Here is a 114,338-nt window from a genome sequence, read left to right on the forward strand (position 1 = left end):
CGCGAATACCCCTGTTTTCATAACGTTGTATTGATAATTGTTATCATTAACATAAGGGTATCGGCCTTCGGGCGCAGAGAATAATGAGGTGAAGAATGGATGTGCAAACCGGTTCCTTTGATCCCAATGATTTTGCCTGGCAGGGGCTAACCCTGACCCCGGCCGCCAGCGCGCATATCCGCGATCTGGCCGCAAAACAACCCGAACTCAAGGGCATCCGCCTGAGTATCAAACAGACAGGCTGTGCTGGCTTTGGCTACGTGCTGGACACGGTTACCGAGCCGAAGCCGGACGATCTGGTCTATGAGTTTGACGGCGCGCGCCTGTGGGTGCCGCTCTCCGCCATGCCTTTTATCGACGGCACGGAAGTGGATTACGTGCGTGAAGGCCTGAATCAGATCTTTAAATTTAATAACCCGAAAGCGCAGCACGAGTGCGGCTGCGGCGAAAGCTTTGGGGTATAGGCGGTACTATGTCTCGTAATACTGAAGCAACTGACGATGTCAAAACCTGGACCGGCAACCTCAATTATAAAGAGGGCTTTTTCACCGAGCTGCAAACTGAGCAGCTGGCGAAGGGCATAAATGAAGAGGTGGTTCGGGCAATCTCTGCCCGTCGTAACGAACCCGAATGGATGCTGGAGTTTCGTCTCAACGCCTTCCATGCATGGCTAAAAATGGAAGAGCCGCACTGGCTCAAGGCGAATTACGACAAGTTGAACTACCAGGATTACAGCTATTACTCAGCGCCTTCCTGCGGGAGCTGCGACGATACCTGTGCCTCACAGCCCGGCGCGGTTCAGCAGCCGCCTAACGCCTTCCTGACTAACGAAGTCGAAGACGCGTTTAAGCAACTGGGCGTGCCGGTTCGCGAAGGCAGCGAAGTGGCGGTTGACGCCATTTTTGACTCCGTGTCCGTCGCAACCACTTACCGCGAAAAACTCTCTGAACAGGGCATTATTTTTTGCTCCTTTGGCGAGGCCATTCACGATTACCCGGAGCTGGTCAAAAAATACTTGGGTACTGTCGTGCCGTCAAACGACAACTTCTTCGCAGCGCTTAACGCCGCGGTGGCCTCTGACGGCACCTTTATTTACATCCCGAAAGGCGTACGTTGCCCGATGGAGCTGTCCACTTATTTCCGTATCAACGCGGAAAAAACCGGTCAGTTCGAACGCACTATTTTAGTGGCGGATGAAGGCAGCTACGTGAGCTACATCGAAGGTTGTTCCGCGCCGGTGCGCGATAGCTACCAGCTCCACGCCGCCGTGGTGGAAGTGATTATTCATCGCGATGCGGAAGTGAAGTACTCCACGGTGCAAAACTGGTTCCCGGGGGATAACAACACCGGCGGCATCCTGAACTTCGTCACCAAACGCGCCCTGTGTGAAGGTGAGAACAGCAAAATGTCGTGGACGCAGTCGGAAACCGGCTCCGCCATCACCTGGAAGTACCCGAGCGTGATCCTGCGTGGCGATAACTCCATCGGTGAATTCTTCTCCGTGGCGCTGACCTCCGGCCATCAGCAGGCGGACACCGGCACCAAAATGATCCACATCGGCAAGAACACCAAATCGACGATCATTTCGAAAGGGATCTCCGCCGGTCATAGCCAGAACAGCTATCGTGGCCTGGTGAAAATCATGCCTACCGCGACCAACGCCCGCAATTTCACCCAGTGCGACTCGATGTTGATCGGGCCGGACAGCGGGGCGCACACCTTCCCGTACGTGGAGTGCCGCAACAATACGGCACAGCTGGAGCACGAAGCCACCACGTCGCGCATTGGTGAAGATCAGCTGTTCTACTGCCTGCAGCGTGGGATCAGCGAAGATGACGCCATCTCGATGATCGTCAACGGGTTCTGCAAAGACGTGTTCTCAGAGTTACCGCTCGAATTCGCGGTGGAAGCACAAAAATTATTAGCCATCAGCCTCGAACACAGCGTCGGTTAAGGATTAAGGGAAAATTATGTTAAGCATTAAAGATTTACAGGTCAGCGTTGAGGATAAAGAGATCCTGCGTGGCTTAAACCTCGAAGTGAAGCCGGGCGAAGTCCACGCCATCATGGGGCCAAACGGCTCCGGCAAAAGTACCTTATCCGCGACGCTTGCCGGGCGCGAAGACTATGAGGTGACCGGCGGTTCGGTACAGTTCAACGGCAAAGACTTGCTGGAGCTGTCGCCGGAAGACCGCTCCGGCGAAGGTATTTTTATGGCCTTCCAGTACCCGGTGGAAATTCCCGGCGTCAGCAACCAGTTCTTCCTGCAAACCGCGCTGAACGCGGTGCGGGAATACCGGGGCCTTGAGTCGCTGGATCGCTTTGATTTTCAGGATCTGATGGAAGAGAAAATCAAGCTGCTGCAAATGCCGGAAGATTTGCTGACTCGTTCGGTGAACGTTGGCTTCTCGGGCGGTGAGAAAAAGCGCAACGACATTCTGCAAATGGCGGTGCTGGAGCCCGAGCTGTGTATTCTCGATGAAACCGACTCCGGGCTGGATATTGATGCCCTGAAAATTGTTGCCGAAGGCGTTAACTCGCTGCGTGACGGCAAGCGTTCATTTATCGTGGTCACCCACTACCAGCGTATCCTCGATTACATCAAGCCGGACTTTGTTCACGTGCTGTATCAGGGGCGCATCGTTAAATCTGGCGATTTCAGCCTGGTGAAACAACTGGAGGAGCAGGGTTATGGCTGGCTTACCGAACAGCAGTAACGGCAACGCGCTCCAGCAGTGGCATCATCTGTTTGAAGCTCAGGGAACCGGCCGCTCGCAGGTGGCCCAGCAGCATATGCAGCAGCTCCTGCGCCTGGGGTTACCGACGCGCAAGCATGAAAACTGGAAATACACGCCGCTCGACGGGTTGCTGAACAACCAGTTTGTCTTTGCGCCTGAGTTGCCTTTAAGTGCACAGCAGCGGGACGAACTTGCTCTGCCGGTCGATGCGCTGCGGCTGGTGTTTGTTGACGGGCGTTTTAGCTCCGAACTGAGTGATAACATCGCCGACAGCGGTTTTGTGATTAGTATCGACGATAACCGCCAGACGCTGCCCGCGCCTGTTCAGGGCGAAGTATTTCTGCACCTGACCGAAAGCCTGGCGGAGACCGTGACGCGTATCCGCGTGGCGCGTAATACGCAGCCTGAAAAAGCGCTGTTGCTAATGCACGTCACACGCGGCAGCACCGCGCAGGAGATGACAACGGCGCATTATCGTCACCATCTGATTCTTGAGCAAGGCGCTCAGGCCACGGTGATTGAGCACTTCGTCAGCCTTGACGAGGCGGCGCATTTTACCGGCTCGCGGTTTACCGCCGAAGTGGCCGCCAACGCGCAGCTTAGCCACTACAAGCTGGCGTTTGAAAATGCCGCCAGCTACCACTTTGCGCACAACGACCTGCTGATTGAGCAGGACTCGACGGTGAGCAGCAACAGCTTCCTGTTGGGGGCTGCGGTGCTGCGCCACAATACCAGCACGCAGCTCAATGGCGAAAACAACCAGCTGCATATCAACAGCCTGGCGCTGCCGGTAAATAACGAAGTGTGCGACACCCGAACCTGGCTTGAGCACAACAAGGGCTACTGCAACAGCCGCCAGCTGCATAAAACCATCGTGCGTGATAAGGGCCGGGCGGTGTTTAACGGCATGATCAAAGTGGCTCAGCACGCGATTAAAACCGACGGGCAGATGACCAACAACAACCTGTTGCTTGGTCGCCTGGCGGAAGTGGACACCAAGCCACAGCTTGAAATCTACGCTGATGACGTGAAGTGCAGCCATGGCGCGACCATTGGGCGCATTGATGACGAGCAGATGTTCTACTTGCGCTCCCGCGGTATCAGCGAACAGGCTGCGCAGCAGATGATAATCTTCGCCTTTGCCGCAGAGCTTACCGAAAGTATTCGCGACGAGGCCTTAAAACAGCAGGTGCTGGCGCGTATCGCTCAGCGCTTTGCAGGGGGCGAGGCATGAGTTTTTCCATTGAGCAGGTCAGGGCCGATTTCCCGATTCTGAGCCGCGAGGTCAACGGTCAACCGCTGGCTTATCTGGACAGCGCGGCCAGTGCCCAGAAACCTCAGTTTGTCATCGACGCCGAGCTTGAGTTCTATCGAAATGGTTATGCCGCAGTGCACCGTGGCATCCACACTCTGAGTGCGGAAGCGACCACCCTGATGGAAAACGTGCGTAGTCAGGCGGCACGATTCATCAACGCGGCGAAACCGGAAGAAATTGTCTTTGTGCGTGGCACCACCGAGGGGATAAACCTCGTGGCCAATAGCTGGGGTAACGCTAATGTCCAGGCCGGGGATAACATCATCATCAGCGCCATGGAACACCACGCTAACATCGTGCCGTGGCAGATGCTGTGTGAGCGTACCGGTGCAGAACTGCGCGTTATTCCGCTGAATCAGGACGGCACGCTGCAGCTTGATGTCTTCCCGACGCTGATTGACGAGCGCACAAAACTGCTGGCGATTGCCCACGTTTCTAACGTGCTCGGCACCGAAAACCCGGTGAAGGACATGATCGCTACCGCACATCAGGCGGGCGTCAAAGTGCTGGTGGATGGCGCTCAGGCGGTGATGCACCACGTCACGGATGTTGCGGCGCTGGACTGCGACTTTTATCTTTTCTCCGGGCACAAGATTTACGGGCCAACGGGGATTGGCGTGTTGTATGTGAAAGAAAGCATCCTGAAGGATATGCCGCCGTGGGAAGGCGGTGGGTCGATGATTGCTACCGTCAGCCTGACGGCAGGGACGACTTACGCCGCAGCCCCATGGCGCTTTGAAGCCGGGACGCCAAACACGGCTGGGATCATCGGCCTTGGGGCAGCGCTGAGCTACGTTGAAAGGCTGGGCATGGACGCGATTGGCGAGTATGAACGCAACCTGATGCGCTATGCTCAAAACGCGCTGCAGGCCGTGCCAGATCTTACCGTATATGGCCCGGCAGAACGCCGTGGCGTGCTCGCGTTTAATCTCGGGAAACACCATGCCTATGACGTCGGCAGCTTCCTCGACAACTACGGCATTGCGGTTCGCACCGGACACCATTGCGCCATGCCGCTGATGGCGTTCTACAGCGTGCCGGCCATGTGCCGCGCCTCCTTTGCCATGTACAATACCGAACAAGAAGTGGATCGCCTGGTCGCCGGCCTGCAGCGTATCCACAGCCTGTTAGGATAACGGAGACGGTCATGGCCACGCTGCCGGATAAAGACAAACTGCTAAAAAACTTCAGCCGCTGCGCGAACTGGGAAGAGAAGTATCTCTACATCATTGAACTGGGCAGCCGCCTGCCGGAACTGGCGGCGGAGCAGCATAAGCCGGAGCATATTATTCAGGGCTGCCAGAGCCAGGTATGGATAGTCATGCACCAGCAGCCCGACGGGGTGATTACGCTTGAGGGCGACAGCGATGCCGCTATCGTTAAGGGGCTGATCGCCATCGTATTTATTCTCTATCAGCAGATGACGCCGCAGGATATCGTGGCGTTTGACGTGCGCCCGTGGTTTGAAAAAATGGCGCTCGCTCAGCATCTGACGCCGTCCCGCTCTCAGGGGCTGGAAGCGATGATTCGCGCAATTCGCAACCAAGCCTCCAATCTCATTTAAGTTAGCTAAACTTAATCATACCTATGGTCCTGTTTTGCGAGGCGGTTTTCTGCCTCGCTTGTCTTTCAGCCTGCTGGTGTCCGCCAGCGCGACTACAGGAATAAAAAGTATGAAATACGCGTCTTTACTCACACTAGCTATTATCGGCGCCCTGAGCGCCATTCAGCCCGCTTTAGCCCTTGATTATCCCTTACCGCCGGAAGGCAGCCGTCTGATTGGTCAAAACCAGACTTATACCGTGCAGGAAGGGGATCGCAATCTGCAGGCCATTGCCCGGCGTTTTGATACCGGAGCGATGCTGCTGTTGGAAGCCAATAACACCATTGCGCCGGTGCCCAAACCAGGCACGGTGCTGACTATTCCCAGTCAACTTCTGCTACCGGACGTGCCGCGCGAGGGGATTGTGGTGAATCTTGCCGAGCTGCGGCTGTATTACTTCCCACCTGGCCAAAACATCGTACAGGTTTATCCGATTGGGATTGGCCTGCAGGGGCTGGAAACGCCGCTGATGACCACCAGAATTGGGCAAAAGATCCCGAACCCGACCTGGACACCTACCGCCGGCATTCGCCAGCGATCTCTTGAGAAAGGGATCAAACTGCCGCCTGTCGTGCCTGCCGGGCCGAATAACCCTCTGGGGAGATTCGCTATGCGGCTGGCCTACGGCAATGGTGAGTACCTGATCCACGGCACCAGCGCGCCGGACAGCGTCGGGCTGCGCGTCAGTTCGGGCTGTATAAGGATGAACGCCCCCGACATTAAAGCGCTGTTTGAGCAAGCGAGAACCGGTACGCCTGTGCGGGTGATTAACGATCCGGTGAAATTCTCCGTTGAGCCAAACGGTATTCGCTATGTCGAAGTCCATCGGCCGCTTTCTCAGGATGAGCAGCAGAATACACAAACAATGCCTTACGTGCTTCCTGCTGGTTTCAGCGAGTTTAGGACCGGTAACGGTGTGGAGAAAGCGTTAGTGGAGAAAGCGCTTTACAGACGAGCGGGTTATCCCGTCGTGGTTTCTGCGGGGCAAACACCTGCGGCATCGGCGGCGGTGCTGTCGGCCAGTAATGGCGCGGTAAATGCTGAGGAGGCTACGAGTGCGACACAGTAGCAGACGGAGATAAATGACAGGCAAAAAAAATGGCGCACATTGTGCGCCATTTTATACCAGTGACTCTTACTTACGGTAAGAGTGAGCCTGGTTGTCCAGACGCTGGTTAGCGCGAGCGGCGTCGTCTTTAGCAGCCTGAACGTCAGAACGCACTGCGTTCACGTCGTTGCTCAGCTGATCAACTTTAGCGTTCAGAGTCTGAACGTCAGAAGACAGTTGATCGATTTTAGCGTTAGAAGAACAACCTGCCAGCATAGTAGAAGCCAGGATTACCGCGCCCAGTACCAGTTTAGTACGATTCATTATTAATACCCTCTAGATTGAGTTAATCTCCATGTAGCGTTACAAGTATTACACAAACTTTTTTGTGATGAGAATAATTTTTTGTCGGGAATACCCCTAAATTTGATCGTTCGCTCAAAGAAGCACCGAACGGAGACGGAAAGTTAAAAAAAAGAGAGAAAACAGGGGAATTTCATCGGATTCATCTTAATTAAGAGTAAGCTTAAATAGTAAAATTCGATTTGCTTTTTGATTAAGATCCGCGAACAAGTGATATAAAAAAAGCGCCCTTAGGCGCTTTTTTAGTAATTAAACTTGTTAACAAGTCAATTACAAAACATGGACTGAAGCGGTGTTAGTGGTGCCGCTTGGAACCAGTGCACCGGAAACCATCACCACGATGTCGCCTTTACGCGCCAGGCCACTTTCCAGAGCAACTTCTTTACCCAGACGGTAGAAGTCGTCAGTGGAGGCGATTTCTTTCACCATCTGCGGCACAACGCCTTTGCTCAGCACCAGCTGACGTGCAGTCACTTCGTTGGTGGTCAGCGCAAGAATGGTCGCGTTCGGGAAGTATTTACGCACGGCTTTAGCGGATTTACCGCCCTGGGTCGCAACCACGATCAGCGGTGCTTCCAGTTTTTCTGCGGTTTCAACAGCGCCACGGCAAACGGCTTCGGTGATGCGCAGTTTACGGCTGTCGTTGTTGTTGTCCAGACGGCTGGTCATCACGCGGTCGGTACGTTCGCAGATGGTTGCCATGATGGTCACGGCTTCCAGTGGGTATTTACCCTTTGCAGACTCACCGGACAGCATTACTGCATCGGTGCCGTCGATGATGGCGTTAGCAACGTCACCGGCTTCTGCACGGGTAGGGCGCGGGTTTTTGATCATGGAGTCGAGCATCTGGGTCGCGGTGATAACCACTTTACGTGCACGAACGCATTTCTCGATCATCATCTTCTGCGCGAAGATAACTTCTTCAACCGGGATTTCAACGCCCAGGTCGCCACGAGCAACCATGATGCCGTCAGACGCTTCGAGGATCTCGTCGAAGTTGTTCAGGCCTTCCTGGTTTTCAATTTTGGAGATGATCTGGATCTTCTCGCCACCGTGGGCTTTCAGGTGCTCACGAATTTCAACTACGTCAGAACGCTTACGGATAAACGAGGCTGCCACGAAGTCAACGCCCTGTTCGCAGCCGAAGATCAGATCCTGTTTATCTTTCTCAGCCAGTGCTGGCAGCGCGATGGACACGCCCGGCAGGTTAACGCCTTTGTTCTCACCGAGGTCGCCGTTGTTCAGCACTTTACAGATAACTTTGTTGCCTTCGATGGCGGTGACTTCCATGCCGATCAGGCCATCGTCCACCAGAACGGTGTTGCCCACGGTCAGGTCATTGGTGAAGCCTTCGTAGGTCACTGCAACGATTTCGCTGTTGCCAACCACGGACTTGTCGGTGGTGAAGGTAAAGGTCTGGCCTGCTTTCAGGGAAACGTCGTTACCGCCTTCCAGCTTGATGGTGCGGATTTCTGGCCCTTTGGTGTCCAGCAGGATAGCGGCTTTTTTACCGGTTTTAGCGACGACATTGCGCAGGTTCTTGATGCGCTGGCCGTGTTCTGCATAGTCACCGTGAGAGAAGTTCAGACGCATAACGTTCATGCCCGCGTCGAGCATTTTAGTCAGCATCTCTTCGGATTCGGTTTTTGGACCGATGGTGCAAACGATTTTAGTCTTTTTCATGACAGTCTTATCTATAAGTTGAGGAGGATTGTTGAAACTCGGTTCCGGGAGGCAGGGCTGCCGGAGCTTAAAAGAATACTGTGGTGTTGAAAGTGGCACCTGGTAAGGATAGGTGACAGAAATAAAGCGTGCAGAGGAAAGTGTGCTTGTGGTTCAGCAGGGGAAAGCGTTAGACAATGTTGTTGTATAAAAAAGGAGTCCAATGAGCTGAAACCATTCAAGTTAAGAACGGGCGTAGTATAGATAAATCTGGCTGGAAAAGGAATCAAAACCGTTGATTCAGCGACGGAGTGCACAGTTTTACAGCGAGTTGTTATCAGGCCGTTGCCAGATGTTTGAGAGTTTTAATAGATGATGAAAAGAAGAAGGAATGGTGCGTTCAATTGGACTCGAACCAACGACCCCCACCATGTCAAGGTGGTGCTCTAACCAACTGAGCTATGAACGCATTTAATACGATTAATAAAACGTTAACCGACTGAATTGATTATTGTTTTATCTTCTTAAACAAGAAGTGACAACATTATGACGGGCGATTGGGGTGTTGACAAGCCCTGTTGATACTGTCTGGTGAATGTTTGAGCTTTTTATTGCTTGCTCCGGCTGGCTTTTCAATCTGGCTGCTGATAAAACCGTTTCCTTTCCGATATTCAGGGATATTTTATGATAACCATTATTGGCGCTGGTGTGGCAGGGCCGCTGCTGGCCTACATGTTGCACCGCCAGGGTATTGCGGTCTGTATTCTTGAGGCTGATGCTTCTCTGGATTCACGCCATCAGGGCGGCATGCTCAATTTGAACGAAGGCACGGGTAAACCTGCTCTCCGGGCGGCAGGCTTGTATGAGGCCGCCATGGCTCTGGTGCTGGAGGGTGCAGATGCAACTCTGATGCGCGATAAACAAGGCCATGTCCTGTATCAGGATGATGGGGACGGCTCCCGGCCGGAAGTTGACCGTGGTGCGTTGCGCAAACTAGTGGTAGAGGCCTTGCCTGAAGGGATTATCCGCTGGAACAGCCGGGTCACGTCCATTGAACCAAAGGGGACAGGCTTTCATCTTAAGCTGGGGGACGGCAGTACGCATATTTGCGATGCCCTGGTGGGAGCGGACGGTGCGTGGTCGAAGGTCAGGCCTTTGTTAACGGCTCAGAAACCGCTTTATTCCGGGATAACTTTTGTTGAGTTGCGCTACCCGAACGTAAGCCAGCAATATCCTGCCGTGAAAGCGCTGTCAGGCAAGGGCTCGTTGTTTGCTCTGAGTGAAGGCCGGGGCATCATGGCTCACTGTGAACCTGGAGATGAGGTTTCAGCCTATGCCGCCATTCCCGTACCGGAAGCGCAATCGCGCAGAACTTTTACTCTTGATGAATTGGCTGAACACTTCCGTGGCTGGGGCGAATGCTACCGCGAGATGTTAGTGCAGAGTGAGGGGCCACTGGTTGCCAGGCCGATCTATGTGTTACCTACCGGAGCGTTCTGGGAGGCAGAGGGAAATGTGACCCTGATTGGCGATGCCGCGCATGTTATGTCGCCTTTTGCCGGGGAGGGTGTGAATCTGGCGATGGCTGATGCCGTCGATCTCGCCCATGCCATCATTTCCCAGCCTTCCAGCCTGGCAGATGCTTTTAAGGTATATCAGGAGGCAATGGCTGCCCGAACCGTTCGTTTTCAGCAGGAGTCTGCAGCGAATTTTGCCATGGGATTTGCGGCTGACGCGCCGCGGGAACTGCTGGCGTTATTCACTGGGTTAGGAGCGCAGGACGAGGGCCAGTAATCCCCAAAATCACTTCATCGGGATGTTGTTAATGGTTCATATGCTTCACCAGGCTGTCGATAAACAGCCTGACTTTGGCTGCCAGATGTTTTCGATTAGGGTACACCACGTTCACGCTCAGTGGCGTGCCGCCTAATTCAGGCAGCACGGGCACCAGTGTGCCCTCTGCGACATGCCCGGCAACGAGAAAAGCAGGCAGAAAAGCGATACCTAAGCCTGCAACAGCGGCGGCGCAAATAGCTTCTCCGCTGTCGAAGCGGATCCTGCTGTGCCCTTCGACCACCACGCTCTCATTGCTGGCCGTGAACAGCGTCCAGTTTGCCGTTTGAGGACTCAGGCCGTAAATCAGCCGCTGGTGCAGGCGAAGATCTTCCGGCGTGCCGGGTATCCCTGAAGTGGCCAGGTAGGCTGGAGAAGCAAACAGATGAGGGCGAATGCGCTGCACGGTTCGTGCAATAAGCTGCGAATCTTTCGGTAAATCACCCAGTCGGAGGCTGAGATCGAACCCCTCCGCGACGAGGTCCACCACGCGGTCGGTGAAATTAACTTCGATATCCAGCCTCGGGTAGGCTGCCATGATGTGCTTCAGAAAAGGCAGCAGCACTACCTTGCCCCACGTTTCCGGGACGCTGAGCCGAAGCACTCCGCTGGGGCTGGAAAAATTCTGCCGGACACTGGCTTCTGCTTCTTCAATATCCTGCAAAATCTGCGCACAGCGCTCATAAAAACCGTAGCCGTCGCGGGTCAGAGCGACGCTCCGCGTTGTGCGATTAAAAAGCCGTGTTTCCAGCTGTGCTTCAAGGCGTGCAATCGCTTTACCTGCGGCGGAACGGGTTAATCCCAACGCCTTTCCTCCGGCGACAAAGCTCCCGCTTTCCGCTATAGCCACGAAAACTCGCAGGCTGCCGAGATCGAGCTCTGAATGGCTTTTAGTGCCTGGGTGGAGTGGCATTGGCGAACCTCTTTCGTCAAATCATTAAGCATAATCTTTTTTGTTTAATCACAGTAGACAATGGAGAAAGAAATGCTTCCTGATAATGCACAGCTAGCCCTTAAGGGCTGGATAAAAGCCGCCGGGCCGGTTGTGAAGAAGGTATATGGCCAGTCTGATGCCGACTGGAAAGCGGTTCGGGCTGACTATATGAAGCAGCTGGATAAGTTATTCCCTGCCGTGGAGGGCGTAACCTTTGCTGATGTCAGCCTGGGCGGTGTTGGTGCGATGTTGGTCACGCCTGAGGAAGTCATTGAGGGTCGGGTGATGATTTATATTCATGGCGGAGGCTACGTTCACGGTGGGGTAGAAGCTTATCGGGGATTAACCGGGCGCTATGCTCGTGCCTTGAAGGCTAAAGTGTATGCGGTAGATTATCGTCAGGCACCTGAGTTTCCTTTTCCGACGCCCATTGATGATGTCTTTCAGGCTTACCGAACCTTGCTTGAGGAGGGGGCAAACCCGCGATCGCTGATGATTTCGGGGGATTCTGCCGGAGGGGCGATGACCGTCACTCTGATGCGTAAAGCGCGCGATGCTGGCCTGGCATTACCCGCCGCCGCCGTGGCTATTTCACCGTGGGCTAACTTAACGCATAGCGGCGCATCTGCAACGGTGCGGGATGGGTTGGACCCTTTATGCAGCGTAGCTTTCCTGAACCACCTGGCCCGAAGTTTCCTTGCCGGAGAACTGCCCACACATCCTGATGCTTCTCCGGTTTTTGCCGATGTACACGGACTTTCTCCCACGCTGATACAGGTTGGTGAAAACGAAGTGATGCTGAGCGATGCCATTCGCCTTGCCTCCCACATGAGTGAAAGTCGGGTTCGTACCACGCTAGAAGTTTGGCCGGAAATGTTTCACGTCTGGCATTTGTTTGCCGGGATCTTACCAGAGGCAGACCAGGCACTGCGAAACGCGATAAGATTCTTCGAAGATGCGCTAAACCCGGCCAACATCGGGTGAGAAAAAATGATTCATCTGCTGGCGTGCGGATTGCACGCCTTTAAATAATTGGGAGAGACAGTCGTGCCAGACAGAGAAATTATTATGCCACCGTCCATGCAAGTGCTTGCTGAGCGGGCGGGATATGCACCTGCGGTGGTGGTAGGTAACACGGTTTATTGTGCCGGTCAGGTTGGGCGTACGCCTGATTTACAGGTGATCGCTGACCCAAGGGCGCAGTTTATGGCCTGCTGGGAAAATCTGCGTCTGGTCCTTCAGGCCGCGGGTTGCAGCTTTGAAGATGTCGTGGAGATGACCACTTACCACGTAGACATGAAGGAACATATGGATGTTTTTCGGGAGGTGAAAGACGCGATATTTCCTAGAGGATATTGTGCCTGGACCTGCGTCGGCGTGTCTGAACTGGCTCGCCCGGGGCTGCTGGTGGAAGTGAAATGTATTGCCGTGAGAAGAACGGCGTAACATAAAAAAACCGGCTGAATAAGCCGGTTTTTTATTAGATTTTGCAGGCGTCACCGCAGTCATCATCGGCCACAACGGCCTGCGCTTTTTTGTCTGCGTCTTCCTGGCGCTCGGCGTTGCGCGCTTCGGCTTCATCTAACCCGGAAAACACCAGATTATCGAGATCGATTTCCATAAGTCACCTGTCGTGGTTTAGTGAATAACTCGCTTTATGATATGCAACCTTTCGGGCTTTCGCATCCCAAAACACCGCCGGACGCTCAAAACGCTAAAAAAGACGTTTTCATGCGCTACAGACTGGCGTGTAAAAAGGAAATTTGGGATTTATCAGCTTGAAGAAAAGCGAATTAAAGAAGGGAACTGCTTTAGCAAATATGGTGCGTCCGAGTGGACTCGAACCACCGACCCCCACCATGTCAAGGTGGTGCTCTAACCAACTGAGCTACGGACGCACTGATATATTTGAAAATGGTGCGTTCAATTGGACTCGAACCAACGACCCCCACCATGTCAAGGTGGTGCTCTAACCAACTGAGCTATGAACGCATTGTTGTCTTGGCGACAGCGGGGACGAATATTAGCGATACACCTCGGGGCTTGCAAGGGGAAACTCGCAATTTTATTCCAGATTTCACGTGATTGCCGAGCATCTGCGCAGAATGGGGAGAAAGTAGCCGCTGATGCGGCTACTGTTGATTAATTAACGTGCTGCGCGCTGTAGGATAGTGACGGAAGGCTGACGCTGCAGCCAGCGCATGCGTAACATCATCATAATCGCGGCGGAAGTCAGGCCGATAATAAAGCCAATCCAGAACCCTGCCGGCCCCATAGGCTCAACCACCCAGTCTGTTAACCCCAGGATATAACCGGCTGGCAGGCCCAGCACCCAATACGCAATGAAGGTAATAAAGAAGATAGAGCGCGTATCTTTGTAGCCACGCAGAACGCCGCTGCCAATCACCTGGATTGAGTCGGAGATCTGATAAATTGCCGCCAGCAGCATCAGATGTGCCGCCAGTGCAACAACTGCCGGATTGTCGTTATACAGCAGGGCAATGTGTTCCCGGAAAATGACGGTAAACATTGCGGTGCACATTGCCAGGCAAATGGCCACGCCAACGCCCGTACGGGCGGCGATTTGTGCATCCAGAGTTGAGCCCTGACCCAGTCTGAAGCCGACGCGAATAGTCACTGCCGCGCCCAAAGAGAGCGGCAACACAAACATTAGCGAGCTGAAGTTGAGGGCAATCTGGTGCCCGGCAACGTCGGTGATACCCAGCGGGGAAACCAGAAGGGCGACAACGGCAAACAGCGTAACTTCAAAGAACAACGCCAGGGCAATCGGCAGCCCGAGCTGGCTCAGGCGCTTGACCACCGCCCAGTCCGGTTTACTGAAACTCTCCGGATTTTTGATGTCGCGCATCGAGCGGGCTTTCTTCATATAGGAAAGCATGCTGAAGAACATCACCCAGTACACCGCCGCCGTTGCCACGCCGCAGCCCACGCCACCCAGTTCGGGCATGCCGAAATGGCCATAAATAAAGATGTAGTTAACCGGAATATTGACCAGCAGGCCGATAAAGCCCATCACCATGCCCGGTTTGGTTTTGGCAAGGCCTTCGCACTGGTTACGTCCCACCTGGAAGAACAGATAACCCGGCGCACCCCACAGCAGCGCGCGGAGATAGCGGACGGCTTTATCCGCCAGCTCAGGATCGATATTGTGCATGGCGTGAATGATATGGCCTGCATTCCATAGCACCACCATGACCAGCACGGAAACCATGCCCGCCAGCCAGAACCCCTGGCGTACCTGGTGCGCAATACGGTCACGGCGTGCGGAACCATTGAGTTGCGCAACGGTTGGCGTTAAGGCCAATAGCAGCCCGTGGCCGAACAGAATAGCGGGCAGCCAGATGGAGGTGCCGATAGCCACGGCGGCCATGTCGGTGGCGCTGTAGCCGCCGGCCATCACGGTATCGACGAATCCCATTGCAGTTTGAGCGACCTGCGCGATGATGACAGGTATCGCCAGGGCAAGGAGCTGGCGAGCTTCGGTGAGGTACTTCTGCATGTTTACACCTGATTATTTTTATATGTATGAGAGACTAAAAAAGCCGCCAAAACAGGCAGCAAGAAGATGAACTGGGGAAATAGCCAGTCTATTGTAGCGGGAGTTTATTTATACGCCAGTCAAAAATAAAGCCAGCGCACACCGCGCACTGGTATGCTGATTTTCCAACTGCTAAAGTGCGAAAATGTCTGTTAATGGCGGTAGCGTTACCGTCTGCGAATTGCCAGGAGTTTTTAGATGTTTACAGGTATTGTGCAGGGCACGGCGACCCTGGTTTCCATCGATGAGAAACCGAATTTCCGCACTCACGTTATTGATATGCCGGCTGAAATGTTGCCAGACCTCGAAACAGGGGCTTCGGTGGCGCATAACGGCTGCTGCCTGACCGTAACCGAAATCAACGGCAATCACGTCAGCTTTGATTTAATGAAAGAAACGTTGCGCATCACCAACCTCGGTGAGCTCAGCGTGGGCGACAGCGTGAACGTTGAGCGCGCAGCCAAATTTAACGACGAAATTGGCGGGCATTTAATGTCGGGTCATATTATGACCACGGCCGAAATTTCTAAAATTCTGACCTCAGAAAATAACCGCCAAATCTGGTTTAAGATTCAGGATAAGACCCTGATGAAATATATCCTTTATAAAGGTTATGTGGGCATCGACGGGATTAGCCTGACGGTGGGCGAGGTAACCGCCACGCGTTTTTGCGTGCACCTGATCCCTGAAACGCTTGAGCGCACTACGCTCGGTGCTAAAAAGCTGGGACAGCGCGTGAACATTGAAATTGACCCGCAGACCCAGGCAATTGTCGACACCGTTGAGCGTGTGCTGGCGAGCCGTGAAGCGACAATAACGGCAGCGATGCCAGCTAGCGAATAAACATTCTTGATTCATAAAAAACGGGGCCATTTGGCCCCGTTTTTCTTTCTTAATTTTCTTCGTTAAACCCGTTTTCGGCGGCGGTTTTCATAAACCACTCGCCGCTTTTCTTAATCGTGCGCTGCTGGGTATTAAGATCCAGCGACACAAAACCATAGCGGTTTTTGTAGGCATTACACCACGACCAGTTATCGATAAAGGTCCACATGTGGTAGCCAAGGCAGTTGCTGCCTTCGCTGATCCCCTTATGCAGCCACTTAAGATGGTCACGAACGAAATCAATTCGGTAATCATCGTTGATTTGGCCGTTGTCGATGAAACGCTGTTCGTTTTCGACGCCCATGCCGTTTTCTGAAATATAGCAGGCAGGGTTACCATAATTTTCACGCAGGTTGGTGAGAATATCGTAGATCCCGCGCTCGTAGATTTCCCAGCCACGGTAAGGGTTCATTTTGCGCCCCGGCATTTCGTAGGACTCAAAGAACCACTCCGGCATAAACGGGCTTTCCGGGTTAACCAGCGTATCGCGACACTTAATGCGGCGTGGCTGGTAGTAGTTAATCCCCAGTAAATCTACGACGCCCGCGGCTAACAAGGCTTTGTCTTCAGGCTGGCAGGCCGGAAGTTTATTGTGCTCTTTCAGGAACGCGACCAGCTCAGCGGGATATTCACCGCGCAGTGCCGGGTCGAGGAAGCTGCGGTTAAACATCAGGTCGGCCAGGTTGGCGGCCTTTACATCAGCCGGGTTTTGCGAGCGAGGGTAAGATGGCGTCAGGTTAAGAATGATACCAATCTGGCCGTCATCGTTGCGGGCATGGTAAGCCTTAACCGCTTTCGCATGAGCAAGCATGGTGTGGTAGGCGACGGTTACCGCACGGTTGAAATCCACCACGTTAGGGTAGTGGTAATCATAGAGATAGCCGCACTCAACCGGAACAACCGGCTCGTTAAAGGTAAACCAGTGTTTCACGCGGTCGCCAAACAGCTCGAAACAGGTATTGGCGTAGGCGGCGTAGGCGTCGACCACTTCACGGCTTTCCCAGCCGCCTTTTTCCTGCATCACCATCGGCATATCAAAGTGGTACAGATTGATAAACGGCTTAATGCCCTGAGCCAACAGTTCGTCAATGATCTGGTTATAGAACTCAACCGCCAGCGGGTTAACCTCGCCTGTGCCGTCGGGAATCAAACGGGCCCAGGAAATGGAGGTGCGGAAAGTGTTGTGATTGAGCTTTTTCAGCAGGGCGATGTCCTGCTTCCAACGCTGATAAAAAGTTGAGGTGTTTTGCGGCCCGACGCCGTGGTGGAAACGGTTAGGCTGCTCGGCAAACCATCGGTCCCAGATGGTTTCAGATTTGCCAAAATTCAGCGCTTCACCCTCAGTTTGTGGGCCAGAGGCTGCGCTGCCCCACCAGAAATGCTCAGGAAATGCGTATTTCATCGTCGTCCTCACGGTCTGACCTGCCATCTCCGACAGGCAATCATTGATATGGCTAATGTCATGATTGTCTGTGATTGATGAAACCGGTTTCCATCATAGGAAATGATATCTGTTAAGCCGATCAAGCCACTACGCGCAGACAGGGCTAAACCTGTGAGGTTAATCACATCGATGCGCAAGGAGAGACAATTGGAAAAGAAAAAACCCGGCATTCACCGGGTTTGTTTTAACGTGGTACGCGCAGGCCGTGCTCAATGCCCCGGCTGAAAACCACCTGCCAGAGCTGAATGTCGCGTGCCCGGAAGGCACCGGCGCAGGCATTCAGGTAGTAGCTAAACATCCTTTTAAAACGCTCAGAATAGTTAGCTTCGATTTCAGGCCAGGTCGCCAGAAAACGTTCGTGCCAGGCCATCAGCGTTTTGTCATAGTCGGCGCCGAAGTTGTGCCAGTCTTCCATCACAAAATGCGACTCGCTGGCGTCGGCAATCTGCCGCACCGACGGCAGGCAACCGTTAGGGAAAATGTACTTATTGATCCACGGATCGACGTTATTGTCGGTCTTTTTAGAACCTATTGTGTGCAGCAGGAAAATGCCGTCTGGCTTGAGGTTGCGGTCGGCAACCTCAAAGTAGGTGGCATAATTTTTAGGCCCAACGTGCTCAAACATCCCGACGGAAACAATGCGATCAAATTGTTCGTTCAGGTCGCGATAGTCCTGCAAAAGAATGGTGACATCCAGACCTTTACAGCGCGCCTGCGCCATTTTTTGTTGTTCCGCGGAGATAGTCACGCCAAAAACGGATACACCATAGTTGCGTGCTGCAAACTCGGCCAGTCCGCCCCAGCCGCAGCCGATATCCAGCAGCTTCATGCCGGGCTTAAGCTGAAGCTTTTCACAGATCATTTTGAGCTTGGCATCCTGCGCATCGCTGAGATTTGTCGCATCTTTCCAGTAACCGCAGGAATATTGCATGTGCTTATCCAGCATCCTGCTGAACAGATCGTTGCCAAGATCGTAATGCTCTTTGCCGACTATCCATGCGCGTTTTTTAGACTGTAGGTTAACCAGTCTTGCCGCTGCAATACGCAGGGTATCTTTGAAATGGTGGGGGAGCTGGTTTTCCAGCCCGGCACGCAGGACTTTGGTGAAAAAGATATCCAGCCGTTCGCATTCCCACCAGCCGTCCATATAGCTTTCGCCAAGGCCGAGAGAACCTTCCTGCAGAACGCGTTTAAAAAAGTCCGGATTTTTGACCTGAATATCAAAGGGGTTTGGGCCGTTGAGGGTGATGCCTGCCCGGCTCAGCATTTCATTTGCGATACGATACCATTCGTTATCTCGTACGCTCACTTCTTCTATACACGATGAACTCATAGCTTCTCCATCACCTTGTTGTGATCAGAACCTTAAAACAGCGTAGACGCTATTCACGGCTTGTGAGAACTCTCACGGAAAATTCCGCGTGCCTGATATCCGACGTAGAACAGAGAAAGGGGGGATTCTCCCTTACTGAAAGGCCATCCATGGAAAAACGGAAGCGCTCCGGCTTCCGCAAAAATAAAATTGATAAGGCTTATAGTAGAACCGCAATTACTATAAGCCCGTTTAATTGAGTGTTCAATGAAATATTGTTAGCAAGCTAATCACACAACATTCACATTATCATCTAGGTTACTGTGCGCGGGACAACTCGCTGTGACCCTTGCTTTGTGCTTCATGACGGGCCGAGTGCTGCAGGGCATAACCCAGACCAGCAAGCAGAATTGTTGCCAGCATCACGCTGGTGGTGGTCAGCAGTGGAGTCGTCACTAGCCAGGAAACCATTAAGCTTGCCAGGAAGCAAAGCCCAAGCTGCAGAGTGTTTTGCAGCGCAGCGGCTTTCCCGGTTGCCTGTGGGAAAGGCAGCAGGGCAGAGGCCACCACAATAGGGTAGATGGCGCCGTTCGCCGCGGCCATCACGCAGAACGGAATAAGCAGCAGCGTCAGGTTAGCATGTCCGCTCACCGCCACACCCCAGGTTGCTACCACGCTCAGAGCATACAAGGCCAGCAGCCACGGCAGCAGCTGTTTGCCGTCCCACTTTTGCAGCGCGCTGCGGCAGCCATAGCCGCCGATCAGGAAGGCGACCGTTTGCGGCATGTAGCTCAGGCCAATTGCCGCTGGGCTGTAACCCATCTCATTCAGGATAAACGGCGAGCCGGTGAGCCAGGCGAAAAAGCTGGCTGAGCAGGCGGCGTAAATCAGCACGTTGCCGCCGTAAACGCGGGAACGTAATAAAGAGAAGAAGCTGACCTTATTGTCCTCGGTTTGCTCGTGGTGCTTGGTCCGGGGCTTGAGGCGCAGCGTAGGGATCATCAGCAGCAGAGCGACAGCAAACAGCACGGCGAAAATGGCCTGCCATTCAAAATGGTTCAGCAGCCAGCTGCCGAGCAGCGGGGCCAGCGCCGGAGAAAGCCCGACCAGCGGCATGATGGTGGCAAAAATGCGACCAGCACGGTTGGCGGGATAATAGTCAGTCACCAAAGCCTGCCAGCTAACGGCTGCCGAACAGACGCCCACGGCCTGAATAAAGCGCAGCACCAGCAGTGTGGTGGCATCCTGCACCCAAAGCATGCCGATACAGCCGATGGCAAACATAGCCAGGCCAATCAACAGCACGGGTTTTCTCCCGAAGCGGTCGGAAAGCGGGCCCCACATCAACTGGGCAAAAGCAAAGCCGGCGAGGAACAGGCTCAGGCTGGCGCTCACCGCAGAGGCGGTGGTGCCCAGATCTTGTTGAATGGCGGCGAAGGCGGGCAGGTACATGTCGGTGGCCAGGAAGCCCAGCACGCTCAACCCCGCGAGCCAGATAAGAAATCCCTTTGATGGTTGCATATTTCACTCTTGATTTTGATAGCAGGTTAACGGGGCAGGAGTCTACGGAGTGCAAAACCGCTTGTGAAACGCTAATATTTGCGAGTTGCATTCAAATTTTTTGCAGGCAAAAACATGTGGTCTGAATATTCGCTGGAAGTGGTTGATGCTGTGGCTCGAAACGGCAGCTTTAGTGGCGCGGCCCAGGAGCTGCATCGCGTGCCATCTGCCATCAGCTACACGGTGCGTCAGCTTGAAGAGTGGCTGGCCGTGCCGCTGTTTGAACGGCGTCACCGGGACGTTGAGTTGACCGCCGCTGGGACGTTTTTTCTCAAGGAAGGTCGGTCTGTTATCAAAAAAATGATGGCAACGCGCCAGCAGTGTCAGCAGATAGCTAACGGCTGGCGCGGGCACTTGTCCATTGCGGTAGACAATATTGTTAAACCTGAACGTACCCGCCAGTTGGTGCTGGACTTTTATCGTCATTTTCCGGATATCGAATTACGCATTTCTCAGGAAGTGTTCAATGGCGTGTGGGACGCGCTGGCGGACGGAAGGGTTGAGGCGGCGATTGGTGCCACGCAGGCGATCCCGGTCGGGGGGCGCTATGCGTTTCGGGACATGGGCGCGCTTAGCTGGCGCTGCGTGGTGTCTGCCGCTCATCCGCTTGCGCAACGGGAAGGTATTATTCTGGATGACGACATTCGTCCCTGGCCGTCCCTTGTGCTGGAAGACACATCCCGTTCTCTGCCCAAGCGTATTACCTGGCTGCTGGACAACCAGCGCCGGGTGGTGGTGCCGGACTGGGCGTCCGGGGCGGATTGCCTGATGGCCGGATTATGCATTGGCATGGTGCCGACGCACATTGCCCAGCCGTGGCTCGTCAGGGGCGACTGGAAGGAGTTAACGCTGGAAAACCCGTTCCCGGACGCGGCCTGCTGCCTGACGTGGCGGCAGGATGATGCCTCGCCCGCGTTGAGCTGGTTGCTGGATTATTTGGGCGACAGTGAGACGATGAATCAGGAGTGGCTGCAGGAGCCGGGTAACATACTTCCGGCTCCCGAAGAGGCTTAGCGGCGGTAATCGCGGAACGGGCCGTCTGCCACCGAGCGGCGTTCAATCAGACGCGGATGGACTTCAATCGTCTGCGACTCTTCGCGCTTATTAATGATGCGGTCAAGCAGCATGTTAAAGGCCGTTTCGCCCAGGCGCTCTTTCGGCTGGTGGATAGTGGTCAGCGCCGGAGAGAAATAGCGGGCGTTGCGCACGTTATCGTAGCCGATGATAGAAATGTCCTGCGGCACGCGCAGCCCCATTTCGTCCGCGGCGCAAATAGCACCCATCGCCATAATATCGCCGCCGCAGAAAACGGCAGTAGGGCGATGCGGTTGATTAAGCAGTTGCTGCATGGCGCGGTAACCGGACTCTGGTTCGAAATCACCCTGAACCACCCAGTTATCCGGCACTTTGATATTGGCTTCTTCAAGCGCCTTCAGGAACCCTGCATGGCGGCCGCCGCCGGTGTTACGCTCCAGCTGACCAGGGATAGCGCCAATATCACGGTGGCCGCGTTCAATCAGGTAACGGCCCGCCAGATAGCCGCCGTGGAAGGCGTTATCGACCACGGAGTCTGTAAAGTCCGCACGAGCTTCGCCCCAGTCCATCACCACCATCGGTATATGGCGGTACTCTTCCAGGGTTGAAAGCAGCGTATCAGGGTATTCGGAGCACATGACCAGCAGTCCGTCTACGCGCTTTTGCGCCATCATGGACAGGTAGGCGCGCTGCTTTTCAAAGTTGTTGTGCGCGTTGCCCAGAATCAGGGTGTAGCCCTTGGCGAAACAGCTGTTCTCAACGGATTCAATAATTTCTGCAAAATAAGGGGCTTCGCTTGAGGTGGCGAGCAGGCCGATAGATTTGGTGTGGTTGACCTTCAGGCTGCGCGCCACGGCGCTCGGCGAATAGTGCAGCTCTTTGATGGCCGCCCAGACGGCGTTGCGCGTCTCTTCCGCCACAAAACGGGTCTTGTTAATGACATGTGACACAGTGGTAGTGGAAACGTTTGCGCGCTTCGCTACGTCCTTAATCGTTGCCATTAGATGTCACTCCAGACCATATCGTAAACTCCTGATAACTCATGTGTTAAACGTTTGCCTTCGCTAACTCCTGGGGCAACACGTTGGTTGCAGGCCTGTCGGGGATGCGACATACAGCGGAAGGAGGGCGTTGCCGGGCGATACGCGGTAAATTAGCGAAGGATTTTGGCTTATCCCGGGGCAAAGTGGAAGAGGGAAAACCGATATCTGTGCAAATCCAGCAGGATTTTTATCGCTAATTGTGGGAAAATCACCCCACATACACTTTGTAGGGAAATAAAAGGAGCTTACGATGAGTACCGATCTGAAGTTTTCCGTGGTGACTACGGTTATCGTGCTGAGTCTGATTGTTGCCGGGGCGCTTACTGCCGTTCTGCACTGATTTACAAAGGGCCGCGAAAAGCGGCCCTTCTCTTATACAGAAGAAGAGCGTTGCTTCCCTCCTTCGTATTTAACCGCTAAACATCAGCCCGCCAGGTTTTGCGCAACAAATTCCCAGTTGACCAGCGCCCAGAAATGGTCGAGATAGACCGGGCGCGCGTTGCGGTAGTCGATGTAGTAAGCGTGTTCCCACACGTCCACGGTCAACAGCGGTTTTGCTCCGGTTGTGAGCGGGGTGCCTGCGTTAGAGGTCGAGACGATAGCCAGGCTGCCGTCGCTATTTTTCACAAGCCAGGTCCAGCCGGAGCCAAAGTTTTTGATGGCCGCTTCGGTGAACTGTTTTTTAAAGGCTTCCACGCTGCCAAAGGCGTGATTGATGGCGGTCAGCACGTCACCGGTCGGCTCCCCGCCGGCATTTGGCGCCAGGCAGTGCCAGTAGAAGGTATGGTTCCAGACCTGGGCCGCGTTATTGAAGATCCCGCCGTCAGAGCCTTTCACGATCTCTTCCAGCGTTTTGCCTTCAAACGGGCTGCCTTTGATCAGGTTGTTCAGGTTAGTGACGTAGGTTTGGTGGTGTTTGCCGTAATGATATTCGAGGGTTTCGGCTGAGATATGCGGTGCCAGCGCATCTTTGGCATAGGGCAGGGCGGGTAGTTCGAACGACATGGCTTCACTCCTTGTTATTTTGCTTCACAATATAACTACAATTTGTGTGGATATAAGGTTAGCAAATTACGAGAGTGCAAAAAAGCGAAATGAAACAACAAAATAAAACAGCCCGTTGCCGGGCTGTTAACATTTTAATCAGTCTGATTTGCCCTAAAGGGCGCGGAGATGATTAACGAATGGTTTTTGGCGTCATCACCCGGCGAGCACCCACGTAATGGCGCTGCCAGTAATCTTCGCTGAGGGAGGTAATCTGAATATCGCGACCGCTGCGCGGGGACTGAATAAACTTCCCGTTGCCGACGTAGACACCAACGTGATCGGCAGTGCCACGGCCTTGGGTACGGAAAAACACCAGGTCGCCGCTTTCCAGTTCACCGCGGTCAACGGAAGAGGCATCACGCAGGTGATACATTTCGTTGGCGGTACGCGGAATACGGATATTGACCAGATCTTTATAGGCGTAATAAATCAGCCCGCTGCAGTCGAAACCGGTGCGCGGGGAAGTGCCACCCCAGCGATACGGTTTACCAATTTGCCCCATCAGCTTGTTCATGGCCGTTTTTTGCGCTTTCTGCACGCGCACTTTATGCGCCTGCGCGATGGTCAGATTTTTTTCCGACTTCACCTTAACGCACTGCTTTTTATGCCCTTTACGATGGGTGCATTTTTCAGTGTAGGCAACGGTAGCGGAGGCTGGCTGTACGGCTAATTTCTGCGAGGTTTTTTTACTGCTGGTTTTAGCGAGGGTGCTGCTTTTGCCTGTAGTGGTGCGTTTAGCCACTTTGGCTTTTGCCGGCGAGGCGTCTTTTTTACCGGACTTCTTTTTGGTGGAGGCTGTGCTGACCTTCGGTTTTGCTTTCTCTTTACCCTTGTTGCTTTTACTGGTTGTTGTCTTTGCCGGATGGCCTTTTTGTGCAACAGGATGGCGGACGTGCTCAGACGCCTGCGCCAAAGGTGTATAGGGCAAAGCAAATAGCAGAGCACATAGCGTGATAGAGATTTTAGTTATCCGCGCCACTCGTCAATCCCCTGATAAATGAAGGCAAGATGCTAACCATCATGCCTGCGTATGATTTTTGCGAGACCCGACGATTCTAATGCAAAAAAGCCGATAATGTTAATAGGCAAATACTATTTAACGCTCAAAAGTGGAAGCTATAGCTAAAAAATTAACCATTCTCGGGAGTTATCCGCTGTTTAATTGATCTCGAATGAAGCAAATTGCTCATTTTCGCACGTCGTAAAAGTGTTATTCTTAAAGCATGTTTGCGCGTCGAGGGTAGAAGAAAAACCCTGGTAAAAATGGTGTTTTCTGCCCGGGGTGCAACTGGCTACAATGGCAGACTATTGCCGTATCAAGGTTTGAGGAAGCAAGACAATGAGCACTATTGAAAAAATCCAACGCCAGATCGCTGAGAACCCGATTCTTCTCTATATGAAAGGTTCCCCGAAGCTGCCTAGCTGCGGCTTCTCCGCTCAGGCCGTTCAGGCGCTGTCCGCCTGCGGCGAGCGCTTCGCCTATGTGGATATTCTGCAGAACCCGGACATCCGCGCTGAGCTGCCAAAATACGCTAACTGGCCAACGTTCCCGCAGCTGTGGGTGGACGGTGAGCTGGTCGGCGGCTGCGACATCATCATCGAGATGTACCAGCGCGGCGAACTGCAGGCGCTTATCAAAGAGACTGCAGAGAAATACAAATCTGAAGAGCCAGGCGCAGAGTAATCTCGCCGGCCAGGCCTGAACGGGCTGGCGCTTTTCAACCTTATTAACGCCCGGTGAATGTTTTCATCGGGCGTTTTGTTTTGATACTTCTGAGCCGAAAACTCGCTTACACACATACTGTGGTCTCAAGGCATGTACGCCTCATTCTCTGCTTGATTTATTCGTACATTTGTTAAGCCAAATCTCATCTTTATTTCCCGATAAAGGGGATTGCACCAGACATTTAACTTTTTCCTCACAATGATATAAATCATTAAATCAGGCTAACGCATATATAGCCACGGCACTTATCGGCTGAATTAATCTTAATTAAATCCAATGATGTTTACCCCATCCGGCATTGTGCGTTTAATGCTGCGGAGATTTTCAGTCTGAAAGCAAGGCCCCCTATGGTTTGGTTCATGGTAATGAACGTTCAGATTGTAAATCTCCACCATATGGATATTGAGATAAATGATTCTTAGAGGATTATCGTAATGAGAAAAAAATTACTCGCGCTTAGCTTGCTTATAGGCGCTGCAGCTTCTGCCCCTGCTTTTGCCGTTGACTGGAACAGTGACATTAGTAGTACGGCCGAAGCCATTGTTAAGGTAATTCAGGATACTAGTGTAGGTATCACTGTAGGCAATCAAGCTGAGCTTAGCGGTGATATCAAGGCCGGAACAAGGTTGTTTACATTGGTATTGAGAGCAGACAGTAGTACACCAGCGGTCGTTGTGCTTGGTGCTTCACACAATCTTCTGGATAGTAGTGGTTTGCTAGAAAATTCCCTGGCGACCTCAGATGGTGCGACCAGGAATGGGATACTAACGGCAAAATTAGAAGGCACCGGCTCGGGTAATTATGAATTGATTAATGACGCTGAATATTTCCCAGAGGGTACTGCTAAGAATTCTGGTTCATATGTTTTTAAAATGACAGATAGCGTAACAAATGCATATACAATAACGGCAACTTCAGCGAAAGATGTTCTTGCAAGTGGATTGGTGAGTGGTCTCTATGCATATAACTTTGTTGCAAACTCATACACTGAATAATTAAATACACGTCTTATTATTATGGCGCATGGTACATTTTCCATGCGCCATTTTTTTATTCCTCAGATTCAGGCTCGTCTGCCAGCGGCAGCGGCCAACCGCCAAGGCGCTTCCAGCGGTTAACGATTTCGCAAAACAGCAGGGCGGTTTGCTCGGTGTCATACAGGGCGGAGTGGGCCTGAGAGCTATCAAACTTCTGGCCTGCGGCGATACAGGCTTTAGCCAGCACGGTTTGCCCCAGCACCAGGCCGCTCAGCGCCGCGGTATCAAATGTCACAAACGGATGGAACGGGTTGCGTTTTAATGATGCGCGCTCTGCCGCCGCCATCATAAAGCTGTGATCGAACGTGGCGTTATGCGCCACCATAATCGCCCGGCTACAGCCGCTGTCTTTAATGCCTTTGCGCACGGTTTTGAAAATGGCGTGCAGGGCATCGTATTCGCTGACGGCACCACGCAGGGGGTTATGCGGGTCAATACCGTTGAACGCCAGGGCTTCAGGCTGCAGGTTCGCGCCTTCAAACGGATCGACATGGAAGTGCAGCGTTTCGTCGGGGGATAACCAGCCGTCTTCATCCATCTTCAGGGTAACGGCAGCGATTTCCAGTAGCGCATCGGTTTTGGCGTTAAAACCCGCGGTTTCAACGTCGATCACTACCGGATAAAAACCACGAAAACGGTCGCACAGGCCATGCAATTGCGTGTTGTCTGACATCAGCTTCTCTTAATACGGGGAAAATGCAGCGCGCATTATGGCAAATTTCGGGGAGTGTTGCAGTAAGGGGCGCACATCACGCCCCTTGTTTGACGCTAATCGCCTGAAAATCAGTTACCCAGGCCTTTGCCCGCGTGCTTCTCTTCAATCAGCTCGATTTTGTAACCGTCCGGATCTTCAACAAAAGCGATAACGGTGGTGCCGCCTTTAACCGGGCCAGCTTCACGGGTCACGTTGCCGCCGTTATTGCGAATACGCTCGCAGGCGTCGGCGGCGTTATCCACGCTCAGCGCGATGTGGCCGTAAGCGGTGCCCAGCTCATAGCTGTCCACACCCCAGTTATAAGTCAGTTCGATAACCGCCGTGTCGCTTTCATCGCCATAGCCGACAAACGCGAGAGAGTATTTGTACTCGGTGTTTTCGCTGGTACGCAGCAGTTTCATGCCCAGCACTTTGGTGTAGAACTCGATGGAGCGTTGCAGGTCGCCAACGCGCAGCATGGTATGAAGTAGACGCATAAAATCCTCGTCGAATGAGACAGTTATTTCTGGAGTCGTTGAGTATAGCGGCGTTTGCGCGCCGCTATCAATGAAAGGTACTGCGGAGTTACAGGGTTGGGTAGTCGGTGTAACCTTCTGCGCCGCCGCCGTAGAAGGACTCAGGGCGCTGCGGGTTCAGCTCGGCATTTTTGTGCAGGCGAGCCACCAGGTCCGGGTTGGCAATGAACGAACGGCCAAAAGCGACGGCGTCGATCAGGCCTTTGCCGATCAGATCTTCCGCTTTCTCCGGGGTATAGGCCCCAGCGCCGACGATCACGCCGCTGAAACGCTCGCGAACTTTTTCACGGAACGCTTCGGTGTACGGTTCGCCACCGGCCCAGTCCGGCTCGGACATGTGCAGATAGGCAATGCCGCGTTTGCCCAGCTCTTCAATCAGGTACAGCGCGTCAGCTTCTTCGTTCGGGCCATTGTCCACGTTCTGGAACGAACCAATTGGGGACACGCGGATCCCGATGCGATCGGCACCCCATTCTTTGATCCCGGCATCAACCACTTCCAGCACCAGGCGAGCGCGGTTTTCGCGGCTGCCGCCGTATTCATCGGTACGGTGGTTAGAGGAAGGAGACAGGAACTGGTGCAGCAGGTAGCCGTGGGCAGAGTGCAGCTCAACCAGGTCAAAACCAGCATCGCGAGCGTTGCCAATCGCCTTGCGGAAGTCATCTACGATGCCCGGAATCTCGCTCAGTTCCAGCGCGCGAGGCATGGAAGTATCTTCGCGAACGGCATTGCCGTTTTCGTCACGCAGCGAAGTGCGGGTCCCGGCAATCAGTGCGGAAGGCGCGACCGGAGCCTGCTGGCCTGGCTGGAGGGTAAAGTGGGAAATGCGGCCGGTGTGCCACAGCTGCACCGCCATGTGGCCTTTTTCAGCGTGCACGCCAGCGGTGATTTTTTTCCACGCGGCGATTTGCTCTTCGCTGTGCAGACCCGGTGCGCCCGCATAGCCTTTGGCCTGGGCGGACATCTGGGTTGCTTCGCTGATGATAAGCCCGGCGCTGGCGCGCTGACGGTAATATTCACCCATCAGCGGGGTTGGGATATCACCCGGCTCAATACTGCGCAGGCGCGTCAGCGGAGCCATAAAAATGCGGTTTGGTACGGTAATTGCGCCAACTTTGAGTGGCGTAAACAGTTTATCTGCTGACATGGTATTTCCTCGAGTAGACCGGTCGTCTAGTGATTTGATAAATAAAAAACCCGTCAGGCGACAGGTTTTGCCAATAGGGTTTGTACGTGTGCCAGGGCGCTTTCAAGCGGTAGGGCACTGCGGGAAATTTTTGCCTGCAGGCTGGCACCTAACCACAGTGAATACAGCACCATGGCCTGGTCGAGCGCTTCGCCTTCAAAGCGAAGACTTTTTTCGCTGCGGCCTTTCTCCAGCGCATCTGCTAACAGGGAAATGACCTGTGAACCACCGTTATTCAGCGCCCCGCGCATATCTTCCGAAAGGTCACAAACCTCTGCTGAGAGTTTCACTATCAGGCAGTTGCTCAGGTTCCCGCTCTGGCAGAAGTAGCTCAGCATATCCTGGTACCACTTCAACAGGCGTTGGCGATAATTGCCCTCACCGCGAGAGAAATGATCTGCCACGCGCAAATTAGACGCCTCGTAATAGCGCTCAAGCATCGCCACGCCAAACGCTTCTTTAGAGCGGAAGTAGTGGTAGAAAGAGCCTTTGGGCACTTCTGCGGTGCGCAACAATTCGCTTAAACCCATGCCGGTAAAGCCCCGGGCAAGGCAGAGTCTCTCACCAATGGCGAGGAGATGTTCGCGAGTGTCGTGTTCAGGATGTCTGTTCATGGGCTCAAATGTAGTAGACCAGTCGGTCTAATGCAATAGGCTGCGGTTATTTTTTTGTGAGCGCAGCTGTATTAGTCCTTATGGGCGTCAGAAAACCAACGTTTTTTGCCGTATCGGCTAATGGCGCTGATGTAGTTTGCGGGAGTGACCATTTTCATCACGCTTTTATTGCTGCGGAACAGCGAAGTGTAGTCCTTGTAAAACACGGAGGCGACGAGGATTATCACCAGCAGACCGGCCAGAATGCTGACCAGGCGAGTCAGCACGGTATGCCACCAGCGCGCCGGCTGCACTTTCACCAGCGAAAGCAACAGGGCGGGGATAATCCCCAGCAGGGCCAGCCAGCTAACTAACTGAGGTGTAACGAACGTTTTGGCTTGCTGAGCATCTGTTGCAAACACGTTGACCATCATGTTTTTATCGATGACGGCTCCGTAGGTAAACATAAAATAGTTGCTTGCCGCGCAGCCGATGAGCAGAAACACCAGTACGGGTTTCCGCAGCCAGGGTAAATTCACCACGCTGAAAATCGTCAGCCAGGCGCAAAACAGCACCACCGGCACGGAAGCGGCAAATAACCAGCTACGGAGCGAGTCCGGGGCAATTAACTGCCAGCTGCGGTGGATAAAAAGAGCATTGATCAACGTGAAGAAAAAGGCGCAGCAAATGTTAAATTGCGAATCGTTGCACTGTAACTTTTTCAAAAAGTTCATATAAGCCATGAAAACAAAACAGAATATTCGCCAGAGTAGAGAGAGAAGATTAGCTAAACCTTAATTTTCAGCCGCTTTCCGGTGAAGGGTGATTTTTTAGCCATCACGCTTGCATCCGGGGCAGAGTCAGGCTTCAATTGATGAAAAGTCGTTAATGAGGCGGGTTAGTGTCTGAACAGCTAGAGTTCTTCCCCATCCAAAGCCCCTGCCGCGGGATCTGCCAGTCGGATGAACGTGGCTTTTGCCGTGGCTGCATGCGCAGTCGGGACGAGCGTTTCCAGTGGCAGCAAATGAGCGACGCCCAAAAGCAGGACGTGCTGCGTCTCTGCCGCCAGCGCTTATTGCGCAAGTTGCGAGCAAACAAGCCAAATGCTCCTGAAGAACCTGAGCAGCCTTCACTGTTTTAATCCCTCAGCGCCGTTATACTCGGGGCAGTTTCTCTCCTTTTGAGGTTATTTTTTTATGGTACAGCGTATTACGATTGCCCCGCAGGGCCCGGAATTTTCACGCCTGGTGATGGGCTACTGGCGTTTGATGGAATGGAACATGTCCCCGCGCGAGCTGGCGAGCTTTATTGAAGAGCACGTTGAGTTGGGCATTACCACGGCGGATCACGCCGATATTTACGGCGGTTACGAGTGTGAAGCGGCCTTTGGTGAAGCGATGCGTTTAATGCCGCATCTGCGCAGCAAAATGGAGATTGTCACCAAGTGCGGTATCGCCACCACTGCGAAGCCTGAAAACGCAATTGGCCACTATATTACCGACCGCGATTACATCATCAGCAGTGCAGAAAGCTCGCTGAAAAAACTGTCTACCGATTACCTGGATTTGCTGCTGATCCACCGTCCGGATCCGCTGATGGACGCCGATGAAGTGGCAGAAGCCTTCACCGCGCTGCATCACAGCGGTAAAGTGCGCCATTTCGGCGTGTCTAACTTTACCCCGGCGCAGTTCTCGCTGCTGCAGTCTCGCCTGCCGTTCACCCTGGCAACAAACCAGGTTGAGCTTTCGCCGGTGCACCAGCCGCTGCTGCTGGACGGTACGCTGGACCAGCTCCAGCAGCTGCGCATTCGCCCGATGGCGTGGTCCTGCCTTGGCGGCGGCCGTCTGTTTAACGACGATGAATTCCAGCCGCTGCGCGCCGAATTGCAAAAAGTGGCGGAAGAGATTGGGGCCGACACCATCGAGCAGGTGGTTTATGCCTGGGTGATGCGCCTGCCGTCCTCGCCGCTGCCGATCATCGGTTCCGGCAAAATCGAACGTGTTCGCTCAGCTATCCACTCGCTGTCTCTGGAGATGACTCGTCAGCAGTGGTTCCGCATTCGTAAGGCCGCGCTCGGCTACGACGTGCCTTAATCGTTACTGACCGCCTGCCAGGGTTCCGGCGGGCGGTGCCTGTTCCAACTGGGACAGTGAGCAGTAAAGCCGCCAGATAATCCCCGCCAGTTCCCGCGCCGCCGGGTCGTGATGATGCGACAGCGTGTCGCACATTCTTTGCAGTTCTTTCAGTGATTCCGCCAGCGGCCTTTGCAGAACGCCTCGTTCACTCATCACGTCGCGAAGCGTATGCAGGCAAACGTCCCTTACCATCGACAGCGGATCGGAGCGCGTTTCCCACCCGCGCAGCTGCCAGACTACGTGCGAGCAGTTGAGCAGCACCACGCCCCAGCGCAGAAGCCAGCGGCGGGCGGCTTCTTCTTTACTGCTGCTAAGCTGGCTAATGTGGTGGTACACCAGCGACTCAAACTGGCTCTCGCTGTGTTGAGGTTTACGGCTGAGTTGGTCGATAAACCCGCGCCGCAGCGCCCGGATATGGCGGCGGCTTCTGCGGGTGTCGGAGCTGGGCCGCAGCACCGAAAAAGCCAGCCATGAAATGCCCACGCCGAGAACTTTGGCGAGGTTGTCATTCATAAACCCGGCAAAGTCGTACACCGGCGGATTGCTGACCGCCAGAAACGATCCCATAAAGACAATAAGCTGCCCCCAAAGTGCAGTGCGTTTTGCCTGCTGGAGTTTCAGTAACTGCATGGTGAGCAGCAGCGGCAGCAGGAAAACAAGGAACTGCCACAGCTGCGTGACCTGAATCATCAGGCCAAATTTCACCAGGAAACTGAACAGCGACAGCCAAAGCAGGGTGCGCATCAGCAATGTGAGCGAGCCGAGCGGCGAGGCGACCGAAGAGTAGAGCACGCAGCTAATGGCGGCCAGCGACAGCGCGCCGCCGCCGGACTCCCACTGGGTGCCGATGCACCACGCGCCGGTGAGGACGATCGTCGCAAAGGTGCGCACGGCACTCCATAGCGCTTCGGCATTGTCGGTATGACGCGCCAGCGGCGGGGCTTCAGGCGGCGTAATCACCGACACCGGCGTGGCGTTTTCCAGCTCTCTTAGCCAGCGGCTGCTGTTGAGATAGAGCCAGCAGAAATAACGCAGGCGGTGCCAGAATGCCTGATGGCGATAATCGTCCTGCGAATGAGGGGCGATTTGCTGCAGCAGCCTGGCGACGGTGTATTTATCTGCGTTGGGCTTGGCCAGCTCCCGCAGCAGGCTGTCCAGCACCGACCAGATATTGGCGGGCGCCTCCGGCCAGTTGAGCAGCATCCTGCGTAGGCTGGAAATGACGCTAGTCAGCCGGAGCTGCTGGTGGAGCAAATAGTTCAGCAGGTTGTTCTGGCGGCGGAAGCGGTAGTGACTCCAGAAAGCCTGAATGCGCAGCAGATTCATGGTCAGGATCTGGCCGATAATTCCTTCATGCGCGGTACGAATAGCGTCGGTGGTTTCCGGCTGCCAGAGCAGGCTGGCATGTTCTAGCAGTCGGGCGTGCATGTTCTTCAGCGCGCTAACCAGGGCGCTGCCGTCCGAGGTGCTGGGCAGCACCATCATCATAAAGCCGCCGCACAATATCCCGACCACCACTTCGCACACGCGAGCCTGGGCGATATCCCACAGCTCCGTTGATTCGACGGTATTGATCATCGGGAAGGCAATAATGGCGGCAGTATACCCGGCGAGCATGAACGCGTAAGCCACGTTATTTTGAAAATGGCTGGAGGCCCAGGTACAGAGCGCCAGCCAGCTTGCCATCGCAAAGGTGAACAGCCAGGGATCGTTCAGCGCGTTGCCGGCAATCATTAACGAGGCCGCGGCACCGATAAAGCTGCCTGCGATTCGGCCCAGACTTTTGCTTATTACGCCACCAACGGTGGGGAAGCTCACCACGGCGGCGGAGGTCATGGCCCAATAGGGCTCATCCAGATTCAGGCCGTAGGCAATGGCCAGCGCCATACCCATAGCAATCGCGTTACGCAGCGCATAGCGCCATTGCCCGGCGGTGGCTTTTCCCCACGGCGTGTTATGCCACGCCAGAAAACTGAGATTCATCAGGGCTGAACGCTAACGGTACAGGTGGTGCCCGATACGAGCGTCACGCCTTCAGGAATGGTATCCAGGCTAATGCGCACCGGCACGCGCTGCGCAAGGCGAACCCACGGCACGTTTGGCTTAATGTCAGGGACCAGGTCGCTGTCGCTTTCGATACTTTGGTCGTAGATGGCGCGGCCAATACTTTCTACTTTGCCGCTCAGCTTTTGGTTGCCGTTGTACAGCACGATCTGCACGGTATTACCCGGCTGAATGCGTCGCAGCTTGGTCTCTTCGAAATAGCCCACCACGTAAAACGAGTGGCTGTCTACCAGCGCAAAGACCGGCTTTCCTTCGCTGGCATAGTTCCCGACCCTTGAGGTCAGGTTCGTGACCCAGCCATCCACCGGGGCGGTGACCGTGGTTTGCGAAAGCTGCCACTGGGCCTGCTCCAGCGTGGCCTGGGCGACTTTCACCGCCGCCTGCATCGCTTTGACGTTAATGTTGGCGGTGTCCATGTCTTCGGCAGAAATGTAATTGCGGGGCAGGTTCTGGCGACGGTTCGCCTCGTTGCTGGCTTTGGCCAGATCGGACTGGGCCTTCGCCAGCTGCGCCTCGGCATTCAGCACCGCAATGTGGTAAGGCGTGGCGTCGAGGGTGAACAGCGTCGTGCCTTTATTCACGAACTGGTTATCCTTCACGCTCAGGCTAACGATGGTCCCGGACACCTGCGGCGTGATGCTGACCTGCTCGGCGCGCACTTTACCGTCCCGCGTCCAGGGTGACTGCATGTAGTAGTTCCATAAGAGCCAGCCCGCCAGCAGTGCGGCGGCAAAAACGATGAGGGTGGAAAAGTATTTTATTGTTTTGAGATTCATTGCGTTACCACATCACCAAAAGAGCCATGCCGGCGCTGACAGACAGCGCGAAAAGGGATAAGTCCATCAACGTGGGGTGCCAGATTTCACCGGAATAAATCCAGTCGCGCAGCAAACGGTGGACGACCAGCCAGATAAAAAAGCCGACAAACACGGCCTTGAACAGCGGGGGAAAGTAGACCGATGCCCCGACCACAAGATCCTGAAGCGGGAAGCCGGACGGGCTAAAAGTGAGACTCACGTAGTGATAATCCTTTAAAAAACGGGGGTGACTGCCGTTTCCCCTCACTTAGATGTAGAATAAAAGTATAGCTGGTTGCATAACTTCAGTGAAAGTAAGGGATTTGTTTTTAACAATTAATGCCTGCACAATAGTCTAAAATCAGTATAATAAGTTAGCAAGCTAATTATAAGGAGATGAAATTGGAATCGCCATCGCCATTAGGTTCGGATCTGGCCCGCCTGGTACGCATCTGGCGTGCGCTGATTGACCATCGCCTGAAACCTCTGGAATTGACACAGACACACTGGGTAACGCTGCATAATATTCATCAGCTGCCGCCAGATCAGTCACAGATTCAGTTGGCTAAAGCGATCGGCATTGAGCAGCCATCACTGGTTCGTACGCTCGATCAACTCGAAGAAAAAGGGTTAATCTCGCGTAAAACCTGTGCGAATGACCGTCGGGCAAAACGGATTAAATTGACCGAGCAGGCCGCGCCTATCATTGAAAAGATGGAAGGCGTTATTAACGAAACGCGAGGAGAAATCCTGTCGGGTATTACTCGCGAAGAGCAGGCGCTGTTAAGCAGCCTGATTAGCCGGCTTGAGCAAAATATTATTGAGCTACAAAACCGGGATTAATCTCCCTGTTTGAACCAAAGCCTCGCGGCTTCTCCTGCGGGGCTTTTTTTTACCTGACGATCCACTGATGAGGAAAATAGGCACCCGGTAGCAAATTGTTGAGCAGGCGTGTGAGTTTGTTTATCTCTATTTCAGAAGTCTAAATGTAAATTAATTGTTTCTCACCGTCGTCTCCCGCTTTTAATAATGCAGGCATGTTTATAACAATGAGCCTGCATTATGTCTTATCGCATCAGTATCCTGGATAAAAGCCCGCTTGCGCCCGACGACAGCGCGACGGATGCCCTGGCCCGTACGCTGCATCTCGCACAGCAGGCAGAAACCTGGGGCTATCACCGTTTTTGGCTGGCGGAGCACCACAACACGCCCCAGCTTGCCAGTCCTTCACCGGAAGTGCTGATTGCCTGGATTGCCGGGCAGACTCGCCGAATTCGCGTGGGCTCCGGCGGCGTGATGCTCCAGCATTACAGCCCTTACAAAGTGGCTGAAAACTTCAACCTGCTGTCTTCCCTTGCACCAGGCCGCATCGATCTTGGCGTAGGAAAAGCACCGGGCGGCTTGCCGCTTTCGACGCAGGCGCTGCAGCACGGGCAATCGCCGACGGTAAAAGGCAGCTTTGATGAACAGCTCACGCAGCTTGACGACTGGCTCTCGCGACGTGAACCCGCGACGGACGAAAGCGTTCGCGCCACGCCGCTACCGGCCCAGCGCCCGGAAGGTTTTTTATTAGGCGCAAGCCTGCAAAGCGCCCGACTGGCGGCCAGCCTGGACTGGAACTTTGTTTTTGCCGCCCATTTGAACGGCGATAAAACGTTGCTGCGCGACGTAGTGACCGACTGGAAAAAGAACAGCCGCCGCGACGTGCTGGTGGCCGTGCAGGCTATCGTGGCGCGGGATGCCGGACGTGCGGAAGAGCTTGCCCGCCAGGTTGAAATCTGGGGCGTGGAGCTGGAAAACGGCCAGCGCGTGAGCGTGGCAAGCGAAGAGCAGGCCCACAGTTTTGCCCGCCAGTCCGGCAGTACGCTGCGTAGCCTGACGCGACGTGAACCTTCGTTGTTAAAAGGCACACCTGAAACGGTGCGGGAAGCGCTTCAGGCGCTGCACGCAGAGTACGGCATCGATGAATTTATTATTGATACGCCGGTGGCAGAAGGGGCTGAGCGCCTGGCTTCTCTTCAGTTGCTGGCAGAAGCGCATACAGTAGCGGAGGTGGCTGTATGACGTTCGCTCAGCAGCTTATTGACTGGCGCCGGGAGCTGCATCGGTTCCCTGAATTGTCCCTTGAAGAAGTCGAAACCACGTCACGCATCCGCGACTGGCTGCAAAGCGCGGGTATCCGCCTGTTGCCGTATTCGCTACAAACTGGCGTTGTGGCGGAGATTGGCGAAGGTGAGAAAGCGATTGCGCTGCGGGCCGATATCGACGCGCTGCCCATTGAAGAAACCAGCGGCGTAGCCTTTAGTTCGCAGAATCCGGGCGTGATGCACGCCTGCGGGCATGACATTCACAGCAGCGTGATGCTGGGCGCGGCACTGCTGCTTAAGCAGCACGAAGCGCAGCTTAACGGCCGGGTTCGCATTCTGTTTCAGCCCGCTGAGGAGCGTTTCGGTGGGGCAACCACGCTAGTCAAGGCCGGTGTGCTGGAGGGGATCTCTGCCATTTTTGGCATGCACAATGAGCCAAATCTGCCTGTCGGGGCGTTTGCCACACGCGGCGGCCCGTTCTATGCCAACGTTGACCGGCTGGTCATCCAGGTGCGGGGCAAAGGAGCGCACGCGGCGCGCCCGCATGAAGGCCAGGATGCCATTTTGCTCGCCAGCCAACTGGTGACTCTGCTGCAAAGTATCACCAGCCGTGAGGTCAACACGCTGGATTCAGCCGTGCTGAGCATTACCCGTATTGCGGGCGGTAACACCTGGAACGTGTTGCCGGAAAGCGTTGAACTGGAAGGTACGCTGCGCACCCACAGCGCCAGCGTGCGAGAGGCGGTTAAAGCTCGCGTTATTGAGATTGCGGCCGGTCTTGCCAGCGCCTTTGGGGCGGAAATCGACGTCATCTGGCACCTGGGGCCAGATGCGCTGGTTAACGATGAGCGCTGGGCAGCATTTGCCAGCGAAGTTGCCGCCGTAGAAGGTTACACCACGCATCATGCAGATCTGCACCTGGGAGGCGAGGATTTTGCTGTTTATCTCCAGCATATTCCCGGCGCGTTTGTCAGCATCGGCAGCGACAGCCGCTACGGGCTTCATCATCCGGCCTTCGATCCCGATGAAAGATTGATTGAACCCGCGGCACGTTATTTCGCCCGGTTAGCCCAATCGGCGCTACAACAACTTTAACTCTAATTAGCGACGGCGGATTTTAACGATCCGCATAAGGATGAAGCATGTCTGCAACACGACAATTACGACTGGGTACGATATTACATGGCGCGTCGGGAAATATGTCAGCCTGGCGCCATCCTGCTGCGATAGCGGATGCCAGCATTAATTTTGAATTCGTCAAACAAACGGCATTCAAAGCGGAAGAGGGGAAGCTGGATTTTATTTTTGTCGCCGACGGGCTTTATATTAACGAGAAATCTATCCCGCACTTTTTAAATCGCTTTGAGCCGCTGACGGTATTATCTGCCCTGGCGAGCGTGACGAAGCATTTGGGCCTGGTGGGGACATTGTCGACCTCCTATAGCGACCCTTTTACCACGGCGCGCCAGTTTGCGAGTCTCGATCACCTGAGTAATGGCCGCGCAGGCTGGAACGTGGTCACTTCTCCGCTGGAGGGCTCGGCTAAAAACTTCTCCAGAACCCAACATCCTGAACACGCACTGCGCTATCGCATCGCCGATGAATACCTGGACGTCGTGAAGGGGCTTTGGGATTCATGGGAAGAAGATGCTTTTGTGCGAAATAAAGAGAGCGGGCAGTTTTTTGCCCCTGAAAAGCTGCACGCGCTCAATCATCAGGGCGATTTCTTTCAGGTCGCCGGGCCGCTGAACATAGGCCGTACACCGCAGGGCAGGCCCATTATTTTCCAGGCCGGGGCCTCGGAAGACGGCAAAAAGCTGGCGGCAAAACATGCCGATGCCATATTCACTCATCATGAATCACTCAGTGAGGCGAAAGCCTTCTACCGGGATGTAAAAAACCAACTGGAAGGGCAAGGCCGCGAGGCTGATTCGCTTCACATCTTCCAGGGTGTGAGCGTCATTGTTGGCATCGACGCCGAGGACGCCGAACGGCAGTACCAGACCACCGCCGCGCTGGTGTCCATCGCCGATGCTCTGAATTATCTCGGCCGCTATTTCGAACACCATGACTTTAGTCAGTACCCGCTGGACGAACCTTTCCCGGACATCGGTGACCTGGGCCAGAACAGCTTCCGCAGCACCACCGATGAGATCAAACGCAACGCCCGCGAGCGTGGGTTAACCCTGCGCCAGGTCGCCCTTGAGGCCGCCAGCCCAAGGCCACGTTTTTCCGGTTCGCCGGAACAGGTGGCGGACGGCCTGCAGCAGTGGTTTGACGAGCGAGCGGCGGACGGATTCATCATCCAGGGTGGCACCCCGGACACCTTCCCGCGTTTCGTGGAGCAGGTTGTACCGGTGCTTCAGGCTCGCGGCCTGTTCCGCACCGAATACCCCGGCACCACGCTGCGCGAAAGCTTTGACCTTGCGCAACCCGAAAATCGCTACGGCAAATAAAACAAATAAAGAGAAAAACTATGCAAAAAACATCCCTGCTGCTGGCTATCGCACTGGCGTGGACGCCGCTTACCTGGGCGAACGACGTGACCATTAACGGCACCGGCGTGAGCCTGGAGGCCAACAAAGCGCCGATCAATACCGCTAAAAATCCTCAGGCCATCGCCCAGCTACCCAAAGATTATCGATTTGCCGTTCCCGGTAAGTTTACCGTGGCAGTGGCGGCGCTCAATTCGCCGCCGCTGACGGTTTTTTCTGATGACAATAAAACCCTGCTCGGCAGCGAAGTCGACATTGCCCGCCTGGTTGCCGACAGCCTTGGGCTGGAGCTGAACGTGGTTCCGACCTCCTGGGAGGACTGGCCGCTCGGCGTGGCGTCGGGGAAATATGATGCCGCGATCAGCAATATTACCGTCACCAAAGATCGCAAAGAGAAGTTCGATTTCGCCACCTACCGCAAAGACTCGCTGGGCTTTTACGTGAAAGCGAACAGCCCGATCAAGTCGCTGGCCCATGCGGAAGATATCGCCGGATTACGTATTGTCGTAGGTTCCGGCACCAATCAGGAAGCTATCCTGCTGGCGTGGAATGCGGAAAACGAGAAAAAAGGGCTGAAGCCGTTTACGCCGGTCTACACCAAAGATGATGCTGCGCTAACGCTGGCGCTGCAGTCCGGGCGGGCCGATGCCTGGTTTGGGCCGAACGTGACCGGAGCCTGGAAAGCGGCGCTGACCGGCAAAACGAAGCTGGTGGGCAGCGTGGACGGCGGCTGGCCGAAAGCGGCGCACATTGCGGTGACGCTGAAAAAAGGCAGCGGCCTGGTGGAACCGGTGCAGACGGCGCTCAACGGCGCGATTCAGCAGGGCGACTACGACAAAGTTTTAAAGCGCTGGGGCGAGGACGTGGAACGTATTCCTGCCTCGGAAGTTAATCCCGCCGGTTTAGGCGATTGAGGAGGCGTGTATGAGCGAACATTTTCGTATCTTGTCCCCTGAAGCGCCGGAGCTTCAGTCGATCATTAGCGGCCTGTTTGGCGAGTATGCCGCCCGCTACGGGGATTTTTTCTCGCGTGATGCTGAAGTGGAGCTGACCGAATGGTATCTGCCGCCGCAGGGTATTTTTATCGTGCTGGAGCGCGAGGGCGAAATTATTGCCACCGGGGCCTACAAGCCCTACGACCAGAAAACTGCTGAGATCAAACGTATCTGGACGAAAAGTACGCTGCGCAAGCAGGGCCTGGCTGGACGAGTGGTTCGCGAACTGGAGCGTCTGGCCCTTCAGGCTGGCTACAGCCGCATCTATCTCACCACCGGCTTTCGTCAGCCGGAGGCCGTCAGGCTTTATCTGAGCGAAGGTTACGATCCGCAGTTCAGCCTTGAGGTTGATCCCGAAACGTTCAGCCAGCCGCCCTACGACGGGCGGCTGCGGTTCACCAAAATCTTAGCGCTGGAAAGCCTGAGTAAAACGGCCTGAGGAGCGACGATGAAAACGTCTGAAACCATTAAAGTTGTGCCCGCGCGTTACCCGCTGCGCACCGCGGGGGCAGTGATTGCGCTGTTTGTACTGGCGGTGGTGGTGCAATCCGTCGCATTTAACCCTCGCTGGGAATGGGGCGTTTTTGCCCACTGGTTTTTTGATCCGGTCATTCTGGAAGGGTTAGGGCAAACGCTGTTGTTAACGCTGCTGGGTACGGCGCTGAGCGTGGTGCTCGGGGGCTTACTCGCGCTGGCAAGGCTATCTTCTTCCTGGCTGCTGAGCAGCCTGGCCTGGAGTTACATCTGGCTGTTTCGCTCCCTGCCGCTGATTGTCGTGTTGATCGTGCTCTACAACTTCTCTTACCTGTATGACACGCTGTCGATTGGGGTGCCTTTCACCAGCATCGTCTGGGGCAGCTACGACACGATTAACGTGCTGGGGCAATTTTCGACGGCGGTAGTTGGGCTAACGCTGGTGCAAAGTGCCTACACCGCAGAGATTGTTCGCGGTGGTTTTCTGGGTGTGGATCACGGGCAATATGAAGCCGCCGCAGCGTTAGGTCTGCCCGCGTGGCGACGTACCGTGCGGATTATTTTGCCGCAGGCGCTGCGCACGATCCTCCCCGCCGGGTTCAACGAAATCATCAGCCTCGCTAAAGGCACGGCGATGGTTTACGTGCTGGCGATGCCGGAGCTGTTTTACACCATCCAGATGATTTACAACCGCACGCAGCAGGTGATCCCGCTGCTGATGGTGGCGGCCGTCTGGTATCTGGTGATCACCAGCGTACTGTCGCTGATTCAGTACCTGGTTGAACGCTCGCTGGCACGCAGCGAACGCCGCTCCGCCATCAACCAAACGCGCACCGCCCGCAGCGCTGCGCCGTCCACAGCCCCCGTTGCCCAGGAGCCGGTCCATGCCAACCTCTCATAACGGCCATATTTCCATTACCGGCGTCAGTAAATATTTCGGTCGTCATAAGGCGCTGGATGATGTCTCGCTTGAGATCCCGCCAGGCACTGTGACGGTGATCCTCGGGCCATCAGGCTCCGGGAAATCTACGCTGTTGCGCACTATCAACCACCTTGAGCGGGTGGACGAAGGCTACATCCAGATTGACGGAGATTACATTGGCTACCGCCTGAAAGGGGACAAACTGTATGAGCTGAAAGAAAAGGAGATCCTGCGTCAGCGGGCCAACGTGGGCTATGTCTTTCAGAACTTCAATCTGTTCCCCCATATGACGGTACTGGAAAACCTGATTGAAGCGCCGGTGGCCCATAAGCAGCTGAGCCGCAAAGAGGCGATTGAGCGTGCGTATGATCTGCTGGACGTCGTCGGGCTGCGCAATAAAGCCGACGCCTGGTCGCGGCACTTATCCGGCGGGCAGCAGCAGCGCATTGCCATTGCCCGCGCGCTGGCGTTAAGCCCACGGGTGATGCTGTTTGATGAGCCAACGTCAGCGCTCGACCCTGAGTTGGTCGGCGAAGTGCTGGACGTAATAAAAAGATTGGCTCGTTCGGGCACGACGCTTGTAGTCGTCACGCATGAAATCGGCTTTGCGCGGGAAGTGGCCGATCAGGTGGTGTTTATGGTGGACGGCAAAATTGTCGAGCAGGGAAGCAGCGACGACGTGTTGAATCGGCCGCAGCACCCGCGCACCCGCCAGTTCTTATCGAAGGTGCTGTGAGATGAAATATGGATTTATCGCGCTGTTGGTCTCTTTTTCCGCTTTGTCCGCGCAGACAAATATTGACCTTGTTGCCAATGAAAAGCCTTTGAGCGTGGCACGGGATGAAAAGGCGATTGCCAAAATCCCCGCTGGTTATCGGTTCGTCGAACCCGGTACATTAACGGTGGCGATCTCTGCGCTTAACTCTCCGCCGTTGGCGCTACTGGCCAGTGACAACCGCACGCGCATAGGCAGCGACCCGGATATTGCCCGCCTGCTGGCCGGCAGCCTGGGCCTGAAACTGAAGCTGGTCCCGACCGCGTGGGAAGACTGGCCGCTGGGCATTACCTCCGGGCGCTATGATGTGGCGCTGGTAAATATTGCCGTGACGGAGCAGCGGAAAGAGAAATTTGATTTTGCCACCTATCGAGTGGACTCACTCTCTTTTGCCGTGAAGGCCAGCAGCCCGATTCAGTCTATCGCTAAGGCAGAAGATCTCGCCGGGCGAAAAGTTATCGTCGGGTCAGGCACAAATCAGGAGCGTATTTTGCTTGGCTGGAATGCAGAAAACGAAGGGGCCGGGCGCGAGCCTGCCTTGCCTGTTTATGTGACCGACGACGCCTCCGCCAATCTTTATATTCAGTCTGGCCGGGCCGACGTGTTCTTTGGGCCGCAGTCAATTACGGCCTATAAAGCCGCGTTAACAGGCACCACGCGCGTGGTCGGGCTGGGGCCGAAAAAAGCCTATGTGGCGACGACAACGAAAAAGGGCAACGGGCTGGTGTACGCCCTGCAGGCGGCGCTGGATGGGGCTATTCAGCGGGGTGAGTATCAGCAGGTGCTAGCGCGGTGGGGGGAGCAGGGGGAAGAAGTTGCGCAGTCGGAAGTGAATCCACCCGGCATTACTTACTAACAGAAAAGGCCCGCTATGCGGGCCTTAATTCATTTAGCGCTGTCTTAGCGAGGCGCAACGGTGATGTTGTTGCCGCTGCCGGAGATGGCTACACGCTGGCCAACGGAGTAACGGGTGTCACCCTGTTTCTGCACGGCGATGATGGTCTGGCCGTCATCTTTACGGATTTCCAGCTCAACGCCTTTGCTGTTGCCCATTGCGCCGCCGACGGCGTCACCCGCCAGGCCACCGGCTACAGCGCCGCCTGCGGTTGCCAGAGTACGCCCGGTGCCGCCGCCAACGGTGTTACCCAGCAGACCACCCAGTACCGCACCGCCGATAGCCCCGATAGTGCTGTTGCTGTCGCTGCCTTTAATGGTCACCGCGCGAACGTGGGTAATGGTCCCGTAGGTCACGGTTCTTACCTGTTTAGCTTCGGACGCGTTGTAAACATCGCCGGACAGCCCTTCGTTGGCGCAGCCAGCAAGGGTGAAAGCAACCAGTGAAACTGCCAAAATACGTGAAATCATTTGTACCTCTCCTGTGAACCCATCAACGCTCGGTGAGCATCCGTTATGGCTAAATTATATGGCAATTCCTGGCCATAGTTCATGTTTGTTCTACAACAATCCTGTAAAAATAGTAAATCAAATGTCTTTAACAACAATTAAACCGCTACGCTGTGCGAGTTTCGCTTAAATGCCGAGCCGCCTGCTGCCGCGGCTGACACAGATTATTAATTAAAAATATTAATAAATCATAATATTGCGTGCTAGTTTAACCGCATTAATTTACCGCCCCGGCGAGAATAAGGAGTGACGGATGAAGTCAGGTCGTTATATAGGCGTGATGTCAGGCACCAGTCTGGATGGTATCGATGTGGTGCTGGCTGCTATCGACGAACATCTGGTCGTTCAGCAGGCGAGCTACAGCCACCCGATGCCGCTGGCCATCAAAAACGCGGTTCTTGCCGTTTGCCAGGGGCAGCAACTCACGCTGTCCCAGCTAGGCCAATTGGACAACCGGCTGGGTAAATTGTTCGCCGAGGCGGTGCAAATCCTTATTAAGCGTGAAGGGCTGCGGCCTGAAGACGTCACGGCCATTGGCTGCCACGGGCAAACCGTGTGGCATGAGCCGCAGGGCGAGGCCGCCCACACGATGCAAATTGGCGACAACAACCAAATCGCTGCGCTGACTGGTATTACCGTTGTCGGTGATTTTCGCCGTCGCGATATGGCCCTTGGCGGGCAGGGCGCGCCGCTGGTGCCGGCGTTTCACCAGGCGCTGCTCGCGCATCCGGTGGAGCGTCGAATGGTGCTCAACATCGGCGGCATAGCCAACCTCTCTTTGCTGATCCCAGACCAGCCGGTCAGAGGCTACGACACCGGGCCCGGCAATATGCTGATGGATGCGTGGATCTGGCGGCAGCGTGGGAAAGGTTACGATAAAGACGCCGAATGGGCGAGCCAGGGCAAAGTCGTTCTTCCTTTACTGCAGCAAATGCTGAGCGATCCTTACTTCGCCGCACCTGCGCCCAAAAGTACAGGCCGTGAATACTTTAACTATGGCTGGCTTGAACGCCAGCTTGCGATGTTCCCGGCGCTTGCCGGAGAAGATGTGCAGGCCACGCTCACTGAGCTGACGGCGACAACTATCGCTGAACAGGTGCTGCTGAGCGGCGGCTGTGAACGTCTCATGGTGTGCGGCGGAGGCAGCCGTAACCCGCTGCTGATGGCGCGCCTTGCTGCGCTGCTGCCGGGTACCGAAGTGACGACGACAGACGAAGCCGGAATCAGCGGGGACGATATGGAAGCTCTGGCGTTTGCCTGGCTGGCCTACCGCACAATGTCCGGCCTGCCGGGCAACCTGCCTTCGGTAACCGGTGCTTCAGAGCCAACCATCCTCGGTGCCATTTATCCCGCTAATCCGCGTCATAATCAGAGTTAACTGAAATTATCTTCATCCCGCAGCCGCTAAACTGCTAGCGTTAAGGAGGGCGTATGCCCTCCAGGGATAACAAGATCTTCAGGATACTCAGATGAAAAAACTGCTCGTTGCCACCGTGCCAATGCTGCTCGCCGGCTGTAGTTACTACAACGCTTTTCTCGAAAAAATGCATACCGATACGCTGGCGTATCAGTGCGATGAAAAACCACTCACCGTGAAGCTGAATAACGACAAACAGCAGGTTAGCTTTGTCTACGATAACCAGATGCTGAACCTGACGCAGGGGCTTTCCGCGTCCGGCGCGCGTTATACCGACGGCGTTTACGTCTTCTGGTCTAAGGGCGACAGCGCCACCGTCTACCGCAAAGACACTATCGTGCTGAATAATTGCCAGCTACAGACGGCCAAACGTTGAGATTTCTCAGGGTGGAGAGCACAATAGCTCCACCCGAGGATAGCCTGATGTAACGCCATGTCTGATAACGACTCTTTGCAACAGATTGCGCATTTGCGCCGCGAATACACCAAAGGTGGCCTGCGCCGCCACGATCTTACCGACACGCCGCTGCCGCTGTTTGAACGCTGGCTGGCTCAGGCCTGCGAAGCCAGGATAGTTGATCCGACCGCGATGGTTGTGGCGACGGTTGACGAAAACGGCCAACCGTATCAACGCATCGTCCTGCTTAAGCATTTTGATGAAAAAGGGCTGGTGTTTTACACCAACCTGGGATCTCGCAAGGCACATCACCTTGAAATGAACCCACGAATTAGCCTGCATTTTCCCTGGCATATGCTGGACAGGCAGGTGATGGTGCAGGGCACCGCCGAGCGTTTGTCCACCCTTGAAGTGTTGAAATACTTCCACAGCCGCCCGAAGGACAGCCAGATAGGCGCCTGGGTATCGAAGCAATCGAGCCGCATATCCGCGCGCGGCGTGCTGGAAAGCAAATTCCTTGAGCTAAAACAGAAGTTCCAGCAGGGCGAAGTGCCGCTGCCGAGTTTTTGGGGCGGCTACCGCGTCAGCATCGACCAGATGGAGTTCTGGCAGGGCGGTGAACACCGTCTGCACGACCGCTTCCTCTACCAGCGTGACGGAACTGCCTGGAAAATAGACCGCCTCGCGCCGTAAAGTCAGGATTTTCACCTTTAGCGCTGGTGCTAACTGCACCAGCGCTTTATTCTATGTGCCCTCAAAATGAATTCTTTCGCCAGTGGGCGAAAAGCCGTGTACCGGCAAAGGTGCAGTCGTATTAGAGATGGAGAATTTGATGTCGAACATCAATTTGATCAAACAATTGCAAGAGCGGGGCCTGGTGGCCCAGGTGACGGATGAGGATGCGTTAGCAGAGCGACTGGCGCAAGGGCCAATTGCACTCTATTGCGGCTTCGATCCGACCGCCGACAGCTTGCATTTGGGCCATCTGGTTCCACTGCTGTGCCTGAAACGCTTTCAGGAAGCAGGCCATAAGCCGGTTGCCCTCGTGGGCGGCGCCACCGGTCTTATCGGCGACCCAAGCTTTAAAGCCGTTGAGCGTAAGCTGAACACCGAAGATACCGTGCAGGAGTGGGTGGAAAAAATCCGCCGCCAGGTTGCACCGTTCCTCGACTTTGACTGCGGAGATAATTCTGCCGTCGCCGCAAACAACTACGACTGGTTCGGCAGCATGAACGTGCTGACCTTCCTGCGTGATATCGGCAAACACTTCTCTGTTAACCAGATGATTAACAAAGAAGCGGTAAAACAGCGTCTGAACCGCGACGACGTGGGGATCTCTTTCACCGAGTTCTCTTACAACCTGCTGCAGGGTTACGACTTCGCCTGCCTGAACAAACTGCACGGCGTGGTGCTGCAGATTGGTGGTTCTGACCAGTGGGGTAACATCACCTCCGGTATCGACCTGACCCGTCGTCTGCACCAGCAGCAGGCTTTCGGCCTGACTGTACCGCTGATCACTAAATCTGACGGCACCAAATTCGGTAAAACTGAAGGCGGCGCGGTCTGGCTTGATCCGAAGAAAACCAGCCCGTACAAGTTCTACCAGTTCTGGATCAACACCGCGGATGCCGATGTGTATCGCTTCCTGAAGTTCTTCACCTTTATGGACATTGCAGAGATCAATGCCCTGGAAGAAGAAGACAAAAACAGCGGGGCTGCACCTCGCGCCCAGTACGTGCTGGCCGAGCAGGTCACCCGACTGGTGCACGGTGAAGAAGGTCTGACCGCGGCTAAGCGTATTACCGCCAGCCTGTTTAACGGCAACCTGAGTGAACTGAGCGAAGCAGATTTTGAGCAGCTGGCTCAGGATGGCGTGCCGATGGTTGAAATGGATCGCGGTGCCGACCTGCAACAGGCGCTGGTGGATTCCGAGCTGCAGCCATCCCGTGGCCAGGCGCGTAAAACCATCTCGCAGAACGCAATCACCATCAACGGTGAAAAGCAGTCTGACCCGGAATACACCTTCACCGAAGGCGATATTCTGTTTAACCGTTACACCCTGCTGCGTCGTGGTAAAAAGAACTACTGCCTCGTCTGCTGGAAATAAGTTATCGACATAGAAAAGCACGGCTTATGCCGTGCTTTTTTTTAGCAAGCACAACACCTGGCGATACCCGAGTCGAAAATGAAAAACATTCTTGCCATCCAGTCCCACGTGGTATTTGGTCACGCCGGCAACAGCGCCGCCGAATTCCCGATGCGCCGCCTGGGCGCCAACGTCTGGCCGCTGAACACGGTGCAGTTCTCCAACCACACGCAGTACGGGCAATGGACCGGCACGGTGATGCCCGCCAGCCACCTGAGCGAGATTGTGCAGGGGATTGCGAATATTGGCCAGCTGGAGCGCTGTGATGCGGTGCTGAGCGGGTATCTGGGCTCGGCGGAGCAGGGCGAACATATTCTTTCCATCGTGCGTCAGGTCAAAGCGGCTAACCCGAAGGCAAAATACTTCTGTGATCCGGTGATGGGCCACCCGGAGAAAGGCTGTATCGTGGCGCCTGGCGTGGCGGAATACCATACACGCTACGCCATGCCTGCGAGCGATATCATCGCCCCGAACCTGATTGAGCTGGAAATTCTGAGTGGCCACAGCGTAAACAACGTGGACGAAGCCGTGGCAACTGCCCGGGAGCTTATCGCTCAGGGGCCGGAAATTGTGCTGGTGAAGCACCTGGCTCGCGCAGGCTACCAGCAAGACCGTTTTGAAATGCTGCTGGTCACGGCGGACGAAGCCTGGCACATTCATCGCCCGCTGGTAGACTTTGGCGAACGCCAGCCGGTTGGTGTGGGCGACGTGACCAGCGGCCTGCTGCTGGTTAAGCTGCTGCAGGGTGCAACGCTGCGTGAAGCGCTGGAGCATGTGACCGCGGCGGTGTACGACATTATGGTCGTCACCAAACGCATGGCTGAGTACGAACTGCAGCTGGTTGCGGCTCAGGACGGGATTGCCAAACCTGAACACTATTTCACGGCGGTGAAGCTCTGAAATAAAAAACGCCCTCAGGAGAGGGCGTTTTGCTATCCAGGGCTAACTTAAATCCCTTCGGCGGTCAGCGCCGCAGACACAGCCGGACGCGCCTTCATGCGCTCAACGTAGGCTTCGATATTCGACAGCCCCGCCAGATCCAGCTTCAGGCCATAGGCCCAGCGCAGTACGGTGAACAGGTAAGCATCCACCACCGTGAAGCGGGAGCCCATCAGCCACTGCTTGTCCTGCAGCGATTCGTTCACATAGTGGAATTTTTTCTCCATCTGCTTGCGAACCACAGCCTTGAACTCTTCGGGAGTCGCCGGGTTGAACAGCGGAGAGAAACCTTTATGCAGCTCAGTTGCTACATAGTTCAGCCACTCCAGCGTGTGGTAGCGAGTCATGCTGCCCGCCGGGGCGAGAAGCTGGCGGTCAGGCACCTTATCCGCCAGGTATTGCACGATAGCTACACCTTCGGTCAGCAGGGAGCCGTCATCCAGCACCAGCGCGGGCACCTGCCCTTTAGGGTTAATGGCAAGAAAATCGTCACCGTTTTCGGTGCGTTTGGTCGCAAGGTCAACTTTGACCAGCGAAAAGTCCAGGCCAGATTCACGCAGGATAATATGTGGGGAGAGGGAACAGGCACCGGGCTTGAAATACAGTTTCATGACGAACTCCTTTAGGGCGCTAAGATAACTTATGTTAGTGCGGACGCCGTGAAAAAAAAAGCCGCCAGCTGTGAGGCCGGCGGCTAAATAATCATTTTTCCTGGAGAAATTACGCGGTAGCGGTTTCGTTAACCTTTTCGGCTTTGTCTTCGCTCAGCGTCATGCGGTTCAGCTTCGGTGCGGTCAGCAGCATCAGCACGGCAATCACGCCGGTGACGATACCGATCTGCATGAAGACACGGCCGTACACTTCCAGAGACTGCAGCGGGTCAGTCACGTTTTCTGGCACCGCCATCAGGCCTGCAACTTTACCCGCGATGATTGCTGCCCCAGCCGTCGTCAGGAACCAGCTGCCCATGATGAAGCCCATCAGGCGCTGTGGTACCAGCTGTGCCACCATAGCGAGGCCCAGGCCGGAAATCATTAACTCACCGATACTCTGCAGCGCATAGCTCAGGATCAGCCAGTTCACGGACACAATACCCGCTTCGTTAGCGAACTTAGCCCCAACCGGCAGCACCAGGAAGGCGAAGGAGCACAGCACCATACCGATAGCGAATTTATGCGGCATTGGCAGGCGGTCGCCCATTTTGTTGTAAATGGCAGCGAGAATCGGGCTACCAATCATGATCCAGAACGGGTTCAGCGCCTGGAACTGCTCGGCTTCGAAAGTGATGCCCAGAATTTCGTGGCCCACGTTACGAATAGCGAAGAAGTTCAGGGAGGTTGGCATCTGGCTGTAAAGCACGAAGAAGACGATAGCTTCAACCATCAGGATGAAGGCCACGATCATCTTACGGCGAGCGGCGCCTTTCATCGCAAAAGCTTCTTTCGCGAAGATAATAACGATACCCAGTGCAACTAAGCCCAGCACGGCGCGAGCAATGCCCTGGTTGTGCAGCAGCCAGGTTGCCACGGCAATCAGCACCACAACGCCTGCGATGGTTGCCATCAGCTTGCCGAAGTGTACCGGCGCGAAGTCAGGTTTAGAGCCGTAGTCCTTCACCCACTTCTTACAGAAGATGAAGTTCACCAGCGTAATCAGCATACCCACGAAGCTCAGGGAGAACGCGGTGCTCCAGCCGTAGTGCACAGCCAGCCACGGGGTAGCAAGCATAGAGAAGAAGGAGCCGATGTTGATGGACATGTAGTACATGGTGAATGCACCGTCCAGACGCGGGTCATCTTTCGCATAGCAGGTAGACAGCAGCGAGGAAGGGTTAGCCTTGAACAGGCCGTTACCCACGGCGATGGTTGCCATCCCGATATACACCACGCTCACGTCATGGCCGGAGTAGGCAACGAGCCCGTAACCGATAGCCAGTACAACCGTACCCAGCATGATAACGCGTTTGGTACCGAGGACTTTATCGCCCAGCCAGCCGCCAATCGCGACCAGGCCATATACAAGGGCGCTAAAGGACGAGAACAGCGTGATGGAGTCCGCTTCGGACATGCCCAGCATTTTGACCAGATAAACGGCCATGATGCCTTGCAGGCCGTAATAGCCGAAACGCTCCCAGAGTTCGATAGAGAAAATCAGGTAGAACGATTTAGGTTGCTTAAAGGCGTTTAGACTAACGCTTTCTGCTGGTTCTTTGTTTGCAGTCGACACATATACCTCTTTTTTTACATCCCGCTTTAATTAAGGGGCTTGCTTATGCCTTACCGCATGGGTAAGCATTTTTCTTGTTATTAGGAAGGAAAAACGGGGGTAATGTTCACTATCCAGGGGTTGCAGGCAAGAGGTTTGTAATAATCTGTTACATATATCCTGGGCGATATAATACGCCAATAGGTGAATTGTTATTCAGCGTTAAATTTTACCAATTCATTTATTAACGATTTTTTGTCTTTTTTCAAAGCGATTTTTTAACATTACAGTTGTATGTTCTGCTGTTAAGGACAAAATGCAGTGTTAATGACCAGTATATTCAATATGCGTGGCCTATTGTATTGCTGTAGATCCATTATTGCTAACGATAGCAAGGCGTTAGCGGTCTTTTCGTTACCTTTTTGCAACCTCGAGTTATCAAAGTGATGCAGATCACAAATTTATAGAAATTTCTTATCGCAAAAAAACGATTAACCTGGTGAGCCGATTGATCGTCGAACAATATAAAATCGTCCCGCGTTTTTCCTGGGATAAAAGTGTGTAATCAGAGGGATTTTAAGGCAGGGAAGTACAGAGGAAGCCCGGGACTGGCCCGGGCAAGGCGATCAGGCGTCAACCTTCTCTTTAAATTCGCAGAGGTCTTCGATAATGCATGAGCCACAGCGCGGCTTGCGTGCAATACAGGTGTAGCGGCCGTGGAGAATAAGCCAGTGATGACAGTCGACCTTAAATTCTGCCGGAACCACTTTCAGCAGTTTTTCCTCTACCAGCTCAACGTTTTTCCCCACAGCAAACTGAGTGCGGTTACATACCCGGAAGATATGGGTATCTACGGCAATCGTTGGCCAGCCAAAGGCAGTGTTCAGCACGACGTTGGCGGTTTTACGGCCTACGCCCGGGAGCGCCTCAAGCGCCGCCCGGTCCTCGGGAACTTCGCCGCCGTGCAGCTCGAGCAGCATGCGGCAGGTTTTGATCACATTCTCCGCTTTGCTGTTAAACAGGCCGATGGTTTTGATGTACTCCTTCACGCCATCGACGCCAAGCGCCAGCACCGTCGCCGGGGTATTGGCGACAGGGTAGAGCTTTGCCGTCGCCTTGTTCACGCTGACGTCGGTAGCCTGAGCGGAAAGCAGAACCGCAATCAGCAGCTCAAAAGGGCTGCTGAAGTTGAGTTCGGTTGTCGGGTGAGGATTGTTGTCTCTCAGGCGGGTGAGGATCTCAACGCGCTTGCTGTTATTCATTAAGCCTTCTCTGCATTGCCTGCTACAGCGGCGGCGGCGCTTTCACGGGCGCGGCGAGCCTTCATTTTTTCATCAATGAGGTATTTTATCGCCAATAGCATACCCAGGCCAATAAAGGCGCCCGGCGGCAGCATGGCGAGCAGGAAAGGCGTGTCGGTGTGGAAGACTTCAATGCGCAGCACTTTTGCCCAGTTGCCAAGCAAGCCGTCCGCGCCATCAAACAGGGTGCCGTTACCGATAATCTCGCGAATGGAGCCTAAAACAAACATCGCGCTGGTTGCGCCCAGTCCGGTGGCAAACCCGTCCAGCGCGGCATAGGGCACGCTGGCTTTTGCCGCATAGGCTTCGGCTCGCCCGACAACGATACAGTTGGTCACGATCAGCGGGATAAAGATCCCCAGCGACTGGTACAGCCCAAATGCGTAAGCGTTGATCAGCATCTGCACGATACTGACCACCGAGGCGATGATCAGCACATATACCGGAATACGAATCTCAGCGGGCACCCAGCGGCGCAGAGCGGAAATTGTCCCGTTGGTCAGCGTCAGTACCAGAGTGGTCGCCAGCCCAAGCCCCAGGGCGTTGGTGGCGGTGGAGGTGACGGCCAGCAGTGGGCAAAGGCCCAGCAGCTGAACCAGCGCTGAGTTATTTTTCCACAGCCCGTTTATCAGGACGCGTTTTGTTTCGCTCATTGTTGCTCTCCACAGGCCGGCAGTTCACTGAGCTGCGCAGGCAGGGTTTCTGCGAACAGGCCAGCGCGCTTAACGGCGTTGACTACCGCACGTGGGGTAATGGTTGCCCCGGTAAATTGCGTGAACTGCCCGCCGTCTTTTTGGACCGCCCAGCTCGGGTCATTGCTGCCCTGAATGCGTTTATTAGCAAAGTGGGTGATCCAGTCGCTAAGACGCAGTTCTATTTTATCTCCAAGCCCCGGCGTTTCGTGGTGTTCGGTCACGCGGGTGCCGAGAATGGTGCCGTTAAAATCGGCGGCAACCAGAATCTGTATAGCACCAGAATAGCCGTCAGGCGCGGTGGCTTCCATCACTACGGCAACAGGCTTGTCGCCTTTACGCGCCACATAAATATGTCGGGCGCCTTTGCCGAGCGGGGAGTCCTTCACCACCAGGCAACTGTCCTGAATAGGGTTATCGTAGACGTCATCGGCAATCACCTGATCAAACAGCATTTTTTGCTGCAGTGCCGATTGCTGGGCGATAGTCGGTTTAGTCAGTTCATTCACCAGCGCCGTCAGCCCGGTAAACAAGGCGGCGAACAGCGCCAGGGCTACGCCATGCTTTTGCATCGTTTTAAACATAGCGTCTCCTTAACGGTGGCCGTAGGCGCGAGGGCGGGTGTAGTAGTCGATCAGTGGCACGGTAATATTGCCCAGCAGTACGGCGAATGCTACGCCATCAGGGTAACCGCCGTAAGTGCGGATCAACCAGACCAGCAGGCCAACCAGCGCCCCGAAAATCAATCGACCACGGTTGGTCGTCGAGGCGGTGACCGGGTCAGTCAGGATAAAGAACGCGCCGAGCATGGTCGCGCCGGAGAACAGATGCACCATTGGCGACAGGCATTTTTCCGGGGCAATAACCCAGCCGAGCGTGGAGCAGACGGCCAAAGCCACCAGGAAGCCTGCCGGAATATGCCAGCGAATGGTGCCGCGCCACAGCAGGAACAGGCCGCCGGCCAGATACGCCAGGTTAACCCACTGCCAGCCGAGCCCCGCCAGCGCGCCGCCATAGATTGGCGCACTCAGAAGTTGCTCCGCGGAGTGCCCCGCATGCAGGCCGGTTTTGAAGGTGTCCAGCGGCGTGGCCTGGCTGATGCCGTCCACGCCCATGCGCAGCGTATCCATGGTGCCGCCTGTGGCGGTTGCGCCGTGGAAAATCACCTGCAGACTGTCAACAAAACCCGGTACGTTGGCGGCAATGGATTGCGGCGGCAGCCAGGAGGTCATCTGCACCGGGAAAGCAATCAGCAACACCACGTAACCAATCATCGCCGGGTTAAACGGGTTATTGCCAAGGCCGCCATAAAGCTGCTTAGCAATGATGATCGCAAACACCATCCCGACAACCACCATCCACCATGGCGCGAGAGGCGGGATACTGATCCCCAGCAACAGGCCGGTCAGCAGCGCCGAGTTATCGGCAAGGTGGTTCTGGACGGATTTTTTGCGCAGACGCAGCACCAGCGCTTCGGCGGCCATGGCGCTAACGATCCCCAGCACAACCTGAATCAGTGTTCCCCAGCCAAACCAGTACCACTGCATCGCGATACCGGGCAGGGCTGCGAGGCAAACCAGCAGCATAATACGCGCGGTGCTGCGCTGATTATGGGTAAACGGGGAGCTTGCGATTTTAAAAACCATTTATTCCTCTGGAGACATCTGAGCGGCTTTACGCGCCTGAACGCGGGCAATTGCCGCAGCCACTGCAGCTTTGCGTGGATCTTGTTCTTCTTGTGGGACTGATTGTTCGCTTTCCGTTTTCTGCGCAGCTTTACGAGCTTTAGCGCGAGCAATAGCGGCTTCAACGGCGGCTTTACGCGGATCAACCGCTTCTTGCACAACGGCAACTGGTTCGGCGCTTTCTGCATTTTGCGCGGCTTTGCGGGCCTTAGCGCGAGCAATAGCGGCTTCAACGGCGGCTTTACGCGGGTCAACGGTTTCTTGCTCAACGGCAGCGGGCTCAGCGCTTTCCGCGTTTTGTGCTGCTTTGCGAGCTTTGGCACGGGCAATGGCGGCCTCAACGGCGGCTTTGCGTGGGTCAACAGCTTCTGGCTCAGCGGCAGCTGTCTCAGCGCTTTCTGCTGCTTTGCGAGCTTTGGCACGGGCAATGGCGGCTTCAACGGCAGCTTTACGCGGATCGGCTTCAGGGCTGGTCAACGATTCTGCTTGTTGAGCTTTCTCCGCCTGGCGCGCACGCGCTTCAGCTTTACGGGCTTCGCGGGCAGCAATGATTTCGCTGTTGTCCGGCGTACTGCCGGCTTTCACCACGATAGGTTCATCGCTGGCCTGCGCTTTTTTGCTTTTTACGCGGGCAAGCGCGGCTTGAATAGCGTCATTATCTTTTGCTGTAGGCTGAACGGCGGCATTTTTATGGCGCTCAAGACGGGCGGCTTTCTCACGCTCCAGCCTTTCCTGACGGGCTTCAAAGCGAGCCTTAGCTTCAACAGTGCGTTTTGCTTCCAGTTCAATCTCACGAATCTCAGCTTTTTCCTGCCGGAAGTACTGCACCAGCGGGATATTGCTCGGGCAAACGTAGGCGCAGGCCCCGCACTCGATACAGTCCGACAGGTTGTAGGCGGTGGCTTTGTCGTGCTGCTGGCCTTTGCTGAACCAGTACAGCTGCTGCGGCAGCAGATCGGCCGGGCAGGAGTCCGCGCAGGCGCTGCAGCGAATACAGCCTTGTTCTTCTTCCTGTTCGCCCATTTCAGCCGGAGACGGGGCCAGCAGACAGTTAGTGATTTTCACCACCGGGACATCAAGCCACGGCAGGGTAAAGCCCATCAGTGGCCCACCCATAATCACTTTCTGATCCTGCCCCGGGCGGAAGCCCGCAAAACTGAGCAGGTGGCTGACCGGCGTGCCCAGGCGCGCCCAGACGTTGCCCGGCTGAGTTATTGATTCGCCAGTTAAGGTGACGACGCGCTCGGTCAGCGGTTCGCCATCAATCACCGCACGTTTAATGGCATACGCGGTGCCGACGTTCTGCATCAGAATGCCAATGTCGGACGAACGGCCCCCGTGGGGCACCTGCTTACCGGTTAAAATCTGCGTCAGCTGTTTAGCGCCGCCGGACGGGTATTTCGTCGGGATGACCCGCAGCTGCATATCGTGGCTATTGGCCAGCACCGCTCGCATCATGGAGATGGCCTGCGGCTTGTTGTCCTCAATGCCAATAAGAATGCGCTGTGGCTTCAGAATATGGGCCAGAATGCGCACGCCTTCGATGATTTGCGCGGCGCAATCCTGCATCAGGCGGTCGTCGGCGGTGATGTAGGGCTCGCATTCGGCGGCGTTGACGATCAGCGTGTCAATTTTATCGCCACCGCCCTGCAGTTTGCTGCCGGTCGGGAACCCCGCCCCGCCCAGCCCGGCCACGCCGAACTGATGAATGCGTTCGATAAGGGCTTCGCGGCTCTGGCAGCGGTAGTCGCTCCAGCCGTCTCGTTCAATCCAGCGGTCTTCACCGTCGGCATCAAGAATGACGCTAAGTTCGGCAAGGGCAGAAGGGTGCGCGGTTGAGTGTGGTTCAATAGCTTTAATGATGCCGGAGGTTGGAGCATGTACCGGCAGCATACGCCCGCGCCCACGGGTCAACGGCTGGCCGCGTAACACATGATCACCAGGTTTGACGCACAGTTCACCTTCCGCGCCGATGTGCTGCTTAAGTGGGATCACAAGCTGAGAGGGCAGCGGAACCTGGCGCAGCGGCGTGCCGTTAGACTGGGTTTTCATCTCCGGTGGATGAATGCCGCCGTCAAAGTCCCAAATTCTGTCTTTTTTAAAGCGATTGAAGATATTAAGCATGGTTATCCGCCGGGATCATACGCACCGGGATGGTCTGCAAATCCCATTTCCAGCTTTCTGTCGTTGGGCTGACGGGGATCAGGTCGATGCAGCGGGTAGGGCAAGGGTCGACGCAAAGGTTACAGCCTGTGCACTGGTCGCTGATCACGGTATGCATGGCGCGGGTCGCGCCGACGATGGCGTCAACGGGGCAGGCCTGAATGCATTTTGTGCAGCCGATGCAGTTTGCTTCGTCGATAACGGCGAGCATGCGCACCGGCTCTGCGGCGGTGGCGTCACCGTCAATCGGCTGGGGCTCAACGTTCAGGGCGCTGGCAATTTTTAGCATTACGGCTTCGCCGCCCGGCGCGCAAAGGTTTATTTTCGCGCCCTGATTGCCAACGGCCTCTGCGTAAGGGCGGCAGCCAGGGTAACCGCACTGGCCGCACTGGCTCTGGGGCAGCAGTTCGTCAATACGGTCAACTATCGGGTCTTCTTCTACTTCAAAGCGGCGAGAGGCATAGCCGAGGATCAGGCCGAACAGCAGCCCCATCAGCGTGACCGAAATAATCGCCATCCACAACGTTGTCATCAGAACTTCACCAGACCGCTAAAGCCCATAAATGCAAGGGCCATCAGGCCTGCGGTGACCAGCGCGATAGCGTTGCCGCGAAACGGAGCAGGAATATCTGCTACAACCATGCGCTCGCGAATGGCGGCGAACAGCACCATTACCAGCGAGAAGCCCAGCGCGGCGGAAAAACCGTACACCGCGGACTGCAGGAAGTTATGGCCCAGGTTAATGTTGAGCAATGCCACGCCGAGGACGGCGCAGTTGGTGGTGATCAGCGGCAGGAAGATCCCCAGCAGGCGATAAAGCGCGGGGCTGGTTTTACGCACCACCATTTCGGTGAACTGAACGACAACCGCAATAACCAGGATGAACGCCAGGGTGCGAAGATAGATCAGGTCCAGCGGTACCAGGATAAGCTCGTCGATGATCCACGCAAAAATAGAGGCGAGTGTCATCACGAAGGTGGTTGCCAGCCCCATGCCGATGGCGCTTTCCAATTTTTTGGAAACCCCCATAAACGGACACAGACCAAGGAACTTCACCAGCACGAAGTTATTGACCAGCACGGTACCTACAAAGAGCAGCAAATAATCTGACATGATTCGACCTGAAACAAAAAAAGCCGCCTATTATCGACGAATCGGCGGGCGGCGACAACGGGCTATCTATAGGGTTATTACGGGTTAATGAAGGTCTGCTTCACTCGCTTCGAACGCTTCAAATAAGGCACCAGTAATGCCGCTGCAAGCAGAGAAGGCAGCAGCAACTGAACCGCGACCTTGTCGCTGACCGGCGAAAACGCAAAGGATTTAATCGCCAGCAGCACGGTGAACAGCAGCCACAGAATGTAATGGCGGACCACATTCTGGCGGCGTTTAAAGAACGCAATGGTTAGCCAAAGGGTATAAGCCCACATCGCCATCGCGCAGCCGACGGATAAGCTGAACAACAGCGTTGTTTTTGCGTCAGCGTTACCCAGCGCCTCGCGGGCTGCCGGGGATAAAATCATCATCAGGAAACTTAACAGCGCCACCGAGCTGCTGAGCAACGACATCAGTAGCCAGGCCAAAGGGGCAAGGAGCCAGCCGGCAATGCGCGGGGGTTGGGGCGTCGTCATGTGTCCTCCCGATTTTAAATAAGGTGAATAAAGCGGGAGGATTATAAGGGATTTTGCCGCTAATGCTACCGGCAGCGGCTATACAACGTAACGCCAGACCGTTTTCGGCACGCATCCGAGGTCGAAAAGGCGCCCGCCGGAGGCCAGTTCGGCTCTGCGGTGATCGGCCGCGCGATACATATTCATGATTTCCTGGCTGTCGGTCAGGGTGTAATTCAGGTGATCAAATAGCTTTTCCAGATTTTCCTGTGAGCTTATTTTGCGGAATTTCATCAGGTAGTCCAGGGCACTAAGAGGTGTTGCATTTTCCATGGCGGGTATCAATTAATCACGGTCGGCGGATTGAGAGGCGATGATAAGCGCAAACGCGGTCGCGGCTTAGCGCTATTATTACTCGACGGAACAATTAGGAGTTTTCTTTGCAATGGCCAGGAATATCGCCCCCTGGACTACATAAAATCTCCTTAATTTTAATTTACCCTGGCCGTTCGGGCTAAATGAAGACTGTTATTTAAAGCCATAATAACTGTCAGGACTATTAGCAATAATGGCGGTCTTATGCCTGGGAAATGCGCAATCCAGAAACTTGCGGTTGTCGCCCTCCGGGGGATAAGGTGAAATGCCGGAGTTCATTAAAGAGAGGAAAACACATGAGTGATACCATCCGCGTCGGGCTTATCGGTTACGGTTATGCCAGTAAGACTTTTCATGCGCCGCTGATTTCCGGTACGCCAGGAATGATCCTCGCCGCAGTTTCCAGTAGCGATGCTGAAAAAGTGCACGCCGACTGGCCGGGGATGACGGTCGTGTCCGATCCTCAGCACCTGTTTAAAGATCCCGACATCGATCTTATTGTCATTCCTACCCCGAATGACACCCACTTCCCGCTGGCCAAAGCGGCGCTCGAAGCCGGAAAACACGTCGTCGTTGATAAGCCTTTTACCGTCACGCTGTCCCAGGCTCGGGAGCTGGATGCGTTGGCTAAAAAACTCGGCCTGCTGCTGTCCGTGTTCCACAACCGCCGCTGGGATAGCGATTTCCTGACGGTGAAAAATCTGCTGGCGGAAGGCACGCTCGGCGAAGTGGCTTATTTTGAGTCCCATTTTGACCGCTACCGCCCGCAGGTGCGTAACCGCTGGCGTGAACAGGCGGGCGTCGGCAGCGGTATTTGGTACGATCTTGGGCCGCATCTGCTTGACCAGGCCATTAGTTTGTTCGGGTTGCCTGTCAGTCTGACCGTCGACCTCGCGCAGCTTCGTACCGGGGCGCAGGCGACAGACTACTTCCATGCCGTGCTGGCTTACCCGCAGCGTCGTGTCGTGCTGCACGGTACGCTACTGGCAGCGGCGGAAACGGCGCGTTACATCGTGCATGGCACGCGCGGGAGCTACATTAAATACGGCCTTGATCCGCAGGAAGATCGTCTGAAAGCGGGCGAACGCTTGCCGCAGGAAGATTGGGGTTACGACATGCGTGACGGCGTGCTGACCCTGGCTCAGGGCGAGCTAATGGACGAGCAGACGCTGCTGACCGTGCCGGGTAACTATCCGGCTTATTATGCGGGAGTGCGCGATGCTCTGGTTGGTAAAGGGGAGAACCCTGTCCCGGCAGCCCAGGCGATTCAGGTCATGGAGCTGATTGAGTTGGGCATCGAGTCCGCGAAAAAACGTGCGACGCTGAATCTTGCCTGAGACTGGCCCTCACCGCGAACGGTGAGGGTTTACCGTTAATGCAGATTATTAAAGTTGTAGGTGAAGGTCAGGCTGAAGCGGACATCGCGGCGGCTGCTGTCGCTGGGTAAATCAGCCAGCGGCCTGGCCGCCTCAACGGAAACAGAGTAGTGACGGCTGTCGCCTACCGTTACCCCGGTGGCAATAGAGGCCAGGCGCTGGTGACGGAAGCCCGGCTGGTTGAACCAGGTCTGGGCGGTGTCGGCCACGACGTAAGGCTGCACCGTGTTAATCCACACGCCGTTATCGAGGTTATGGAGGTAACGCATTTCAACCTGCCCGCCGTAGCCGTAATCCCCGCTGGCCTCGCCGTCAGGATATCCCCGGCCAAAGCGCTGTGCGCCGAAGCTTACGCGCTCGGCTTCGGGCAAATTATTGTTCGACCAGTCCCCCTCCAGCGACGTACTCAACCGCCATTTGGGCATAACCAGCCAGGCGGCATCGACGTTTCCCTTCCAGCGCGTGAAGTTGAGATTAGTGTTTAATCCCGGCGTGACGCTCGCCCCAAAGGCATCAATACCTTTCCGCAGAGTCAGGCGGGTGCTCCAGTTGGCGGTGTCGTACTCGCGGTAGCCCCAGGCTGAAAATTCTGCCGCCGGGTAGCGAGCACGCTGGCTGACGCCGGGCAAATCAATGGTATTGCCGAAGCCGCTGGCGCGCAGCGCATAATCGTCGCGCTTATCGACATAATCCAGCCCGCCGCTGACCGAAAACTGCTTCTTGCGCTCAAGCAGCAGCGGGTAGCTGAAGGCTATCCCCCCGGTGTACTGGGTGGTTTTTTCCTTTGCGTCGATAGAAATGTTCTGCGGCAAATAAAGCAGCGGCGTGTAATCAGTGGGATTTTCACGATAGAAGCTGCCTTTCAACTGCATTAGCAGGCCGTTATCGGTGAGGTATTGCTGATAGTTGGCCCCAAAGTAGGTCTTTTTCGTGCTGCTATCCAGCGGTACCAGCGTGGCCAGCCCGAGCTGATCGCCGTGGCTTGTGAGGTTGCTGAGCGTGCCGTTAATCAGCGCCAGGTTTGAGCCTTTGCGCGTGTCTACCGTGGAGGAAATATCCCAGATATGCGGCTGAGTGGCGTCAACGTTCATATCCGCCGCGCCGTAAATGTTATTGGGTAACGCGGCGTTGGCTTCCACTTTTGTCGCTGGCGTGCGCTGCATCAGCAGGCTGTAGCGGTCAAACGTCGCCTGACTGAGGGGTTTTTCATTCATCATCAATGCCGACAGACGGCTTAAGCGTTCGCCCGTGCTCGCGTTATCGCTTTTGATGTTGCTGTGCGCGATATAGCCTTCAACCAGCACAATACGTACCGTGCCGTCGTGGAAATTGTCGCTCGGCAGGTAAGCGTAGGACAGCGGCAGGCCATCCTGCTGGTAGCGCTGGGTAATGCCGTTGGTTAACGTTATCAACTGGGCCAGCGGGACCGTTTTGCCGACCAGCGGCATAAACGGCTGAGCCAGCGAGTCAAGTTTATAGCGCGTGCCACCAATAAACTGCAGATGTTTCACCGTAACCGGCGTCTGCGGGGTTAGCTGCGGTGCAGGCAGCGGCGTTTTCACCTCCGGCTGTTTTTGTGGCGCAACCGGAATAGCGAGAGAACGGGCGGCTTTAGCGGGGTTATTGGGGTCGATAAGCGTGGGTGACATATCGGCGTAGCTGATACTCAGCGTGGCGCCGTACAGCAACACGATACCCAGACGAGTGTCCATGATGATCTCCCTTAACTGCGCAGCGAAGAATATGCTGTGAAAAAAGTGCTCCCGCCGTTACCACGGGAGCACATGTGCTATAGCGAGCACTATTTGGTTTTCAAAAGACCGTTGACCGCGCCGGTAAGCCCGACTTGCTGGCCTGAACTTGTATCACTGCCTGTCGCACTGGCGCTGACATTGGTGGTTAGCGAAGAGGTCAGGCCGCTCACTGTGGTGCCAAGGCCAGTCACCAGACCATTCCCCCCCACGCCGAGCGAGCCAGAAGCACCCGCTGAAACGGAGCCTGAGCTGCCGCTGGTTTGTACTGGTTTCACCAGCGCGCCGCTGTCAGTCACCACCTGGCCGGTATTCTGGACAACCTGCCCCAGGCCACCGAGAGACGAGTTACTGCCGCTGATGTTAGTCCCCAGGCCGCTGACGGCTCCCCCTGTGGTGGTCAGCAGATTACTGACTGGTGTACCCAGCCCGGTCGCCCCGCCCACGGCTTGTGTTGCTTTCTGTGTATCTGAAAGGGTGGTGTTAACCAGCCCCGTTGCGCCAGTTGTCAGGTTTGATACGCCAGGGCTTTGCACCGTTTGAGTCAGGGCATTCCCTGTGCCTGTCACAACCTGTCCCGCAGTATTGACCAGGCCACCAGCTGCGCCGGTTACTCCGCCGACTGGCGTATTGGCCGTTGAGCTTGCCAGATTAGTTCCGACTGCTGAGACCGTTGTGCCGAGACCGGATACGGCATTAGTGGCGCCGGTCACAGTGGTGCCCACCCCGTTAGGGTTGTTAGCATTGCCAAGACCGTTTACTACGCCGTTGCCGACGGTTGAAATGGCGCTGCCGGTGCCATTCACGGCCACGGCAACAGTGGAGGTCACAGGATTATTTACCGGCAACTGGGAGGCCACGCCGCTGACCGTGCTGCCAACGCCACTTACTGCGCCGCCAGCATCGCCGATGATGTTATTACCCGCACTATTAGCGACGGTTGTTCCGCCACCCGTGCCTCCACCAGTCCCGCCACCGGTTCCACCTCCGCCCGAACCACCACCTGTACCCGTACCTGTTCCACCACCTGAGCCTGTTCCTCCTCCGGAACCATTACTTCCCGAGCCGCTACCGCCGTTGCTTGCGGTGTCTGTCCCTGTGGTGCCGGCAGACCCGGCCGTTTTCGCCGTATTGTGCGAACTCCCGCCGCCGCCGCTACAGGCTGACAGGGAGAAGGCAAGAAGTACCGCCATCGCAATAGCGCTGAGGCGGCCAATGTTATTTGAGCGCATAGCAATACTCCACTATTAGCACGCCGGACGGCGTATTAATAAGTGTATGGCGTATTTTAATCACTGCCACATCACAGCTCATATAATATGAATTTAAATTTCTAAATGGGATTTTTGTCTTATTTTCGCGCTTTTGTGGTGAGGATTTTTCTCATTAATTTGATGTTTATCATGTAGTTATATTTTTACCAAAGGGTAAAAATATTTTCATGGAAGTTGGCTTGATTTACCCGATAATCTCTCCTTTAAATAATTTTAAATTAAGCCGGGCTGTATTCATATTTTAGTTTTAGTTACGCTAAATACCTCGCGTTTCGCTTCTGGATAAAAAACGGCGTTGCTAGCGCATATTTTTTTGGAAGTTTGCAAAATTGTTAACTCGCCAGCGCGGCCAATTTGTTGCAAAGTAACAGCCAAAATAATGTCTGGCAGGCAGAGGAACAGGATGGGTTGGCTACAAAAACTAAAAATCGATAATTTTTTACTGATCATGATTGGCGTGGTGATCGTGGCGTCGCTGTTCCCGTGCGAAGGGATAGTGAAAACCGGGTTTGAATACCTGACGACGTTTGCCATCGCGTTACTCTTCTTTATGCATGGGGCAAAACTCTCCCGCGATGCCATTGTGGCGGGGATGGGGCACTGGAAACTTCACCTTGTGGTATTTCTCAGTACCTTTGCGCTGTTCCCGCTGCTGGGGCTGGCGATGGGCTTTCTCTCTCCGGCGATTCTGAGCCAGCCGCTGTATATGGGCTTCCTCTATCTTTGTGCGCTGCCTGCGACGGTGCAGTCGGCCATCGCTTTTACTTCGGTTGCCGGGGGTAACGTCGCGGCGGCGGTGTGCAGTGCTTCAGCGTCCAGCATCCTGGGGATCTTCCTCTCGCCTGTTCTCGTTGGGGCGCTGATGCAGACTCAGGAGGGCTCAACCGACACGCTGCATGCCATTGGCAAAATCATTATGCAGCTGATGGTGCCGTTTGTTATCGGGCATCTTTCCCGGCCGCTGATTGGCAAATGGGTCGATCGCCATAAAAAGCTCATTGGCCTGACCGACAGATCGTCTATTTTACTGGTCGTCTATGTCGCGTTTAGCGAGGCGGTAGTCGAAGGGATTTGGCATCAGGTCAACGGTTTCTCGCTGCTGATGGTGCTGGTCTGCTCACTGGTGCTGCTGGCCATTGTGCTGGTGGTGAATACGCTGGCGGCGCGCCTCTTGGGCTTTAATACGGCTGACGAGATTACTATCGTGTTTTGTGGGTCGAAGAAAAGCCTGGCTAACGGCGTACCGATGGCCAATGTGTTGTTCCCGGCGAGTGCGGTGGGGATGATGGTGCTGCCGCTGATGATTTTCCACCAAATCCAGCTGATGGTTTGCGCCGTCCTGGCTCAGCGCTATGCCCGCAAAACGGCCGAACAAAAACGGCAGCTGGAATCCGCGTCCTGACGCCAGCTGCCGGGGATTACGCCGCCTTAACCTTAGCGATAAGCGCCTGTTTCTCGGCTTCGCTCAGGAACGCAATCTTCAGGCCATTCTCCTGCGCGGTGCGAATGTGCGCCGCGCTGAGGCCGGCCTGAGGTGCCGCGACGGTATACTCATGAATAATATCGATGCCCTGAACCGCCGGGTCATCGGTATTGATCGTCGCCAGCACGCCGTGATCCAGGAAAGCAATAAGCGGGTGTTTGTCCAGGGCCGCAACGGTGCTGGTCTGAATATTTGAGGTCAGGCAGGACTCAATGCCGATTTTATGCTCGGCCAGGAAATCCATCAGCGCCGGATCTTCAACCGCTTTTACGCCGTGGCCGATACGCTCCGCGCCCAGCTCGCGAATAGCCTGCCAGATACTTTCTGGTCCGGCTGCTTCACCCGCATGAACGGTAATCCGCCAGCCAGCGTCCCGCGCACGATTAAAGTGATTCAGGAACAGGCTGCCCGGGAAGCCGAGTTCATCGCCGGCTAAGTCCAGCGCGGTGATGCTGTCGCGGTGGGCGAGCAGGGCGTTCAGTTCCGCTTCACAGGCGGCTTCACCAAAGGTACGGCTCATAATGCCGATCAGACGGGCTTCAACGCCAAAGTCGCGACAGCCCTGGCGAACACCTTCAATCACCGCTTCAACCACGCCGGCGACCGGCAGGTTGTGGCTCATCGCCATATAGCCAGGGGAGAAGCGTAGCTCCACATAGTGCAGGCCGTTGCGGGCGGCGTCTTCAATGTTTTCCCAGGCGACGCGGCGGCAGGCCTCGAGATCGCCCAGCACTTTAACGCCCCAGTCCAGCTTCTGCAGGAAGCTAACCAGGTCCGGTGCAGTTTCAACGACCTGAACGTGGGGACGCAGGGTTTCGAGGGTGTTGGCAGGCAAAGATAAATTAAACTGGCGGCCGAGATCGAGGATGGTTTGCGCACGAATATTGCCATCAAGGTGGCGGTGCAAATCGGTTAACGGCAGGGTGGTATCAATCATGGTCGCACTCTTTTTTTGATTAAAGTGCGGCGTATTATAAAAAGAAATGGGGGGCAATTGCTACGGCTGTCAGCATTTTGTTGCGCAAACGTCCCTGTCGCGCTTTTGCTGAGGAAAATTACTGCAGCGTCAGCTTGTAGCCCAGATGACTGGCCTCAAAGCCAAGGTTGTCATAAAAGCGGTGCGCATCCGTCCGCGTTTTGTCCGTTGTGAGCTGTACGAGATGACAGCCTCTTTCTTTGCACTGCTGGACGGCCCAATCCACCATCTGTTTCCCAAACCCCGTCCCTCTCTGCGAACGCGCAATGCGTACCGCTTCAATCTGGCCGCGCCACGCGCCTTTGCGCGCTAAGCCCTGAATAAAGGTCAGTTGTAACGTCCCGATGACCTCATCTCCGGATACAGCCACGGCAAGTAGCTGATTCGGGTCGGCATCGATGGCATGAAAAGCTTCAATGTAGCGCTGATCTAAGGGAAGGCTGGGATCTTCTCTCAGACGGCCCAGGATGTCGTCGGCTAGCAGGGTGATAATGGCGGGAACATCGGCAAGCTGCGCTTTGCGAAACAGTATTTCGGTCATTGGCTGGTTTCCATCAGGAGGAGGGAGAAACGCTTAAGCCTGAAAATACTATCACAGCCAGCTTTTGGGGCTGGCTGTTTTTGGGTTTTATAAAAAGTTGTTTGTAAGCATATTTAAATAAAAAAGATCTTTTTATTCGCCGGTTTCACCGACGGCTGCCAATCCATATTTAATCGCGCAGGTAGCGATAAACGTCGGCATAAACTGGTCAATCAAAAAACGTGGATTGGGCTGCTTATCTTCATAAAAACCGGCCAGGACGAAACCCGCCTCAAGCTGCCCGCCAATCTGTTCTGCCAGTGAATGGCCGAAGACGAACGCTTCTCCCCGAGCCTGTTTCGCGGCCAGCTCGTCGGCTGTTAGATCATTAACGTCAGAATAGGGCAGGCTGAATCTTGGGCGGATAACGCCCTGTTCGGCATAGTTGGCTGCACGATCGCCAATAAAAACGACCGGATTAAAAAAGCTGGATAACAGCTTTCCGCCTCTCGCTAAAACCCGATAACAGCCGCGCCAGACGGGGCGAATATCCGGCACGTACTGGTTGGATATCGGGTGGATAATGTAGTCAAAGCTTTCATCCGCGAAACGGGACAGATCGCGCATATCGCCCTGGACAAATGTCAGCGTCAGATTGTCCCGTTGCGCAACAAAACGGTCTTTATTGAGCTGTTCTTGCGATAAATCATATACGGTGACTTCCGCCCCGGCAGCGGCCAGTACCGGCGCCTGCTGGCCTCCGGCAGACGCCAGGCAGAGAATGCGTTTTCCCTGCACGTTCGGTAGCCAACTGTCAGGGAGCTTGCCTGGCGTTAAATGAATCTGCCACTCGCCTCGGCGAGCTTGCTCAATTATGTCGGTGCTGACAGGCTGTGACCATTCGCACTGCTGGCGGGCAAGGGCATCCCATGCGGCGCGGTTGTGATCGAGTAAGTCGGAAGAGTGGGTAAATGTATCAGGCATCTTGTTTTCCTCTGGGGAGTGAAAGCAGAGCCAGGGAATAGCGAACGGCGGCAAGATGTATGGCAAAAGCCACAGCCGAAATTGCAAAAATAAACAGCAATGCGTATTCACACTGGCATAAGTCAGGCAGCGAGCGCATTAGTTGTTCATTTCGTTGCAAACCTCGGGGAGAAAGAGTGGGTGATTAACTTTAGTTTCTGCCGGGAGGAGGGTCAACCACCATTTGAGGTAGTACAAAAAGCGCGGGTTCCCCCGCGCCCTGTGACTCAGGCCTGAGCCATGTTTTTTGGCTCGATCAGGCGGCGCAGCAGCGGGATTAACAGCAACAAAATAACGCCGGTAGCGACGGAGCCCCAGCCCAACTGGCTAAAGACTTTGCTGTAGCCAGGGTCGGTCAGTATCGGCGTGCTGCCGCTGTTTTGCGGCATACGGCCGGAAACATAGCCCGCCAGCACGGAGGCCACGCCCGTAACCATCATCCAGCAGCCCATCATCAGGCCCTGCAGGTTGGCCGGGGCCAGTTTGCCGATCATCGAGTAGCCCACCGGGGAAATCAGCAGCTCGCCGATGCTCTGCAGAATGTAGCTCAGCACAATCCATTTCAGCGCCACCATGCCGTCCGCTCCGGCGAGGGAAATGCCCAGCGGCAGCACCAGCATGCCAACACCCATGCAGAACAGAGAAGAGGCAAACTGAGCGGGTATGTCGATGCGCACGCCGCGATCGCGCAGGCGTTTGAACAGCCAGGCCATCAGCGGGCCGCCGATCACGATGACGATAGTGTTGATGTTTTGCAGCCACTGCGGAGAGACTTCCCAGCCGAAAGCGTTCAGGGTGACGTTATGCTCGGCGAACAGCGTCAGCCCCATTGGTGCCAGCTGGTACAGCGACCAAAATACCAGCGAACCCGCTGCCAGCAACAAGTAGGCTGCCATGCGGCGACGTTCGTGCTTGCGAGGGTGGCGGGCGGTCATGACGCACAGCGACAGGAAGACCAGCGCGCCCAGCACGATAACAAATGTGCTGCTGAATTCGGTGTGCCCCAGCAGCAGGCGCAGGACGGGAACCAGAAGAATGAGGATCAGCAGGCCAAAAGCCATGCGCAGGTAAAACCCTTTCCCTTTGATGTGCTGCAGCGGGGTGCTGATATCGGCCAGCACCGGCCAGCGGAGTAAGGTAATGACTATGGCGGCTACGTTGCCGAGGGTAGCAAACAGGAACAGCGCCCGGTAGCTTTCTGTCAACTGGTAGTAGCCCGCCACGGTAAAGCCGATAAAGAAGCCCAGGTTCATCCCGGCGTAGTTCCACAGGAAGGCGGCTTCTCGGCGATCGTCATCCGGCGCGAAACGCTGGGTCAGCATCATGTTCAGACAGGTGACGTTCAGCCCGCTGCCGCTCAGGAACATCGCCAGCCCCCACCACAGGCCCGTCAGGCCCGCGTCGGCAATCAGATAGCAGCCCGCGACCTGCAGCAGCATCCCCAGCACAAACAGATTCCGGTTGCTCAGATAGCGGCCCCCGAGGCAGCCGCCAAACAGGTGCAGCCCGTAGTTGAATGCCCCGAAGATCCCCATCATGGCATCGGCCTCGCCTTCGCTAAAGCCCAGCCGCTTCGTAACGTAAAGCACCAGCGTGGAGTAAAGCACCGCAAAGCCCAGGGTGGCGAACATCTGAATAAAGAACAGCGCGCCCGAGCCGGGAGGAATGGCCTGATGCGAAGCGTGGCCGGAAGATAAACTCATATTGTCTCTCTCAACAACAAAAAGACCCGGGAAGCAGGGCGTCACCGGGTCTTAATTTCTATGACTATGATGAGGTAGCATTTTCGTCGTTTTTAGCGGTTTTATGCAAAGCAGAACGACTAAATATTCACATTAAATAATTTCAAAATTTTACAAACCAAAAAGATAACCAGACGAAAGTGCTTAGAAATCACTCCGAATCTGGGCTGCGGGGAAATTCAAGGTGGCCGGTTACCTCGCCCCAGGTTGCGCCGACAGGCGAGAGAAACAGCGGATGCTGAGCGCAGTAAACCGGGTTGATCATGCCCTCCAGCGAGCCATTCTCACGGCGAATATCCCAGCGGATCCACGCATGTTTTGTCATATCTGCATGGATATCTTGCGGAGCATTTTCCAGGGGATATTCAGCCAGAATGCCCGCTTCCGATACGACCTGAAGCGTGTAGCGCTGTTCACTATCTTTTACCGCCACGGTCAAGGCGATCTGTTTGCCATCGGCGGCGTCACCCGGCAGCAGCGCGCCGTCATTCAGGCTGAACGTCAGGCCGCAGCGGCGCTCAAAGTAACAATGTCCTTTTTTGATGGCCGCCAGGATAGCCTCTCCGCTAAGCGCCTCGGCATAAACCCAGGTTGCCGGGTCGCCGTAAATGGACGGCTCGGTAGCCTGCGGATAGCGCTCGTGGGGTTGCATATGGCAGTCACTGCCGCCGACGGCATAAATTCGGTGTCCCGCGTTCCACAGCGTGGTGAAGATCTCGACCACCTGCTCGTTCGCGGTGGTGGCGTTTTTCCAGGTCGGGTCGTTGAGCACTTCCAGCACGTCGATATCCGCCATCGGCATGTCGTTATAGAGCCAGCTCCACGGGTGCAGCATGGCGTGGTTTACGCTCAGCACGCTTTCTGGCCGCTTGAGCGCAATGCCCTGAGTGAGTAGACCGCGGCTGCTGTAATCTGCATTGCGCATATTCAGCGTGGCGGCGGGGCCGTGCACGTTCAGGTGGCCTTTGTCGGCGGTAACTTCAATACTTGGCAGCAACAAAACGCTGTCGTGGCGTGGCAGGCAGGCGTGGGACAAGTTGTGCTCGGTTAGGAAAAAGAAATCTAATCCCTGCGAAGCCATGATATCCAGCGCCTCAGGCAGCGTGTTGTTGCCGTCGGACAGCGTGGTATGGCCGTGCAGGTCGCCGCGATACCAGCCGGGACGATCGCTCAGCGCTCGCTGATAGTCAAAAATGACCTGGTGATCCGGGCGCAGCACGTCTTGTTTTTCAAAATCAACGGGAGCGGCCAGTGCGTCAAAGCTGATGTTCAGTTGATAACTCATGGGCTGCGGAGAGCGGCTTTCACCGATGACGTTATAGATATGCAACTGCCATTCTCCGGCGGGCAGTTCGCCGGGCAAGGCGCCCACCGAAGCCCAGTCTGTGCACACTGTCAGCACCTTTTCCGGTTTTTGCAGCATCACCGAAGCACGAAGCTGCTGGCGGCTGTCGTAAAGGTAGCAGTAGAGGTGTCCGGTACGCAGCGTCGTGCCCGTCAGGCTAATCGCCGGGGTATTGTCTGCCACAGGGAAGGTGTGAACGGCATGACCGAAGGGAATTTCACCGGAAAAAACGTGCATGATTTGCTCCTGTTCTTAATTGTCACGAGCTTAAGGGGAGCGGGTGAAGATTGTGTGTCGGTTGGGTGTCGGAAAGATGACGAAGTGATGAATGCGGCAGGAGAAGAAGGGGAGCGGGCTCCCCGTTAAGGACTATTTCAGTGAACGGATCCCATTGATAAGCCGCTCGACGCCAGCCTCAAGTTTGACGCGTGGGCACCCGGCGTTAAGACGCACAAAACCGGTGCCTTCCGGGCCGTAGGTGTAGCCAGGCATGATGGCGACTTTCTGCTCTTCAATAAGCACCTTCTGCAGTGCTCTGTCGTCGAGCCCTAGCGGACGTAAATCAACCCAGGCCAGGTAGGTTGACTGCGGCGGCTGCCAGTTAAGTTCAGGAAATGCCTGGTTCAGCCTGTCGGCGACGAACTGCAAATTGCTTTGCAGGTATTCCCGCAGTGCGTCAAGCCAGGGCTGACCTTCCCGGTAGGCGGCAATATGGGCCACAATCGCCAGCACGGCCGGAGAGGAGAGGCCATCCTGCCCTTTGAGCACGTTCAGGTACTGCTGACGGTCGTCCGCATTATTTATCAGCCCATAAGCACCGGTGAGGGCGGGGATATTGAAGCTTTTGGAGCCGGACGTGAGCAACGCCCAGCCGCCGTGGCCAACTTCGCACCACGGAATGTGACGGTTATTGCCCCACACCATATCCATATGGATCTCATCGCTGATAACCCGCACGCCGTGGCGTTCGCAGAGTTCAGCCATGGTGGTCAGCTCTTCCCGCGTCCAGACTTTGCCTGTCGGGTTATGCGGGCTGCAAAGCAGCATGATTTTACATTCAGGCCGGGCGAGCAGGGTTTCCAGCTCTGCCATATCGCAGTGCCAGCCTTCCGCTGTTTTTTGCAGCGGCGCGCTCAGAACCTGACGCTGATTGCCTTCGATCGCTTTGTAGAACGCGTCGTAAGCTGGTGTGTGAATCAGTACGCCGTCGCCCGGCTGTGACCACTGGCGTATAAGCTGCGAAACCATGTAAATCACCGAAGGCCCGTAGACCACGCTTTCCGGGTCGATGGTGCTGCCGAAACGCTGTTGATACCAGTGGGCAATAGCGGAGAGAAAATCGTCGTTCTTCCAGCGGCTGTAGCCGAGTACGCCGTGGGCCACTCTTTTTTGCAGGGCATCAAGAATGCAGGGCGCGGTAGGGAAGTCCATGTCGGAGATGGTGAAGGGCAGCAGGTCGGCGGCGCCGAAGCGGTCGGCCACGTAATCCCACTGGGTGCACCAGGTGCCGTGGCGGTCCACCGGAACAGAAAAATCAAACATAAAACCTCACAGCTTTTAACCACAAAGAGGGAAAACCGCGCTTCCCTCTTTGTCTGATAATGAAGAGCGCCGGGGCGCTCCTGGATAAATTAAGCCTCGACGGTGCGCATCAGGCCGACCATCTCATCTTTTACCGACTGTACCTGTGGCCCGATAACCACCTGCAGGTTGTGCTCGTTGAGCTTCACCACGCCGATGGCGCGGTTGGCCTTCAGCGCCGCGGTATCCACCAGCGACATGTCTTTAACCGACAGACGTAGGCGGGTGATGCAGTTATCCAGCGTTGAAATGTTATCGCTGCCGCCCAGTGCCGCCAGAATCGCTGGCACGTTGTAGCCAGATTTGCCCGTGTGGCCGCCAACCGGTTTTTCTGCGGTGGTGGTTTCAATATCGCGCCCTGGGGTTTTGATATTGAAGCGGGTGATAGCGAATCGGAAGATGGCATAGTAGCCAGCAAACCATACCGCAGCCACAACCGGCACCATATACCATTTGGTGGACAGGCCGTGCAGCACGCCGAAGACGAAGAAGTCGATAATGTTGCCGTCGGTGTTGCCGATAGTCACGCCCAGTACGGACATCATGGTGAAGCCAATCCCGGTCAGCACGGCGTGAATGAGGTACAGCACCGGGGCGACGAACAGGAACAGGAACTCGATAGGTTCGGTAGTACCGCCGACGACGCAGGCGATCACGCCGGAGATCAACAGCCCTTTAATCTTGTGGCGGTTTTCCGGGCGAGCGCAGTGGTACATCGCCAGCGCGGCACCTGGCAGGCCGCCGAGGAACGCTGGCATTTTACCCTGTGACAGGAACTGCGTTGCGCTCTCAGAGAAGCCGTGGGTAGTCGGGCAGCTCAGCTGCGCCTGGAAGATAGTCAGCGCGCCGCTTACGGTGTGGCCGCAAACGTCCATCGTGCCACCCGCTTCGGTGAAGCGAATCAGAGCCACCAGGATGTGCTGCAGACCGAACGGCAGCAGCAGACGTTCCCCGGTACCGAAGATCATCGGGCCAAAGATACCTGCGCTGTGGATCATGTAGCCCAGGGCGTTGATCCCGGCGGCAAAAACTGGCCAGATCAGCGGAATAACCAGGCCAACCAGCCCCATCACCAGGGTGGTAATGATCGGCACAAAGCGGGTGCCGCCGAAGAACGCTAACGCGTCCGGCAGGCGGATATTGTGGAAACGCTCGTGTAGCAAATAAACAATAATCCCGGCAATAACCGCGCCGAGAATACCGGTATCAATCGACTGCACGCCGAGCACGCTTTGAATGTTGTTGGCTTTGAGGATTGCCGCATCGGTCGTCGGCAGGATGCCTTTGGCGGTCAGCCAGAAGTTAACCGCCAGGTTCATCACCATATAGCCGACGAAACCGGCGAAGGCGGCCACGCCTTTATTCTCGCGCGCCAGGCCCAGCGGGATGGCGATACAGAACATCACCGGCAGGAAGCTGAACGCGAATGAGCCCATTTTGCTCATCCAGGTAAAGATCAGCTGTAAGACCGGATTACCCAGCCACGGGATTTCGGTCACAACGTCATGGCTGCTCAGCGAACTGCCGATCCCCAGCATGATGCCGCAGAATGACAGCAGCGCGACCGGCAACATAAAAGTCTTGCCGAGGTTCTGGAAAAACTCCCAAAGCGATTTTTTTTGTGGTGTATTAGCCGCCATCACGACTCCTTGACCCGGTTAAAATGAGGTGTTGTGTAAGTAAAGTTTGAAAATGATAAAACGTTTTACCCAATTTTATCGTGAGGACGATCGCAGAATTAACGCGCATAATGAAGTTGAATATGCCAGCATAAGTAAAACGTTTTATCTTTATATTTATCGATTCACGGAGGATCTGACTTAACGATGTCGACGCTGACCAAAAGAATCACTATCAACGAGGTTGCCGAGGCCGCAGGTGTCTCGGTGACCACGGTATCGCTGGTGCTTAGCGGCAAGGGCAGGATCTCCACCGCCACCGGTCAGCGGGTGAATGAGGCTATCGAAAAGTTAGGCTTTGTGCGTAATCGCCAGGCGGCTTCGCTACGCGGCGGGCAGAGCGGGGTAATTGGCCTGATTGTCCGCGACCTCTGTAATCCTTTTTATGCGGAATTAACTGCCGGGTTAACGGAAGCGCTGGAGCAGCAGGGGCAGCTTTTGTTTCTCACCCAAAGCGGAAGCAACGGCCAACATATGCAGCGCTGTTTCGACACGCTGGTGGCCCAGGGCGTGGACGGCATTATTATTGCCGGGGCGGCAGGCCAGGGGGCGGACCTGCGGGATATGGCAGTACAGAATAAGGTGCCGCTGGTGTTTGCCTCGCGGGCAAGTTATCTGGACGAAGTTGATATTATCCGCCCGGATAATATGCAGGCGGCGCAAATGGTGACCGAGCATCTGATTAAACGCGGGCATCAGCGTATTGCCTGGCTCGGCGGGCGTAGCTCGTCGTTAACGCGGGCGGAGCGGCTGGGCGGGTTTTGCGCCACCCTGATGCAGCATGGACTGCCTTTCCATAGCGACTGGATCCTCGAGTGCGAGCCGAGCCAGAAGCAGGCGGCGGATGCCATCACGGAACTGCTGCACAACTTTCCGACCATCAGCGCCGTGGTTTGCCACAACAGTACAGTGGCGATGGGGGCATGGTTCGGCCTGACCCGTGCAGGCTGGCAGATGGGCGGCGGCAGCGTGGACAGTTATTACGACCGGCACATCGCGCTGGCAGGCTTTGCTGAAGTCACAGAAGATGACCTGGACGACGTGCCAATGACGTGGGTCACCACGCCAGCAAGAGAAATTGGCCGCAGCGCGGCGCAGCGCATTCTCCAGCGGGCCCAGGAAAGCGACGTCGTGTTCAGCAACCAGATTATGCCCGCCCGATTAATCACCATTAAAAACTAACTTTTGCAGGGATCCTATGAGCGACTTTCCTACACTGACCGGCCAGCGTATCAAGCTTAGGCCCCTGGAACTGAGCGATGCTCCACTGCTGGTTGAGGCCGCCTCGGACGGTGAGCTGTGGAACTTGCCGTTTACCGTTGTGCCGTCCGCACAGACGGTAAACGACTACATCCAGCATGCACTCAATGGGCGGCAGGCAGGGACAATTTTGCCGTTCGTGACGATAGATATTGAGTCTGGAAACGTGATTGGCTGCACGCGGTTTTGGAAAATAGATATGAAAAACCGCAAGCTTGAAATTGGCAGTACGTGGCTTGCCACCCGCTGGCAGCGAACCTGGGCCAATACCGAAGCCAAATTTCTGATGCTGCAATATGCGTTTGAGACGCTGGATTGTGTGCGGGTGCAGTTCACCACGGATGTGATCAACGAAAAATCTCGCCGCGCCATTCTGAGATTAGGCGCGAAGCAGGAAGGAATAGTCAGACACGAGCGGATTATGCCGGATGGCCGAAAGCGTGATTCGGTGAGATTTAGCATTATTGACGATGAATGGCCGGAGATTCGGGACTCGCTTGCGGCGCTGCTGGCAGGCAAAAGATAAAAATCACTGATGCGTTCGGATTGTTCCCCATCAGCAGGCAACACCTGATTGAGGTGCAGCCTGTACTGTGATTATCGCCTGGTTACTCGGTATAGGCCTGGGCGACGAAATTAAACGTATACTGACCGGGCATAATGTTTTGTGAGACGTCAGCACCATTAATAGTCAGATAATGCTCTGTACCACCGGAGAGCAGCACTGCGCTGGCTCCGGTAGTCTTATTTGCCGCGTTGGGTAAGTAAAGCGGGTCAGTTTCGATATCTCCCAGATATTTATTTTCCACTATACCAATAAGCGTTGTCCCGTCCTCCTGACGGGGTGCACTGTATACGGTTCCGTCCCCCTGAATAAGGGTTTCACCGCCGCCCGCGAGAGATACTTTGACGTTGGTATCCAGGGAGCTAATCCCAAGCTGAAAGAACTTCGTGTCTTTTAGCTCATCCCCATTTTCCGGAAGCCTATTATTGATATTGAAGGCTCGAATAGTGACCTGACTGTCCTGCGTCACTATTACCTTCGCCTGCCTCTCTATCCGAAGATTATCATCAAATGTGACGGCCGAAGTATTACCTGCGAAGACGAGCCCTAAAGTACCTAATGCGATGAGAGATTTATTCAACATAATATCACCTAAAATTTAAATTCTGACGAATGTCGGGAGAAGTTATTCTGTATATGCTTGTGCAATAAAGCTAAAAATATACTCTCCAGGCCGATGGTATGTGCCTTCTCTCGTTCCATATGTTGAGTCAGTCGTCACATCAATAGCGTAGGACTCCGCTCCCTTTAAGAGTATCACTGCTGATTTTCCAGCGATATTATATACACCGTTCGGAAAATATTCCTGTGAGGTCTCCAGTTTGCCTTTATATTCATCAGAAATAAAGCCCTCAATAATCGAGGCACTTCCATCCAAACCCTGGCTAGCTATCCATCCATCCGTTCTCAATTGGGTTCCCCCAAGTTTAGCAGCTGCTACAGCAACGCTTGTTTCCGGGGTTGTGCTAATGTTGAGTGTAAATAAGCGTTGGTTAGGCCCGATATTCCCGTCTGAGGTGAATTCATTAGTGACGTTCATCGCCAGCGTGCTGGTTTTGATTACCGTAGGTGTAACATCAATTGAAAAAACATCCTCGTCAATAAATTTTGGTTCGGCAAAGACTCCCGATGTAAACACCGCCCCTGCGGCAAGCAGGCAATATGTGGCAATTTTTTTATTCATCGTAAAACCCCTATGGTTCGTTATCTATTGCGTAATGGTGCAAATTGGATTTTGAGTGCAAGCGTCAAACATGAAAGCTTGATTTCGCCGACGCATTATTAGGGAGTTCTCAGCAAAAACTGATTTGAATATGTTTAATTAAAATTCTTTAAAAAAATATTAAGATTGATTACGTTGTGAAAAAAGTGTTTGTTTGCAGATATGTTGATCGTTGTCAATGCAGTGCTTTTGGGTGGGAATAATGAAGATATATTATTTTATAAATATGGCGATTTTTCTTGGCTTATAAAGTGTTATTTTAATGACCACTGTATTTTTCACTGTGAGGTTGTTAATAAATGAGTTTTTGTTGCCAGGCATATTTTACTGGTCGCTGTATCAGTTATTCACCATGTATTAAAAATAAAATCATCATTGATATGCTGCCGGGCAGCAATGTGCCAATTTAACCAGGAAAGAAATAAAGGCATAAAAAAGCCTCATCAGTGTATTGATGAGGCTAGTGTTTAACATCGACCCATTAATTGAGTGATATTAGCCGGCTATTTGGCTTACTGCTGAGGTGCCGGGTCGGCGTCCGGAGAGGCGTCATCCCCTGGAGCTTCATCCTGTGGCTGCGGCACGGCATCGCTGTCGTTATCCTGCAGCGCCGGGCCACCCATACCCGCTGGCAGGGCGAACATGCTGAACAGCTCACCCAGCGACATCTGCTCGCCGTTCAGCGAGGCTTTTCCGCTGCCGTATTGCAGGCTGGTGGTGATGTTATCGCCGTCAACCTTGGTGATGCGGAACATCTGGCCCATGGCGGCCAGGCCTTTGATCTGCTGGCCGGCAAGTTTGTCTGACTCTTCCGGGCTGTAGCCTTCCAGCTGTGCCACCTGGGACATCAGCCCTGTAGCCATTGGCATAGGGATCACCAGCTTCGCGTCGAGAGATTTCACGTAGCGATCCAGCTGCTCTTCCGGCGTATTGGCCGGGCCGGTTGCGCCCTGAGGATCTTTCATGAACAGGGACAGGTTAAAGGTCGATTCGCCTTTCGCGTTCTTCCAGCTCAGCGGGGCAACGGTAATGATAGGGTTGCCCTTCAGCAGCAGCGGCAGGTTAGCGCTAATCAGCTCCACGGATTTTTGCTGGTAGAGTTCAGGGTTTTGCTGCAGCGCCGGGTCGGCCATTAGCTGCTGTACGCCAGCGTTGTACTTCTGGGTAAAGTCGCGCAGCGCGGCGGCATCAATATTGCCGAGCTTAAGCGTCAGCTTGCCGTTGCCCATGTTCTGGTTCTGGACTTTCAGCGCATCCAGACTGTAGTCGAACTGGCCGGTAAAGTGCTTTTTGTCGTCCTGCACGTCAGATTTTGCGGTCAGGTTGAAGCCTTCGACAACGGCAATTTCTTTGCCGTCCACCACCATAGATAGCTTGTCGATAGTCGCTTTCTGTGAGCCTACGCGCTGGTCAAACAGGCTGCGTTTGCTGTCTCCGTCGGTTTTGATCCCGTTGAAAGAGAGCTGCACGCGCTGGCCGTATTCGTTGACGGTGTTCACTAGGCCGCTGTCGGCCGAGCCGGAAAGGGCGATTTCATTGCCTGCGCCGTCCACGTCGGCGGTGAACTTGCCGCCGCTGAAGCTGAACTTGTCTTCACCCTCGGTGGCATCAATGGCCGCCAGCGCGATATCCGAAGAAGTTGCGCCGCTGTAGCCGACGCGAGTTTCCACGCCGATAAGCGGCTTATCTTTGGTCAGCGTGAAAAGATGTTTGGTCACGTCGTTATTCACCAGTTCAGTGTGGATCGACGCCATGCTCGGTATCAGGTTGAATTTCTTCAGCTGCGCGAACGGGAAAGGACCATGATCGATTGTTTCGTTGAATAACACGCTTTGTTCTGGCGTGAGCAGGGCATTTTTCGTCCCGGCAGCCTGTTTAACCACCAGCTGTACCGAACTGTGGAAAAGCCCACGTTTGTAGTCCTGGTAGCTCAGCACAATCCCCGATTCCGGTGCTGAATTTTTGATTTCAGCATTGGCGTTATCAATCATTTCGGCCATACGACCTTCGAGCTGTTTACCCGTAAACCAGGCTCCGCCGGTCCATACAACGCCCAGCGCAACAATTACCCCAACCGCAACCAGAGATTTTTTCATCGTGTCATTATCCATGTATAGAAGCCGGTAGCCGTCCCCCACCGGGCGAAAGAAAAACGCCTGCAATCAGGCGTTTTCGTCAACATGCTTACTAGCTTAGCAATACGCGCTAAAAAGATCAGTAAGTTAAAGTTTATTAAACACTCGCGCTACCCGGCCAACGCCGCTGACGGCAATTGGCGACTCGGCGGCGCTAATAAACGCAGACTCACCCGGCTTCAGCACCAGACGCTGGGCGTCTTTGGTTAGCACGGCTTCACCTTCAACGCAGAACACAATGGCTGCGCTTTGCTGTGCCAGCGCGGCTTCCTGCGTACTCAGGTCGTGCAGGGAAAAGGCAAAGTCATCCACAGGAATAGGGAAGTCCAGTTCGCTGCCGGTTTTCTGCGGCTGGCTCAGCAGTTGGTTGGCCGGTTTTGGCTCGAACTTAACGTTAGCCACCAGTTCAGGAATATCAATGTACTTCGGCGTTAATCCGGCACGCAGCACGTTGTCAGAGTTGGCCATCACTTCCAGCGCCACGCCGTTCAGGTAGGCGTGTGGGGTTTCGGCGAACAGGAACATTGCCTCGCCCGGCTCAAGCTTAACCACGTTCAGCAGCAGCGGGGAGAAGAGGCCGCTGTCGTCCGGGTAGAATTCGGAAATCACGCGAATGGTTTCCCACGGCTCACCCTGCTGATTATTCAGGGCAGCTTTCAGCACGCCGAGCGCCAGGGCTTTTTCTTCGCCCTGCATATTCAGCAGGCCGGCAAACAGCTGCGCCAGACTTTCGGCCCCGGGTTGCTGGAGGAAATGCGCAATCAGCGGATGTGCGCCAGATACCGGCTGCAGTAGCGACACAATGTCAGAGAATTCGCGGAAAGCGTTCATCGCGAGGAACGGCGTCAGGGCAAAGACCAGTTCAGGTTTGTGGTTAGGATCTTTGTAGTTACGTTCTGCGGCATCAAGCGGAATACCCGCTGCATTTTCTTTCGCAAAGCCGATTTCAGACGCTTTTTTGTTCGGGTGAACCTGAATGGAGAGGGGCTGGGCGGCACAAAGGACTTTGAACAGGAAAGGCAGCTCGCCAAAACGCCCGGCAACGGCTTTCCCCAACAGCGCTTGCTTGTCGGCGTCAATCACATCACGCAATGCGTGCGGTTGCCCGTTGGCATCGAGCACTTTTGAGCTACTCTTTGGGTGAGCGCCCATCCACAGTTCGGCCATGGGCTTATGCTGCGGGTTGGCGATGCCGTACAGTTCCGTTAGCGCCGTTTCACTTCCCCAGGCATAATTTTGTACCGCATTGATCAATTTTTGCATCTCAGGTCCCTGTCATCATTGAGTCGAAGTTTCAGTTATTAAACCAATTATCCGCCGCGAAGTAACCAGGGCAACAAAAAGTCGTATTAGTCTCAGTTTCTGTTAAAAAATTGTGTAGCATGTTATGACTTGTTTTTGGAACGCAGCGTAAGATCCTGCGCTGAAATATAAAAATTAACGTTACTGTTGTCGCAAGTGAGAGAAATATGTCGAATAAACCCTTCCATTACCAGGAGCCTTTCCCGCTCCAAAAAGACCCGACCGAATATTACCTCCTGAGCTCCGACTATGTTTCCGTCGCCGAGTTTGACGGCCAGCAAATCCTCAAGGTTGATCCTCAGGCCCTGACGCTGCTGGCCCAACATGCCTTCCACGACGCTTCGTTTATGCTGCGCCCGGCGCACCAGCAGCAGGTGGCGGACATTCTGAGCGACCCGGAAGCCAGCGAGAACGATAAATACGTTGCGCTGCAGTTCCTGCGTAACTCAGACATTGCCGCCAAGGGCATTCTGCCGACCTGCCAGGACACCGGCACCGCTATCATCATGGGTAAAAAAGGCCAGCGCGTCTGGACCGGCGGCGGCGACGAAGAAGCGCTGTCTCGCGGCGTCTACAACACCTTTATTGAAGATAACCTGCGCTATTCCCAGAACGCCGCGCTGGATATGTACAAAGAGGTGAACACGGGGACTAACCTGCCAGCGCAGATTGATCTCTACAGCGTGGACGGCGACGAGTACAAATTCCTGTGCATCGCCAAAGGCGGCGGTTCGGCTAACAAAACCTATCTCTACCAGGAAACCAAAGCGCTGATCACCCCGGCGAAGCTGAAAGATTACCTGGTTGAGAAGATGCGCACCCTGGGCACCGCGGCCTGCCCGCCGTATCACGTGGCGTTTGTTATCGGCGGAACGTCTGCCGAAGCGACGCTGAAAACCGTGAAGCTGGCGTCAACCAAGTACTACGACGGCCTGCCGACGGAAGGCAACGAATACGGTCAGGCGTTCCGCGACGTGCAGCTGGAAGAAGAACTGCTGAAAGAAGCGCAGAATCTTGGCCTGGGCGCTCAGTTCGGCGGCAAATACTTCGCGCATGATATCCGCGTTGTTCGTCTGCCGCGTCACGGCGCATCCTGCCCGGTTGGGATGGGCGTGTCCTGTTCCGCCGACCGCAACATCAAAGCCAAAATCAACAAAGACGGCATCTGGCTTGAAAAACTGGAGCACAATCCGGGCAAATACATCCCGGAAGAGCTGCGTCAGGCAGGCGAGGGCGAAGCGGTGAAAGTGAACCTGAATCGCCCGATGAAAGAGATCCTTGCTCAGCTGTCCGACTTCCCGGTGTCCACTCGTCTGTCGTTAACCGGCACCATTATTGTGGCGCGTGACATCGCTCACGCTAAACTGAAAGAACGTCTCGATAACGGGGAAGATCTGCCGCAGTACGTGAAAGATCACCCTATTTATTACGCAGGCCCGGCCAAAACGCCGGACGGCTATGCATCTGGCTCTTTAGGGCCGACGACGGCGGGCCGCATGGACTCCTACGTGGATCAGCTGCAGGCCAACGGCGGCAGCATGATCATGCTGGCCAAAGGCAACCGCAGCCAGCAGGTGACCGACGCCTGTCACAAACACGGTGGATTCTACCTGGGCAGCATCGGTGGCCCGGCGGCCGTGCTGGCGCAAAACAGCATCAAGAGTCTGGAGTGTGTGGAGTACCCGGAACTGGGTATGGAAGCCATCTGGAAAATCGAAGTGGAAGACTTCCCGGCGTTTATCCTTGTGGATGACAAAGGCAACGACTTCTTCCAGAAAATTCAGGCCTCACAGTGCTCTCGATGCGTTAAGTAATACTCAAGCCGCCTATAGTGGCGGCTTTTTTTATCGCAAAGGAGAAAGGCATGACATCCAGTCGCAGTGAAAAAGACTCAATGGGCCCGATCGACGTCCCGGCAGATAAACTGTGGGGGGCGCAGACCCAGCGTTCACTTGAGCACTTCCGCATTTCTACCGAGAAAATGCCCACCGAGCTGATTCGGGCGCTGGCGCTCACCAAGCGCGCGGCGGCAAAGGTCAACGTTGACCTCGGCCTGCTGCCCGCAGAGCGCGGCACGGCTATTATCGCGGCCGCCGATGAAGTGCTGGCAGGAAAGCACCCCGGTGAGTTCCCGCTGGCTATCTGGCAGACCGGCTCCGGCACCCAAAGCAACATGAACATGAATGAAGTGCTGGCGAACCGCGCCAGTGAAATTCTGGGTGGCGTGCGCGGGATGGAGCGACTGGTGCACCCGAACGACGACGTGAACAAAAGTCAGAGTTCGAACGACGTTTTCCCGACCGCCATGCACGTGGCGGCCATTATCGCGGTTCGCGAGCACCTGTTGCCGCAGTTAAACGTGCTCAAACAAACGCTGGCCAAAAAGGCCGATGCTTTTAAGGATATCGTCAAAATCGGCCGTACCCACCTGCAGGACGCCACGCCGCTGACGCTGGGGCAGGAGATCTCCGGCTGGGTGGCTATGCTGGAGCATAACCTGAAACATATCGACCATAGTTTGCCGCATCTGGCGGAGCTGGCGCTGGGCGGCACGGCGGTGGGTACCGGGCTGAACACGCATCCTGAATATGCGGTGCGCGTGGCAAAAGAGTTGGCTGACTTCACGAAGCAGCCGTTTGTGACGGCGCCAAACAAATTTGAAGCATTAGCCACCTGCGATGCCCTGGTTCACGCGCATGGCGCGCTGAAAGGGCTGGCCTCGTCGATGATGAAAATTGCCAACGATGTTCGCTGGCTGGCTTCCGGCCCACGCTGCGGGATTGGCGAGCTGTCGATTCCTGAGAATGAACCGGGCAGCTCCATCATGCCGGGGAAGGTGAACCCGACCCAGTGTGAAGCCGTCACCATGCTTTGCTGCCAGGTGCTGGGCAACGACGTGGCGGTGAACATCGGCGGTGCGTCCGGTAACTTCGAGCTGAATGTTTATCGCCCGATGGTTATCCATAACTTCCTGCAGTCCGTTCGCCTGCTGGCCGACGGCATGGAAAGCTTCAACGAGCACTGTGCGGTGGGCATCGAGCCTAATCGCGAGCGTATCAGCCAGTTGCTGAACGAGTCGCTGATGCTGGTGACCGCGCTCAATACCCATATCGGCTATGACAAAGCGGCAGAAATTGCCAAAAAAGCCCACAAAGAGGGGCTGACCCTTAAAGCATCGGCGCTGAAACTCGGTTATCTGACCGAGGAAGAGTTCGATGCCTGGGTTCGCCCTGAGGATATGGTCGGCAGCATGAAGTCGTAATTTTACGCTTCGCAGTAAAGGTGCAGCCGCGGGATAATCAGTCTCAGCGGCTGCGCTTTTGGCTTATAGCGGTGCTGAATATTTTCGGCATCGTAGTTCAGCAACTCTCCTGTGTCGGGAGGCGTTTCGCCACTCTCCTGCTTACACAAAACAATCAGCGGAGAAGGGCAGGCATATTGCACCTGTTTCTGCTGTGCCTGATACCACACGCGGGCCACAGGTTGTACCTTGACCGGCCGTTTGATTTTTAGCCGTATACTTTCCGGCAGCCTTTGAACATCATCGATTTCCTGCGCTACACGCTCGGCCCACTGTTCTTTCGTCCACGGCGGCACGGCTCGCCCGGCATTCAGGCTTTTTTCTAACATCTCAAGCACCTGCTGGCGGCTAAGGTTTTTAACAATCTGTTTATTCGCCCAGCCAAAACGTACCGTGTCCGGCGTTTCGAGCAGGGTGATGGCGCGGTAGGCGTTCAGGGTGAGCAGGCCGGGAATATGGTGGTGAACCCATTCAAAACGCTGGGCGGAGGGAAGCTCCGACTCGACGCTGATAATCTGCTCCAGCGCGTGTTTCAGCCGGTTGATATCTTCCAGAAGCTCGAACGTTTGTTGATATTGCTCTGCGTTAACCGAATAACAGAGCACGCCGGGTAAACGCACGGCGGCCTTGGTGCTGGTTTTTTCCGACTGCTGCTGGATAAACAGCCGGGTAAAGTGGGCTACTGCAGCCTGATGCGCTTCCTGCCCGACGTACTGGGTGACTTCAATCTTAGAGAGCGGATCGTGTTCTTTGCTTTTTTCTATTTCCGGCAGCGTAAAGACGCGTCCGCTGAGCAGCCGGAGCTGACCGAGCTGTACCTTGAGCATCGCCAGGTGCTGTTGCAGTTCCCTGCAGGTGGACGTTAAGCGTTCAATAAGATCGTAGCGGGGCATAGCGACTCACATTAGTTACAACATACTAATTAACTGTAGCAACGGGTAACCACATCGGCAATAGCGTCGTTTATGTTCACCAGGGGAAAACAGGCCCGATAGCACGCTCGGGCCGGAGAACTCAGGAGAGATAGGTGGTGTTTATCGGCCATGAAAAACGGAAGCTGGCGCCGCCCAAAGGGCTGCTTTCAATGGTGACGTGTCCACCCATCGCCACGGCAATCGAGTGGACTATCGCCAGGCCAAGCCCGCAGCCGCCGGTTGCTCTGTCCCGACTGGGATCGAGGCGAACAAAAGGCTCGAATACGCGGTCGCGCTCTTCTTCCGGGATACCGGGACCGTCATCTTCAACCTGTAGATAGGCAATATCGTCTTCTCTCCACAGGCTGATACGAAGCTGCTGCTCACTGTAACGCAGCGCGTTATTGATCAGGTTATCCGTGACTCGTTCCATGAGACGCAGATCCAGCGCGCCATAGTCAATGGCGGTGATGGTATCTGTTTCTAGCGTAATCCGGCGCTGACGGTGAATGAGCTGTACGTCGGCAATATGCGTTTCCATCCAGTTGGCAAATTTGACGTGCGCCAGATGAAGTTCAGTCTGCGGACGGTCGAGGCGGGCGTAAGTCAGTAGCTCGTCAATCAACGCCTCTAACTGGCCAATATCCCGATTGAGCGCCAGAGATTCCTCTTCGCTGAGGTTGTCGCTCATTTCAAGACGGTAACGCAGACGAACGAGTGGGGTACGAAGCTCGTGTGCAATCCCGTCAATCAGCTGCTTCTTACTGGCAATCAGGGCATTGATGTTATCGGCCATTTGGTTGAAGGCAATGCCAAGTCGTTCAAAGCTTGAGGCGTTATCAAAATGAATGTGCTCATCCAGGTGCCCTTTACCAAATCGCTGGGCGGCGCTTTCCAGTTTGAGCATGTCCTGCCAGTGTGGGCGCATCCAGATAAACACCGGGAAGGCGAGTGAGATGGCGATAAAGGCAATCAGGCCAATATCCAGCAGTCGCATCTGGTGCAGATAAAAGAGGTAGGGGATCGGGCCGACGGCCAGCACGTAGTGGCTGCGGGGTATCCGCTGGATAAACGTATATTCTTCGTCCAGTGCCACGATCTCGCCTTCACGCAGGTGGCGAGCGGCAACATCATCGAGTTTGAACTTGCTCATCGGCTCAATATTGAGCTTAAAAGAGAGATTCAGGTCGAGATCGTTGATGGTCTTATTCCAGTCCCGTGGCGGAATTTCACGTAGCTCGCTGCGCATCAGGTACAGCGAGCTTTTCATTAAATCATCCAGCGACTGGCGGCCCGCCCGCTCGGCGGTGAACTTATACACCAGCCCGACCAGCATGGTCATCACCAGGAAGCAGACAAACAGCAGAAGATAAAACTGTACAAACAGCTTTTTCATTAAATTTTACCATGAAATCAATTGGTTGATTGTGTCGCCTTCATCCCTGCAGGCGCTATGGTGCATTATATCTTCCCGGCCGCTGATTGCATTATCCAACGTGATTTTGTGTTTAATCACTTTACCAGTGAGAGATACGGTACCGGATAAATAAAGTGCTATTTTTTTAGGATTTTTCTTGTATTAAACTCATCCCTATCTAAAATTAATACGATTTATCATAAGCCACTCCACAATAAATTTATTATGGCTGTTCGTTCATAAGGAATATGGAAATGACCAAGAAATGGGGTTTCGCTGTTGTCGCGGTTCTGGCTGCTGCTGGCGTGGTTATGGTTTCTGGCTTTACTTCTTCCGTGCCTCCTTACGTTTCTGCTGCACAAGACCGGGTCGAATCCTATCTTTCCTATAGTTTCGGGCCGCAGCATTGCTCAAGTAACAAACAGCAGAGTGGGGAGTGGGACATTCTCTGCATTACTCAGGATGGTTCGAGCCAATTTGCTTACAGCGTCAATGATGCGAGTGATAAAGCTTATGGCTTCACGCTTACCGCGCTGAATGACAGGGCCAGGCAAACACAGAACGTCGATCTACTGACTTATCTTGAAATAAAATCTTTGTGAATCAACTGATTAAGTAAAACCCGCGGCAGCGGGTTTTTTATATCTCTAACGCGATTATTAAGCTTCGCTTTCCCAGGCATGAGGGGCAAATAAATAGCCTTTGTTGCGAACGGTTTTGATCCGGAAAGGCTCTGTCGCATTATCGAGTAACTTTTTACGCAGACGGGAGATAGCCACATCCACGCTGCGATCCATTCCATCGTAGGTCACGCCGCGCAGATTTTTTAACAGGGCATCGCGATCCATTATCTGTCCAGCATGCGTTGCCAACTCCCACAGGAGATCGAAATCCGCGGTAGACAGCACGACATTGTCATCCCCCAGCGTCACCTGGCGGTTAAGCGGGTCAATGCACAGCGTGCCAAAGCGGATAGCTTTATGCGGTTTGAGGTTACTGGTGGTTGTCTCGACCGTTTGTTGCGCTGAAACGCGCTGGCGCAGATGCAGACGAAGCCGTGCCAGGAGGACGGCAGGCGGCGTCGTTTTCAAAATATAGTCATTAGCACCCATCTCAAGTGAGAGGATGTGGTTCATATCACTGTCTAATGACGTCAGCAGTACAATCGGGCCATCCCACTGCGGGCGAAGATCGCGACATAGCGTCATGCCATCTTTTCCTGGCAGCATAATATCCAGAAGTACCAGGTCAGGCTGCTGTTGCTGGATAACGGCCTCGGCGCGATCGCCGCGGGTTTCGACAATAACGTCAATGTCATGTTTCCCGAGATAAGCGGCTATCAGGCCACCAACCTCAGGATCGTCTTCCACGTAAACTATTTTGCTCATAATCCGCCGCGTCGGCTTTTAAAATTTGAACATACAATGATGCAATAGATTACACCATTAATGGTTGGTAAACAGCGTTAGCGTAGGTGTCGTCCGCCGTCTACTGCATGGCTTCTGCCGGTGACATAGCGGCTGGTCAACAGATACTCAACCAGACTCACAATTTCCTGTTCGCCGGGGGCGATTTTCATCAGCGATTTGTTCAGCGAGCGCTGGCGATAGTCGGCATCATCCCCGTCGTTAAACATAATCAGCGCTGGCGCGATGGCGTTGACCTTAACTTCCGGGGCCAACTTTAGCGCAAAAGAGAGCGTCATATTTTCAAGTGCCGCTTTGCTGGCGGCATAGGCAATATGTTTATCGCTACCACGTTCCGCGACGTAATCTGTCAGATGGATAATATCGCTGCCGGCCTGCCCGTGCCCGCGAAGTAAATCTTCCAGTTCATGATTAAGTAAATAAGGTGCTGCCACATGAACCTGCATCATTGCCTGCAGTGTATCGCCTGGCGCAGTCTCGCGGGTTTCCGGCTTCCATTCGCTGGCATTATGGATGATGGCCCGCAGAGCAGGCGTGTGCGACTTCACTCGTTGAGCGAATTCCAGGATGCCTTCGTTTGTTGAAAAGTCGGCGTACAGGCATGTGACGCCAGCCTGTTCGAGTTTATCGACAGCAGGATGGCGCGTGCGGTAACTGACAATTAACGGCTGAGATTTAGCCAGAAAATGCTGAGCCAGTGCCAGGCCGATACGTTGGCCTGCACCGGTGATAAGAATGGGTCGGTTAATAGCTTGGCTCCCCTGATCCAGAATCGCTGCCGGGGAAGCATTCGTTACCCCACCAGCAGCCACGTTGCCGGAAATGCTGCCAGCAGCATTAGACAAATCATTGTACGCTCTTTTAAATTTAGCGACTTTTCGTGCGTATGGGTACGGCGTGCGTAAATAAAGACTAATAATCCAGGCGCATACAGCACGACTGAAAGCAGCAGATGCATCGGGCCCGACGCGTAAAGTAGCCACAAACCGTAAAGACAAGCGCCAACACCAATCGCCTTGTGCAGAGGACGGGTAGCAATTTTTAGGAGATAAGCGCCGACCAGGAAATAAGGCACCAGAATCATTTCTGAGGCAATGGTCAGCAGCGTGTTGTAGTCCGACCCGGTCAGCCAGATGAGCACGAGGCATACCTGCACGCTGATGTTTGTCAGCCAAAGGGAAGCCGACGGTGCGTTGTTTTTATTCTGCCGGGCGAACATTTTGGGGAAGGCTTTATGGGTTGCCGCCAGCAGTGGCACCTCTGCAGCCATAATTGTCCAACTCAGATAGGCGCCGCACACGGAAACAATCAGTCCGGCCGCAATAATCACTTCGCCCCATGGCCCCATCATTTCGACCATCAGCCCCGCCATTGACGGATTGCGCATTGCGGCGAGTTCTGGACGAGCGACGACACCGAGAGAAAGCAAGGTGACCAGTAAATAGACGCTTAGTGCGGCAATAACGGCCAGCAGCGTGGCTCTGCCAACGTCTTTTTTATTTCTTGCACGCGCGGATACCACGACGGCACCTTCCACGCCGATAAAGACCCAAAGGGTAATCAGCATGGTATTTTTCACCTGTTCCCAGACAGGAACGCCGAGTTCAATACCGGTAAAATCGAAAGAGAAGGTGGATAGCTTAAAAGCAATCGCGGCCAGCACCACAAACATCCCTAAAGGCAGCAATTTGGCGAGCGTTGCAACCAGATTAATGCTGGCCGCAGTCTGTACACCTCGCAGTACCAACCAATGCACCATCCATAACAACACGGAGGCACCGACGATGGATTGCCAGGTATTGCCGTCGCCGAAAAGGCGTAGTTCAGGGGTGTCAGTAAAGAAACTCAGTGCCGAGAACACAATGACAAGATAAGAAACGTTGGCGATCACCGCGCACAGCCAGTAACCCCAGGCTGAGAAAAAGCCGATAAGCTCGCCGAAACCTTCACGTGCGTAAGTGAATATTCCGCCGTCTAAGTCGGGGCGTAGTCGGGTGAGTACCAGCATCGCCAAAGCCAGCAAGAGAATACCTACGCCAGTGATCGCCCAGCCGATCAGTAACGCAGCCGGACTCGCAACGCTCGCCATATTCTGCGGCAGGCTAAACACGCCCGCCCCGAGCATGGAGCTTAATACCAGCGCGGTGAGCGCAGCGAGGCCAAGTTTCTTTTCCATAGGTATCCTGTAGAAGTCTGAAGTGAACCAGCATAATTATTATGCTTTTACGCATATAAATGGAGGATCACGCTAAGGCGCGGGATTTTACGGAGTGTGCACACTGCTTGCAATGCGTGTAGTGCGATAAAATGATATGAGTACAAAAAAAAGGGCAGCCTAAGCTGCCCTCTGATTGATGGTGTATCTTATTTAAACAGGTCTGCGCTGATGGTGATGTTGCCACCACGTTCCTGCCACTGGCGAGTAATGTGGTAGAACTTAGCCCCTTTCTTGGCGGCGCGTTTCGCAACCTGATAAGAGATCTCAGTCATGTTGCCGTAGTTCCCGGTGAACTGAACGCTGTCGAACGGTACCATCTGTGCGGCGGTGATTTTATTCACTTCTTCAATTTTTGTGCCGTCTGGCAGCGTAACGGTGTAACGGCCACCTTTAGACGACTGGGTTTCAAAGAAGCGGCCAACATCGCTGGATGGCGCTTCAGAAGAGGCAACACCCGGAATTTCTACCTGCTTAGCGGCAGCACCACCGGCGGCCAGCGCCGCTTTACCTGCCTCAGAGTTAGCTGGCAGTAAATCCGGGCTCTGCACTACGCGTTGTTTAGCATCGGCTTTATAAATGAATGCCGTGACTCGCTGGTTGCCGCCCTGGTTCGCGTCGACCTGGCGAACGATAAAGAACGAAGCTGCACCTTTGTCACGCGCGGCTTTGGTAATGGCGTCATTCACTTCCGGCTGGCTACGATAGAAGCCCTGGACGGTGACGGTATCGAAAGGCTCAAGTTTGAATGCCTGATCTTTCGGCAATTCAACAACACCATTAATGACGCGATTTTGTACTGCATCGGCTTTTGGTGCATCGGCTTTGTAGACATCTGCGACCACGCGGGCGTTGCCACTTTCGCCAATGAAGTTGGTGTCCAGAACATAGAATGATGCTGCTCCCATGTCATCGGCACGGCGCGAAACGGCAGCCACGGCATCACCGATGGCGTTGAAGCGTCCCGTGACGGTAATACGCTCGTACGGCTTGAAAGCAGCAGCTTGATCTGGCGTCAATTCAGTCGCCGCCTGAGCGGACAGTGAGGTGACAGAAATAAGAGCTGACGCCAGAAGGGTGTTCTTGAGATTCATAAAAATAATCCTTCGCCTTGCGCAAAATGAATACAGGTACTTCTCTGATAAAGACCGATTAGTTGCCGATTATGGCTGGAAATAACGTCCTTGTCTGCGCCATTTTTCACGCCTTGTGCCTTCCCGAGGCGGAATAACGGCGGCAAACGTTATTAAGTTAAAAAAAGAGACGTTCACCGGTAAAACTGATAAAGCTTATGACTTATTTAGTTAAAATGTTGTTAAAAATGAGTTTTGTGACGGCGTAGAATCATGTCATACCGCCTCACTTAAGCGTATTATCAGGCCTCTGTGTGTAAATAGAGATTAAAATAACTGCCTGAGCGCGTGGTGGCTGAATTTTTGCGATAAAAATACAAATACCCGGATGCGGATGTGGATCACAATCGTTATTTTCAGTAGGTTATAAAAAGTTTGTTACAGATGTATTTTTTGTTGAAGTGGTAATGGAACAGATATCCGCCTGTCTGTACGGGCGGATGATTGCGTCTGGCCATGGCAAGGTCTGGCAAACCATCATCAAAAACAGATGGAAGGGAATACTATGCGTATTGGTGTACCAAGAGAGCGGTTGGCCAATGAAACCCGTGTAGCCGCCACGCCGAAAACGGTAGAGCAGCTGATTAAACTGGGGTTCAGTGTCGCCGTTGAAAACGATGCGGGAAAACTGGCGAGTTTTGACGACGAAGCGTTTGAGCGTGCGGGGGCGAACGTTGCCAGCTGCGCGGATGTCTGGCAGTCGGACATTATCCTTAAAGTGAACGCCCCGCTGGATGACGAAATTGAGCTTGCTCGGGAAGGGTCGACGCTTGTCAGCTTTATCTGGCCGGCACAAAACCCGGAGCTGCTTGAAAAGCTGGCGGCGCGAAATATTACCGTCATGGCGATGGACTCCGTGCCGCGTATTTCACGCGCGCAGTCACTGGATGCGCTTAGCTCCATGGCTAACATCGCCGGTTATCGTGCCATTGTCGAAGCTGCGCACGAGTTTGGCCGGTTCTTTACCGGGCAAATCACCGCTGCAGGTAAAGTTCCTCCAGCCAAAGTGATGGTTATCGGTGCGGGCGTTGCGGGCCTGGCAGCCATCGGCGCGGCCAACAGCCTCGGGGCAATTGTTCGCGCGTTTGATACCCGCCCGGAAGTGAAAGAGCAGGTGCAAAGCATGGGCGCCGAATTCCTGGAGCTGGACTTTAAAGAAGAAGCCGGCAGCGGGGATGGCTATGCGAAAGTGATGTCCGAAGCCTTTATCAAAGCCGAAATGGCGCTGTTTGCGGCTCAGGCGAAAGAGGTGGATATCATCGTCACTACGGCGCTGATTCCGGGCAAACCTGCACCGAAGCTGATTACCCGTGAAATGGTGGATTCCATGCAGCCGGGCAGCGTGATTGTCGATTTGGCGGCACAAAACGGCGGCAACTGTGAATACACCGTGGCGAACCAGGTTACCGTGACGCCTAACGGCGTGAAGATCATCGGTTATACCGATCTGCCGGGCCGTTTGCCGACCCAGTCCTCCCAGCTTTACGGCACTAACCTCGTTAACTTGCTCAAACTGCTGTGCAAGGAAAAAGACGGCAATATCACCGTCGATTTTGATGATGTGGTTGTGCGCGGCGTGACCGTTATTCGCGAAGGTGAAGTGACCTGGCCTGCGCCGCCAATTCAGGTTTCGGCCCAGCCTCAGGCCGCAGCGAAACCAGCGGCGGCACCGGTCGAAGAGAAAAAACCAACGTCGCCATGGTTTAAGTACGGCCTGATGGCGCTGGCCATTATCCTGTTTGGCTGGTTTGCAAGCGTGGCGCCTAAAGAGTTCCTTGGGCACTTTACCGTCTTCGCGCTGGCCTGCGTAGTGGGTTACTACGTAGTGTGGAATGTTTCCCATGCGCTGCATACGCCACTGATGTCGGTGACTAACGCCATTTCGGGGATCATCGTGGTGGGTGCGCTACTGCAGATTGGGCACGGCGGCTGGGTTAGCTTCCTGAGCTTTATTGCGGTACTGATCGCCAGTATCAATATTTTTGGTGGTTTCACCGTCACTCAGCGCATGCTGAAAATGTTCCGGAAGAACTAAGGGGTAACAGATGTCTGGTGGATTAGTTACAGCTGCATACATTGTTGCCGCGATCCTGTTTATTTTTAGCCTGGCGGGTCTGTCCAAACACGAAACCTCAAAGCAGGGTAACCTGTTCGGTATCGCGGGGATGGCGATTGCGCTGGTGGCGACCATTTTTGGCCCGGAAACCGGCAACGTTGTGTGGATTATCATTGCGATGGTGATCGGCGGCGCGATTGGTATTCACCTGGCGAAGAAGGTCGAAATGACCGAAATGCCGGAGCTGGTTGCCGTGCTGCACAGCTTTGTCGGCCTGGCGGCGGTGCTGGTAGGCTTTAATAGCTACCTTGATCACGGCCCTGGCCTTGAGCCGATCATGGAGAATATCCACTTAACGGAAGTCTTCATCGGGATCTTCATCGGGGCGGTCACCTTCACCGGGTCTATCGTGGCCTTTGGCAAGCTGCGCGGTAAAATTTCGTCTAAACCGCTGATGCTGCCAAATCGTCATAAGCTGAACCTGGCGGCGCTGGTGGTTTCCTTCGCGCTGCTGCTGGTGTTTGTGCGTACAGAAAGCGTTGGCATGCAGGTGCTTGCCGTACTGATTATGACGATCATTGCGCTGGCCTTTGGCTGGCACCTGGTAGCGTCCATCGGCGGGGCAGACATGCCGGTCGTGGTGTCGATGCTTAACTCCTATTCAGGTTGGGCCGCAGCGGCTGCGGGCTTCATGCTCAGCAACGATCTGCTTATCGTTACCGGTGCACTGGTCGGTTCTTCCGGTGCCATCCTGTCTTACATCATGTGTAAGGCGATGAACCGCTCGTTTATCAGCGTGATTGCCGGTGGTTTCGGGACCGACGGTTCCTCTACGGGTGAAACGGAAGAGGCTGGGGAACATCGTGAAATCAGCGCGGAAGAAACGGCTGAAATGCTGAAGAACTCCACGTCGGTTATCATCACCCCAGGCTACGGCATGGCGGTGGCTCAGGCCCAGTATCCGGTGGCGGAAATAACCGAGAAACTACGTGCCCGCGGAGTTAAAGTGCGTTTCGGTATTCACCCTGTCGCGGGGCGTTTGCCGGGCCACATGAACGTACTGCTGGCTGAAGCCCGAGTACCGTACGATGTCGTGCTGGAAATGGACGAGATCAATGACGACTTCGCCGACACTGACACCGTGCTGGTTATCGGGGCTAACGATACCGTCAACCCGGCTGCTCAGGACGATCCGCGTAGCCCAATCGCCGGTATGCCGGTGCTGGAAGTGTGGAAGGCGCAAAACGTGATTGTGTTTAAGCGCTCAATGAATACCGGTTACGCAGGCGTGCAGAACCCGCTGTTCTTTAAAGAGAACACCCAGATGCTGTTTGGCGATGCCAAAGCCAGCGTGGAAGCGATTCTGAAAGCGCTGTAAGCGTCAGCAGTCTCATGAAAGCCGTCCGAAAGGGCGGCTTTTTTGTTTTTGCGGAGAAAAAAATCCCGCGGCGGGCGCGGGATTTCTGTTTCAGTGCTTCGGGGTCAGTCGTCTTCCGGGTCATCCATCTCAACCGGCGTCTGATAATCGTCCGGTTTTATCACCAGCAAATCACAGCGTAAATGGTCGATAACCTGCTCAGCGGTATTCCCCAGAAACGCGGCGGAAAGCCCCGTGCGTCCGACGGTGCCGAGCACCACAATCCCCGCCTGAAGATGTTCGGCCAGATCCGGGATAACTTCCTCCGGCAGCCCTTTCTCGACGTGCGTCATCTTTTCGTCAATGCCGTATTTCTGACGCAGCGCCTTCATGGCCACCAGATGCTGGCCGCGAATGGCGTCGTTATACACGCTCGGATCAAAATCAGGCAATTCAATGGCAATGTTGATGGGGGTAACCGGATACGCGCCGATCAGGTGAACTTCGGTGTGGTTAACATCATCCGCCAGCTTCAGCGTTTCCTTCACCAGCTTTTCATTCAGCGCGTTGTGATAAAGCTCTTCGCTGGCAAGATTCACCGCCACCAGCGCTTTGCCGCCTTCCGGCCACGGCTGATCTTTGACCATCCACACCGGGCAGGGGCATTTACGCAACAGATGCCAGTCGGTGGGGGTGAAGATCACGGCTTCCAGCTTGTCATGCTGGTGCGCCATTTTTAGCAGCAGGTCGTGCCCACCGGCGATCACTTCCTGGATGATGGCTTCGAACGGGCGATTATGCCACACCACCTTAATATCAATAGGGATCCCGGCTTCGATGTAGTAATGCGCCTGTTGTTTAATCCAGGCCGTTCGCTGGCTGATAACCCCTTTGCGCATCGCGGTGCGTTCATCGGGGGACAGAAGCGTGGTCATTTCGTAGGAAAAATCATAGATAGGCAGGAAGGCTTTGATCCTGCCGCCAATCCGTTGATGCAAATAAACAGCACGCCGCAGGGCAGGTTGATCGTCCTGGTTAGGATCAATCGCGACTAGCATGTTTTGGTAGTTTGCCATACAGGTCTCCTTACAACTGCTTAACCACAGTCTGTGAAGTAAGATTAACCCATAAGAAAGGAATGAAACAGGTGGAGAGCCCTTGCCGGATCAATAAAAGGGATAAAAGGCGACCCGGCAAAGGTAGCGGTTATCAGGCAACGTTACGTGACTGGCCCGCGAGGTCTGATAACAGATCGATATTCTCGATGGTGATGTACTTGCCTTTCACCGCCAGCATACCGTTTTTCTGGAAGCGCCCCAGCAGGCGGCTGATGGTTTCTACCGTCAGACCGAGGTAGTTACCGATATCGCCGCGGGTCATGGTCAGGCGGAACTCACGCGGTGAGAAGCCACGTTGCGCAAAACGGCGAGAAAGGTTGTAGATAAAGGCTGCCAGGCGCTCTTCGGCATTCTTTTTGGACAGCAGCAAAATCATGTCCTGGTCGCCTTTAATTTCGCCGCTCATCAGGCGCATCATCTGCTGGCGCAGACTTGGCATTTTGCCGGACAAATCGTCGAGCGTTTCAAACGGGATTTCACAAACCATCGAGGTTTCGAGTGCCTGAGCAAAGCTCGGATGATGGCCAGTGCCGATGGCATCAAAGCCGACCAGGTCACCCGCGAGGTGGAAACCGGTGATTTGCTCATCGCCTTGCTCGGTAATGGTGTAGCTTTTGATGGTGCCGGAGCGGATAGCGTACAGCGATTTCAGTTCATCACCTGCTTTAAACAGGGTTTGACCCTTTTGAATCGGCTTTTTACGCTCGATGATATTATCAAGCTGATCGAGTTCATGCTCATTAAGCGTGAAGGGGATGCATAATTGACTGATGCTGCAATCCTGGCAATGGATAGCACAACCGCCAGACTGAATTCGTCGAATAATACGCTTTTCAGGGATCATAGATATGCTCGGACCGTAATTGATATTGGTCAATTTTAACATCTTTTTCGCGATCAGGTAAGTCTGGCAGAACGTTATTCGGACAATAATAAAGGTAGGGGGTTAAAAAAGGGCCTTCATCTCGTTGAATTCCCTGAAACATTAAAATGCAGCTACTCTGTTTTGGAATAAATAGCCGCACTTTTGGCACCATTACAGTAATAAATAACCTTCATGGCGCAGCAGCCACTCTTTCCGCGCCACGCCGCCTGCATAGCCTGTCATTGTGCCGTTTCGGCCAATGACACGATGGCACGGCACCACGATGCTCACCGGGTTTGAGCCGTTCGCGGCACCGACCGCGCGCGCGGCTCCAGCGCGCCCAAGCTGTTCTGCCAGTTCGCCATAATGCATCACACGCCCGCAGGGAATATCACGCAGAGCCTGCCAAACCTGACGCTGGAAATCCGTGCCTGCCGTCGCCGTGGGCAGAGTATCAATCACCGCCAGATCGCCGGCAAAATAGTCACTCAGCTTGCCGCTAAGGTTCCCCGGGTTGCGGCTGCTAACGCGTTGAAATCCTTGTTTCCCATAGTGAATGTTCAGCAGCTGTTCCATGCGGTCGCTGTGTTCTTCCCATTCCACGGCGCGAAGCCTGAACTGCTCGTCGCACAGGATCCACAGCGGACCAAGCGGGGTGTCAATCTTATCTTCCAGTATTGTCAGCACGGTATTACTCCGTTTTTAGTCGGGCCTGAGCGAATGCGCGGCCCATTTTGAGGCTGAAAAGATAACATAGCCCCAATGACGCCAGCCAGACCTCAAAAGGATTATCACTGCATCTAAATTCCCAGTCGAAGAATGAAAAATAATGGCCGGGCGCGGAGAAAAAAGTTTGATAATTTTCCTGGCTCATCACCCGAAATAGTTAGCGTCTGGCTGTCTGATTGCGGCAGTGATTATTTTCTCGGGGAAGGGAATAATAATTTCTTTTACGGTCATTTGATTTACGTTTTTGTAACGCAAATGCAAACTTTATATTCTCATTTTAAAGAACCGGTGACATAAATAATTTGCCAACTATTCTGGAATATCTCCCACGGCTGTCCCGTTGAGCCTCAGGCAGGGCGGGGTTATAGTAGCGGCAGCTAACTCAGGAGGATTGACCGTGAACCTTGACGACAAATCGCTGTTTCTTGACGCCATGGAGGATGTCAAACCGCTGAAAAACTGTGCGGACAGCCAGTGGATCAAACCTCAGAAAGAGAACATTGGCGTAAAGCCAGACACCTCTCAGTTGGACAACTTTCTCACTACCGATTTTCTGGACATCATTCCCCTCGACACGCCGCTGGAGTTCAAGCGTGAGGGCCTGCAGAGTGGCGTGCTGGACAAACTCCGTCTCGGAAAATACAGCCAGCAGGCAAGCCTTAATCTGCTCCGCCAGCCCGTGGAGCGCTGCCGGCAGATGCTGTTTGCCTACATTATGCAGGCTAAGCAGGATGGCCTGCGTAATCTGCTGATCGTGCACGGCAAAGGGCGAGAAGATAAATCCCACGCCAACGTGGTGCGTAGCTTCCTTGGTCGCTGGCTGGCCGAGTTTGACGAAGTCCAGGCTTTTTGCGCGGCGATGCCGCACCACGGCGGCAGCGGGGCCTGCTATGTGGCGTTAAAAAAATCAGAGCAGGCCAAACTGGAAACCTGGGAAAAGCACGCCAAACGAAGCCGTTGAGCAGCGAATTGGCGGCAACTTCACTCAGGACGGCATTGATTTACGAATTGAGGACAGCAAGATTTGCGCGGCCGTTGAGAGCTGAGTGTCCACCCGCGTCAGAATACCGATAGGCTCTCCAACGCCAGGGATCGGGACAGGAAGCGCGGTCAGCGTGCCCTGGCGTAAATCGTCCTTCACCGCGCCGGAAGGTACAAACCAGACATAGTTGTAGTCTACGGTCAGTTGGCGGGATAGCGAAGCCGAAAGCGTTTCGATGCAGGTTGAAGGCAGCTTGCAGCCCTGTGACGCGAGCAAAGATTCCGCGTTATCGCGCGGTACCGTGCCCTGCGGGGAAACCACCGCAGGCCATTCCATCACCCGGCTAAGGGTAATATTTTCATGCAGCAGCGGGTGGTTAGGGCGAACAACCAGCTTGAGAGACTCAAGGAACAGCAGTTCATAGTTCAGGCCCGTCATCAGCTCAGGATCGGACATGCGCCCGATGCCTAAATCCAGTTCCCCGGACTTAAGCCCCGCCAGCAGCATGGTGTTATTCATGGTGCCAACCTTCAGGGTGACGTCGCTCTGTTGCCTATGAAACTCGCCGATCACCGCCGGTAAAATACCCAGCGCGGCGGTAGGCAGGGCGCCAATCCGTATCACATCAGAAGGCCGGTCTTCCCGGCGGACAAACGACTGCCCGGCATGATTCAGGGCATCCAGCACTTTTACCGCATGGGTTAAAAACTGCTCGCCGGTGAGCGTCAGCTGAGCGCCTAACCGCCCGCGTTCGAACAGGCGTGTACCGGTAAGCTGCTCCAGCTCATTAAGGGTTTTGGAGAGCGCCGGCTGGCTCAGGTTAAGAGTTTCAGCCGCGCGACCCAGTGTTCCCTGCTGAGCGACGGCCACGAAAGTATGTAAATGGCGCAAGCGAATGCGCTGACTGAAGAGACCATTTTTTTCCATAAGCAATGTTAAAAACAGTCCGGCTGCGCTGACAAGCCTCGGTGTTGAATTTTGATAACTTCATTGCAAAATATTATTAACATTTTGTTATGGCCAGGGACATAACCGCTTTAAATCAGAGAAGATTTTTTCGATAACAGGCGCTATTTTGCTGAAAAGTGGCGCCGGTCTGCAGATTTTAACGCGGCCTGTTTTAGTTAATTTTTTGTTAATTTATACTCTCTGTGGCAGGCATTCTGCATAACGCCGCGTTATGTAATGTGCTGAAAAAATTACTTTTTAGGTGCTGCAAAGCAGATCACAAAATGGAAATTCTTCCTGATAAGTGATCCACCAGGTTCTACGCTTTCAGCACTATCCACTGGAGGCATGACATCATGGCGAACACCCTCACGGCCGATGAGATTCGGGACAAATTTTCGCAAGCTATGTCGGCGATGTACCAGCAAGAAGTTCCGCAGTACGGCACGCTGTTAGAACTGGTGGCGGATGTAAACCTGGCCGTACTGGAACACGATCCTGAGCTGCACCAACAGCTGGAAAATGCCGACGAGCTGGCAAGATTAAACGTAGAGCGCCACGGCGCGATTCGAGTCGGTAAGGCCGAAGAACTGGCGGTGCTGAAGCGAATTTTCGCGGTGATGGGCATGCATCCGGTGGGCTACTACGACCTTTCCCAGGCCGGCGTGCCGGTGCATTCCACCGCTTTTCGCCCGATTGACGACCAGGCGCTGGCGCGTAATCCCTTCCGCGTGTTTACCTCTTTATTGCGGCTTGAGCTTATCGACAACCCGACGCTAAGGGCGCGTGCTGCCGCCATTCTCGATAAACGCGACATTTTCACTCCCCGCTGCCGCGAAATGCTAGATCTCTACGACAGGCAGGGCGGATTCAGCGAGGCAGAAGCAAACACCTTTGTGGCCGAAGCGCTGGAAACCTTTCGCTGGCATCAGCATGCCACGGTTGACGCCGACACATACCGAGCCCTGCACGACGAACATCGCCTGATTGCCGACGTGGTTTGCTTCCGTGGCTGCCACATTAATCATCTCACGCCGCGCACGCTGGATATCGACCGCGTTCAGGCGCTGATGCCGGAGCGGGGCATTTCGCCCAAAGCCATTATTGAAGGTCCGCCTCGCCGTGAACGGCCTATTCTGCTGCGGCAGACCAGTTTTAAAGCGCTTGAAGAGCCGATTCTGTTTGCCGGTGAGCATCATGGCACGCACACCGCCCGTTTTGGTGAGATTGAACAACGCGGCGTGGCGCTGACGCCTAAAGGCCGCGCGCTGTATGATGAACTCCTGCTGGAGGCGGGTAACGGCAAGGACAACCTAAGTCACCAGCAGCATTTGCAGGAAGTGTTCAGCCGCTTCCCGGACAGCGACGCGCTGCTTCGCCGTCAGGGGCTGGCCTATTTTCGCTACCGCCTGACGCCGGTGGGTGACATGCACCGCCAGTCCATCAAACCGGGTGACGATCCGCAGTTGCTGATTGAGCGCGGCTGGCTCATCGCCCAGCCTATCATCTATGAGGATTTCCTGCCGGTTAGCGCGGCGGGCATCTTCCAGTCAAATTTAGGCAGTGACGGTGGGCAGCGGCAGCACGGGCATTCCAGCCGTAGCGAGTTTGAAGTGGCGCTGGGTGCGGCGGTCGCCGATGAATTCAGCCTTTATCAACAGGCGGAGGATCGCAGCAAACGCCGTTGCGGTTTACTGTAAACGCGTTACCCTGCTGGGATGTCAGTCACAAGGAACAGCAGATGGAACACGTTGTTAACGTCGCTCAGGGTCAACTGAGCGGCGTCCTTCAGGGGGATATTGCGGTGTATCGCGGTATTCCCTTTGCCATGCCCCCCACTGGAAACCTGCGCTGGCGAGCGCCTCAGCCGCCAGAAAACTGGCAAGATATTCGCGTTGCCGATACTTTCGCTCCGGCCTGCTGGCAAAGTCTGGAATACTGTAAAGCCGTCGGCGGCGGCGATCCTGGGCAGTTCTCAGAAGACTGCCTTTACCTCAATATCTGGACGCCCGCCCGGCGAACGGGCAAACCTTTGCCGGTGATGGTCTGGCTGCACGGTGGCGGTTATACCATCGGGGCCGGTTCTTTACCTCCGTATGATGGCGCCGCGCTGGCCTCTCGGGGCGTGGTGTTAGTCACGGTGAACTACCGGCTCGGGCATCTGGGCTTTTTTGCTCATCCCGCGCTGGATGAAGAGAACCCCGATGGGCCGATACACAACTTTGCCTTGCTCGATCAGATAGCCGCGCTGAAATGGGTGCAGGACAACATCGCCGCTTTTGGGGGAGATGCTGCCAACGTTACACTGTTTGGCGAGTCAGCAGGCGCTCGCAGCGTGCTTTCTTTGCTGGCGTCGCCTTTAGCCAGCGGTTTGTTCCACAAAGGGATTATACAAAGCGCCTATACGCTGCCGGATGTCGATCGCCGTAAAGCGTTGAAGCGCGGCGTGGCGGTGGCGGAACATTTTGGGCTGAAGAATGCGAACGCTGAAGCGCTACGTTCCCTTCCCGCCAGTGAGCTATGGGCGCTGGAAGCCCCGCTAAATATCGGGCCAACGCCCGTCAGCGGTGACATTGTTCTGCCTGAACCGATGCTGGACACGTTTTTTGCCGGACGGCAGCACCGCATGCCGCTAATGGTGGGCAGCAACAGCGATGAGGCGAGCGTGCTGAGCTACTTCGGGATAGATCCCGCGGGGCAGGTTGAGCTTCTGCGCCGGGAAAAGCGTTTTGGCCTGGGGCTTATCAAGCTGCTGTATCCCGGCGTTAAAGGCGATGCTGAGCTGGGGCGTCAGGTGTGTCGGGACATGGCGTTTACCACGCTGGGGTTTGTGGTAATGCAGGCGCAGCAGCGTGCAGGCCAGCCCTGCTGGCGGTATTATTTTGACTACGTGGCGGAGGCCGAGCGTGAAACCTACGCCAACGGCACCTGGCACGGCAACGAAGTGGCTTATGTCTTTAACACGCTGCAGCTTTCCCCGCCGGCCAGCGAATATGTGACCGAACGAGATCTGCAGTTTGCCGCTCAGATTGGCGATTATTGGGTCAGCTTCGCCCGCAGCGCCGGGACGCACAGCAAAGCGTTACCTGGGCCGTTAAGCTGGCCTGCAAGCACCAAAGGGCGGGATCGCACGCTGCGGCTGGGCGTTCATCTGCGGGCGCAGTTTAAGGTCGAAAATCGCTTTATGCGGCTGAGAATGCAGTTATTTAAGCGAGTGATGAAACACCACGTTAGTCTGGACTGAGTAACGCATTGCAAAATGCTTCCAGCCCGGCGGCGCCTTCGCTGCCGGGTTTCACCGCCAGTCGATAACTGGCCCCGGTTTTTACGCTCCCGGCAAAAGGCCGCACTAACCGCCCGGTACGAAGATCTTCGGCCACCAGCGTTTCGTCTGCGATGGCTATCCCAAACCCCTGAATGGCGGCGCTGATCGCCAGATCCATGGTGTCGAAATGCTGATTTTTCTGCATCATCTGCCACGGTGGCGAAGGGGTATTTGAAAGCCATAATGACCAGTCGGTGCGATCGCGAGTCGGGTGCAAAAAGGTTAGTCGCTCCCAGTTGCTTGTCTCCGGCGGCAACAGTGCCTGACTGATAACCGGCGTCAGCCTTTCTTCAAACAGCAGCGCGCCGCTTTTGGCCTGTTGACCGAACACAATGGCGGCATCAAACGGCTCATTTTTGAAATTGACGCTGTGCTCTACCGTGGTCGTCAGCGCGACCTGGATCTCCGGCATACGTTGCTCAAGCTGAATCAGTTTCGGCACCAGCCAGCGCATGGCGCAGGTGGGGGCTTTAAGACGAATAATTTCAGGCTTATGGCAGGCTCGGTCGGCCACATCCAGCAACGTGTTGAAGGCGTTCTGGAGATCGGGGAGCAGGGCGCTGCCCTGCGGCGTGAGGCGTAATCCGCGTGCATGGCGCTCAAAAAGCGCGAACCCCAGCCATTGTTCAAGTGCGGCGATTTTACGGCTGACGGCGCCTTGGGTCAGGCAAAGTTCTTTTGCCGCCCTGGTGAGATTCAGGTGCCTGGCCGTGACCAGAAAAGCATCGAGGGTATTAAGGGGAAAATTACGCCGGGTCATGATGCTCTCCGCTGAGCTATGCATTTTTTGCATGGCTATTATGACAACAATTCGATTGTCGTGGCAATCACGGCAAGATTGAATAGTTATGCAAATCGCATCATGTTCAGGAGCCGCTATGGCCATACAAACCCCGGTACAACAACGTTCAAAATTGCCGGACGTCGGAACCACGATTTTTACGGTGATCGGCCAGCTTTCCGCGCAGTACAAGGCGATAAATCTTTCTCAAGGTGCCCCCAACTTCCCCTGCGACCCTAAACTCATCGCTGGCGTCACCAAAGCCATGCAGGAAGGGCATAACCAGTACGCACCGATGACTGGCCTGGCGTCCCTGAAACAGCTTATTGCCGACAAAGTGGCGAGCCTTTACGGGGCCGCGTATGACCCTGCCGATGAGGTGCTGGTCACCGCCAGCGCCAGCGAAGGGCTTTATTCTGCGATTGGCGGCCTGGTTCATCCCGGCGATGAAGTTATCTACTTTGAGCCTTCTTTCGACAGCTACGCGCCGATTGTCCGCCTGCAGGGCGCCAAACCGGTGGCGCTCAAGCTAAGTCTGCCGGATTTCACCGTTGACTGGGACGAAGTGCGGGCGGCGATTACGCCACGCACGCGGATGATCATCGTGAACACGCCGCATAACCCAAGCGGGCAGGTTTTCAGCGCCCATGACCTGGAAATGCTGGCGGCGGTAACTCGCGACACCGACATTGTGATCCTGTCCGATGAAGTGTATGAACACATCGTCTTTGACGGCAAAAAACACCACGGCATGGCGACGCACCCGCAGCTTGCCGAGCGCAGCGTGATTGTGTCGTCATTCGGTAAAACCTTCCACGTCACAGGCTGGCGGGTCGGGTATTGCCTGGCCCCAGCGGCGCTGATGGATGAAATCTGCAAGGTGCATCAGTTCCTGATGTTCTCCGCCGACACGCCGATGCAGTATGCCTTCGCCGACTATATGAGCGACCCGCAAACTTATCTTTCACTGGCGGCGTTTTATCAGCGCAAGCGTGATTTAATGCAGTCTTTGCTGGCTGATTCGCCGTTTGAACTGTTGCCGAGCGGTGGGTCATTCTTCCTGTTGGCTCGCTTCGGGCACTTCAGCGATGAGTCCGACAGTGAGATGGTGAAGCGGTTAATCACCGACTACAGTGTGGCGACCATTCCGCTCTCCGCGTTTTATACCGATGGTACTGACAATAAAATTATCCGGCTCTCATTTGCCAAAGATGAAGCTACATTACGGGCGGGCGCTGAGGCGCTGTGCCGGGTTAAGCCACGCTGATAAGGGGTCATGATGAAAAAAGTGTATGCGCTAAGTTTGCTGCTTGGGCTGTGTTCTTCGTTTTCTGCGCTGGCCGCCGGCGAACTGCGCTATGGCCTTGAGGCTGAATATCCACCGTTCGAAAGCCGCAACAGCGCGGGCGAGCTGGAAGGGTTTGACGTCGAACTGGGCAAAGCCATTTGCCAGGCGGCCAGCCTGAAATGTACCTGGGTTGAAACGTCGTTTGATTCACTGATCCCGGGGCTGGTGGCGAAGAAGTTTGACGCCATCAACTCGGCAATGAACATCACCGAACAGCGCCGCAAGAGTATTGATTTTACGCAGCCAATCTACCGTATTCCGTCTCAGCTAGTGGGTAAAGAAGGCAGCGGCCTTGAAGCCACGGCGGAAGGGCTGAAAGGCAAAACCATCGGCGTGCTCCAGGGCTCCATTCAGGAAACTTATGCCAAAGAGCACTGGGAAAAGCAGGGTGTAAACGTCGTGTCGTACAAAGACCAGAACATGGCCTGGGCTGACCTGCTGAATGGCCGTATTGATGCCTCGCTGGTAATGTCCGCGGCGGGCCAGGCTGGCTTCCTCAGCACGCCGCAGGGCAAAGGCTTTGGTTTTATCGGCAAACCGGTGAGCGACGACACCATCCTCGGCAGCGGGATTGGCTTTGGTCTGCGGAAAGGTGACACTGTCACGAAAAAAGAACTGGATGCTGCCATCGATAAGGTGAAAGCCGACGGCACCGTGACGAAGCTCGCGCAGAAGTTCTTCCCTGGCATCGACGTTAGCGTGAAGTAATGTTTATCAGGGCTCGTCGGCACACTGGCTGACGGGCCTTTAACGCTTTTTTCGCCAGGCAATGGCGAATTTTTCGGTAATATCTGGTTTCCTGAAAAAAAAACTTCGTTCCTCCCCCAAACGCCTTCTCCGCCCATTGGATTCACTGTGAATTTTGTCTAGAGTGTGCGGTCGTACAGGTAGCAGTCTCTTGCCGCTGTTCTTCCCGTAAGGAGGAACAAAACACATCGACACATAAGGACGATTTCTCAGGCATGAATCGCAGACGTTTTATCCAGGCCTCTATGGCTCTCGCCGCTGCCTGCGGCACGCCAACCCTTGCCACGCTGTTCTCCCAAAGCGCATTTGCCGCCGAGTCGGGTATCGCTGACGGGCATTCAACCGCCTTCGATTTTGCGGTGCTTCAGAGCATGGCGCACGACCTGTCGAAAAAACCATGGGGCGGTGCACCGCGCGCGCTGCCCAATACCCTGGCTAACCTGACGCCTCAGGCTTATAACGCCATTCAATATGACGCCGATCATTCGCTGTGGAACAACATCGAAAACCGCCAGCTTGACGTGCAGTTCTTCCACGTTGGCATGGGGTTCCGCCGCCGCGTCAGAATGTTCTCGCTGGATTCCGCCACCCATCAGGCGCGCGAAATCCACTTCCGCCCGGAATTGTTTAACTACAACAATGCTGGCGTAGACACCAAACAGCTCGAAGGCCAGACGGATCTCGGCTTTGCCGGTCTGAAAGTTTTTAAGGCACCGGAGCTGGCGCGTCGTGACGTAGTGTCCTTCCTCGGGGCGAGCTATTTCCGTGCCGTAGACAGCACATATCAGTACGGCCTTTCCGCCCGTGGCCTCGCGGTAGACACCTTCACCGACACACCGGAAGAGTTCCCGGACTTCACCTCGTTCTGGTTTGAAACGCCGAAAGCCACCGACACGACTTTTGTTGTCTATGCCTTACTCGATAGCCCAAGCGTAACCGGCGCGTACAAATTTATTATTAGCTGTGAAGCCGAGCGCGTGGTGATGGAGGTGGACAATCACCTTTATGCTCGTAAAGACGTCAAGCAACTGGGCATCGCGCCGATGACCAGCATGTTTGCCTGCGGCACCAATGAACGCCGGACCTGCGACACTATTCACCCGCAAATTCACGACTCCGACCGCCTGGCCATGTGGCGCGGTAACGGCGAATGGATTTGCCGCCCGCTGAATAACCCGCAGAAACTTCAGTTCAACGCCTTTATGGACGAGAACCCGAAAGGTTTTGGCCTGCTGCAGCTGGATCACGACTTTGCCAGCTACCAGGACATCATGGGCTGGTACAACAAGCGTCCGAGCCTATGGGTGGAGCCGCGTAACAAGTGGGGTAAAGGCACCGTTGGCCTGATGGAAATTCCGACCACCGGCGAAACGCTCGACAATATTGTCTGCTTCTGGCAGCCGGAAAAGCCGGTCAAAGCCGGGGATGAGTTCGAGTTCAAATATCGCCTCTACTGGAGCGGTCTGCCGCCGGTGACAACGGACCTGGCTCGCGTTTACGCCACCCGCACCGGGATGGGCAGCTTCCCGGAAGGCTGGGCACCGGGTGAACACTTCCCGGAAAAATGGTCCCGCCGCTTTGCGATCGACTTTATCGGGGGCGATTTGAAAGCCGCCGCGCCGAAGGGCATTGAGCCGGTGATTACGCTCTCCAACGGCGAAGCGAAGCAGGTAGAGATCCTCTACGTTGAACCGTTTGACGGCTACCGCATTCTGTTTGACTGGTACCCGACCAACGATTCCACCGACCCGGTCGAGATGCGCATGTTCCTGCGCTGTCAGGGCAAAGCGATCAGTGAAACCTGGCTTTACCAGTACTTCCCACCGCCGCCGGACAAACGTAAATACGTTGACGACCGCGAAATGCGTTAATCATCCAGCCCCGCCGTGTAAAAGCCGCGGGGCTTTTTTTATCTATTTTTCAGCTGCCTGGTCAGCGCCCCGATGATGTAGCTGTTCAGCGACATTTGTTGCTCGGCGGCGGCGATGGCCAGATGTTCCCCAAAGGATTCAGGATAGCGGAGGGTGAATGTTTTCATTTTTTCTTCTTTTTCAAAAGGCTCAATGCCCGCTGTGCTGCAATCTTCCAGATAGCACTGCAAAGACGTTTCACCTTCACGAATCAGCCCTGACGCGCTATCAGCGACAAAATCACAATATCCCGTCAGGCCGAGAAACTTGCCGCGAAAGAGATTAATGTCGGAGACCCAGGTGATTAACGCCGGTTGCCCGCAAATGATCATGATATTTGGCAGTGGTTCTGCAGTGGTCATGGTGTGACTCCGATACTCTCAAAGCATTCTTTCAGGTTGGTAATAGCCCCTTTGTCGGTTTCAGGGGAGGGATGGGGGCGATGATAGTGGGCGATACTGCCGTTAAGCTGGAAACGTATACGAGAGCCGCGGCCGGGGCTGACATCTCCGCCAGGTGCAAGTATCAGTCTTTCTACATCCTGCCATTTCACCCCAAACGGCACGGGCTTGGTGAAAATTTGAATTAGCGTCTGATGATGTTTGTTTCTTAGGTAGTCCTTTCCATACCCCATGATTCCTTCCATGATTCAACGTGCATTGTCATCGTAGCATATCGTGTTTTGACTTCAATATTTGAAGTCATTTTTCGCGATATATTCCATATTTTGATGAAAATGCATGCAATGGTTTTTCAACGACATTGGTTTTTGGTATTGATTTTACATTTAGCCATAATGAATTTTTATGCATTTATTTTTGACTGCCATAAATCAGAGTCAACATACTGGGGAAAAGTGACATATGATGACTGTCACCTTCTAACAAAAGCAGGAGTCACGAGTGGAACAGCAGCAGGCCTGGCAGGATGAAGTGATTACGGTTAATGATGACATCGAGCTGCATTCGGTGCACGAGCGGTTCGTGAAGGACGTTTTTGCCCTGGTACAGCGCAACAAAAGCTGGCTGCAAAAGGCGATGAACTGGCCGCAGTATGTTGTTTCCGAGGATGACACCCGCAAAACGCTGCAGGGGAACTATGTTCTCCACCATAAGGGCTACGCGAAGATGTTTATGATCCTCTATCGCGGTGAGCTGGCGGGCGTTTTTTCTTTTAACCAGATAGTCCCGACCGACAAAACGGCCTACATCGGCTACTGGCTAAGCGAGGACCAGCAGGGCAAGGGGATCATTTCCGCTGTGATTGAGGCCGCGATCGCCAAATATGCGGGGGAAGGGACGGTACGCCGGTTTGTCATCAAATGCATCGTCACCAACCAGGCCAGCAACCGGGTGGCTCAACGCAATGGTTTTGCCCTTGAAGGTTGCCTGAAACAGGCCGAGTTTCTGAACGACGAGTTCCACGATCAGAATATTTACGGGCGCATTGCTGATTAAAAAATGCCATAAAACGGCGTGCGGGTAATTCGCTGCGCGCCGTTAATATCCTTCATGCCGCGAAGATGAATCAGTTCGCCGCCAAAGCCTTCCACCGCCGCCTCGTCATAAATCTGCACGTTGTTTTCGATGAGCACGTTACCCATCACTTTCGCCTCGCCATACACTTGTACATTGTTGTCCAGCAGAACCGGGCCGCCAATAAGTACCGCATTACCGTAAACCTGGACGCGGTGCTTGAGTACGCAATCTCCTTCAATAAGGGCGTTGCCGTAAACTTGAGAGGAGTAGCGGATGGTCGGGATTTGGCTGTCGCCGCTGCCGGCGATGATACGTGCATTGCCTGAAATCTGCGCGCAGTCGCAAATCCAGACATTGTTCTCTGCATTGCCTTCAATGACTGCATTATCGAAAATGGTTGAGCGGTGTTCGACAAAGGCATTGTTCACGCGGGCGTGGCCGTAGATTTGTGCCTGATGGACGATGCGTGAGGCCAGCACCGTGGCGTTTCCGTAGATTTGCAGCCGCATTTCTGTATCTTCGGTCAGCCCCAGCACGGCAATCACCTGGCTCTGCTGCAACACGCGGGCCGAGCCGGAGATAAAGCATTCGCCGCTGATGCGAGAATCCTCGACCTGCGCGTTGCCTCCCACTTTTGCGCGATGGCAGATTTCAGACTCGCCGAGAATTTTCGCGTCATCTTCAACACGTGCATCGTTCCAGGCCAGCGCGTCAGGCTCAAGCCAGCAGGTTCCCGCGTGGCTCAGGTTCGCTTCTTCTTCAATCCAGCCTCCGCATTGCCCGGCCACGACGCTGCCAAAAGCGCGAAGCGCCTCAATTTGCCAGAGCCGAACTTGCCGCTGTTCGCCCTCGTGCGGATAATCATGAAGCCGTGAAACTTCAGTGAGCCGATATTTTTTCATGGTGGATTCTCGCAGTGCACTGCTGATAAACGTAGCAGGTAATTCACCGGCGTAGCGTTTGGCGGCGTAATCGCATAAAATGCATTTAAAATACATTTTAAAAAATAAACAAAATGAATAAACCGACCGCCGGCAGCTTCATCAATCTCCCCGCAGGCTACTTTGGCATGGTGCTGGGCACCATCGGCATGGGGTTCGCGTGGCGATATGCCGCCACGATATGGCCAGTGCCGTCGTTTGTTGGTGAGACGCTGGTGGCGCTTGCCGCAGGCATCTGGTTTCTACTGGCGTTAGCGTTTCTGGCGCGCCTGGTGCGCTACCCGCACAGCGTGCTGGCAGAAATTCATCATCCTTTAATGAGCAGCTTCGTGAGCCTGTTCCCGGCGACGACCATGCTGGTGGCCATCGGCGTGGTGCCTTATCTGCGCCCGCTCGCCGCAGTGATGTTTGGTTTTGGTGCCGTGGTGCAGCTTTGTTATGCCGCCTGGCAATCCGCCGGATTATGGCGGGGCACGCACCCGCAGGATGCCACGACGCCGGGGCTGTATTTGCCCACCGTCGCCAATAACTTTATCAGCGCGATGGCCTGTGGTGCGTTGGGTTATCACGACCTGGGGATCTTGTTCCTCGGGGCCGGTGTGTTTTCCTGGCTCAGCCTGGAACCGGCGATTTTGCACCGTATGCGCAGCGCCGGGGAAATGCCCACGCCGGTGCGCACCTCGCTGGGCATTCAGCTTGCCCCGGCGCTGGTGGCCTGCAGCGCTTACCTGGCCGTGAACGGCGGCGTGACGGATTTCTTTGCCAAAATGCTGTTTGGCTACGGTCTGCTGCAATTGCTCTTCATGCTGCGCTTAATGCCCTGGTACCTGGCACAGCCGTTCAATGCTTCCTTCTGGAGTTTCTCATTCGGCATTTCTGCGCTGGCCACCACGGCACTCCACCTGAGTGCTGGCAGCGGGGACGGGCTGTTTCACGTCATTGCCGTGCCGCTTTTTATTTTTACTAATGTGATTATCGGCCTGCTGCTGGTGCGTACTTTTATCCTGCTGATGCAGGGGAAACTGATTTTGCGCACCGCGCGGCCTGAAAAAAAGGATCTGTCATGACCGAGAAGTCTGAAAGCTACTACAGCGAAAAATACGGCTTAACCGCCACACACTCTGACGTGCTGAACGCCGTGAAGTACGTTGCCCCTGGCAAAACGCTGGATCTTGGCTGCGGCGGCGGGCGCAACAGTCTGTACCTGAACCAGAAAGGGTTCGACGTCACCGCCTGGGATAAAAACCCGATGAGCATTGCCAGGCTGAATCAGATTATCGAGACGGAAGGGCTGAAAAATATTGCCACCGCCGAGGTTGACCTGAACCAGTTGAGCTTTGACGGCGAGTACGATTTTATTCTCTCCACCGTGGTGATGATGTTCCTCGAGCGCAGCACGATCCCTGGACTTATCGCCAATATGCAGCGCTGCACCAAACCCGGAGGCTACAATCTGATTGTGGCGGCCATGGATACCGAGGATTTCCCGTGCACGGTCGGCTTCCCGTTTGCTTTTAAAGAGGGCGAACTGCGGAACTACTACGAAGGGTGGGAACTGGTTAAGTACAACGAGGACGTGGGGCAGTTGCACAAGACCGATGAGAACGGCAACCGTATCAAGCTGCGTTTTGCCACGATGCTGGCGCGTAAGAAGTAATAATTAACCCTCACCCGGCCCTCTCCCTGGAAGGGAGAGGGGGAACAATCGCGTGCTCTGCGCTAATTCCCTCTCCCCTCAGGGGAGGGTTAAGGTGAGGGGAATTGAAGCGTTCTCTGTCTGAATTCCCTCACCCTTAGGGGAGAGGGTTAGGGTGAGGGGAAAATTACTTCGCCGCCAACAGGCAAAGCTTCAGCGCCACATTGTAAGAAGCCTCAAACGCTCGCAGCGGTAAAAACTCAAATCGCGAATGGAAATTGTGCGCGCCGGTAAAGAAGTTCGGCGTCAACAACCCTTTAGCCGAAAGCGCTGCGCCATCCGTGCCCCCGCGCATTGGAATGACCTTTGGCTCAATCCCCAGCTCATCCAGGGCGGCAAAAATCAAATCAATGGCCCGGCGATCGTCGGTAATGGCGTTACTGATGTTGCTGTAAGTATCGCTGAGGCTGAACTCCACGCGTGCGGTCGGGTATTGCGCGGCAATCTTCTGCGCCACTTCGCCAATTTGCTGTTTGCGGCGTTCAAAGTTGGCCAAATCGAAGTCGCGAATATTTGCCTTCAACAGCGCTTCGCTTTGTGAAGCCTGCATCCCGTTAAACCACACGTAACCCTCGCGGCCTTCGGTATGTTCTGGCGTTTGTTGGCGGTCAAAGTGGCTGATGTAGTCCATCGCCATCAGCAGCGGATTAACCAGCACACCTTTGGAGGACATTGGATGGCTGGTTACGCCGGTGAATTTAAGCTCTGCGTGGGCAGCGTTGAAGTTTTCATACACCACTTCGCCCAGCTCACAGCAGTCGATAGTCCACGCGAAGTCCACGTCAAAACGCGCCAGATCCAGCGCTTTGGCGCCACACAGGCCAATTTCTTCATCCGGGACGAAGGCCACCACGATGTCGCCGTGCTGGTGCTCCGGCGTCAGGTTTTCCAACAGCGTCATCACCACCGTGACGGCGGCCTTGTTGTCCGCGCCCAGCACGCTGGTGCCGTCGCTGAAGATAATCTCTTCCCCAGGATAAGCGTTGATTTCGGGATGTTCCGACGTGCGCAGCCAGATGTTCTCTTTGGCATTCAGGCATAAATCTTCCCCCGTGAAGCGCAGGATCTGCGGATGAATATCCGGGGAAAGGCCAACATCAACGGTATCAATGTGCGTAATGAACCCCACGCGCGGTGCACCGGCCACGTTACCTTTCTTCACGGCGGTTACCGTGGCGTGCTCATCAATCACAATATTTTCCAGGCCCAGCGTTCGCAGTTCTTCCGCGAGCAGGCTGGCCATTTCGTGTTGCCCTGGGGTGCTGGGCAGGCTGCTGACTCGCGGATCGCTTTGGCTGGTCACCGCCAGATAACGAAAGAAGCGTTGGGTGAGCTGCTCGCTGAGCGACGAAGACATAGTGTTTCCTTATTGTTCGATGTTGTTTGTTGGCAATGTAAATTTAATGTTATTTATTAAGGCGCTTTGCACAAGCTTTATTCATTCAGGGTCAGGACAAACACCACAGGAAGACAGCGATGAAAACAAAGATTACAACGCTTGCACTTGCCGTAGCGGCGCTCTCTATCAGTACCAGCGTGGCGGCCAGCACGTTGGTTTATTGCTCCGAAGGCTCACCGGAAAACTTCAACCCGCAGCTCTACACCTCGGGTACCAGCGTGGATGCCAGCGCGGTGCCGGTTTATAACCGGCTGGTGGATTTTAAAGTCGGCACCACGGAACTGCAGCCCAGCCTGGCGGAAAGCTGGGACGTCAGCGAAGACGGAAAAGTCTATACCTTCCATCTGCGTAAAGGCGTTAAGTTCCAGAGCAACAAATACTTTAAGCCCACCAGAGATTTCAACGCGGATGACGTGATTTTCTCGTTCATGCGCCAGAAAGATCCGAAGCATCCGTATCACAACGTCTCCAACGGCAACTATTCCAATTTTGAAAGCCTGGAGTTTGGCAAGCTGATCACGGCGATTGATAAAGTGGATGACAACACGGTGCGCTTCACCCTGGGGCACCCGGAAGCGCCGTTTGTCGCGGATTTAGGCTGGTATTTTGCTTCGATTCTCTCTGCCGAATACGCCGATGTCATGATGAAGGCCGGCACGCCGGAGCGCGTGGATTCCGACCCCATCGGCACCGGGCCATTTGAGCTGAAGCAATATCAGAAAGACTCCCGCATTCTCTATACCGCTTTCCCGGATTACTGGCAGGGCAAATCAAAAATCGACCGACTGGTGTTCTCCATCACGCCGGATGCGTCGATTCGCTATGCCAAACTTGAGAAAAATGAATGCCAGGTGATGCCGTTCCCGAATCCGGCGGATCTGCCGCGAATGAAGGAAAACAAAGACATCAACCTGATGCAAAAAGCGGGGCTGAACACCGGCTTCCTTGCCTTTAACACTCAGAAGCCGCCGCTGGATAACGTGAAAGTGCGCCAGGCGCTGGCGATGGCAATTAACAAACCGGCCATCATAGAAGCGGTGTTCCACGGCACGGGCATTGAGGCGAAAAATTTGCTGCCGCCGGGCGTGTGGAGTGCGGACGATAAGCTCAAGGATTACGATTACGATCCTGAAAAAGCGAAGGCGCTGCTCAAAGAAGCCGGGTTTGCCAATGGCATGAGCATTGACCTGTGGGCGATGCCGGTTCAGCGTCCGTATAACCCTAACGCTAAACGTATGGCAGAAATGATTCAGGCTGACTGGGCGAAAGTTGGCGTAACGGCGAAAATCGTCACCTACGAATGGGGCGAGTACCTCAAGCGAGTGAAGGGCGGTGAGCACCAGGCGGCGCTGATGGGCTGGACGACGGCTACCGGCGACCCGGACAACTTCTTCGGGCCGCTGTTTACCTGCACGTCGGCCAACGGCGGTTCTAACTCCTCCAAATGGTGTTATCAGCCGTTTGATAAGCTGATTCTTCAAGCCCGCGCCGAGGGGAACCACGATAAGCGAGTCGAACTCTACAAAGAAGCGCAGCAAATGATGCACGATCAGATGCCTGCGGTGATGATTGCCCACTCCACGATTTTCGAGCCGGTGCGTAAAGAGGTGACCGGGTATGAAATTGACCCGTTCGGGAAGCACATTTTTTATCAGGTGGATGTGAAGAAGTAAGTGGACTGAAGGTCCCTCGTCCTTTAAGGGCGAGGGAATAAACAAGATTGCATGTCGTTTCCCCCTCTCCCTTTTGGGGAGAGGGCCGGGGTGAGGGGTTTTAACCACTCGGCCCCAAATTAACCGCTACACCGTACTGCGTTCACTCACCGCCTCAACCGGCGCAGTTGTTGCCGCCTGATTCGCCTGTTGTTCCTCGCGGAACTTCAGGTTATCCCACACCCGGAAGAACGGGTAATACATCACCAGCGAGATAGCCAGGTTCACAATCTGCAGAATCGAGCCGGAAACATGGCCGCCGGTCGCCAAATAGCCGCTGACGATAATAGGCGTCGTGAACGGCAGCGCAATCCCCGCAGGCGGCGCCACCAGGCCGGTTGCCATCGCCGTGTAGGAGACAATCACCAGCACCACTGGGGTCAGAATAAACGGCACCACCAGGTACGGATTCATCACTAGCGGAATGCCAAACACCATCGGTTCGCTGATGTTAAACAGGCTGCCCGGCGCGGCAATTTTACCCAGTTGCTTCATCTGCACGCTGCGGCTGCGGATCAGCATAAAGATCACCAGGCCTAACAGCGCGCCGGTGCCGCCAGGGGCAATCCACAGGTCGTAGAACTGTTGGGTAATGATGTGCGGGATAGGCAGGCCGTTCTGGAATGCCGCCAGGTTCTCGGACATATTGGTCAGCCAGACCGGGCGGATAAACACCAGCACGATGGTGTCGCCGTGCAGGCCGAGCGTCCACAGAATACCAATCAGGATCACCGACACAATCATTCCCGGTAACGAGCCGCCAATGTGGCTCATCGGAATGCCGACCAGATCCGTGATCATAGTGTTGATGTCACCAAACGGCGTGGCTTCCACCAACAGGCGAAGCGCCAGCACTACCGCCAGCACGCAGAAACCAGGCACCAGCGCGAGGAACGATTTTGCTACCGCTGGCGGCACACCCTCTGGCATGCGGATCACCAGATTACGGTTGCTGATAAACCGGTAAATTTCGGTAGAAAGCAGGGCGATCAGAATCGCGACAAACAGCCCCTGACTGCCAATCTGCCCCATCGGCAGCACGCCCTTCACGAACTCAGCTGGCCCTCCGGACGGTGG

108 protein-coding genes, 3 tRNA genes and 1 pseudogene (1 of these 112 cut by a window edge) are annotated in these 114,338 nt (G+C 54.8%); 49 read left to right on the plus strand and 63 right to left on the minus strand.

Annotated features, from left to right (window positions below):
* Positions 1-95: 95 nt before the first annotated feature.
* The 7 genes from sufA (at position 96) to ldtE (ending at position 6,725) form a co-directional block, all read left to right on the plus strand.
* Positions 96-464: a Fe-S cluster assembly scaffold SufA gene (gene sufA / locus LH23_RS14540; protein WP_039292468.1), complete on the plus strand. Its 369-nt coding sequence runs from the start codon at positions 96-98 to the stop codon at positions 462-464.
* 8 nt (positions 465-472) lie between these two features.
* Positions 473-1,954 carry a Fe-S cluster assembly protein SufB gene (gene sufB, locus LH23_RS14545; RefSeq protein WP_008456512.1) on the plus strand — a complete coding sequence of 494 codons (1,482 nt, stop codon included), beginning with the start codon at positions 473-475 and terminating at the stop codon, positions 1,952-1,954.
* Between the two features lie 16 nt (positions 1,955-1,970).
* Positions 1,971-2,717, plus strand: coding sequence for a Fe-S cluster assembly ATPase SufC (gene sufC / locus LH23_RS14550; RefSeq protein ID WP_008456510.1), 747 nt, complete (start codon positions 1,971-1,973; stop codon positions 2,715-2,717).
* A complete protein-coding gene (gene sufD, locus LH23_RS14555) occupies positions 2,692-3,972 on the plus strand; it encodes a Fe-S cluster assembly protein SufD (protein ID WP_039292469.1) in 1,281 nt (426 codons plus the stop codon). The genes sufC and sufD overlap by 26 nt, the downstream gene beginning before the upstream one ends.
* Positions 3,969-5,189 (plus strand): cysteine desulfurase SufS, encoded by a 1,221-nt coding sequence (sufS, locus tag LH23_RS14560; RefSeq protein ID WP_039292470.1) that lies wholly within the window; start codon positions 3,969-3,971, stop codon positions 5,187-5,189. Before sufD ends, sufS begins: the two co-directional genes overlap by 4 nt.
* Before the next feature lie 11 nt (positions 5,190-5,200).
* Entirely contained in the window at positions 5,201-5,617 is a 417-nt protein-coding gene (sufE, locus tag LH23_RS14565) for a cysteine desulfuration protein SufE (protein ID WP_039292471.1), read from the plus strand.
* A 109-nt stretch (positions 5,618-5,726) separates the two neighbouring features.
* Positions 5,727-6,725, plus strand: a complete 999-nt coding sequence (gene ldtE / locus LH23_RS14570; RefSeq protein WP_039292472.1) for a L,D-transpeptidase LdtE — start codon at positions 5,727-5,729, stop codon at positions 6,723-6,725.
* A 66-nt stretch (positions 6,726-6,791) separates the two neighbouring features.
* Here ldtE and LH23_RS14575 read toward each other — a convergent pair whose 3' ends face one another.
* From LH23_RS14575 to LH23_RS14585, 3 genes are all read right to left on the minus strand, one after another.
* Positions 6,792-7,028 carry a major outer membrane lipoprotein gene (locus tag LH23_RS14575; RefSeq protein ID WP_008456504.1) on the minus strand — a complete coding sequence of 79 codons (237 nt, stop codon included), beginning with the start codon at positions 7,026-7,028 and terminating at the stop codon, positions 6,792-6,794.
* Positions 7,029-7,337: 309 nt separating this feature from the next.
* Complete coding sequence (pykF, locus tag LH23_RS14580) at positions 7,338-8,750, minus strand: pyruvate kinase PykF (RefSeq protein WP_039292473.1); 1,413 nt, start codon at positions 8,748-8,750, stop codon at positions 7,338-7,340.
* 371 nt (positions 8,751-9,121) lie between these two features.
* Positions 9,122-9,198 (minus strand) — tRNA-Val (locus tag LH23_RS14585).
* 215 nt (positions 9,199-9,413) lie between these two features.
* Here LH23_RS14585 and LH23_RS14590 point away from each other — a divergent pair.
* Complete coding sequence (locus tag LH23_RS14590; RefSeq protein WP_039292474.1) at positions 9,414-10,523, plus strand: FAD-dependent oxidoreductase; 1,110 nt, start codon at positions 9,414-9,416, stop codon at positions 10,521-10,523.
* A gap of 28 nt (positions 10,524-10,551) precedes the next feature.
* Here LH23_RS14590 and LH23_RS14595 read toward each other — a convergent pair whose 3' ends face one another.
* On the minus strand, positions 10,552-11,475 hold the full coding sequence (locus LH23_RS14595) for a LysR family transcriptional regulator (RefSeq protein ID WP_052050248.1): 924 nt from the start codon (positions 11,473-11,475) through the stop codon (positions 10,552-10,554).
* 72 nt (positions 11,476-11,547) lie between these two features.
* Between LH23_RS14595 and LH23_RS14600 the strand changes: the two genes are divergently transcribed.
* Positions 11,548-12,480, plus strand: coding sequence for an alpha/beta hydrolase (locus LH23_RS14600; RefSeq protein WP_039292475.1), 933 nt, complete (start codon positions 11,548-11,550; stop codon positions 12,478-12,480).
* Between the two features lie 84 nt (positions 12,481-12,564).
* Positions 12,565-12,942: a RidA family protein gene (locus tag LH23_RS14605; protein WP_197062486.1), complete on the plus strand. Its 378-nt coding sequence runs from the start codon at positions 12,565-12,567 to the stop codon at positions 12,940-12,942.
* Between the two features lie 34 nt (positions 12,943-12,976).
* Here LH23_RS14605 and LH23_RS24005 read toward each other — a convergent pair whose 3' ends face one another.
* From LH23_RS24005 to mdtK, 4 genes are all read right to left on the minus strand, one after another.
* Complete coding sequence (locus LH23_RS24005) at positions 12,977-13,117, minus strand: hypothetical protein (RefSeq protein ID WP_096754119.1); 141 nt, start codon at positions 13,115-13,117, stop codon at positions 12,977-12,979.
* Between the two features lie 200 nt (positions 13,118-13,317).
* Positions 13,318-13,394, minus strand: a tRNA-Val gene (locus LH23_RS14610).
* A gap of 17 nt (positions 13,395-13,411) precedes the next feature.
* Positions 13,412-13,488: transfer RNA gene (locus tag LH23_RS14615), tRNA-Val, on the minus strand.
* Between the two features lie 154 nt (positions 13,489-13,642).
* Complete coding sequence (gene mdtK, locus LH23_RS14620) at positions 13,643-15,016, minus strand: MdtK family multidrug efflux MATE transporter (RefSeq protein ID WP_039292477.1); 1,374 nt, start codon at positions 15,014-15,016, stop codon at positions 13,643-13,645.
* A 237-nt stretch (positions 15,017-15,253) separates the two neighbouring features.
* On the opposite strand from mdtK, the gene LH23_RS14625 reads away from it, so the two are divergent.
* A complete protein-coding gene (locus tag LH23_RS14625; protein ID WP_039292479.1) occupies positions 15,254-15,898 on the plus strand; it encodes a riboflavin synthase in 645 nt (214 codons plus the stop codon).
* A gap of 49 nt (positions 15,899-15,947) precedes the next feature.
* On the opposite strand, the gene LH23_RS14630 is transcribed toward LH23_RS14625, so the two are convergent.
* The 3 genes from LH23_RS14630 to punC all read right to left on the minus strand — a co-directional run bounded on the left by LH23_RS14630 (position 15,948) and on the right by punC (position 20,214).
* Positions 15,948-17,339 (minus strand): glycoside hydrolase family 1 protein, encoded by a 1,392-nt coding sequence (locus LH23_RS14630; protein ID WP_039292480.1) that lies wholly within the window; start codon positions 17,337-17,339, stop codon positions 15,948-15,950.
* Between the two features lie 226 nt (positions 17,340-17,565).
* On the minus strand, positions 17,566-18,714 hold the full coding sequence (gene cfa, locus LH23_RS14635; protein WP_039292481.1) for a cyclopropane fatty acyl phospholipid synthase: 1,149 nt from the start codon (positions 18,712-18,714) through the stop codon (positions 17,566-17,568).
* A gap of 297 nt (positions 18,715-19,011) precedes the next feature.
* On the minus strand, positions 19,012-20,214 hold the full coding sequence (gene punC / locus LH23_RS14640) for a purine nucleoside transporter PunC (RefSeq protein ID WP_039292482.1): 1,203 nt from the start codon (positions 20,212-20,214) through the stop codon (positions 19,012-19,014).
* A gap of 114 nt (positions 20,215-20,328) precedes the next feature.
* On the opposite strand from punC, the gene punR reads away from it, so the two are divergent.
* Positions 20,329-21,267 (plus strand): DNA-binding transcriptional activator PunR, encoded by a 939-nt coding sequence (punR, locus tag LH23_RS14645; RefSeq protein ID WP_039292483.1) that lies wholly within the window; start codon positions 20,329-20,331, stop codon positions 21,265-21,267.
* Here the strand turns inward: punR and purR are convergent.
* Positions 21,264-22,289, minus strand: a complete 1,026-nt coding sequence (gene purR / locus LH23_RS14650) for an HTH-type transcriptional repressor PurR (RefSeq protein ID WP_039292484.1) — start codon at positions 22,287-22,289, stop codon at positions 21,264-21,266. The two genes, punR and purR, sit on opposite strands and share 4 nt — an antisense overlap.
* A 292-nt stretch (positions 22,290-22,581) precedes the next feature.
* On the opposite strand from purR, the gene LH23_RS24010 reads away from it, so the two are divergent.
* Positions 22,582-22,671 carry a YnhF family membrane protein gene (locus tag LH23_RS24010; RefSeq protein ID WP_008456477.1) on the plus strand — a complete coding sequence of 30 codons (90 nt, stop codon included), beginning with the start codon at positions 22,582-22,584 and terminating at the stop codon, positions 22,669-22,671.
* Positions 22,672-22,754: 83 nt separating this feature from the next.
* On the opposite strand, the gene sodB is transcribed toward LH23_RS24010, so the two are convergent.
* Positions 22,755-23,336: a superoxide dismutase [Fe] gene (gene sodB / locus LH23_RS14660; RefSeq protein ID WP_039292487.1), complete on the minus strand. Its 582-nt coding sequence runs from the start codon at positions 23,334-23,336 to the stop codon at positions 22,755-22,757.
* A gap of 172 nt (positions 23,337-23,508) precedes the next feature.
* Positions 23,509-24,357 (minus strand): C40 family peptidase, encoded by an 849-nt coding sequence (locus tag LH23_RS14665; RefSeq protein WP_039292489.1) that lies wholly within the window; start codon positions 24,355-24,357, stop codon positions 23,509-23,511.
* Between the two features lie 360 nt (positions 24,358-24,717).
* Between LH23_RS14665 and grxD the strand changes: the two genes are divergently transcribed.
* Together grxD and LH23_RS14675 are read left to right on the plus strand one after the other, a co-directional pair.
* Positions 24,718-25,062, plus strand: coding sequence for a monothiol glutaredoxin 4 (gene grxD / locus LH23_RS14670; protein ID WP_039292491.1), 345 nt, complete (start codon positions 24,718-24,720; stop codon positions 25,060-25,062).
* A 476-nt stretch (positions 25,063-25,538) separates the two neighbouring features.
* On the plus strand, positions 25,539-26,099 hold the full coding sequence (locus LH23_RS14675) for a hypothetical protein (protein ID WP_039292492.1): 561 nt from the start codon (positions 25,539-25,541) through the stop codon (positions 26,097-26,099).
* Positions 26,100-26,154: 55 nt separating this feature from the next.
* Here the strand turns inward: LH23_RS14675 and rnt are convergent, their stop codons facing one another.
* The 5 genes from rnt to LH23_RS14700 form a co-directional block, all read right to left on the minus strand.
* Positions 26,155-26,814 carry a ribonuclease T gene (gene rnt, locus LH23_RS14680; protein WP_039292493.1) on the minus strand — a complete coding sequence of 220 codons (660 nt, stop codon included), beginning with the start codon at positions 26,812-26,814 and terminating at the stop codon, positions 26,155-26,157.
* Between the two features lie 110 nt (positions 26,815-26,924).
* Positions 26,925-27,332, minus strand: coding sequence for a lactoylglutathione lyase (gloA, locus tag LH23_RS14685; RefSeq protein WP_039292495.1), 408 nt, complete (start codon positions 27,330-27,332; stop codon positions 26,925-26,927).
* Positions 27,333-27,420: 88 nt separating this feature from the next.
* Positions 27,421-28,518: an alkene reductase gene (locus LH23_RS14690; RefSeq protein WP_039292496.1), complete on the minus strand. Its 1,098-nt coding sequence runs from the start codon at positions 28,516-28,518 to the stop codon at positions 27,421-27,423.
* 53 nt (positions 28,519-28,571) lie between these two features.
* A complete protein-coding gene (locus LH23_RS14695) occupies positions 28,572-29,171 on the minus strand; it encodes a TetR/AcrR family transcriptional regulator (RefSeq protein ID WP_039292498.1) in 600 nt (199 codons plus the stop codon).
* A 71-nt stretch (positions 29,172-29,242) separates the two neighbouring features.
* Complete coding sequence (locus LH23_RS14700; protein ID WP_231560130.1) at positions 29,243-29,875, minus strand: phosphoethanolamine transferase domain-containing protein; 633 nt, start codon at positions 29,873-29,875, stop codon at positions 29,243-29,245.
* 176 nt (positions 29,876-30,051) lie between these two features.
* On the opposite strand from LH23_RS14700, the gene LH23_RS23505 reads away from it, so the two are divergent.
* Positions 30,052-30,291, plus strand: coding sequence for a DUF1289 domain-containing protein (locus LH23_RS23505; protein WP_071842729.1), 240 nt, complete (start codon positions 30,052-30,054; stop codon positions 30,289-30,291).
* Between the two features lie 55 nt (positions 30,292-30,346).
* On the plus strand, positions 30,347-31,243 hold the full coding sequence (locus tag LH23_RS14705) for an aldo/keto reductase (RefSeq protein WP_039292499.1): 897 nt from the start codon (positions 30,347-30,349) through the stop codon (positions 31,241-31,243).
* A gap of 3 nt (positions 31,244-31,246) precedes the next feature.
* On the opposite strand, the gene LH23_RS14710 is transcribed toward LH23_RS14705, so the two are convergent.
* The 3 genes from LH23_RS14710 to LH23_RS14720 are packed head-to-tail and all read right to left on the minus strand — an operon-like array spanning position 31,247 to position 34,366.
* Positions 31,247-33,268, minus strand: coding sequence for an FUSC family protein (locus LH23_RS14710; RefSeq protein ID WP_039292501.1), 2,022 nt, complete (start codon positions 33,266-33,268; stop codon positions 31,247-31,249).
* A complete protein-coding gene (locus LH23_RS14715; RefSeq protein WP_039292502.1) occupies positions 33,268-34,125 on the minus strand; it encodes an HlyD family secretion protein in 858 nt (285 codons plus the stop codon). The genes LH23_RS14710 and LH23_RS14715 overlap by 1 nt, the downstream gene beginning before the upstream one ends.
* Before the next feature lie 4 nt (positions 34,126-34,129).
* Positions 34,130-34,366, minus strand: coding sequence for a DUF1656 domain-containing protein (locus LH23_RS14720; RefSeq protein WP_039292503.1), 237 nt, complete (start codon positions 34,364-34,366; stop codon positions 34,130-34,132).
* A 176-nt stretch (positions 34,367-34,542) separates the two neighbouring features.
* Here LH23_RS14720 and slyA point away from each other — a divergent pair, with 176 nt between their 5' ends.
* The 8 genes and pseudogenes from slyA to LH23_RS14765 all read left to right on the plus strand — a co-directional run bounded on the left by slyA (position 34,543) and on the right by LH23_RS14765 (position 42,750).
* Positions 34,543-34,989, plus strand: coding sequence for a transcriptional regulator SlyA (gene slyA / locus LH23_RS14725; protein WP_039292504.1), 447 nt, complete (start codon positions 34,543-34,545; stop codon positions 34,987-34,989).
* Positions 34,990-35,208: 219 nt separating this feature from the next.
* A complete protein-coding gene (locus LH23_RS14730; protein WP_039292506.1) occupies positions 35,209-36,210 on the plus strand; it encodes an LLM class flavin-dependent oxidoreductase in 1,002 nt (333 codons plus the stop codon).
* On the plus strand, positions 36,207-37,328 hold the full coding sequence (locus LH23_RS14735; RefSeq protein WP_039292509.1) for an amidohydrolase: 1,122 nt from the start codon (positions 36,207-36,209) through the stop codon (positions 37,326-37,328). Before LH23_RS14730 ends, LH23_RS14735 begins: the two co-directional genes overlap by 4 nt.
* A gap of 47 nt (positions 37,329-37,375) precedes the next feature.
* Positions 37,376-39,642: pseudogene (locus LH23_RS24290) on the plus strand (NtaA/DmoA family FMN-dependent monooxygenase).
* Positions 39,643-39,652: 10 nt separating this feature from the next.
* Positions 39,653-40,162 (plus strand): GNAT family N-acetyltransferase, encoded by a 510-nt coding sequence (locus tag LH23_RS14750; protein WP_039292513.1) that lies wholly within the window; start codon positions 39,653-39,655, stop codon positions 40,160-40,162.
* A 9-nt stretch (positions 40,163-40,171) separates the two neighbouring features.
* Complete coding sequence (locus LH23_RS14755) at positions 40,172-41,098, plus strand: amino acid ABC transporter permease (RefSeq protein WP_039292516.1); 927 nt, start codon at positions 40,172-40,174, stop codon at positions 41,096-41,098.
* Positions 41,082-41,855 carry an amino acid ABC transporter ATP-binding protein gene (locus tag LH23_RS14760; RefSeq protein ID WP_039292520.1) on the plus strand — a complete coding sequence of 258 codons (774 nt, stop codon included), beginning with the start codon at positions 41,082-41,084 and terminating at the stop codon, positions 41,853-41,855. Before LH23_RS14755 ends, LH23_RS14760 begins: the two co-directional genes overlap by 17 nt.
* Position 41,856: 1 nt before the next feature.
* Positions 41,857-42,750, plus strand: a complete 894-nt coding sequence (locus LH23_RS14765) for a transporter substrate-binding domain-containing protein (RefSeq protein ID WP_039292521.1) — start codon at positions 41,857-41,859, stop codon at positions 42,748-42,750.
* Positions 42,751-42,794: 44 nt separating this feature from the next.
* Here LH23_RS14765 and LH23_RS14770 read toward each other — a convergent pair whose 3' ends face one another.
* A complete protein-coding gene (locus LH23_RS14770) occupies positions 42,795-43,259 on the minus strand; it encodes a glycine zipper 2TM domain-containing protein (protein ID WP_008456437.1) in 465 nt (154 codons plus the stop codon).
* A 292-nt stretch (positions 43,260-43,551) separates the two neighbouring features.
* Here LH23_RS14770 and anmK point away from each other — a divergent pair, with 292 nt between their 5' ends.
* From anmK to pdxY, 5 genes are all read left to right on the plus strand, one after another.
* A complete protein-coding gene (gene anmK / locus LH23_RS14775; protein ID WP_039292523.1) occupies positions 43,552-44,676 on the plus strand; it encodes an anhydro-N-acetylmuramic acid kinase in 1,125 nt (374 codons plus the stop codon).
* A gap of 91 nt (positions 44,677-44,767) precedes the next feature.
* Positions 44,768-45,091, plus strand: coding sequence for a C-type lysozyme inhibitor (mliC, locus tag LH23_RS14780; protein ID WP_039292525.1), 324 nt, complete (start codon positions 44,768-44,770; stop codon positions 45,089-45,091).
* A gap of 57 nt (positions 45,092-45,148) precedes the next feature.
* Positions 45,149-45,805, plus strand: a complete 657-nt coding sequence (gene pdxH / locus LH23_RS14785) for a pyridoxamine 5'-phosphate oxidase (protein WP_039292528.1) — start codon at positions 45,149-45,151, stop codon at positions 45,803-45,805.
* A gap of 139 nt (positions 45,806-45,944) precedes the next feature.
* Complete coding sequence (gene tyrS / locus LH23_RS14790; protein ID WP_039292531.1) at positions 45,945-47,219, plus strand: tyrosine--tRNA ligase; 1,275 nt, start codon at positions 45,945-45,947, stop codon at positions 47,217-47,219.
* Positions 47,220-47,297: 78 nt separating this feature from the next.
* Positions 47,298-48,158 carry a pyridoxal kinase PdxY gene (gene pdxY / locus LH23_RS14795; protein ID WP_008456431.1) on the plus strand — a complete coding sequence of 287 codons (861 nt, stop codon included), beginning with the start codon at positions 47,298-47,300 and terminating at the stop codon, positions 48,156-48,158.
* A gap of 47 nt (positions 48,159-48,205) precedes the next feature.
* Here pdxY and gstA read toward each other — a convergent pair whose 3' ends face one another.
* From gstA to ydgT, 11 genes are all read right to left on the minus strand, one after another.
* Positions 48,206-48,808 (minus strand): glutathione transferase GstA, encoded by a 603-nt coding sequence (gstA, locus tag LH23_RS14800; protein WP_039292535.1) that lies wholly within the window; start codon positions 48,806-48,808, stop codon positions 48,206-48,208.
* Between the two features lie 109 nt (positions 48,809-48,917).
* On the minus strand, positions 48,918-50,423 hold the full coding sequence (gene dtpA, locus LH23_RS14805) for a dipeptide/tripeptide permease DtpA (protein WP_039292537.1): 1,506 nt from the start codon (positions 50,421-50,423) through the stop codon (positions 48,918-48,920).
* 605 nt (positions 50,424-51,028) lie between these two features.
* Positions 51,029-51,664 carry an endonuclease III gene (gene nth, locus LH23_RS14810; RefSeq protein WP_039292541.1) on the minus strand — a complete coding sequence of 212 codons (636 nt, stop codon included), beginning with the start codon at positions 51,662-51,664 and terminating at the stop codon, positions 51,029-51,031.
* Complete coding sequence (locus tag LH23_RS14815) at positions 51,664-52,356, minus strand: electron transport complex subunit E (RefSeq protein WP_039292544.1); 693 nt, start codon at positions 52,354-52,356, stop codon at positions 51,664-51,666. Before LH23_RS14815 ends, nth begins: the two co-directional genes overlap by 1 nt.
* The gene (rsxG, locus tag LH23_RS14820) at positions 52,353-52,979 is read right to left on the minus strand and encodes an electron transport complex subunit RsxG (protein ID WP_039292547.1); all 627 of its coding nucleotides are present in this window, start codon (positions 52,977-52,979) and stop codon (positions 52,353-52,355) included. The genes LH23_RS14815 and rsxG overlap by 4 nt, the downstream gene beginning before the upstream one ends.
* A 9-nt stretch (positions 52,980-52,988) precedes the next feature.
* Complete coding sequence (gene rsxD / locus LH23_RS14825) at positions 52,989-54,041, minus strand: electron transport complex subunit RsxD (RefSeq protein ID WP_039292550.1); 1,053 nt, start codon at positions 54,039-54,041, stop codon at positions 52,989-52,991.
* A complete protein-coding gene (gene rsxC, locus LH23_RS14830) occupies positions 54,042-56,204 on the minus strand; it encodes an electron transport complex subunit RsxC (RefSeq protein WP_039292554.1) in 2,163 nt (720 codons plus the stop codon).
* A complete protein-coding gene (gene rsxB / locus LH23_RS14835; protein WP_008456423.1) occupies positions 56,197-56,775 on the minus strand; it encodes an electron transport complex subunit RsxB in 579 nt (192 codons plus the stop codon). The genes rsxC and rsxB overlap by 8 nt, the downstream gene beginning before the upstream one ends.
* Positions 56,775-57,356, minus strand: a complete 582-nt coding sequence (gene rsxA / locus LH23_RS14840; protein WP_008456422.1) for an electron transport complex subunit RsxA — start codon at positions 57,354-57,356, stop codon at positions 56,775-56,777. The genes rsxB and rsxA overlap by 1 nt, the downstream gene beginning before the upstream one ends.
* A gap of 77 nt (positions 57,357-57,433) precedes the next feature.
* Positions 57,434-57,874 carry a DUF2569 domain-containing protein gene (locus LH23_RS14845; protein ID WP_039292558.1) on the minus strand — a complete coding sequence of 147 codons (441 nt, stop codon included), beginning with the start codon at positions 57,872-57,874 and terminating at the stop codon, positions 57,434-57,436.
* A 78-nt stretch (positions 57,875-57,952) separates the two neighbouring features.
* Positions 57,953-58,186: a transcription modulator YdgT gene (ydgT, locus tag LH23_RS14850; RefSeq protein WP_008456420.1), complete on the minus strand. Its 234-nt coding sequence runs from the start codon at positions 58,184-58,186 to the stop codon at positions 57,953-57,955.
* A 338-nt stretch (positions 58,187-58,524) separates the two neighbouring features.
* On the opposite strand from ydgT, the gene LH23_RS14855 reads away from it, so the two are divergent.
* Positions 58,525-59,565, plus strand: coding sequence for an oxidoreductase (locus LH23_RS14855; RefSeq protein WP_039292561.1), 1,041 nt, complete (start codon positions 58,525-58,527; stop codon positions 59,563-59,565).
* Positions 59,566-59,600: 35 nt separating this feature from the next.
* Here the strand turns inward: LH23_RS14855 and LH23_RS14860 are convergent, their stop codons facing one another.
* Both LH23_RS14860 and LH23_RS14865 read right to left on the minus strand, forming a co-directional pair.
* The gene (locus LH23_RS14860; protein ID WP_039292563.1) at positions 59,601-61,316 is read right to left on the minus strand and encodes a ShlB/FhaC/HecB family hemolysin secretion/activation protein; all 1,716 of its coding nucleotides are present in this window, start codon (positions 61,314-61,316) and stop codon (positions 59,601-59,603) included.
* Between the two features lie 89 nt (positions 61,317-61,405).
* On the minus strand, positions 61,406-62,587 hold the full coding sequence (locus tag LH23_RS14865; RefSeq protein ID WP_039292564.1) for a collagen-like triple helix repeat-containing protein: 1,182 nt from the start codon (positions 62,585-62,587) through the stop codon (positions 61,406-61,408).
* A gap of 445 nt (positions 62,588-63,032) precedes the next feature.
* Here LH23_RS14865 and LH23_RS14870 point away from each other — a divergent pair, with 445 nt between their 5' ends.
* Complete coding sequence (locus tag LH23_RS14870; protein WP_039292565.1) at positions 63,033-64,031, plus strand: bile acid:sodium symporter family protein; 999 nt, start codon at positions 63,033-63,035, stop codon at positions 64,029-64,031.
* A 16-nt stretch (positions 64,032-64,047) separates the two neighbouring features.
* Here the strand turns inward: LH23_RS14870 and add are convergent, their stop codons facing one another.
* The 7 genes from add to malX form a co-directional block, all read right to left on the minus strand.
* On the minus strand, positions 64,048-65,049 hold the full coding sequence (gene add, locus LH23_RS14875; protein WP_039292567.1) for an adenosine deaminase: 1,002 nt from the start codon (positions 65,047-65,049) through the stop codon (positions 64,048-64,050).
* Positions 65,050-65,167: 118 nt separating this feature from the next.
* A complete protein-coding gene (locus LH23_RS14880) occupies positions 65,168-65,629 on the minus strand; it encodes a GNAT family N-acetyltransferase (RefSeq protein WP_039292568.1) in 462 nt (153 codons plus the stop codon).
* A 132-nt stretch (positions 65,630-65,761) separates the two neighbouring features.
* Complete coding sequence (locus tag LH23_RS14885; protein ID WP_039292570.1) at positions 65,762-66,592, minus strand: class I SAM-dependent methyltransferase; 831 nt, start codon at positions 66,590-66,592, stop codon at positions 65,762-65,764.
* Between the two features lie 266 nt (positions 66,593-66,858).
* Positions 66,859-68,334 carry a peptide MFS transporter gene (locus LH23_RS14890; RefSeq protein ID WP_039292573.1) on the minus strand — a complete coding sequence of 492 codons (1,476 nt, stop codon included), beginning with the start codon at positions 68,332-68,334 and terminating at the stop codon, positions 66,859-66,861.
* A gap of 190 nt (positions 68,335-68,524) precedes the next feature.
* Positions 68,525-69,955, minus strand: a complete 1,431-nt coding sequence (locus tag LH23_RS14895) for a CehA/McbA family metallohydrolase (RefSeq protein ID WP_039292576.1) — start codon at positions 69,953-69,955, stop codon at positions 68,525-68,527.
* 132 nt (positions 69,956-70,087) lie between these two features.
* A complete protein-coding gene (locus tag LH23_RS14900; RefSeq protein ID WP_039292579.1) occupies positions 70,088-71,260 on the minus strand; it encodes a MalY/PatB family protein in 1,173 nt (390 codons plus the stop codon).
* Between the two features lie 89 nt (positions 71,261-71,349).
* Positions 71,350-72,939 (minus strand): maltose/glucose-specific PTS transporter subunit IIBC, encoded by a 1,590-nt coding sequence (gene malX, locus LH23_RS14905; RefSeq protein WP_039292582.1) that lies wholly within the window; start codon positions 72,937-72,939, stop codon positions 71,350-71,352.
* A 186-nt stretch (positions 72,940-73,125) separates the two neighbouring features.
* Here malX and LH23_RS14910 point away from each other — a divergent pair, with 186 nt between their 5' ends.
* Positions 73,126-74,160 (plus strand): Mal regulon transcriptional regulator MalI, encoded by a 1,035-nt coding sequence (locus tag LH23_RS14910; RefSeq protein WP_039292585.1) that lies wholly within the window; start codon positions 73,126-73,128, stop codon positions 74,158-74,160.
* 16 nt (positions 74,161-74,176) lie between these two features.
* Positions 74,177-74,764 carry a GNAT family N-acetyltransferase gene (locus LH23_RS14915; protein ID WP_039292587.1) on the plus strand — a complete coding sequence of 196 codons (588 nt, stop codon included), beginning with the start codon at positions 74,177-74,179 and terminating at the stop codon, positions 74,762-74,764.
* 82 nt (positions 74,765-74,846) lie between these two features.
* Here LH23_RS14915 and LH23_RS14920 read toward each other — a convergent pair whose 3' ends face one another.
* From LH23_RS14920 to manA, 4 genes are all read right to left on the minus strand, one after another.
* A complete protein-coding gene (locus tag LH23_RS14920; protein WP_039292590.1) occupies positions 74,847-75,386 on the minus strand; it encodes a hypothetical protein in 540 nt (179 codons plus the stop codon).
* Between the two features lie 42 nt (positions 75,387-75,428).
* Positions 75,429-75,986 (minus strand): hypothetical protein, encoded by a 558-nt coding sequence (locus LH23_RS14925; protein ID WP_039292592.1) that lies wholly within the window; start codon positions 75,984-75,986, stop codon positions 75,429-75,431.
* A gap of 551 nt (positions 75,987-76,537) precedes the next feature.
* Positions 76,538-78,121 (minus strand): YdgA family protein, encoded by a 1,584-nt coding sequence (locus tag LH23_RS14930; protein WP_039296727.1) that lies wholly within the window; start codon positions 78,119-78,121, stop codon positions 76,538-76,540.
* A gap of 126 nt (positions 78,122-78,247) precedes the next feature.
* Entirely contained in the window at positions 78,248-79,423 is a 1,176-nt protein-coding gene (gene manA, locus LH23_RS14935) for a mannose-6-phosphate isomerase (protein WP_039292595.1), read from the minus strand.
* A gap of 206 nt (positions 79,424-79,629) precedes the next feature.
* Here manA and fumA point away from each other — a divergent pair, with 206 nt between their 5' ends.
* Together fumA and fumC are read left to right on the plus strand one after the other, a co-directional pair.
* Positions 79,630-81,276 carry a class I fumarate hydratase FumA gene (gene fumA, locus LH23_RS14940; RefSeq protein WP_008456390.1) on the plus strand — a complete coding sequence of 549 codons (1,647 nt, stop codon included), beginning with the start codon at positions 79,630-79,632 and terminating at the stop codon, positions 81,274-81,276.
* 50 nt (positions 81,277-81,326) lie between these two features.
* On the plus strand, positions 81,327-82,724 hold the full coding sequence (fumC, locus tag LH23_RS14945; protein ID WP_039292599.1) for a class II fumarate hydratase: 1,398 nt from the start codon (positions 81,327-81,329) through the stop codon (positions 82,722-82,724).
* A 2-nt stretch (positions 82,725-82,726) separates the two neighbouring features.
* Here fumC and tus read toward each other — a convergent pair whose 3' ends face one another.
* Both tus and rstB read right to left on the minus strand, forming a co-directional pair.
* Entirely contained in the window at positions 82,727-83,656 is a 930-nt protein-coding gene (gene tus / locus LH23_RS14950) for a DNA replication terminus site-binding protein (RefSeq protein WP_039292601.1), read from the minus strand.
* A 121-nt stretch (positions 83,657-83,777) separates the two neighbouring features.
* Positions 83,778-85,073, minus strand: a complete 1,296-nt coding sequence (rstB, locus tag LH23_RS14955; protein WP_039292604.1) for a two-component system sensor histidine kinase RstB — start codon at positions 85,071-85,073, stop codon at positions 83,778-83,780.
* 275 nt (positions 85,074-85,348) lie between these two features.
* On the opposite strand from rstB, the gene LH23_RS14960 reads away from it, so the two are divergent.
* Positions 85,349-85,696: a hypothetical protein gene (locus LH23_RS14960; RefSeq protein WP_039292605.1), complete on the plus strand. Its 348-nt coding sequence runs from the start codon at positions 85,349-85,351 to the stop codon at positions 85,694-85,696.
* Between the two features lie 57 nt (positions 85,697-85,753).
* Here the strand turns inward: LH23_RS14960 and rstA are convergent, their stop codons facing one another.
* The 4 genes from rstA to ydgH form a co-directional block, all read right to left on the minus strand.
* Positions 85,754-86,482 (minus strand): two-component system response regulator RstA, encoded by a 729-nt coding sequence (gene rstA, locus LH23_RS14965; protein WP_039292609.1) that lies wholly within the window; start codon positions 86,480-86,482, stop codon positions 85,754-85,756.
* Between the two features lie 77 nt (positions 86,483-86,559).
* On the minus strand, positions 86,560-87,270 hold the full coding sequence (folM, locus tag LH23_RS24020; protein WP_156108091.1) for a dihydromonapterin reductase: 711 nt from the start codon (positions 87,268-87,270) through the stop codon (positions 86,560-86,562).
* A gap of 44 nt (positions 87,271-87,314) precedes the next feature.
* Positions 87,315-88,697: an amino acid permease gene (locus LH23_RS24025; protein WP_039292612.1), complete on the minus strand. Its 1,383-nt coding sequence runs from the start codon at positions 88,695-88,697 to the stop codon at positions 87,315-87,317.
* 188 nt (positions 88,698-88,885) lie between these two features.
* Complete coding sequence (gene ydgH / locus LH23_RS14980; RefSeq protein ID WP_039292615.1) at positions 88,886-89,830, minus strand: DUF1471 family protein YdgH; 945 nt, start codon at positions 89,828-89,830, stop codon at positions 88,886-88,888.
* Positions 89,831-90,374: 544 nt separating this feature from the next.
* On the opposite strand from ydgH, the gene pntA reads away from it, so the two are divergent.
* Both pntA and pntB read left to right on the plus strand, forming a co-directional pair.
* On the plus strand, positions 90,375-91,904 hold the full coding sequence (gene pntA / locus LH23_RS14985) for a Re/Si-specific NAD(P)(+) transhydrogenase subunit alpha (protein WP_039292619.1): 1,530 nt from the start codon (positions 90,375-90,377) through the stop codon (positions 91,902-91,904).
* A gap of 10 nt (positions 91,905-91,914) precedes the next feature.
* Positions 91,915-93,303: a Re/Si-specific NAD(P)(+) transhydrogenase subunit beta gene (pntB, locus tag LH23_RS14990; RefSeq protein WP_039292622.1), complete on the plus strand. Its 1,389-nt coding sequence runs from the start codon at positions 91,915-91,917 to the stop codon at positions 93,301-93,303.
* A 104-nt stretch (positions 93,304-93,407) separates the two neighbouring features.
* Here the strand turns inward: pntB and uspE are convergent, their stop codons facing one another.
* The 3 genes from uspE to ogt all read right to left on the minus strand — a co-directional run bounded on the left by uspE (position 93,408) and on the right by ogt (position 95,952).
* Positions 93,408-94,358: a universal stress protein UspE gene (gene uspE, locus LH23_RS14995; RefSeq protein ID WP_039292624.1), complete on the minus strand. Its 951-nt coding sequence runs from the start codon at positions 94,356-94,358 to the stop codon at positions 93,408-93,410.
* Between the two features lie 133 nt (positions 94,359-94,491).
* Positions 94,492-95,244, minus strand: a complete 753-nt coding sequence (gene fnr, locus LH23_RS15000; RefSeq protein ID WP_039292628.1) for a fumarate/nitrate reduction transcriptional regulator Fnr — start codon at positions 95,242-95,244, stop codon at positions 94,492-94,494.
* A gap of 192 nt (positions 95,245-95,436) precedes the next feature.
* On the minus strand, positions 95,437-95,952 hold the full coding sequence (gene ogt, locus LH23_RS15005) for a methylated-DNA--[protein]-cysteine S-methyltransferase (RefSeq protein ID WP_039292631.1): 516 nt from the start codon (positions 95,950-95,952) through the stop codon (positions 95,437-95,439).
* Positions 95,953-96,391: 439 nt separating this feature from the next.
* On the opposite strand from ogt, the gene smrA reads away from it, so the two are divergent.
* Positions 96,392-96,955, plus strand: coding sequence for a DNA endonuclease SmrA (gene smrA / locus LH23_RS15010; protein ID WP_039292634.1), 564 nt, complete (start codon positions 96,392-96,394; stop codon positions 96,953-96,955).
* Positions 96,956-96,979: 24 nt separating this feature from the next.
* Here smrA and LH23_RS15015 read toward each other — a convergent pair whose 3' ends face one another.
* A complete protein-coding gene (locus LH23_RS15015) occupies positions 96,980-97,903 on the minus strand; it encodes a LysR substrate-binding domain-containing protein (protein WP_039292636.1) in 924 nt (307 codons plus the stop codon).
* A 377-nt stretch (positions 97,904-98,280) separates the two neighbouring features.
* Between LH23_RS15015 and LH23_RS15020 the strand changes: the two genes are divergently transcribed.
* Together LH23_RS15020 and LH23_RS15025 are read left to right on the plus strand one after the other, a co-directional pair.
* Complete coding sequence (locus tag LH23_RS15020; protein WP_039292638.1) at positions 98,281-99,624, plus strand: VOC family protein; 1,344 nt, start codon at positions 98,281-98,283, stop codon at positions 99,622-99,624.
* 41 nt (positions 99,625-99,665) lie between these two features.
* Positions 99,666-101,168: a carboxylesterase/lipase family protein gene (locus LH23_RS15025; protein ID WP_039292639.1), complete on the plus strand. Its 1,503-nt coding sequence runs from the start codon at positions 99,666-99,668 to the stop codon at positions 101,166-101,168.
* On the opposite strand, the gene LH23_RS15030 is transcribed toward LH23_RS15025, so the two are convergent.
* Positions 101,155-102,009 carry a LysR family transcriptional regulator gene (locus tag LH23_RS15030; protein ID WP_039292642.1) on the minus strand — a complete coding sequence of 285 codons (855 nt, stop codon included), beginning with the start codon at positions 102,007-102,009 and terminating at the stop codon, positions 101,155-101,157. The two genes, LH23_RS15025 and LH23_RS15030, sit on opposite strands and share 14 nt — an antisense overlap.
* A gap of 118 nt (positions 102,010-102,127) precedes the next feature.
* On the opposite strand from LH23_RS15030, the gene LH23_RS15035 reads away from it, so the two are divergent.
* The 3 genes from LH23_RS15035 (at position 102,128) to LH23_RS15045 (ending at position 105,996) form a co-directional block, all read left to right on the plus strand.
* The gene (locus LH23_RS15035) at positions 102,128-103,297 is read left to right on the plus strand and encodes a pyridoxal phosphate-dependent aminotransferase (RefSeq protein ID WP_039292645.1); all 1,170 of its coding nucleotides are present in this window, start codon (positions 102,128-102,130) and stop codon (positions 103,295-103,297) included.
* Positions 103,298-103,309: 12 nt separating this feature from the next.
* Positions 103,310-104,086, plus strand: coding sequence for a transporter substrate-binding domain-containing protein (locus LH23_RS15040; protein ID WP_039292649.1), 777 nt, complete (start codon positions 103,310-103,312; stop codon positions 104,084-104,086).
* Between the two features lie 254 nt (positions 104,087-104,340).
* Positions 104,341-105,996 (plus strand): glucan biosynthesis protein D, encoded by a 1,656-nt coding sequence (locus LH23_RS15045; protein ID WP_039292653.1) that lies wholly within the window; start codon positions 104,341-104,343, stop codon positions 105,994-105,996.
* 38 nt (positions 105,997-106,034) lie between these two features.
* Here LH23_RS15045 and LH23_RS15050 read toward each other — a convergent pair whose 3' ends face one another.
* Together LH23_RS15050 and LH23_RS15055 are read right to left on the minus strand one after the other, a co-directional pair.
* Positions 106,035-106,397: a type II toxin-antitoxin system HicB family antitoxin gene (locus LH23_RS15050; protein WP_039292656.1), complete on the minus strand. Its 363-nt coding sequence runs from the start codon at positions 106,395-106,397 to the stop codon at positions 106,035-106,037.
* Positions 106,394-106,681 carry a type II toxin-antitoxin system HicA family toxin gene (locus tag LH23_RS15055; RefSeq protein ID WP_039292658.1) on the minus strand — a complete coding sequence of 96 codons (288 nt, stop codon included), beginning with the start codon at positions 106,679-106,681 and terminating at the stop codon, positions 106,394-106,396. The genes LH23_RS15050 and LH23_RS15055 overlap by 4 nt, the downstream gene beginning before the upstream one ends.
* Before the next feature lie 256 nt (positions 106,682-106,937).
* On the opposite strand from LH23_RS15055, the gene rimL reads away from it, so the two are divergent.
* The gene (rimL, locus tag LH23_RS15060) at positions 106,938-107,492 is read left to right on the plus strand and encodes a 50S ribosomal protein L7/L12-serine acetyltransferase (protein ID WP_039292662.1); all 555 of its coding nucleotides are present in this window, start codon (positions 106,938-106,940) and stop codon (positions 107,490-107,492) included.
* Here rimL and ydcK read toward each other — a convergent pair.
* Positions 107,489-108,415 (minus strand): YdcK family protein, encoded by a 927-nt coding sequence (gene ydcK, locus LH23_RS15065; protein ID WP_039296733.1) that lies wholly within the window; start codon positions 108,413-108,415, stop codon positions 107,489-107,491. The two genes, rimL and ydcK, sit on opposite strands and share 4 nt — an antisense overlap.
* 113 nt (positions 108,416-108,528) lie before the next feature.
* Between ydcK and tehA the strand changes: the two genes are divergently transcribed.
* The gene (gene tehA / locus LH23_RS15070) at positions 108,529-109,521 is read left to right on the plus strand and encodes a dicarboxylate transporter/tellurite-resistance protein TehA (protein WP_156108043.1); all 993 of its coding nucleotides are present in this window, start codon (positions 108,529-108,531) and stop codon (positions 109,519-109,521) included.
* On the plus strand, positions 109,518-110,111 hold the full coding sequence (tehB, locus tag LH23_RS15075; protein ID WP_039292666.1) for a tellurite resistance methyltransferase TehB: 594 nt from the start codon (positions 109,518-109,520) through the stop codon (positions 110,109-110,111). The genes tehA and tehB overlap by 4 nt, the downstream gene beginning before the upstream one ends.
* Positions 110,112-110,277: 166 nt before the next feature.
* On the opposite strand, the gene pepT is transcribed toward tehB, so the two are convergent.
* Positions 110,278-111,507, minus strand: coding sequence for a peptidase T (gene pepT, locus LH23_RS15080; RefSeq protein ID WP_039292669.1), 1,230 nt, complete (start codon positions 111,505-111,507; stop codon positions 110,278-110,280).
* 119 nt (positions 111,508-111,626) lie between these two features.
* Here pepT and LH23_RS15085 point away from each other — a divergent pair, with 119 nt between their 5' ends.
* Entirely contained in the window at positions 111,627-113,222 is a 1,596-nt protein-coding gene (locus LH23_RS15085; RefSeq protein WP_039292672.1) for an ABC transporter substrate-binding protein, read from the plus strand.
* A 126-nt stretch (positions 113,223-113,348) separates the two neighbouring features.
* On the opposite strand, the gene celB is transcribed toward LH23_RS15085, so the two are convergent.
* On the minus strand, positions 113,349-114,338 hold the 3' portion of the coding sequence (gene celB, locus LH23_RS15090; RefSeq protein ID WP_039292684.1) for a PTS cellobiose transporter subunit IIC. The gene runs 378 nt beyond the window's last position; only the last 990 of its 1,368 coding nucleotides appear in the window; its start codon lies beyond the right edge, outside the window; its stop codon occupies positions 113,349-113,351.

Origin of the sequence: Cedecea neteri, assembly GCF_000758305.1 — a bacterium.
GTDB classification, from domain to species: domain Bacteria; phylum Pseudomonadota; class Gammaproteobacteria; order Enterobacterales; family Enterobacteriaceae; genus Cedecea; species Cedecea neteri_C.

Bases quoted from the DNA above. Each gene is read 5' to 3' on its own strand.
- LH23_RS14705 (WP_039292499.1), top strand. From the start codon at position 30,347: ATGGTACAGCGTATTACGATTGCCCCGCAGGGCCCGGAATTTTCACGC.
- gstA (WP_039292535.1), bottom strand. From the start codon at position 48,808: ATGAAACTGTATTTCAAGCCCGGTGCCTGTTCCCTCTCCCCACATATT.
- LH23_RS14925 (WP_039292592.1), bottom strand. From the start codon at position 75,986: ATGAATAAAAAAATTGCCACATATTGCCTGCTTGCCGCAGGGGCGGTG.
- manA (WP_039292595.1), bottom strand. From the start codon at position 79,423: ATGCAAAAATTGATCAATGCGGTACAAAATTATGCCTGGGGAAGTGAA.
- LH23_RS14885 (WP_039292570.1), bottom strand. From the start codon at position 66,592: ATGCCTGATACATTTACCCACTCTTCCGACTTACTCGATCACAACCGC.
- LH23_RS14735 (WP_039292509.1), top strand. From the start codon at position 36,207: ATGACGTTCGCTCAGCAGCTTATTGACTGGCGCCGGGAGCTGCATCGG.
- ldtE (WP_039292472.1), top strand. From the start codon at position 5,727: ATGAAATACGCGTCTTTACTCACACTAGCTATTATCGGCGCCCTGAGC.
- rnt (WP_039292493.1), bottom strand. From the start codon at position 26,814: ATGTCAGACAACACGCAATTGCATGGCCTGTGCGACCGTTTTCGTGGT.
- LH23_RS14845 (WP_039292558.1), bottom strand. From the start codon at position 57,874: ATGACGACGCCCCAACCCCCGCGCATTGCCGGCTGGCTCCTTGCCCCT.
- LH23_RS14860 (WP_039292563.1), bottom strand. From the start codon at position 61,316: ATGGACACTCGTCTGGGTATCGTGTTGCTGTACGGCGCCACGCTGAGT.
- rsxC (WP_039292554.1), bottom strand. From the start codon at position 56,204: ATGCTTAATATCTTCAATCGCTTTAAAAAAGACAGAATTTGGGACTTT.
- LH23_RS14880 (WP_039292568.1), bottom strand. From the start codon at position 65,629: ATGACCGAAATACTGTTTCGCAAAGCGCAGCTTGCCGATGTTCCCGCC.
- mliC (WP_039292525.1), top strand. From the start codon at position 44,768: ATGAAAAAACTGCTCGTTGCCACCGTGCCAATGCTGCTCGCCGGCTGT.
- LH23_RS14595 (WP_052050248.1), bottom strand. From the start codon at position 11,475: ATGCCACTCCACCCAGGCACTAAAAGCCATTCAGAGCTCGATCTCGGC.
- LH23_RS14755 (WP_039292516.1), top strand. From the start codon at position 40,172: ATGAAAACGTCTGAAACCATTAAAGTTGTGCCCGCGCGTTACCCGCTG.
- LH23_RS15045 (WP_039292653.1), top strand. From the start codon at position 104,341: ATGAATCGCAGACGTTTTATCCAGGCCTCTATGGCTCTCGCCGCTGCC.
- LH23_RS14715 (WP_039292502.1), bottom strand. From the start codon at position 34,125: ATGAATCTCAAAACAATAAAATACTTTTCCACCCTCATCGTTTTTGCC.
- mdtK (WP_039292477.1), bottom strand. From the start codon at position 15,016: ATGCAGAAGTACCTCACCGAAGCTCGCCAGCTCCTTGCCCTGGCGATA.
- LH23_RS14855 (WP_039292561.1), top strand. From the start codon at position 58,525: ATGAGTGATACCATCCGCGTCGGGCTTATCGGTTACGGTTATGCCAGT.
- LH23_RS24025 (WP_039292612.1), bottom strand. From the start codon at position 88,697: ATGGAAAAGAAACTTGGCCTCGCTGCGCTCACCGCGCTGGTATTAAGC.
- sufS (WP_039292470.1), top strand. From the start codon at position 3,969: ATGAGTTTTTCCATTGAGCAGGTCAGGGCCGATTTCCCGATTCTGAGC.
- LH23_RS14770 (WP_008456437.1), bottom strand. From the start codon at position 43,259: ATGATTTCACGTATTTTGGCAGTTTCACTGGTTGCTTTCACCCTTGCT.
- LH23_RS14675 (WP_039292492.1), top strand. From the start codon at position 25,539: ATGAGAAAAAAATTACTCGCGCTTAGCTTGCTTATAGGCGCTGCAGCT.
- LH23_RS14590 (WP_039292474.1), top strand. From the start codon at position 9,414: ATGATAACCATTATTGGCGCTGGTGTGGCAGGGCCGCTGCTGGCCTAC.
- LH23_RS15025 (WP_039292639.1), top strand. From the start codon at position 99,666: ATGGAACACGTTGTTAACGTCGCTCAGGGTCAACTGAGCGGCGTCCTT.
- LH23_RS15030 (WP_039292642.1), bottom strand. From the start codon at position 102,009: ATGACCCGGCGTAATTTTCCCCTTAATACCCTCGATGCTTTTCTGGTC.
- tus (WP_039292601.1), bottom strand. From the start codon at position 83,656: ATGCCCCGCTACGATCTTATTGAACGCTTAACGTCCACCTGCAGGGAA.
- sufD (WP_039292469.1), top strand. From the start codon at position 2,692: ATGGCTGGCTTACCGAACAGCAGTAACGGCAACGCGCTCCAGCAGTGG.
- LH23_RS14710 (WP_039292501.1), bottom strand. From the start codon at position 33,268: ATGAATCTCAGTTTTCTGGCGTGGCATAACACGCCGTGGGGAAAAGCC.
- LH23_RS14605 (WP_197062486.1), top strand. From the start codon at position 12,565: ATGCCACCGTCCATGCAAGTGCTTGCTGAGCGGGCGGGATATGCACCT.
- tehA (WP_156108043.1), top strand. From the start codon at position 108,529: ATGAATAAACCGACCGCCGGCAGCTTCATCAATCTCCCCGCAGGCTAC.
- rsxD (WP_039292550.1), bottom strand. From the start codon at position 54,041: ATGGTTTTTAAAATCGCAAGCTCCCCGTTTACCCATAATCAGCGCAGC.
- LH23_RS14765 (WP_039292521.1), top strand. From the start codon at position 41,857: ATGAAATATGGATTTATCGCGCTGTTGGTCTCTTTTTCCGCTTTGTCC.
- LH23_RS14695 (WP_039292498.1), bottom strand. From the start codon at position 29,171: ATGAACAGACATCCTGAACACGACACTCGCGAACATCTCCTCGCCATT.
- ydgT (WP_008456420.1), bottom strand. From the start codon at position 58,186: ATGGAAAATGCAACACCTCTTAGTGCCCTGGACTACCTGATGAAATTC.
- fumC (WP_039292599.1), top strand. From the start codon at position 81,327: ATGACATCCAGTCGCAGTGAAAAAGACTCAATGGGCCCGATCGACGTC.
- LH23_RS14920 (WP_039292590.1), bottom strand. From the start codon at position 75,386: ATGTTGAATAAATCTCTCATCGCATTAGGTACTTTAGGGCTCGTCTTC.
- LH23_RS14960 (WP_039292605.1), top strand. From the start codon at position 85,349: ATGACCAAGAAATGGGGTTTCGCTGTTGTCGCGGTTCTGGCTGCTGCT.
- rsxA (WP_008456422.1), bottom strand. From the start codon at position 57,356: ATGTCAGATTATTTGCTGCTCTTTGTAGGTACCGTGCTGGTCAATAAC.
- pdxH (WP_039292528.1), top strand. From the start codon at position 45,149: ATGTCTGATAACGACTCTTTGCAACAGATTGCGCATTTGCGCCGCGAA.
- LH23_RS15050 (WP_039292656.1), bottom strand. From the start codon at position 106,397: ATGACCACTGCAGAACCACTGCCAAATATCATGATCATTTGCGGGCAA.
- LH23_RS15035 (WP_039292645.1), top strand. From the start codon at position 102,128: ATGGCCATACAAACCCCGGTACAACAACGTTCAAAATTGCCGGACGTC.
- sodB (WP_039292487.1), bottom strand. From the start codon at position 23,336: ATGTCGTTCGAACTACCCGCCCTGCCCTATGCCAAAGATGCGCTGGCA.
- LH23_RS14910 (WP_039292585.1), top strand. From the start codon at position 73,126: ATGTCGACGCTGACCAAAAGAATCACTATCAACGAGGTTGCCGAGGCC.
- LH23_RS14630 (WP_039292480.1), bottom strand. From the start codon at position 17,339: ATGAAATACGCATTTCCTGAGCATTTCTGGTGGGGCAGCGCAGCCTCT.
- gloA (WP_039292495.1), bottom strand. From the start codon at position 27,332: ATGCGTCTACTTCATACCATGCTGCGCGTTGGCGACCTGCAACGCTCC.
- rsxB (WP_008456423.1), bottom strand. From the start codon at position 56,775: ATGACAACGTTGTGGATGGCGATTATTTCGGTCACGCTGATGGGGCTG.
- LH23_RS14900 (WP_039292579.1), bottom strand. From the start codon at position 71,260: ATGTTTGATTTTTCTGTTCCGGTGGACCGCCACGGCACCTGGTGCACC.
- LH23_RS14865 (WP_039292564.1), bottom strand. From the start codon at position 62,587: ATGCGCTCAAATAACATTGGCCGCCTCAGCGCTATTGCGATGGCGGTA.
- rsxG (WP_039292547.1), bottom strand. From the start codon at position 52,979: ATGTTTAAAACGATGCAAAAGCATGGCGTAGCCCTGGCGCTGTTCGCC.
- LH23_RS14600 (WP_039292475.1), top strand. From the start codon at position 11,548: ATGCTTCCTGATAATGCACAGCTAGCCCTTAAGGGCTGGATAAAAGCC.
- slyA (WP_039292504.1), top strand. From the start codon at position 34,543: ATGAAATTGGAATCGCCATCGCCATTAGGTTCGGATCTGGCCCGCCTG.
- tyrS (WP_039292531.1), top strand. From the start codon at position 45,945: ATGTCGAACATCAATTTGATCAAACAATTGCAAGAGCGGGGCCTGGTG.
- LH23_RS14690 (WP_039292496.1), bottom strand. From the start codon at position 28,518: ATGTCAGCAGATAAACTGTTTACGCCACTCAAAGTTGGCGCAATTACC.
- pykF (WP_039292473.1), bottom strand. From the start codon at position 8,750: ATGAAAAAGACTAAAATCGTTTGCACCATCGGTCCAAAAACCGAATCC.
- LH23_RS15055 (WP_039292658.1), bottom strand. From the start codon at position 106,681: ATGGAAGGAATCATGGGGTATGGAAAGGACTACCTAAGAAACAAACAT.
- LH23_RS24010 (WP_008456477.1), top strand. From the start codon at position 22,582: ATGAGTACCGATCTGAAGTTTTCCGTGGTGACTACGGTTATCGTGCTG.
- malX (WP_039292582.1), bottom strand. From the start codon at position 72,939: ATGGCGGCTAATACACCACAAAAAAAATCGCTTTGGGAGTTTTTCCAG.
- pntA (WP_039292619.1), top strand. From the start codon at position 90,375: ATGCGTATTGGTGTACCAAGAGAGCGGTTGGCCAATGAAACCCGTGTA.
- LH23_RS14895 (WP_039292576.1), bottom strand. From the start codon at position 69,955: ATGCACGTTTTTTCCGGTGAAATTCCCTTCGGTCATGCCGTTCACACC.
- LH23_RS15085 (WP_039292672.1), top strand. From the start codon at position 111,627: ATGAAAACAAAGATTACAACGCTTGCACTTGCCGTAGCGGCGCTCTCT.
- add (WP_039292567.1), bottom strand. From the start codon at position 65,049: ATGATTGATACCACCCTGCCGTTAACCGATTTGCACCGCCACCTTGAT.
- anmK (WP_039292523.1), top strand. From the start codon at position 43,552: ATGAAGTCAGGTCGTTATATAGGCGTGATGTCAGGCACCAGTCTGGAT.
- LH23_RS14750 (WP_039292513.1), top strand. From the start codon at position 39,653: ATGAGCGAACATTTTCGTATCTTGTCCCCTGAAGCGCCGGAGCTTCAG.
- sufC (WP_008456510.1), top strand. From the start codon at position 1,971: ATGTTAAGCATTAAAGATTTACAGGTCAGCGTTGAGGATAAAGAGATC.
- rstB (WP_039292604.1), bottom strand. From the start codon at position 85,073: ATGAAAAAGCTGTTTGTACAGTTTTATCTTCTGCTGTTTGTCTGCTTC.
- fumA (WP_008456390.1), top strand. From the start codon at position 79,630: ATGTCGAATAAACCCTTCCATTACCAGGAGCCTTTCCCGCTCCAAAAA.
- pntB (WP_039292622.1), top strand. From the start codon at position 91,915: ATGTCTGGTGGATTAGTTACAGCTGCATACATTGTTGCCGCGATCCTG.
- sufA (WP_039292468.1), top strand. From the start codon at position 96: ATGGATGTGCAAACCGGTTCCTTTGATCCCAATGATTTTGCCTGGCAG.
- LH23_RS24005 (WP_096754119.1), bottom strand. From the start codon at position 13,117: ATGGAAATCGATCTCGATAATCTGGTGTTTTCCGGGTTAGATGAAGCC.
- LH23_RS15015 (WP_039292636.1), bottom strand. From the start codon at position 97,903: ATGGAAAAAAATGGTCTCTTCAGTCAGCGCATTCGCTTGCGCCATTTA.
- pdxY (WP_008456431.1), top strand. From the start codon at position 47,298: ATGAAAAACATTCTTGCCATCCAGTCCCACGTGGTATTTGGTCACGCC.
- LH23_RS14930 (WP_039296727.1), bottom strand. From the start codon at position 78,121: ATGAAAAAATCTCTGGTTGCGGTTGGGGTAATTGTTGCGCTGGGCGTT.
- ydgH (WP_039292615.1), bottom strand. From the start codon at position 89,830: ATGAATCTCAAGAACACCCTTCTGGCGTCAGCTCTTATTTCTGTCACC.
- LH23_RS14730 (WP_039292506.1), top strand. From the start codon at position 35,209: ATGTCTTATCGCATCAGTATCCTGGATAAAAGCCCGCTTGCGCCCGAC.
- LH23_RS14915 (WP_039292587.1), top strand. From the start codon at position 74,177: ATGAGCGACTTTCCTACACTGACCGGCCAGCGTATCAAGCTTAGGCCC.
- ydcK (WP_039296733.1), bottom strand. From the start codon at position 108,415: ATGAAAAAATATCGGCTCACTGAAGTTTCACGGCTTCATGATTATCCG.
- LH23_RS14760 (WP_039292520.1), top strand. From the start codon at position 41,082: ATGCCAACCTCTCATAACGGCCATATTTCCATTACCGGCGTCAGTAAA.
- LH23_RS14890 (WP_039292573.1), bottom strand. From the start codon at position 68,334: ATGAGTTTATCTTCCGGCCACGCTTCGCATCAGGCCATTCCTCCCGGC.
- LH23_RS14870 (WP_039292565.1), top strand. From the start codon at position 63,033: ATGGGTTGGCTACAAAAACTAAAAATCGATAATTTTTTACTGATCATG.
- sufE (WP_039292471.1), top strand. From the start codon at position 5,201: ATGGCCACGCTGCCGGATAAAGACAAACTGCTAAAAAACTTCAGCCGC.
- LH23_RS15040 (WP_039292649.1), top strand. From the start codon at position 103,310: ATGAAAAAAGTGTATGCGCTAAGTTTGCTGCTTGGGCTGTGTTCTTCG.
- nth (WP_039292541.1), bottom strand. From the start codon at position 51,664: ATGAATAACAGCAAGCGCGTTGAGATCCTCACCCGCCTGAGAGACAAC.
- pepT (WP_039292669.1), bottom strand. From the start codon at position 111,507: ATGTCTTCGTCGCTCAGCGAGCAGCTCACCCAACGCTTCTTTCGTTAT.
- LH23_RS14815 (WP_039292544.1), bottom strand. From the start codon at position 52,356: ATGAGCGAAACAAAACGCGTCCTGATAAACGGGCTGTGGAAAAATAAC.
- rstA (WP_039292609.1), bottom strand. From the start codon at position 86,482: ATGAGCAAAATAGTTTACGTGGAAGACGATCCTGAGGTTGGTGGCCTG.
- LH23_RS14625 (WP_039292479.1), top strand. From the start codon at position 15,254: ATGTTTACAGGTATTGTGCAGGGCACGGCGACCCTGGTTTCCATCGAT.
- cfa (WP_039292481.1), bottom strand. From the start codon at position 18,714: ATGAGTTCATCGTGTATAGAAGAAGTGAGCGTACGAGATAACGAATGG.
- punC (WP_039292482.1), bottom strand. From the start codon at position 20,214: ATGCAACCATCAAAGGGATTTCTTATCTGGCTCGCGGGGTTGAGCGTG.
- sufB (WP_008456512.1), top strand. From the start codon at position 473: ATGTCTCGTAATACTGAAGCAACTGACGATGTCAAAACCTGGACCGGC.
- uspE (WP_039292624.1), bottom strand. From the start codon at position 94,358: ATGGCAAACTACCAAAACATGCTAGTCGCGATTGATCCTAACCAGGAC.
- fnr (WP_039292628.1), bottom strand. From the start codon at position 95,244: ATGATCCCTGAAAAGCGTATTATTCGACGAATTCAGTCTGGCGGTTGT.
- grxD (WP_039292491.1), top strand. From the start codon at position 24,718: ATGAGCACTATTGAAAAAATCCAACGCCAGATCGCTGAGAACCCGATT.
- LH23_RS14575 (WP_008456504.1), bottom strand. From the start codon at position 7,028: ATGAATCGTACTAAACTGGTACTGGGCGCGGTAATCCTGGCTTCTACT.
- LH23_RS15020 (WP_039292638.1), top strand. From the start codon at position 98,281: ATGGCGAACACCCTCACGGCCGATGAGATTCGGGACAAATTTTCGCAA.
- punR (WP_039292483.1), top strand. From the start codon at position 20,329: ATGTGGTCTGAATATTCGCTGGAAGTGGTTGATGCTGTGGCTCGAAAC.
- tehB (WP_039292666.1), top strand. From the start codon at position 109,518: ATGACCGAGAAGTCTGAAAGCTACTACAGCGAAAAATACGGCTTAACC.
- purR (WP_039292484.1), bottom strand. From the start codon at position 22,289: ATGGCAACGATTAAGGACGTAGCGAAGCGCGCAAACGTTTCCACTACC.